This is a genomic window from Methylobacterium sp. 22177, from assembly GCF_052045615.1.
Lineage (GTDB): Bacteria > Pseudomonadota > Alphaproteobacteria > Rhizobiales > Beijerinckiaceae > Methylobacterium > Methylobacterium radiotolerans.
Genome location: NZ_JBQEPK010000003.1, coordinates 55312 through 163711 on the forward strand (window position 1 = coordinate 55312; position 108400 = coordinate 163711).

Consider the following 108400-nt stretch of genomic DNA (forward strand, 5'->3'; position numbering starts at 1 on the left):
CGATTGCCGAGCCCGCGCCGCACGAGGCGCGGGTCCCCTCTCCCGTTGCGGGAGAGGGGTTCGTGGCGCGGCCGTCCGAACCGGAGATGCCCGTGTTCCAGACCGTTGCCTGAGCGATCGTGAGCGGCTCCAGAGCCTCAGGCGCGCCGGCCCGCCGTGCGCCCGGTCGGCGAGCGCCCGACGAGCTTCCGGAACGTGCGGCTCATGGCGCCGGCGCTCGTGAAGCCCGATCGCGCGGCGACCTCCGCCATCGATCCCGCGCCGGAGCGGATCAGGGCCTCGGCCCGGCCGACGCGCTCGCGCATGATGTACTGGTAGGGCGTGACCCCGGTGGTCTGGCGGAAGGCCCGGATGAAGTAGCCCTCGCTGAGCCCGACGATGCCGGCCAGGGCAGAGACGGTGATCTCCCGGTCCAGGTGCTCCCGGATATACGCGCAGGCCCGTCCGGCCTGCGACGCCGAGAGGTCGGGCGCCGCCGACCGGCCCGGCGCGCGCGCGGCGACGACCGAGCGCAGGACGGCCAGATGGAGACTCTCGATCAGCAGCGGGTCGGGCGACGGGTCGTCCCGGTGCGCGCAAGCCAGCGCGTCGAGGATGTGACGGGTGCTGCGGCAGGCGCGGAGATCGCGCCCGTCCGCGGCGAAGGCGATCTTGCCGACCGGCGCTTCGGCGAGCCGCTCGACGGCCGCGGCCGAGAAGGAGAGGACCCGGCCGGCATACGGACCCACCCACCGGGTCGTGCCGTTCAGGCCCGGACGCCGGACCAGCAGGCCCTCGCGCTCGCTCAGCCGCGCCGCGATCTCGTAATCGACCGCGTGGTGCGCCCCGGCGGGCTGCGTGCTGGCCGCGACCTCGAGGCCGGTGACCGCGTGCGTGCTCCACCCGCCGACGGGGAAGCGGAAATCGATGAAGGTGATCTCCGGGAGGCCGCGGTCGCTCGGCGCGTAGCAGGTCAGCTCGGGACGGCCGGAGAGATGCCCGGTGCTGCCGCTCGTGGCGTACGCGAACGTCCCGTCGGTGGTCGCGGCCGAATTCTCGGCCGAACTCTCGGCTGTGTCGTCCATGCGGGCCCATCGATCCCGGTATCGTCGCGGTCTTCCCCCACGACGGAGGAGGGCGGCCCCGCGGCCGCCCTCCCGGTGTCAGACCGTCAGCGCAGGGATCCGGTCACGCCGCCGACGACACCGCCGACCGCGCCGAGCACGCTGCCCACCAGGCCGCTCACCAGACCGCCGACCTGGCCCACGACCCCCGAGACCGCACCGAGCTCCTGGCTCGCGTCGACCCCGAGGCCGACGGTGAGGCCGACCCCGAGGCCGCCGCCGACCTGGTCCAGCTCGGCAGCGCTCAGCTCGCGGACGGTATCGATGCTGTCCTGCATGATCGTTCTCCAGATTGGAATTCAGGAAGAAGGTTATTTGCTTCGATCTATTGCCTGATCGTAGCGTCGAGGCGCCTTGGACGTCGGCGCCTGCCCTTAGGATTACAGAGATGTGCTTCGTGTCAATCGGTCTGGGACGACCGATGCCGTTCGCGGACGACCGATATCGGCGACTGCGCAAAAACTGACAGGGCTTGCCATTCGCGGACGCTGCTCCAGGCGTCGCAGGACTCGACGGCCTGCGCGCTGCGGAACGGCGGATTCCCGCGCGGCCCCTCCCGCGGGATCTTCGCGGTGCAGCATCAGATATCGCAAAAACTGACCCGATTTTGCGACGCAAACTCGGCGATGCCGGATTTCTGAGTAAGTCTCTGATCGTGTTTTAGATTTATGGCTGACCGCGACGTTCTGACGCACCATAAAGTATTCAAAATTCGTTGTGGCAACAAGTGTTGACACACAGATCACGTGATGCGACCGAGTATGGCGGCGCATGCTGAGCGCAGAGTCCTCGAATACGGCTGTCTCTTTCAGGAAGGTTGCTTTCTCCGGGTGCCAAGTCCGCTCTTTCGACTTGAGGTTATCGAGGCGCGACGCAACGCGTGGCTGGGCGAGGCGCAGATCATCCAGCCTCTGCCGGTCCGCATCGTGGCCCTGGGCTGCGTGGTCATGGTGGCGGCGTTCGGCCTCTATGCCTGGCAGGGCACCTACACGCGCCGCATCCACGCCGTCGGCCTGCTCGCGCCCGATATCGGGCTGATCAGCCTCGCCAGCCCGGTGGCGGGGCGCGTCGGCTCGACCGGCGTCCGCGAGGGCGACAAGGTCGCCCGCGGGCAGCTCCTGTACACGATCGACCTCGATGCCGTGTCGGCGAGCGGCCCCACGCAGGAGCGCGTGATCGCCGAGCTGGAGCGGCAGCGCCAGAGCGTGGAGCGGCAGCGGGCCGCCCGGGCCGATCTCGCCGGCACGGAGCGGCAGGCGCTGCGCGAGCAGGTGGCGAATCTGAGCGAGCAGTCGGCCCAGCTCGCCAAGCAGATCGACCTGCAGGACAAGCTGGTTCCGCCGCTCCGGGCGCGGGTCGAGGAACTCGCCGACGCCGTGGCGCGCGGCTACGCCCGCGCCGCCGACTTCCAGAGCCAGAACTACCTCTACATGCAGGCGAGCGCGCAGCTCGCCCAGTTCCAGCAGAGCCGCCTCCAGATCGACGGCAAGCTCGCCGACACGCGATCCCAGCTCGCCGCCTACGACGACCGGCTGGCCCGCGACCTCGCCGACCTCGACCGGACCGCCGCCCAGCTGGCGCAGCAGAAGGCCGAGAGCGAGGCGCGCCGCGCCATCGAGGTCCGGGCGCCGGAGGCCGGGACCCTGACGTCGATCCGCGCGCAGGTCGGCCAGACCGTGGCGGCCGGGGCGACGCTGCTGACCCTGCTGCCGAGCGCCGGGCGCCTCCAGGCCAACCTGTTCGTGGATTCGTCGGCCATCGGCTTCGCCGAGGCCGGCGCGCCGGTGATGCTGCGCTACGCCGCCTTCCCGTTCCAGCGCTTCGGCCTGCACCGCGGCGTCGTCACCGAGGTGACGCGGGCGCCGCTGGGAAGCGACGACGCGCCCGATTTCGCGCGGCGCGCGGCCGCCCGGGGCGAGGGGACCGACCTCTACCGCATCGTGGTCCGGCCCGATTCCGACACCGTGCTGGCCTACGGCGAGCGGCGCAGCCTCGAGGCGGGCATGCGGGTCGAGGCCGACATCGCCCTGGAGAAGCGGTCGCTGTACCGCTGGCTGCTCGATCCCGTGGCGCATGTCCGGGAGAGCCTCGCCCTCGTCACGCGCGGCGGCCTCGACGCCCTGCCGGTCCGGAAGGCCGCGCCGTGACGGCGCCGTCCCGCGCCGCCCGGCTGGATTTCGGGCTCCGCCGCCGGGTGCCGGTCGTCCTCCAGGCCGAGGCCGCCGAGTGCGGCATGGCCTGCCTCGCCATGGTCCTGGCCTATCACGGGCGCCAGATCGACCTCGCGACGCTGCGGCGGCGCCATCCCCTGTCCCTCAAGGGCATGACCCTGCGCAACCTGATCGACCTGTGCGGCGCGCAGGGCCTGACCGCCCGCGCCCTGCGGGTCGAGCTCACGGATCTGCCCCGGCTCCGGCTGCCCTGCATCCTGCACTGGGGCCTCAACCACTTCGTGGTGCTGACCCGGGTCGAGCGCGGCGGCCTCGTCATCAACGATCCGGGCCGCGGCCGGCGCCGGGTCAGCCTCGCGGAGGCGTCGCGGGAATTCACCGGGGTCGCCCTGGAGGCGGTGCCCAACCCGGGCTTCCGGCGCGAGCGGGCCGCCCCGGGCCTGCGGCTGCGCGACCTGTTCCGCAACATGGCCGGCATCCGCGCCGCCCTGGCCCAGGTCCTGGCCCTGTCGCTGGGGATCGAGCTCGTCGCCCTCCTGATGCCCATCGCCTCGCAGGTCGTGATCGACGAGGTGATCGTGAATGCCGACCACGACCTGCTCCTCGTGGTGGCGATCGGCCTCGCGCTGCTGCTGCTGCTCCAGCTCGGCCTCAGCATCGCCCGCACCTGGGCGATCATGCTGGCCGGGACCCGGCTGAACTACCAGTGGTCGGCCGGCCTGTTCGACCACCTGTCGCGGCTGCCCCTCGACTATTTCGAGAAGCGCCACGTCGGCGACGTGATCTCGCGGTTCGGCTCCCTGGCCACCATCCAGAAGGGCCTGACGACCGACCTCGTCCAGGCCATGCTCGACGGTCTCATGGCGGTCGGCATGCTGGTGATGCTGACGGTCTACGGCGGCTGGCTGGTCGCCGTGGTCCTGGCCTCGACGGCGCTCAACGCGATCCTGCGGGTCTTCGCCTACGGCGCCTACCGGGAGGGCAGCGAGGAGGCCCTCGTGGCCGAGGCCCGCCAGCAGACGCACTTCATCGAGACGGTCCGCGGCATGGCGAGCGTCAAGCTCCTCGACCTGCGCGAGCGGCGCGGCAACGCCTGGATGAACCACTTCGTCACGGCCCTGAACGCCCGGCTGCGGCTGCAGCGCCTCGACCTCGTGTTCGGCCGCGCGAACGAGTTCCTGTTCGGCCTCGACCGCCTGATCCTGCTGGTGCTCGGCGCCCGCGCGGTCATCGGCGGGTCCCTGTCGCTCGGCATGCTGGTGGCGTTCCTGGCCTACCGCGACCAGTTCGCCACCCGGATCGGCAGCCTGATCGACGCGTGGTTCAAGCTGCGCATGCTCGACGTGCAGACCGACCGGCTCGCCGACATCGTGCTGTGCGAGCCCGAGGAGCAGGATCTCGCCGCCGGCGCGCAGCCGGGGGCGCCCCCGGTCGCCGCCATCGGGGCCGGCGCGCTCGCCGGCGCGGGCCTGGCGCTGCGCTACGGCGCCGACGAGCCCTGGATCTTCCGCGGGGTCTCGCTGTCGGTCCGGGCCGGCGCCTGCTTCGCGATCACCGGCCCCTCGGGATGCGGCAAGACCTCGCTCATGAAGGTGATGATGGGGCTGACGCCGCCCAGCGAGGGGATCGTCGCCGCCGACGGCCAGGACATCCGCACCGCGGCCGGGTCCTACCGGCGCCGGATCGCCGGCGTGATGCAGGGCGACGGCCTGTTCGCCGGCTCGATCGCCGAGAACATCGCGGCCTTCGACGAGCATCCGGACGCGGGCTGGATCGCCGAGTGCGCCGCTCGGGCGGCGATCCTGGACGACATCCGCCGCATGCCGATGGGCTTCGAGAGCCTCGTCGGCGACATGGGCTCGACCCTGTCGGGTGGCCAGAAGCAGCGCATCGTGCTGGCGCGCGCCCTGTACCGGCGGCCCGAGATCCTGTTCCTCGACGAGGCCACGAGCCATCTCGACGAGGCCACCGAGGCGGTGATCGCCCGGGCCCTGCGGGACCTGCGGATGACGCGGGTCATCGTCGCCCATCGCCCGGCGACGATCGCGCACGCGGACGCGGTGTTCGATTTCCCCGCCGAGGTCCGGGGCCGGGCGGATCTCGCCGCCGCCGGCTGACGCGCCGCGCCTAGGGGAGCGTGGGCCGGAGGTCGCCCGGGGCCAGGCCGAAGCGCTTGCGGAAGCCGCGGTTGAAGGTCGGCACGTCGGTGAAGCCGCACGCGTAGGCGATCGAGGCGATCCGGACCTTGTCGTCGCGGCGGGCCTCGAGGCGCCGGCGCGCGAGGTCGAGGCGCGCGTCGCGGATCGCCGCCGCGATGCCGCCGGTCTCCGCGAAGGCGCGGTACAGGCTGGTCCGGGAGAGGCCCAGCGCGCGCTGGATGTCCTGCGGGTTCAGGTCGGGATCGTGCATCCGCCGCGCGATATGGGCGCGGGCGAGGGAGACGACGGCCGCCTGCGAGACCGCCTCCGGGTCGCCGCGCCGGGCGGCGCCGTCGACGAGGTGGCCGAGGAGATGGAGCACACCCTCGACGGCCGCCTGCGCCTCGTCCGCGGACATCCAGGCGATCGAGCCGGCCACGCCGCGCAGCCGCGCCCGGACCTCCGCCCCGGCCGGGTGCGGGCCGAGGCTGCGGCCCGCGAAGGCGTCGGCGGCGCCGATCCAGGCCTCGAACATCTCGCGCGGGACGGCGAGGCGGATCTCTTCGTAGGCGCTCTGGGTGCCGGCCACGAAGGGCCGGTTCCGCGTCAGGAAGCTGATGTCGCCCGGGTTCAGCTGGGCGCCCCGTCCGTGCTGCTCGTGATAGCCGACGCCGTCGAGCCCGAGGCCGATCACCACCATGGCGCGGGCGTTGCGGTCGACGTGGCGGGACCGGAACTCCAGCTCGACCGGGCTGCTCACCGTGTGGGTCAGCGACCAGCCGGCCGAGGCCACGCTCAGGCGCTTGGCCGAGAACCGCTCCCGGGGGTGCCGCCGGCCGATATCGCCGAACCTGGCCAGGGCCGTGCAGCGCCAGAACTCGAAGGCCCGTTTGGGGTCGACGTGGCTGGTCGTCTCGACGAGGCTCGGGACGAGCTCCGGGCTAGACACGTGCGGCACTCCCGGCGCGCCCTTTCGGCCGCCTGCGCGACCCTATCGTGTGAATCGTGCCGGATCGGCAACCGGCGCCATCCGCCCCGGTCCCGCCTGCGGGAGGCCCGCGCCGCCTCTGGCGCTCCCTACGCAACGGCCCGCCCCGACAGGCCGCGCGGTCCGGAGAGGAGCAGGGCCGCGCTCGCCGCGAGGACGACCGTGATCACCGCGAACATCGCGTGCGGCCCGTAGGCCGAGAGGACCGGCAGGAGGATGATCGGCGCCAGCGCGGCGGCGACCCGGCCGCCGGCCCAGGCGCAGGTCATGGCCGAGGCCCGCAGCGGCGTCGGGAGCAGCTCTGTCGCGTAGACGGCGAGGATGCTGCCGTAGGTCGCCGCGGCGGTGTTGAACGCGATGCCGACGAGGACCAGCGTCAGGAACGTGCCGCTCGCGGCGAAGGCCGTGCCGAGGGCCGCCATCGCCGCCGCCAGGGCCGTCAGGCAGGCGCGCCGCTCGAGCCGGTCGATCACCAGCGCGGTCAGCAGGGTACCCAGCGGCGGCCCGAGCATCGACAGGGCAGCGAAGACCAGGGATTGGTCGACCTTGAACCCCTTCTCCACCATCACGACGGCGCTGAGCAGCGGGAAGGCGATCGTCGCCAGGGGGGCGAGGGTGTAGAGCCCGACGAACAGCGCCGTCCGGCGCAGCTGGCGCGGCCCGGCGAACAGGCCGCGGAACCCCGCCGGCCCGGCCGCGGCTGGCGCCGGGTCCGGGCCGGCGGGGGCGGCGACCCGGACCCGGCCGGCCGCCCGCTCGAACCGGCGGCAGGCGGCGTCGGCCTCGGCGGAGCGCCCGACCGAGGCGAGCCACCGCGGCGATTCCGGCAGCCGCGCGAACAGGAGGCCGCCGAGCGCCGCCAGGGCGCCCCCGAGGATCAGCGCCCAGCGCCACGGCTCGATCCCCAGCGGCGCGCCCGGTGCGAGCATCTGGACCAGGCCGATGGCGGCCAGGCCGCCGAGGAGCCCGAGGCCGGCGCAGACCAGCAGCGTCGCGCCGCGGTGGCGCGCGGGCGTCACCTCGGCGAGGTAGGTGGCGACCAGGGGCGGGAACCCGCCGATCGCGAAGCCCGAGACCGTGCGGGCGATCGTCAGCGCCGTGAGCCCCTGGCTCGCGGCCGCGGCCAGCGATCCGGCGGCCATCAGCGCGAGGGAGGCCTGGAGCGCGCGCCCGCGGCCGAGGCGATCCCCCAGCATCCCGAAGACGGGCGCGCCCACGGCCCCGCCGGCGAAGACGGAGGCGAGGAGCAGGGAGAGGCTGCCCCGCGGCATGCTGTGGGGCGGCGCGAGGAAGATGGCCGCCAGGGCGTTGCTCAGGGCGACCTCGGCGATGTCGGTGAACAGGCCCAGCGTGCAGACGGCGAGCGCCGCCGCGTGGAGCCGCGTGATCGGCAGGGAATCGAGCCGCCGCGTGACGGCCGCGACCGACCCGTCCACCGGCGCGAGGGGGTCGGAGAGGCGCGCGGCCTGGATTCGGGCGTCGACCAAGCGTGTGGATCCTCTGCGACCGGAGCGTGCGCGCACCCGGTGACGCACCGCCATAGCGGCGTGTTCCGCACCGGGGAACGCGATGGCGTTCACAAATGCACCGAGCGCGCCACGGTCGCGGGTCGCGCGGAGGCCGGGGCGGCCCGGTCCGGCGATCCGCGGATCGCGCGGATCCGCCGACGAGCCCTCCGCCGGGAGCCTCGGCGCGGGCCGGCACCGCCATCACGCGCCTTGCTGATCGTCGGTCGGGAGGACATCCTGCGCGGGGGATGTCGGGGCGGATGGTCGGGGCACGATGTTCGAGGTCGCGCAGGACGATCTGTCCGATGGTCAGACACGGGCGCTGTTGGCGCTCCATCTCGCCGGGATGCACGCATCCTCGCCGCCGGGCAGCGTGTTCGCTCTCGACCTGTCAGGCCTGCGAGCACCGGGCGTGACCGTCTGGACGGCGCGGCGCGGCGGGCGGGTGGCGAGCGTCGGGGCGCTCAGGATGGCGACGGACGGCTGGGCGGAGATGAAGTCCATGCGGACGCATCCGGACTTCCTCCGTCAGGGAGCCGGCGCGGCGATCCTCGACACCATCATCGCGGCCGCCGCCGCCCGCGGCGCGCGGCGCCTGAGCCTCGAGACCGGATGCGGACCCGCATTCGCGCCCGCGCTCGCACTCTATCGGCGTCGAGGCTTCGTGAACGGCCCCGCGTTCGGGACCTACCTGCCGAGTGAATTCAACCAGTTCCTCCATCTCGCGATCGCCTGACCGAGCGGGGGCCACATCGCGCCGCCGTTCCCGGAGCGTCGCGCGGCCGCGATCCGTGCGACCAGCCGCAGCGGCGGACGGGGTCGAGGCGGGCCATCCAGGTTGTGGGGCGGGGTATCTGCCCGTGCGTGGCTGTCGCCGTGTTGCGCGCGCGGCGGACGTCACGCGCGTGAGCGGCTGTCCACGGCGGTCACGGCTCGTCCAGGAAGGCGAGAAGCGCTGCATTGAAGAGCGCCGGATCCTGCAGGAACGCGAAGTGGCTGGCGTTCGGCAGGATCAGCAGGCCCGCCCCGGGGATCGTGGCGGCGAGGTACTCGGTGTGCGCGCGCTTGATCCCCTCGTCGTGGTCGCCGTCCGCGATGAGGACCGGCGCGCGGATCCGCTTCAGATCGGCTTCGGTCCAGCGCGGCTGCCCGCTCCACATCCGGCCCACGGCGTCGACGAAGGCGGCGTAGTCCTTCGGGGTCGGCGAGAGGGCCTCGTACTCCTTGCCGGCCCGGTCGATGAAGGCGGCGAAGGTCGGGTTCTTCTCCACACCCTCGATCAGGCCCGACGGATCGGCGTTGGCGCCGAACGCGAACACCTTGCCGACGCGGTCGGGGTGGCGCATCGCCATGTCGAGACCGAGGATCGCGCCGTCGCTCCACCCGACGATGTCGGCGCGCGGGATCTTCAGCACGTCGAGCAGGCCGACCACGTCGTCGGTCATGAGGTCGTAGCCGAACGGCCGATCGTCCCGGGTGCTGCGGCCGTGCCCGCGGCTGTCCACGAGGATGACCGTGCGGCGGGCGGCGAGCGCGGCGACCTGATGGCCCCAGTAATCGGAGTTCGACAGGCCGCCGTGCAGCAGGACGACCGGCGGACCGCTGCCGATCGTGGCGTAATACAGCCGGATGCCGTTGACGGCGGCCCGGCCCGGGGTCGTGCCGGCGACCGGCGCGGGGGTCGGCGGCAAGTCCTGCCAGCGCGCCCCGGCCCGGGCCGGTGCGCCGGCCAGCAGAAGTGTCAGGACGATCACAATCCGAAGCATCGAGCGCCTGTCCGTCATGGGCGGGACCGGGCTGCCGGAGCGATCCGGTCCTCCTCGACCCGCCGCGACCGCGATCCGCGGTCGATATGCGCGCGGACCGTGACCGGCCCGGATTACACGACGATTTCAGACCGCGGCCCGCGCGGACGCGGAAACGCGATGTCCGCCGTGCGGCGCGGTCCCGAGTGCCGAAGGCCGGTGCCCGGCCCCGCCGCGGAGAATCGGGCTTCTAGAAGCGCGGGTTCGTGCGGCGGGGCTGGTCCGGCCGCGGCGCGGGGGGGGGGCGGGGCGTGCCGCTGGCCGACCCCGTCGCCGTTGCGATAGGCCTCCCGGATGTTGTGTCGCGCGGCCCGACCCGCCGTCCCGCCGGGCTGCGTCACGGCCGAATCGCCGGACGGGGCCAGGACGGTCTGCGCCGAGGCCGGCCCCGCGCAGACGAGAAGAAGCGTGACGCAGCCCGACAGAACCTTCATGGCCCGATACCTCCCGCCCGAGCGCGTTGCCTCGACGGGCGAACCCTCGGTGAAGGCGCCCGCGCGCCGCCCCGTCCCGCGTATCTCCGTCCGTGCGGGCGATCGGCTCACGGGGGGCTCGGCGGACGGGGACGTCGGTCAGGCGGCCCTGCCGAGCCGGATCGCCTTGGCGATCTCCGAGCGGCGCTCGGCGTAGCCGGGCGCGGTCATCGGGTAATCGTCCGGGAGCCCGTAGCGCGCGCGGTACCGCTCCGGCGTGAGCCCGTGCGCGGTGAGGTGCCGCTTCATGGTCTTGTACGACCGGCCGTCGATGAAGCTGACGATGCCGTCCGGGCGGACCGAGCCGCGGATCTGCGCGGCGTCGGGCTGCTCGGGCGGCGCCTCGGTGACCGCCGGCCGGACGGCGAGCGCGGAGAACGCGCCGTGCACGGTGACCAGAAGCGGCGGTATGCCGGTGTGCGGCAGCGCGTTGTTCGACAGGTAGGCGGTCACGACGCGCAGGGCCACGTCGCTGATCGTCCGTTCGAGATGATCCTGATTCTTGCGCAACTCGATCGGCCCCTTCTTCGATCTCCGCGATACCTGGTATAAACCATGAATACTCGGACATTACCCGGTGTCAATGAAGAATGACGGGATCGGCAAGTAACGAATTTTGAATGCAGAATTATCGTGACGTGATCTGCTTCCTCTGGCCGATGATCCGCCCGTCGTCATGTCTGAGGTTTCGAGGGTAGCCGTCGAATTTCTCGACGCGCGCGCGACGTGCGGCACCGGCCGGGCTCCGACGCTTCCGCTTCGCGGATCTTCGTGGTCCAATACGGTTCGAGCGCATCGCGAAATCTCTCCATGGCCGCCACACGCCGCCCGCCCGCGCCGAGATCGAAGATCCGGACGTTCCGCGCCGGGCCCGGAGCCGGCCGTGTATGCGCGGTGCTGGCGGCGCTTCTCGGTGGCCTGCTCGCGGCCCCGTTCGCCCACGGGCAGGGCGCGGACGATCCCGAGGCCGAGATGCGGGCGCGGGTCGCCGCGGCCTTCCCTGATGCCGGCCTCGTGCTGTTCCGCAAGATCCGGCCGATCCCCGCCGAGGCGGGGCCCACGGTGGCGTTCTGCGGTCAGGTCAGCACCGGTCCCGCCGAGCGGGGACGGGCGGATTACCACCTGTTCCTGTACGATCGGACCGACACGGCCGAGACCGTCCGCATCCTCGGATCGGAATCCCTCAACGGCTATCGCGTCGGCCGGAAGCTGATCGGCGCCCTGCGGCGGGTCGGCTGCCTGTGAGGCGGAGGGCGCGGGCGTTCCGTCTCACACGTGACGAAAATGTGGCAGAAGCTTGACTATTCTGCCGTGATCGGTTTATAGCTTGACCGTGGCGTTGCGGTTACACCCCCGAGTCCCGTGGAGGTTCGGATGTGCGCGCGGAAGACCTTCTACATTTTCGTCTCGGCCTCGGACGGTGAGCAGTTCTGCGCCGTCCGGCAGGATCAGCCGATCCCGTCGCTCCTCGACGGTGTGCGCTGGACGTATGTCGGCTGCATCGACATCACCCGGGACAGGCCGTACGGGTTCGACGCGGACGCCGCGCACGCGGCGATGCGGAGCCGCGGCGTCTACTTCTACCGGCGCGAACTGATGTTCCGCCGGGCCAACTTCCTCCTCGAAGCCGCCTGATGCGCCTTCGCCCCGGAGCGATCCTGGGCGGCGCACTGGCCGGCGCGCTGGTCGTCGGCGGTCTCGGGTTCGCGCCCGCCGCCGAGGCGCAGATGCCGACGCGGGTCGGCACCTGTGCGGCGACAACCATCGCGCGGATCGGGACGCGGTTCAGCGACACGCTCGCGAGGCCGAAGGGCGACGGGATCGACGAGGGGACGAGCGTCGATCTGAAGAACGGCGTCTACGGCGTGTCCTACGCGTATGTCGACGCGGTCGCGCGCTCGCGGGTCGGCGACCCGGTGATGACCTGCCTCGTTCTCCTGCCGACCGGCTGCCCCAGGGGCGACGATCGCGGCAAGATGTACACGACGACCAACCTGCGCACGCTGGATTCCTGGACATTGCCCGACTCGCAGCACATGTGCGGCGGGGCCTGAACGGGCCTCCGTGAACCCGCCGCTCGGACGAGCGCGCGGCCTCCCGGGGCCGGATTCCGGGCGCCGGTGAAGAGGAGAGGGATCCGTGTCGGTCAGGAACGGTCTTGCCGCCCTCGTGCTGGCGGCGGCGGGCGCGGCGCCGGCCCCCGCCTGGGCGTGGGGCGTCCCCGGATGCACCAACCTTCCCGAGTACAACCGCGCCCTGGGCGCCCTGCAGGGCATGACGAGCGCCTGCGACATGAGCGTCGAGGAGGCCCGCCGGGTCGTCGCGGCCCATGACGGCGTCGCGCCCGGCCCCCCGGTCGCCGCCGCGGAGCCGCCGCCGCCGCGGGTCGCGCCGCGGCACCGCAGGGCGCGGGCGCACCGGAGCGCGCGGCCGCGGCATCACCGCTGAGCCGGCCGGCCGGCGCTCAGGTCTCGTCGCCCGGCGCGCCCGGGGGATCCGCGCGGGCGCGCGCCCAGTCCCGGTCGCGCTGCGCCTGCCGGGCGCGCTGCTCCGCCACGTAGGCGTTCTCGTCGGCGCGTTCCCGCTTCCGGCGGCGGTCGGCGGCCGCCGCGCTCCGCTTGCGCCACGCCTCCGTCTCGGCCTTCTGGCGCAGCAACTCCTCGACCGTGATGGGGGTCACGGGCGCCCTGGGTTGCGCCCAGGGATAGGGCCGCCGCGGCGGAGGCGGGCGGGGCGCCCGGTCGGCGGAGGCCTGCCCGTCACGCCGGAGCGCCTCGGCCGCCTCGGCGAGGGTTATTCCGGCGCCCCGCGCGATGCGCTCGGCGGCGGCCCGGGCGGCCGCCCGCTCGCCCGCCGTGGCGCCCTGGGCGGCGAGCGCGAGGCATTTCTCGAACCGGTCTCGGTCGGCGGGGGTCATGAGCGGCGTCTTACCGCCAAGTCGGCCCGCCTGTCCCGTCGCTCCGATCCGTCAGTGCGGCGGCGCGCCGGCCACCGTGCCGGCGAAGCGGCCGAGTCTCTCGCAAACGATCCGGACGGCGGCCTCCGTGAGGTCTCCCGGCGGTGGCGCCGCGGCCCGTGCCGCTACGTCCGGACGCGTCCGCTCCCGCGCGGTCCGATCGCCGGCAGGCCGGTCCCGTCCGGCAGTCCGCCGAGCGCCACGAGGATCCGTCCGAGGAGCGCCCGCGAGTGCCGCGCGCCGTTGCCGATGGTCGCGCGGTCCGGCCGGCCCGGATGGGCCTCGTAGGCCGCGCGCAGCCGGTCGAGCTGCCGCCTGCGCGTCTCGGGATCGCTGGAACCCACGGCCCATCCTCCCGGCAGGCCCTGGCTCGCGGTGCGCCCCCGCGAGCGAGCCTTCGACCATCCCGAGTCGGGGAGTTGGAAAACCGTGTCTGAACGGTCCCTACGACCTTTAGCGCCGGAACGCCTGGACATACGCCGCAGGCTCCCCGACCGTGTGGTCAAGGATACGGGTGCCGTTGTGGTCGGCACCGACCATCAGACAGGGGGTTCCACGCCCCAGGGCCGCGCGTACGGCCCCGCTGGCGTTCTAGTCGCGTCTAGGAACGAAATCCAGCCCGTCGTGCCGCTTCGCGCTCGAGGCTTCGGAAGCCGCCATCGATCAGCAGGGCCAGCGCGGACACGGCGAGGCCGCCCTGCAGCACGTAGGCGGTGTTGCCGGTGAGCAGGCCGGAGATGATCACCTCGCCGAGGGTGCTGGCCGCGACCGTCGAGCCGATGGTCGCCGTCGCCAGCCCGATGACGGCGGCGAGGCGGATCCCCGACAGGATCATCGGCAGCGCCAGGGGCAGCTCGACGCGGACGAGCCGCTGCCGGTCGGTCAGCCCCATGCCGCGCGCGGCCTCCATCAGCGCCGGGTCGAGATCCTCGAGCCCGGTGAGCGCGGTCTCGAAGATCGGCAGGAGCCCGTAGAGGACCAGGGCGATCAGGGTCGGAACCGCCCCGAACCCGAGGATCGGGACGGCCAGGGCCAGGACCGCGACGGGCGGGAAGGTCTGCCCGATGCGGGCCACCGACCGGGCGAACGGCAGCACGTCGCGGCCGGCCGGCCGCGTGGCCGCGACCGCGAGGCCGAGGGCGATCGCGGCCGCGATCGTGGTCGCGGCGGCGACGAGCAGGAGGTGGGTGACGGCGAGCGTCAGCAGCGGCGTCTGGGCGTAGATCGGCGGCGCGTCGCCGGGGGCGAAGGGCCGGAACAGGGGCGCGAACCGGCCCGGCGCCACCAGGAACGCCCCGAGCAGGGCGAGGAGCGCGGCCCGGGCGATCCGCGGGGCGCCGATCACGGCCGGGCGCCCCGCGCCGCGAGGGCCTCCCGCGTCACCCGGCCCAGGACGACGCCGTCGCGGCTGACCGGCAGGGCCGGGCGCCGCGACCACAGGCTCTCGGCGAGGGCGGCCCGCACCGTGGTTCCGGCCGGGATGGGCGGGCCCGGCGCCGGGCCGGGCTCGACCAGATCGTCCACGACGCGCAGGGCCATGAGCTGGAAGGCCCGCTCGCCGCTGCCGAGGAGGGCGCCGACGAAGGCGGTGGCGGGCGCGCCGATGAGGTCCGCCGGCGCGGCCTCCTGCACCAGGCGCCCGCCATCCATCACGGCGACCCGGTCGCCGAGATGGAGCGCCTCGGTCATGTCGTGGGTCACCAGCACGATCGTGGTGCCGTAGCGCGCCTGGATCGCCAGCAGATCCGCCTGCGCCCGCCCGCGGATGATCGGATCGAGGGCGCCGAACGGCTCGTCCATGAGCAGGATCGGCGGCTCGGCCGCGAGCGCCCGGGCGACGCCGATCCGCTGCTGCTCGCCGCCGGAGAGCGCCGCCGGCAGGCGGTCCCGGTAGACCGCCGGATCGAGGTTGAACAGGCCGAGAAGCTCGTCGACCCGCGCGGCGATCCGCCGGCGCTCCCAGCCGACGAGCTTCGGGACCACCGCGATGTTCTCCGCGACCGTGCGGTGGGGGAACAGCCCGTGTCCCTGGATGGCGTAGCCGATCCCGCGACGCAGGAGGTGCGGGGGCACCTCCCGGACGTCCCGGCCCGCGATCCGGATCGTCCCGGCGCTCGGCTCGATCAGGCGGTTGATCATGCGCAGCAGGGTGGTCTTGCCGGATCCCGAGGTGCCGACCACCGTCAGGATCGTCCCGGCCTCGACCCGCAGGGTGACGTCCGCCACGACCGTGCGCCCCTCGAAGACGCGGCTCACCCCGGCGAGATCGATCATGGGATCCGCTCCGCCGCGCGGCCGCGGCTCAGGTCGATGACGGCGTCGAGCAGCACGGCGGCGCCGGTCGCCAGGGCGACGGTCGGCAGCGCGCCGAGCAGGACGAGGTCGCCCGCATTCTGGCTGATGCCCTGGAAGACGAACACGCCGAGGCCGCCGCCGCCCACGAGGCCCGCGATCACCGCGAGGCCGATATTCTGGACGAGGACGATCCGGATCCCGGTCAGGATCGCCGGGAGGGCGAGGGGCAGGTCCACCTGGAACAGCCGCTGGCGCTGGGTCATGCCGACGCCCCGGGCGGCGTCGCGCACCGGCCCGGGCACGGCGTCGAGGCCCGCGACGGTCGCGGCGGCCACCGGCAGGAGCGCGTAGGCGAACAGCGCCACGAAGGCCGGCGCGGCGCCGATCCCCGCGATGCCGAGGGCCGATGCGCCCGGGACCTCCCGGCCGATCCAGGCCAGGGGCGCGATCAGCATGCCGAACAGGGCCATGGACGGGACGGTCTGCACGACGTTGAGGCCCGTGAGCAGGCCCGCCCGCAGGGGCGGGACCGGGCGCGCCAGCGCGGCCGCCGGGATCCCGATGAGGGCGGCGGCCGCGACCGAGCTGAGGGCGAGGGCGGCGTGGGTCCGCAGCTCCCGGCCGAACGTGTCGGAGCGGCCGGCATATTCCCGCAGGACCGAGAGGTTGTCCCAGAACCCGGTGCGCAGGGCGAGCCCCGTCGCGGCGACCAGCAGGGCCAGCAGGGCGATCCGCGGGATCGGCCCCGGCCGCATCCGCGCCAGCGCGTCGCCGACCGCCAGGGCCGCCGTCCCGGAGGCGAGCCACCAGCCGGCATCCGGCGAGACCCGGCCGTAGCGGTCGCCCGGCGCGGTCAGGTGGTCGGCCGCCCAGCCGGCCGCGAGGCCGAGCAGCAGCAGGATCGCGGAGGCGGCGGCCAGCCGCAGGAGCGGCGCCGACCGCAGGGCCAGCAGCGGCAGCGCCAGGGCGACGACGCCCCCGAGGAGGAGCGCCGCGCCGGTCGGGAGCGCCGACCACGCCGACAGCGCGGTGCCGGCCGCGATCCGGTTCGGCCGGGTCGTCATCAGCGGCAGGGCGAGCAGGCTCACCCCGAGCACGGCCGCGAAGGCCGCGCCCAGCGGATCGACGCCCGGGCGCGGCCGCCCGGTCGCGGACAGTAATCCCGTCCTCACGCGCCGACGGCGTCCCGGGACGCACAGGTGGACTGAAGCGGGACGGGTGTCATGAGGCGGGTCACCGGCGTCGCGACGCTCTCGGGCGCCCCGCCGCGCATCCTTGCCGACGGAGCCCCGGCTTGTCGACGCGGGATCCCGCGGGCGGCCGACGACCCCGCCCGCGGAGGCGCGGGTCGCGGCGCTGTCCGCGTGACCGGCTCAGCGCGCGAACCCGTTCCGCCGGAGGAAGTCCGCCGCGACCGCGGAGGCCGGCTCGCCGCCGATCTGGACCCGCCCGTTGAGATCCCGGAGCGTGGCCAGATCGAGCCTGCGGAAGATCGGGTCCAGCACCGCGGCGATCTCCGGATGGGCCTTGAGGACCGCGCCGCGGACCACGGGCGCCGGCTGGTAGACCGGCTGGACGCCCTTGTCGTCGTCCAGCATCACGAGGTGCGCGACCGCCATGCTGCCGTCGGTGCCGAACACCATGGCGGCGTTCGTGCCGGAGGTGCCCCGCGCCGCCGCCGCGATCGTGGCGGCCGTGTCGCCCCCGGCCAGGATGACGAGCTGGTCCGGCCGGAGGGTGAAGCCGTAGGCGCGGCCGAAGGCCGGCAGCGCCCCCGGGCTGGTCACGAATTCCGACGAGGCGGCGAGCCTGATCGCGCCGCCGCCCGCCACGTAGCGGCCGAGGTCGCTCATGGTCCTCAGGCCCGCGGCCCGCGCGATCTCCTGGCGCACGGCGATCGCCCAGGTGTTGTTGGCCGCGGCGGGCGTCAGCCAGACGAGGTCGTTGGCCGCGCGATCCAGGTTCCGGGCCGTGCCGTAGGCCGCCTCCGGATCCTTCCAGACCGGGAGATCGGCCTTCCCGAAGAAGAACGCCGCGTTGCCGGTGTATTCCGGGTAGACGTCGATCTGCCCCTCGATCAGGGCCTGCCGGACGATCGCGGTCGCGCCGAGCTGGATCTTGTCGACGGTCGGCAGGCCCCGGGCCTGCAGCGCCTGCAGGATGATGTTCCCGAGCACCCCGCCCTCGGTGTCGAGCTTGGAGGCGACGACGATCCCGGCCGCCGGCGCGCCGGGCGTGGGCGCGCACTGGGCGACCAGCAGCGCGAGTCCTGCCGCGACGAGACCCGCCCGGATCCGCTTCACCATGGCCTCCGGGTCCGCTCCGGCGCCCGTCAGGTCCGGTCGGGCGCTCGCCTTCATCTAGGGCCGGTCCCGATCGAGTTGAGGCGGAGGCGCGCCGAGCCTGTGCCGCACGTGAGAGGGGGCATGGCGCGACTTTCTCCACCCGGATCGTCGTCCGTCCAGACCGCTGCGATACGATCGGGAGCAGCTCTCGGGCCGGTGCCGCGGCGTGATTCGGTGCTCGAGCCCGGTCGACAGCCTCGCCTCTCGCCCCGGACCGATCCGGCGTCGCGACCCGCGGAACCGCCGGGATGACCGCCGCGCTCGGCGAGTCCAACCGGGGCCGTATCAAATCAACACATTCCCGTTAACGTTGTTTAACCTTTACATGATCCTTCCGCGAACGATCCTGGCTTTGGAGATATAATCTTGAGTACATGCTTCGTGTCGAAAGGAGGGGGGATATGTCGTATTCGATTCTGGTTCGCGATCTCACCCGCGAGACCGACGGTGCTCCGAAACTTCTGGCCTACGACATTCACGACCGCTCGGCGGCCGAGACTCTCGTGTCGGTGATCGCCACTTCGTACCAGGATCACGGTTTCAATCCAGCGACCCGCGTCCACTGGTTTCGCCACGCGGGCGGGGTGCGCGAGATCTTCACCTGGCCGCGGTCCTGACCGGCGGCGCCCGGGCTCAGGTGCCGCAGAAGGTCCGGTAGCCGACGCCGCCGCCCGCGGGCGCCTCGGCGAAGGCGGCGTGATCCGGCTGGTCGTCGTAGGGGCGGGCCAGCACGGCGAGGAGCGTCGCGAACGGCGCGAAGTCGTCCCGCTCCACGGCGGCCTCGATCATCGCCTCGACCCGGTGGTTGCGCGGGATGAAGGCCGGGTTCACCCCGCGCATCGCGGCGGCGGTCTCGGCCGGGTCGCGGGCCTCCTGCGCCAGCCGCGCGCGCCAGTCGGCCGCCCAGGCATCGTAGCTCGTCGGATCGACGAACCGGTCGCGCACGGTCGCATCGGCGTCCGGGCGCTCCGCGGCGGCGCAGAGGGCGCGGAACGTCAGGGTGAAGTCGGCCTGGTTCTCGGCCATGCGCTTGAGGAGGTCGCCCGCCAGGGCCGGGTCGCCGTCCCGGGTCTCGGCGAGTCCGAGCTTGCGGGCGAGGCCGCCGTGATAGGCCGCCTCGAAGCGCGGCGCGTAGGTGGCCAGCGCCGCCTCGGCCTCGGCGACCGAGGCGTCCTCGGCCTCGGCGAGGAGCGGCAGCAGGGTCTCGGCGAGCCGCGTCAGGTTCCAGAGCGCGATCCGCGGCTGCTGGCCGTAGGCGTAGCGGCCGTTGCGGTCGATGGAGCTGTAGACCGTCCGGGGATCGTAGGCGTCGAGGAACGCGCACGGCCCGTAATCGATCGTCTCGCCGGCGACCGACATGTTGTCGGTGTTCATCACCCCGTGGACGAAGCCGACGTGCAGCCAGCGGGCCACGAGGTCGGCCTGGGCCGCGACGACGCCCTCCAGGAGCGCGCGGTAGGGGTTGGCGGCCCCGGCGGCGTCCGGATGGTGCCGGGCGATGACGTGGTCGGCGAGCGCCCGCAGGCCCTCGACGTCGCCCCGCGCCGCGAAGAACTGGAAGGTGCCGACCCGGATGTGGCTCGCCGCCACGCGGGTCAGGACCGCGCCGGGCAGGAGCGTCTCGCGCACGACCCGCTCGCCGGTCGTCACGGCGGCGAGGGCCCGGGTGGTCGGGATGCCGAGCGCCGCCATGGCCTCGCTGACGAGGTACTCGCGCAGGACCGGGCCGAGCGCCGCCCGCCCGTCGCCCCGCCGGGAGAACGGCGTCGGGCCCGCGCCCTTCAGCTGGATGTCGCGGCGGTGCCCGTTGCGGTCGACGACCTCGCCGAGGAGGACCGCGCGGCCGTCGCCGAGCTGCGGCACGAACTGGCCGAACTGATGCCCGGCATAGGCCGCGGCGATCGGGTCGGCGCCGTCCGGGACGGTGTTGCCCGCGAGCGCCGCGACGCCGTCCGGGCCGGCGAGCCAGTCCGGGTCGAGGCCGAGCTCCTCGGCGAGCGGGCGGTTGAGCCGGACGAGGCGCGGCGCCGCCACCGGCGTCGGCGGCCGGCGCGCGTAGAAGCGCTCCGGCAGGCGGGCGTAGCTGTTGTCGAAGGGGAGTGCCGTCATCGTCGGGATCTATGGAGAGCGGGGTCGGGGGGCAAGCGGCGCCCGTCGGGGGCGCGGGGTCAGACGGTGCAGTCGACGCCCGTGAGGGCCTCGGATACCGACCAGAGCCGCGCGGCGGCGGCGGTGTCGCGGGCCTGCGCGGCGATGTCGGCCCGGGCCGGATGGCCGTGCAGCTCCCAGATCCCGTCGGGACCGTAATAGGCGCCGCCCTCGGCCTCCTGCGCGGTGGTGGCGAAGAGCAGCGGCAGCGCGCCCCGCGCCGCGGGCTGGCCGATCACCGCGAAGATCAGGTGCCCGGCAAGGCGCTGGACGGGGCCTGCCCGGTCGCCGCGGCGGAACACGTCCGTCCGGGCGGCGCCGGGATGGACCGGGATCGCGCGGATCGGCGCCCCCGCCGCCCTCAGGCGGCGGTCGAGTTCGAGCCCGAACATCAGCATCGCGAGCTTCGACTGCCGGTAGGCCTTCTGCGGCCCGTAGGCGCGCCGGAGCTGGAGGTCGTCGAAGTGGATCCGTCCGGGCCGGTGGGCGAGGCTCGCCACCGGGACGATCCGGGAGGTCACCCGCGCGGGCACCAGGGGCAGGAGCAGCCCGGTCAGCGCGAAATGGCCGAGATAGTTGGTGCCGAACTGGCGCTCGAACCCGTCCCCCGTCTCCTCGCGCCGCGGCACGGAGGCGATGCCGGCGTTGAGCAGCAGGATGTCGACGGGCTGCCCGTCCGCGCGGCAGGCCTCGCCGAAGGCGCGCACGGAGGCGAGGCTGGCGGTGTCGAGGCGGCGGAAGGCCAGCCGCGCCTCCGGGTGACGGTGCCGGATCGACGCCATGGCGCGCTGGGCCTTCTCGCCGTCGCGGGCGGCGAGGGTGACCGCGGCGCCCGCCCCCGCGAGGGCGAGGGCGGCCTCGTAGCCGAGCCCGCTGGTCGCGCCGGTGACGATCGCGTGCCGTCCGGCCTGACTCGGCATGTCGCGGGTCGTCCACCGGGTCCGGGTCATCGTCGCGCCTCTCCGCTCCTCGGCTAATCCGCCGGGCGCGGGGTTGTTCGCGGCCGGACCGGCCCTCAGGCGTCGGCGGGCCGGATCGTCTCGATCGCGTCGAGCGCCTCGATCCTCCGGGCGGCCGGACCGCGCGCGGCCGGATCGGCCGTCGGCCCGCGCCGCCGGGCCCGGCAGGCCAGGGCCGCGAGGGCCAGGAGCCCCCCCGCCAGCACGTCCGGCAGGTAGTGGCCGCCCGACCCGAGGGTCGCGACGATCACGGCGGCGTTGAGCAGGGCGGCCAGGGGGCCGAGGAGCGGCACCGGCGCCAGCGCCCAGGCCGTGAGGAGCGCGAGGCAGACGTGGAAGGACGGGAAGGTCGCGAGGCCGCGCAGGTCGCCGAGCGCCAGCGTGTGCAGGGTGCCGGCCCGCAGCCGCGCCACCGGCTCGAGGTGCCAGAGCGCGCCGACCGTCTCCAGGGGCTCGGACGGGACGACCCGCGGGGCGTAGTGGGCGTAGGGGCCGAGCGCCGGCAGGAGGGCGGCGAGGCCGATCACGCACAGCAGCGTCGCGGAAAACAGCCGGATGTAGGTCCAGAGCCGGCCGAGCCGGCGGGTCGCGCTCAGCGCGATCACCACGAGCCCGACCTGCGGGCCGCTGGAATGGTAGGCGAGCGCCAGCCACCACGACAGGGTCGGATGCCGCGCCAGGAAGGCCACGTGGCCCGTCCAGTCGAAGCCGAGGGCGGTCTCGATGCGGGCCAAAGCCGGATCGACGAAGGGCAGCCCGATCCCGGCGGCGAGGAAATGCAGGACCGCCACCGGCACCGTGAAGGCGATGAGGAACGCGCTCGCCAGGGCCATGCCCCGCAGGGGCGGATCGGACTTCACCGTGCTCAGGCAGGCCGCGGCGAGCAGCAGGACGAGGACGGCCAAGGCGGCGAGGCCGAAGCCTAGGGGCTCGACGGCCATGCCGGACGCCGCCATCCAGACGGCGTCGACCGCGATGATCGCCAGGGTCAGCGCCCAGAGACGCGGGTCCGGCGCGGCGATGCCGGCGCTGTGCCGGCGCAGCAGGCGCGACCCAGTGCCGGCGGGGCTTCGAACGGGGACGATGGGCTCGCGGCCGGTGTGAACGACCCGGTCTGGACGCATGATCCGGCTCACCTCGCCCGACAGGGCCGATGCTTGGCCGCGACGGGGCTCGGCCGCGACAGGGAGAGGCCACCCGGCCGCGCAGGCGGACGGGCGAACAGGGTGGGGTTCGCGGGGGCGGACGTTACCGGCCGGTCGTGGGGGCGTCCCCGGTGGCCGGGGGCTTGCCGGTGCCGACCTCGCCCTCCGCCGGCGGCACGGCGGACGGATGGGTGACGGCCTCCGTGGCGGTCTTGCCCGGATCCTTCGTGTCGGCTGCCGGCTTCGGCGCGGTCTCGACCGGAGGTGCCGCTCCGGCTCCGGGCCGATCCTGCGCGAGGGCCGCGGCCGGAAGGGCGGCCAACGTGGCGGCGGCGAGGAGAAGGGCGGGGATCGATCGGGTCAAGCTCGGCTCCGTCGGGCGCGGTCGGGCGTTCACCCGGCCCAACGGCTGGCCGCAGGCGTCGTTCCGACGCGCCGACCGGCGGAGGGGCCCGCACGGGACGGGCCGGTGTGGCGCGGGCCGGTCCGGGACCGGCCGGGAGGTGACGGGTGGGTCCGGCGAGGCCGTACCCGGTCCCGTCATCTCAGGTCCTGGCGCGGCGGGCGCCGGCAGAGCGCGCGCCGGAGCGCGCGGCCGGGGCTCTCACGCCTCCGCGGTGGCCTTCCGGGTCTTGCGGCTCTTGGTGGCCTTCGTGCCGGTGCCGGCGCCGGCATCCGCCGCGACGGAGTCCGCGGGCTCGCTCCGCTTGGCGGCCGGGCTGCGGCGCTTGTGCCCCAGGCCGGCGTTGCGGGCGAACTCGGCGCGCATCGCCGAGTAGTTGGACGCGGTCGTCGGGTAGTCCGGCGGCAGCCCGTAGCGCTGCCGGTACTGCTCGATCGTCATGCCGTTGCCGGTGAGATGCCGCTTCAGCGTCTTGTACGGCTTGCCGTCGATGAAGCTGATCAGGGCGTCGGGCGTGATCGACTTCTTGATCTGCGCGGGCGTCGCCTTCTTGAATTCCGGCTCGGACGAGCCCGTCGTGTGGCCGAGACCGGCCAGCGCGGCGTGGACGCCGGACAGGAGCGACGGGAGGTCGGGAACCGGAACGGAGTTGTTGGCGACATAAGCCGAAACAATATCGGCAGTCAGCTCGACGAAATCGATCGGGTCCTGATGCGGTGCAGGATTGCTATCTTCCATGGGCGCCTCTCACGTGTGAGTGATTCATGAACGTGGATTCGCTTCTCGACAGTCAAGGCCTTATCTGCACGAAGATAACCCATTATGCCTGTTATCTACCGAATGGAGTGGCGAATACCAACATAGATCAATGGCGCTCGTCGTGCCCGATCTTTCCGCCGCCCCGGGGCCGACCCGCGGGTCGCGGCGCGCGTTTCGCCGCCGCCCACCGACCGGCCAGCCGCGGGCTCTTCAGGAAGCGTTAACCCTGCCATGGTGACTGGCAGGGTCGCTCCGGCTTTGGGGGTAAGAAGCCGAACGACAGGCGGGCCGAGCCCTGCCCCTCCATGCTCGGCCCGCGCCCTCGCGCCGCGGCGACGCTCAGGCGTTGGCCGCGGTCCCGATCGGTGTGGTGATCGCGCCGCGCGCCCCGGGCGGGACGACGGCCTGCAGGACCCGGGCGGGCCCGGCCGCGTAGTCGGCCCGGTAGCTGCGCTCGAGAGTCATCAGGGTGCGCATCGGCGCCTCGGCCAGGTCGAGGAGGCGGGCGTCGCGCCAGCGAAGCTTGGTGAGGCCGGAGCGGCCGAACCACCGCGGCCTCTCCTCCTCGACGAGCAGGACCAGCTTGCCCGTCCACGTCTTGCGAAACCAGAACCGTCCCGTGAGCTTGGCCGCGCCGAACATGCAGCACCCCGCGTGAGAGCCCCTTCAGGCAACGCGGGTCAAGCTCGGCGGTTTCCACCGGGAGCCCGTCGCCCGGCACCGGACCGGCGCCGCGGCCATGCACCGGCGGCATGGGCGCGGTGACGGCCCGCGGCGCCGCGCGCCGTCCGTGTCCGAGATGGCGGCGGACCGGGCCCGCCGCGACTCAGCCGCAGGTGCGGTCGCCCAGATCGCGGCCGGCCAGGGTGGTGCCGGTCACGGTGCCGCCGGCGCGGTGCCGGTCGGCCAGGATCGCGAGCGGGCGGCCCGCCAGGGCCCCGACGAGGCCGGCGGCGGCCTTGACGAGGAAGTCGTCGAACCGGCCGTGGCGGGTGCCGGTGAGGGTCTGGCCGGCTTCCAGGCCGCCGGCCAGCACGACGGTGCCCGCCAGGATCCAGGGCCAGTGCCGCGGGTAGGCCACCGTCATGAGCAGCCCGGCCACCGCGTAGGCCGCGACGCGCTCGAAGCTGGGATCGGCCGTGACCACCGGGCGGAGGCCGATCGGCACCAGCGTGACCGCGGCGATCAGCGCCACCAGGATCCAGGCCGCGACCCGTATCAGGCCCTGCCACTGCGCGTTCCATCTCAGCATCGCGGAAACGTAACCTCACGGCGACGGCGGCCGCGTACACTGCTGGCGCGCCGCCGGGCGTATCATAACGACGGCCGGGGACCGGAACATCTGATCATGCGTGGTACTCTGGTCGTCGCGACCCTCCTCGCCTTCGCGGCGATGCCGGCGGCCATCGCGGCCAACCCGGTCCGGGACGTGCTCTGGGTGGCGCTGCAGGGCTGCGTGCTCGCCAAGAAGGCCGCGGGCCGGAGCTTTCCCTGCCTCGCGGTCGACCTCGGCGACGCGGCGCGCCCGGGAACGGCGGTGCTGCGCGCGCCGGGCCAGCCCACCCACACGGTGGTGATGCCCACCGACAGCGTCTCGGGCATCGAGGCCTCCGTGCTCCAGGGGCCTCGGGGAGCGGCCTACTGGCGGGCGGCGCTCGCGGCCCGGCACTACGTGTCGGACGCGCTGCAGGGCCGTCTGCCCGCCTCTGCGGTCGGCCTGGAGGTCAATTCCGTGGGCGGCCGCAGCCAGGATCAGCTGCACATCCACCTCGACTGCATGCGCCGGAGCGTCGTGGCGGCCCTGAAGGCCCACGGCGACGCCGTCGGCGAGAGCTGGGCCCCGTTCCCGGTGCCGCTCGAGGAGGTGTCCTACGTCGCCATGCGGGTCCCGGCGGACGCGGTGGCGGCGTTCAACCCGTTCGCCGCGCTGGCCCGCGTGCCCGGCTGGCAGGGCCGGCTGCACGACGCGAGCTTCGCGGCGGTGGAGGCCGATCCCGGGGATCCGCGGGGCGGGATGATTCTGCTGGCCTATCGGGAGCCGGAGGCCAGCGCCGAGTACCTGATGGATCACAGCTGCCGGATGGCCAAGCACGGCCGGTCCGGCTGACCGGCGACCGCGCCGAGCCGCGACCACTGTTGCTGCTACGTTCTATCCCTCCGGGGCGCGAATCGGGCATAGAGCGAGCATGCGCATGCCGGTGCTCAGCTTGTCCGCGATGCTCCTCCTGGCCACCGGACCTGCGGTTGCGGGGCCGGCCGCCGGAGCGACCGATCCGGCCGAGCTGGAGCGCGCCTGGCACCGCTGTCTGCGGGACGCCTCGGGGCATCAGCCGACCGGGCAGAGCCGCGCCGGCGACGAGCGCAACGCCCTCGACGAGTGCAAGACCCGCGAGGATGCCCTGGTGGCGGCCCTGATGTCCGGCTCGCGCCCGGCGGACGCGCGCACCGGCACGGTGTGGTCGCGGACCTGGGCGGCGTTCGTGGAACCGCTCACCGCGTGGTTCGGCGCGCTGCGGCGCTGAGCCCGCCGCGGCTCCGAGCGGACCCCTGAGCGGGCGGTGCGGCGTCAGGCTCCGCCGATGCCGGTCGTCACCGTGCCGGTGCCTCGGCAATCGGAGCACTGCGCGTCGGCGACCTTGCCGGTGCCGCCGCAGGTCCGGCACAGGTTCTCGCCGGTGCCCGGCGTGCCGGGCGGGGCCTCGTCCCCGGGTTTGCGCGGATCCGCCTCGGCCATCGTCTGCCCTCTCCGGACGCCCTGTCCTGACCGGCAAACCGGGCCGGTCCGGCGCTGTTCCCGGTCGCGCGCGCCGCGCCGGCTCGGTGCCATCCGCGGCGTCGCACCGCGCTCGGCCCGGCGAACCGCGGCCCGCTCGGGCCGTTGCTCGACCATGAGCGATCAGACCACCAAACCGCACGCGGATCCCGTCACCGAGGCGCGCCGGCGCGAGATGGCGACCGAGCATCTCCTGTTCGGGACGATGCGGTTCCTGGCGCGGCGGCACCCGGACTTGCTGGACGAACTCGAGGGCAGCCTCGCCCACCTGTGGGATACGGTCGAGGGCGAGGCGCGGGACGATGAGGCCGTGCGCACCATCGCCCGGCGCATCCTCAAGGGGCTGCGGGCCGAGCAGTGATCGGCCCGGCCCGGCTCACCGCTGGGCGGCGTCGGTCACCTTGATGGTCGGGATCATCGCCACGGCCTGGGCGGTCACGCGGTCGAAGGTCTCCCCGGTCAGTCCGCGTTCCGTCGCGAGCTTCCGGATCCGCTCGGCGTGCTGCGAGAGGGTCAGGCCGTAATAGGTCTTCTCTGCCGCCTGTTCGACAGACTCGTTTGCCACGTGTTCACTCCTGTTCATGGTTGGTGAGGCGCGCTGATTTGGGCCAGGACGGCCGCAGCTTCAAGCCCCGGCCGCGGCCGCGGCGCCCCGGCCATGAACCGCGGTCATGACGCGGCCGTATCGACGTCCCGCCCTCGGCGCACCGACACCTCAGCGGCTGCAGCCGATGCAGATGCCGCGGGTGATCGCGTCGTTGCGCTCCTCGACGGCGTCCCGGCGCTCGATGCTGCCGGTCTCGTTCGGGCCGAGGGCGCCGGGATTCGGCACGGTCTGGCCGGTCGCGGCGGTGTGGGGCGCCTTGGCGGTGGTGGCGGGGCCGCCGCCGGTGCCCGTCTGGCTCACGGGATCGGCCCAGGCGGTGACGGAGGCCAGGGTCAGGGCGGCGGCCATGGCGAGAGTCGCGGATCTGCACATGTGAAGCTCCCAGCGCTGCGTGCGTCGGTCTGTGCAAAACTGACGCACGCGCGCGCGAGAAGTTCCCGTCCGCCTCCGTCAGCCATCCGCGCGATCGCCGTCGCGGCGCGAGTCGTTCGGCGAGCGAATGCGGCGGCTCACCTTCGGGCGTAACGGCTAAGCCATTTTGAGAACTGTCTTCGCTTCCGAATTCGCGAATCGTGGTGCCGTAACATTCGGAGGCGTACGTCATGAACCCGACCGTCAAGGCCGTTCTGCTGAACGAGCGGGCCACCGTGCTCTCGGCCATCGCGGCGCGTCAGGGCACCGTCTCCGACCTCCTCGTGCAGATCAACGGCGTCGAGAACGACATCTGGCGCCTGCGCCACCGCCTCATCGACATCGAGGCCTACCTGATCGGGCACCGCGTCGAGCTGCCGGACTCCGCCGACGGGCAGGCCGAGGCCGCGGACGGGACGGAGACCCCGGTTCCGCACACCGCGCTGCCGCAGGCCGCGCCCCGCTCGGTCGAGGTGATCGGCCTGCCGACCTGCAAGCCGCTCGGCGATTTCGTTCGCCCGAAGACGTCCGCGCGGAAGGCCCAGGCGGCGGCCGCGTCCCGCCAGATCGAGACCGCCTGAGGTCGCCCGGGGATCGCGCCCATGCACCGCATCCGCAACGGCCTGCGGCGGAGGTCCGTGCCGCCGGCGCCGGCCCTGCCCGAGAGCCTGACGCGCTTCGTGGCGCCCCCGGTTCCCGAGACCGGCTGGATCACCGCGCCGCTCCGGGACATCGGTCTGGCGCTGCTGGTCGGCCTCGTGGTCGCCCTCGTCGGCGGCCGGATCCTCGAAGCCTGGTAGCCGGTCCTGACTGCATCCCGGCCATGGCCTATGAGGATCTCTGAGGATCCCGAGGGGGTGGACGGATGGGCGACGGCAGCGGCGCGCCGAGCGCGAAGATCGCGGAGGTTCAGCGCCTCGCCACGGCGCTCGCGGCGCGGGTGCGCTACGCGCAGCTGGTGGGCCGGCCGGTCTACGAGGCGCAGATCTCGGCGCTGGTCGGCGCGGCGCGCCTGATGGACGAGGAGCGGGCACCCTGGCCGCCGATGGTGGAGGAGGTGCTGACCGAACTCGCCCGCGCGATCGAGGGAGCCGATCCCGCCGAAGGGGTGGAAGGCGTGGAAGGCGGCGGGGCGGACGGTCCGGAAAAGGACTTCCCCGGAGAGCCTTGAACGCACCGCTGCCGTCGCCACCCTTGTACCGGTCATCACGCGATCGAGGCAGGGACGCGATGGAGCAGGACACGCCGGGCGACGATCGGACGGCCCGAACGATCGCCGAGAACGTCTACGCCGCCTACTGGCGCCAGGCCGCCGGCGCCGATCATCCGCAGATCGAGCAGACCTGCCTCGCGCGTCTCGCCGAGGCGATCCGGCCCGAGATCCCGGGCGGATCGCCGGGCGCGATCATCGAGGCTGCCAACGCCGTCCTCGACGCGCTGGAGCAGCAGAACCCGGGTCTCCGCGGACCCCGGGTCAGCGCCCTGAGCCGGGCGGACGGATCGGTCGCCATGGGCCGCGCCTGAGCCGGCCGGGTCGTCCCGGCTTCAGGCCGGGACGTCCGCGATCCCGCCCTGCGCGGCCGCCGGTCCGTGGCTGGCCGACCGCGCGGTCCCGGCGGTGTTCCGGAGCGGTGCGGGGCCGGAACTTCGCCGCGAGGGGCTGATCGCGCGGCGCGACGCGGATGCCGGGAAGTGGTTCCTGGCGGCCGGGTTCGGCCCGATCGGGCCCGTCGCGCCGCCGCTGTCCGCGGACCTGCCGGCGGGGCCGGGTCCGGATCATGCGGCAGCGGATCGCCGCGGCCTGACGCCGACGGCGGCCATGCTCAGGACGGCGTCCCGAGCCAGCGGAGGGAGCGTCTCAGACGTGCCGCACCGTCCGCGGCGAACCAGAGGCCGTGCGCGAACACGACGCGTTCCGGCGCGAGGCCGACGAGATCCGCGGCCGCCCGCGCGGCGTCGCGCCGCCGGAGCCTGATCACGAGGCGCAGATAGGGCGGCGGCTCGCCGTGCGGTGGCGTCATGCGGGCGAGCCGCAGGAACGGGCGCAGGAGCGCCGGCATCTTCGCGGGCTCCAGGTTGAGGACGAGGTCGGTCAGGATCAGGGTGCGGCTCGCGCCGTGGAAGAACGCGACCTCCCGGAACCCGAACCCGCCCGGCACGACGACCTGGCGCAGGTCCGCCGCCCAGTCGGGCGGCGCCGCGTCCTCCAGGATCCGGTCGACGCGCAGGCCGGAGCGGCGGACCTGGCGACGCTCGCGCAGGTTCGGGGCTGCCCAGGTCAGAGCCTCCGGACACTGGGCCTGCCAGTCCTTCAGGTAGGTCCAGTGGGCGATGTTGGGCGCGACCAGATGGCGGATCGGTCCCAGCGCGGCGATCGCTCGGTGCAGGCCCGCGTCGAAGCGCGTGGGCGAGTGCAGCCAGAGCGCTCCGTCCGCGAGGCGGACGACGGTCATCCGGACGGGCAGGGGTATGCCGAGGGCGCGGAGCGGCCCGCTGTCGACGATCCAGACGCCGTCGGCCACCGGCTTGAGCACGTCGAGGGGCGGATAGGTCGCTTCGGGCAAGTCCCGCTCTCTTCCTCGGCCGCGGGCCGGCACGGCCCCGCACCTGTGCAACAGCGGAGCCGCGGCGGGTTTCCCGGATCGATCGCCGCAGGCCCGGTGCGCCTCACGCCCGCGCGCAGTCGGGCCCGACCGGCTCGAGCGGCGGGACCGGTACGGCGCGCAGCAGCGCGATCACGAGGCCGAGGATCGTCAGCACGTCGCAGGTCAATCCGAAGACCGAGCCGACCAGGAGATTGTGCCCGGCCCAGCACAGGGAGGCGCCGAGGAAGAGCTGGCGCATCGTCTGCGGCGCCGCCTGGAGGCGCGCGCCGGTGGCGAGCAACGAGCCCGTCGCCGCGCAGGCCGAGGGCCACCCGTTCCACGTGGCCGCCGTCAGGCACGCCGCCGCGAGGGTGCTCGCGGCGAAGACGGGCGGGACCCAGCCGCTCCGGCCGGGCGCGCCGACGCAGCGGAGGGAGACGAGGCTCTGCAGCACCGAGATGGCGCACATCGCCGTCCCGGTGAGCGCCCCGAGCGTGAGGTAATGGGCACCGAAGCACGCCGCACAGGCTGCCGAGGCCGCGAGGATCCAGGTCCGCCGCGGCATCACCCCCGCAGTAAAACCCAGGATCAGGCCCAGGGAACCGAACAGATCGAGGTGCGTCGCGGCGGCGGCGGACCAGGAATACAGGTAAGATGCGGCGTTCATCGTGCGCGACCGGCCGGCGCGACGGCGCCGTTTCAGTCGATCGCGCTAGGATCGCGCGGTAATCGGATGGTTAACGCCGTCTCCGGCGCGGATCACGGCGCGGCGAGCGTGGCCGCGCTGCCGCACCGCGATCCCGCGCGCCCTGTGAGCGCCCCCGAGCATTCGGCCACCGGTCGATCGAGATCACCGTCGCCGCCACTCAAGTATTCAGTCGATTTCCGATCTCTCAATTCGAGGATTAACATACATTAATCACGGTATGGCTGTGTTCGATCGGGAACAATGCCCGTGGGCTCCGGTTTTCCGGGCATTCAAGTCGGGACGACACCTCGGCCGGTCGGGCGGGGGTGTGCGTGCGCGCCCGATCTCGGTGGTGTGAACCAACGCTCACATGCAGCTTCCCACGAATGACGAGCATCATCCCGTTGCCGCGCGGTTCCGGGACTTCATCCAGCATGCCCCGTTTCCCTGCGTCGGCGCCAAATCCGCCCTCTCGCGCGGTCAGATGAAGATCGTGGTCGCCCGCGACATCGCCTCCGACCGGGACGATACCCGCATCTATCCGGCCCTGCTCGCCTTCATCTGTCGGTACCGCGCGCAGCCGAGCCTGTTCCAGAGCTTCGCGGTCCTGTTCGAGGGGCCGCGCACGCTCACGGAGGAGGCCTTCGAGGCGGCGCTGTGGCGCCGGGTCCAGTCGCTCTCCGACACCGACCAGCGCCTCGGTCAGGCCTACGATCCCCGCGTCGCCGCCGACCCGGACGATCCGCATTTCTCGCTGAGCCTCGGCGGCCAGGGGTTCTTCCTGGTCGGGCTGCATCCCGGGGCGAGCCGCCGGGCCCGGCGCTTCGAGACGCCCGCCCTGGTGTTCAACCTGCACGACCAGTTCGAGCGGCTGCGCGCGGAGGGCCGCTACGAGCGCCTGCGCACCGCGATCGTCGACCGCGACGCCGCCTGGACCGGGACGATCAATCCCATGCTCGCCCAGCACGGCGAGAGCTCGGCAGCCCGTCAGTTCAGCGGACGCGCCGTTCCCGACGACTGGGCCTGCCCGTTCCGCCGCGGGGAGGCGCCTCCGACCTGGGACGCCCAGCAGGTCGCCGCCGATCTCGCATCGGGCGCCTTCGTGGTGCGCCAGATGGACAGCTGAGGGCCGACCGATGACGCGTTCCGTTCCGACCGCCGTTCCGTTTCCCGAGGACGAGGAGGCGGTGCTGTCGCTGGGGCGCGCGCTGCGCGAGACCGGCTACAGCTTCACCACGGTGACGCCGGCCACCCACGCGCACGTCAACGCCCGGCCGCGCAACGCCGAGGCCCGGAGCCTGCGCGACGTGTTCGGCTGGAGCCGGCCGTTCCGCGCCGACCTGGTCCCGGAGCCGATCCTGCGCCTGATGCGGGCCGCCGGCGCCGTGATCGAGGACGGCCCGCTGCTGCGGCCGACGCTGCGCTTCTCCAGCCTCGACGGCGAGCTGTTCGCGCATTCCGCGTATCCCCCGAGCGCGGCCGACGCGGTGTTCTTCGGTCCCGACACGATGCGCTTCACCGCGGCGGTGATCGCGCATCTCGAGGGGCGGTCGCGGCCGGTGCGCCGGGCGGTCGATATCGGCTGCGGCTCGGGCGCGGCCGGGATCTGCGTCGCCAAGAGGGCGCCGGGCGCGGAGGTGGTGCTCGTGGACATCAACCCGGCGGCCATGCGGGCGGCGCGCGTCAACGCCCGGCTCGCCGGGACCGATGGGGTCGACGTCCGCCGCAGCGACATGCTGCGCGACGTCGAGGGCCAGTTCGACCTCATCGTGTCGAACCCGCCCTTCATGATCGACACGGCGGAGCGGGCCTACCGGCACGGCGGCGGTCCCCTCGGGGCCGGGCTGTCGCTCGCGGTGGCCGAGCAGGCGGCCGGGCGGCTCGCGCCCGGCGGCAGCCTCGTGCTGTTCACCGGCGCGGCGATCGTCGACGGGGAGGACCCGTTCCGCGACGCCGTGGCCGACCTCTGCGGCCGGTCCGGACTGGACTGGACCTACCGCGAGTTCGACCCCGACGAGTACGGCGAGGAGCTGGCGACCGACGCCTACGACGCGGTCGAGCGGCTCGCCCTCGTGATCCTGACCGCCACGCGCCCGGCGACCCGGCCATGACCGACAGCTCGACCGACACCTCGACCGACACCTCGACCGACGCCTTCCTCCAGGACGCCCTGGCGGGCCTGACCGCCGAGCCGAAGACGCTGCCGGGAAAGTATCTCTGGGACGAGACCGGCTCGGACCTGTTCGACAGGATCTGCCACAGCGCCGATTACTACCCGACCGCGCAGGAGATGACCGTCCTGCCCCAGGTCGCCGCCGACGTGGCGCGCCGGGTGCCGCCGGGCGTGACGGTCGTGGAGTTCGGCAGCGGCGCGAGCCGCAAGATCCGCACGCTCCTCGACGCGCTGCCCGATCCGGCGGCCTACGTGGCGATCGACATCTCGGGGGCGTACCTGGAGGCCGCGATCCGGCGGCTGGCCGCCGATTACCCCGGCATCCCGATGATCCCGGTCTGCGCCGACTACTCGCAGCCGGTGCGGCTGCCGCGCGCGGCGGGGCCGGGCGGCATCCTGGGCTTCTATCCGGGGACGAGCATCGGCAACTTCGATCCGCGCGAGGCCCGGCTGTTCCTGGAGCGCGCGCGCGCGACGCTCGGGCCGAGCCTGTTCCTCGTCGGCGCGGACGGCACCGCCGACCCGGACCGCCTGCAGCGCGCCTACGGGCGCGCCGACGGCCTGATGGCCGCGTTCCACCGCAACATCCTGACGCGGCTGAACCGGGAACTCGGCGCCGACTTCGACCGCGACAATTTCCGGCACGCCGTCCGGATCTGCCCGGACCCGCTGCGGGTGGAGGCCCACCTCGTCGCGACGCGGCCCGCCACCTACCGGTTGGGCGACCGGACGATCGCGTTCGCGGCCGCCGAGAGCATCCGGACAGACATCTCGCACAAGTACCCGGCGGACGCCTTCCGGGCGCTCGCGGTCGAGAGCGGCTGGCAGCCCCGCGCCCTCTGGAAGGGCGAGGGCGGAGACTTCAACCTCCACCTGCTGCAGGCGGAGCCCTGACCCGGCTCGAAGCCCGCGTTCTGACGCGCGCGCCGAGCCGGCATCCGCCGCGGCGGCGAGCGCCCTAGACGGCCTCGATCGGCGCGTGCTTGCCGTCGTGAGCGGAGCCCGATTCCATGCTCCGCGTCTCGCCGGCCCGCCGCTGGTCCCGGGCCGGCGGCGGGTAATCGGTCAGCGGGCGCCAGGGGGCGGCCGGCGTACCGAGGCGCGCGCCGGACGGGCGCATCGACATCCAGATCGCGACGGCCATCCACGGGACGACGAAGAAGACGAAGGCGGCGAGCCCCACGGCGATCCTCCATAGAACGACGACGCCGGGAGAACGCCCGAACGCCGGCCCCGGATCCGACGCTACGGGGCCGGCCGATCCGCGGCCGCCCGGTCGGGGGCCGCGTCGCCGGCCGGCAGGACGAGGTCGCCCAGCGCCACCCGCACCGCCTCGGGCCCCTCGACCCCGCGCATCAGGGCGATCTCCCCGCGCTGCCCGTGGCGGATCGCCTGCGCCATGATCCGCAGGCGGAGATCGGACGCCTCGGCCATCGCGGCGTCGGCCATCCGGATGGCGCCGACGTGGTGGACGGTCATGAGCGCCACGAACTGCGCGTCGAAGGCCTTGCCGGGCATCCCGCGGAGCGCGTCGATCCGGCCGGGCTCCAGCATGCCCGGCATCGACGCTTCTTCCGCCGGCGCGCAGATCTGCGACGCGGCCCCGAACCAACTGCGCCACCACTGATCGAAGACCGCGTTCTCGCCGCTCTGGGCGGCGGCGATCAGGCGGGCGAGGGCCCGGAGATGCGCGTCCTGCGCGCGCTCGGCCCCGAGCCTCGCGAGGTCGATTCCCTGCCGGTGGTGCGCCATCATGCGCCGCATGTAAGCCTGGTCGAAGGCCGGGTCGCGGCCCATCCAGGCGATCTCCCGACCCTGCGCGCCGAGGAGCGCCAGCACCCCGAGGAACCCGCCGATCAGCACCGTGGCGCCGCTCCAGCCGGCCGCGAACCGGCGATGCGGCGATGGGCGCCGCCCGGCGACGGCGTCCCGCAGGTACGGGAACAGCGGGTAGAGCGAGGCCGAGGTGGCGTGGACCAGGAAGCCGATCCAGTAGGGCTGCTCCAGGGGGAAGATCGGCTGCCGGAACGGCAGCAGGGGAACGAGCACGAGCCACTCGGTCGCCGAGGTGAGCAGCGCCCAGGCCGGCGCGACCAGCGCGAGCGTCCAGGGGCCGAGGCGGCCGGTCCAGCGCCCGAGCAGGCCGAAGAACACCACGGCCCAGGAGAAGTCCGCCCACTGGTGGAACAGGATGCCGGCGAGAATCACCGGACCGGACGGATCCACCTGGAGGGCGCCGTCGCGCAGGGGGATCGCGGCGACCACCATCCAGTCGACGGCGGCGTCCCGGCCGATCCGGGCCGCCGTGAGCTGGCTGAACAGCGTCGAGACGGTGCTGCTGAGCAGGCCGAGCAGCATGGCGGCGCGCCAGGTGATCCCGGCCTCGCCCGACCAGAGGCGTCGTAGGTTTCGGCGCACGCGCTGCCCCGCTCGTGATCGCAGTCGCCATACGGGGCCGGATGCGGGCGGGCGACAGCCTATGTTGGAAACACCACCTCTGTCGTGTCCGGGCGGGGCGCGCGGGACGATCGGGCCTGGAGCCCGGCGCGGTCAGAACCTACAAGGATGGGCCGCTCAGCCGGGCCTCCGGACCTGATCGGCGGCCCCGCCGGGCGCGACCCGCGCGACCCGGTCCGGACACCGTCGCGGCGACGCGCAGCCTGCTGGAGCGAGCAATGGCAGATCTTTCCGGAAAGACGGTCCTGGTCACGGCGGCGGGGCAGGGGATCGGGCGCGCCAGCGCGCTCGCCTTCGCCCGCGCCGGGGCGCGGGTCCACGCCACCGACATCAACGCCGACGCCCTCGCCGCGCTGCGCGCCGACACCCTCAGCACCGCGACCCTCGACGTGCTGGACGGGGACGCGGTCAGGGCCCTGGTCGCGCGCATCGGCGCGGTCGACATCCTGTTCAACTGCGCCGGCACCGTGCACGCCGGCACCATCCTGGAGATGCGCGACGACGAGCTCGACTTCGCCCTCGACCTCAACGTGAAGGCGATGATCCGCACGATCCGGGCTGTCCTGCCCGGGATGCTGGAGCGCCGGGACGGCGCCATCGTCAACATGGCCTCGGTCGCCTCCTCGGTGAAGGGCGTACCCAACCGCTGCGCCTACGGGGTGACGAAGGCGGCGGTGATCGGGCTGACCAAGGCGGTGGCCGCCGACTATGTCGGCCACAACATCCGCTGCAACGCGATCTGCCCCGGCACGGTGGAGAGCCCGTCGCTGCAGGAGCGCATCCGCCAGCAGGGCGACTACGAGCAGACCCGGGCGGCCTTCATCGCGCGCCAGCCGATCGGCCGGCTCGGCACGCCCGAGGAGATCGCCGACCTCGCCGTCTACCTCGCGGGCGCGACCTACACGACCGGCCAGGCCGTCGTGATCGACGGCGGCTGGACGATCTGACCGGGCGGGCTTCAGAACCGCGCGACGAGCCCGACGCCGCCGATCATCAGGGCGCCGCCCAGGACGCGCCACAGGCCGGCCTCGTGGACCTTGAAGCCCACCAGGCCGAAATGGTCGAGCAGGATCGACGTGACGACGCCCGCCGTCACGATCAGCCCGAGGAAGGTGGCGGCCCCGATCCGCTTGGACACGGAGAGCTGCGCCATCGTGAGGCCCGCGCTCATCAGGCCGCCGAGCCACGCCCACCAGGGCACCTGCGCGAGGCGGTCCACCGGCGGCAGCCCGTACTGCCCCGTCACCAGCATGGCGACGGAGATCGCCGCGACGCTGACGACGAGGCTCACCACGCCGGCGAGAAGCGGCCGCGCGAGGGACTTGGCGAGGCCCGCGTTCTGGCCCGGTTCGATCGCGGTGGCGACGCCCGCGAGCAGCGCGAAGCCGTAGAGGAAGAGCATGCTGGGATCCTGAGGGTGCGAGGCGTTCGGATCGACCGACCCGTCAGAACGCCGCCACGAGGGCGACGCCCGCGACCATCAGCGCGCCGCCGAGGACGCGCCAGCGCCCGGCGGGGTGGCGCTCGAAGCCCACGAGGCCGCGATGGTCGAGGATGATGGAGCCGACCACGCCCGCCGTGATCACGCAGCCCAGGAACGGCGCAGCGCCGACCTTCTCGGAGATGTAGAGCTGCGCCAGGACGACCGTGGCCCCGAGGATGCCGCCCGGCCACGCCCACCAGGGGACGGGCGTGGCCGCTTCGGCCCGGGTCCGGCCGCGCAGCCGGGCGACGACCATCGCGGCGAGGAAGCAGGCGATCGCGAGGCCGAAGCAGAAGAGGCCCGCGAGCATCGGCTGCCCCGTGACCTTCGCCAGCGTGGCGTTCTGGCCGGGCTCGATGGCGTTCGCGACCCCGGCCACGAGGGCGATGCCGTAGAGGTACCACTTGGACACGGCGGCGCATTCCGGAGGAGGAGAGGTCCGCACCCGGACGGGGCGGTCTGCTGTCAAACCCGCCGCCGCGCCGGGTGACTGCATCACGATGCTCGGTCCGCGGCGGGACAGATCGCCCCAGGGACCGGGCGAGGCCGCCCGGCCGGCGACGGCGCGGGAACGTTTCCGGCCCCTCGCGTGCTGTGCCTTCCGCAGCCCGAGTGGATGATGGACGCCCGCAGCCCGACGATCACGCCGAAGACGCAGGACCGTCAGGCCGAGCTGACCCTGCGGGGGATCGCGCTCGGCGCGGCCATCACCGTCGTGTTCATGGCCGCCAACCTCTACATGGGCCTGAAGACCGGGATGACGTTCTCGTCCTCGATCCCGGCCGCGATGATCTCGATGGGCGCCTTCCGGCTGATGGGCGGCGCCGGCATCCTCGAGAACAACATCGTGCAGACTCAGGCCTCGGCGGCCGGCACCCTGTGCAACGTCATCCTGGCTCTCCCCGGCCTCGTCCTCGTCGGCCACTGGCACGGCTTCCCGTTCTGGCAGACCACGGCGGTCTGCCTGCTGGGCGGTCTGCTCGGCGTCGCCTTCTCGATCCCGCTCCGCCGCGCCCTCGTGTCGGGCAGCGATCTCCCCTATCCCGAGGGCATCGCCGCCGCGGAGGTTCTCAAGACCGGGCACGAGGAGCAGGGCGGCCGCGGCCTGCGCGACCTGCTCGGGGCCGCCGCGGCGGCCGGGACGATCGGGCTCGCCACCACGGGGCTGAAGGTCCTGGGCGAGGGCCTCAACGGCGCGGTCAGCCTCGGCGGCGCGGTGTTCCGCACCGGGACCGGCTTCTCGCTGGCGCTGGTCGGCGTCGGCTACCTCGTGGGCATCGGCGCCTGCCTCGCGCTGCTGACCGGCGTCCTGATCGCCTGGGGGATCGCGGTCCCGATCCTGACCGCCCTGTCGCCCGACCCCGGCAAGTCCGCGGGTGCGGCCGCCGAGGCGGTCTGGTCCGGGCAGGTGCGCCTCATGGGCGCCGGCATCATCGCGGTGGGCGGGCTGTGGACCGTGGGCTCGCTGGCGCGCCCGATCTTCGGAAGCATCCGCGCCGCCCTGTCCGGGAGCGGCGGTCTCGGCAAGGATCACCCGCGCGAGGAGCGCGACCTGCCGATCACCTGGGTCGCCGCCGCGACGCTGGCCCTGTGCGTGCCGCTCGCGATCCTGTTCGCGTACTTCGCCGCGCCGGCCGACCTCGGCGGGCTGATGATCGTGCTGGCGGTGGCCGCGACCCTGTTCACGGTGCTGTTCGGCTTCCTGATGGCGGCGGCCTGCGGCTACCTCGCGGGCCTGCTGGGCTCCTCGTCCAGCCCGATCTCGGGGATCGGCATCCTGACCACGATGGCGACCGCGCTGCTCCTGCCCCTGATCCTGGGGCATTCCGCGGCGCCCGAGGGGGACCGGTTCGTGACCGGCATGGCGCTGCTGCTGACGTCCGTGATCATCACCACCTCGTCGATCGCCAACGACAACCTGCAGGACCTGAAGACCGGGCAGGTGCTGGGCGCCACGCCCTGGCACCAGCAGGTCGCGCTCATCCTCGGCGTCGGGGTCGGCGCCGTGGTGATCGCCCCGCTCCTGTCGCTGCTCTACGAGGCCTACGGCTTCGTCGGCGCGCCCGCGCATGACGGGCAGGACGCGGGGAGCGCCATGCCGGCGCCCCAGGCGGCCCTGATGACCCAGATCGCCAACGGCATCACGCACGGCGAGCTGCCCTGGACCATGGTGCTGATCGGGGCCGGGCTCGGGCTGGTGCTGGTGGCGGCCGAGACCTGGCTGAAGCGGCGCGACCTCACCTTCCCGGCCCTGACGGTCGGGATCGGCATGTACCTGCCGCTCTCGGTGGAGATGACGATCGCGATCGGCGGCGTCCTCGGCTGGATCGCCGAGCGCCGGCTGCGCGCCCGCGTCGGACCGAAGGGGGACGCGAAGGCCGACAAGGCAGTGGGGTACGCCCGCCGGCGGGGCGTGCTCCTCGCCTCCGGATTCCTCGTCGGCGAGAGCTGCGTCGGCGTGCTGCTCGCCGGCACCGATCTCCTGGCGGGGCACAGTTCGGCGATCGCCGTCGCCGGCAAGGGCTTCGCGCCCTACGCCACGGGGCTCGGCCTCGCCGTGTTCCTGGCGGGCCTCGCCGTCTACCTGCGGATGGTCTCGACGCCGGCCGCGGCCCCGCGGGGGGCGTGACGGATCCGCCGGGTTCCGGAGCGGGTTCCCCCAGGACGCCGTCGTCCGCGCGGGCGGAGCGAAGCCGCCCGGACGACACGACGCTCACGGATGCCGCGTGTCCCGCGGCGCTTCGCTGCGCCCGCCGCGAGGAGGGCGACGCGCTACCTCGGCATCCGCCACGCTGGAGTTGCGCATGAGAGCGGCTGACACCCGGGAACGGGTCTTCCCCTTGAGCGCGGGCATCCTGTTCGGGCTCGGCCTCGGCGGCTTCTTCGACGGGATCGTGCTGCACCAAGTGCTGCAATGGCACCACATGCTGAGCAGCTGGTACCCGATCGACACGATCCCGAACCTCGAACTGAACACCCGCTGGGACGGCATCTTCCACAGCGCGACCTACGTCTTCGTGGTCCTCGGGCTGTTCATCCTCTGGCGCGCCGCGCACCGCACGCACCTCTACTGGTCCAGCAAGCTGCTCGCCGGGTCGCTCCTGATCGGCTGGGGCCTGTTCAACCTCGTCGAGGGCGTGATCGACCACGAGATCCTCGGCGTGCACCACGTCAACGAGCTGACGCCCCGGGAGCAGTGGCTGTACTGGGACCTCGGCTTCCTGCTCTGGGGCGGGGCGATGCTGGCCGCGGGCCTGGGCCTCGTGCTGGTCGGCCGCGGGGAGGAGGCGTCGCTGGCGCGGTCTCCCGCGTGAGGGCCGCCGGCCCCGGCCTCCGCCCGGTCCTGCCCTGGCTCGCCCTGACGGCCGGCCTGATCCTCGCCACCCTGCCGGCCTGGCGGCCGCTGATCTTCGGGACCGCGCTGACCGTCGAGGATCTTCTCACCCTGCGCTGCCTGTCGCGCTGATCCGCGCGTCCGGCCCGTGCCGGTCAGGCCTCGTCCGCCGCCTCGCCGAGCAGCGTCCGGACGAACCGGCGGGTGCGCGGATCGGCCGGCCGGGCGAAGACGTCCGCGGCCGCGCCCTGCTCGACGACGCGCCCGCCTTCCAGGAACACCACCGTGTCGGCGACGCGCCGCGCGAGGCGCAGGTCGTGGGTCGCCATCAGCATGGTCGTGCCGGCGCCCGCGAGGCCGGCCAGCACGTCCACCACCTCGGCGGCGAGTTCCGGGTCGAGGGCCGAGGTCGGCTCGTCGCAGAGCAGCAGGCGCGGGGAGGGGGCCAGCGCCCGGGCGATCGCCACCCGCTGCTGCTGGCCGCCCGACAGGCTGGCGGGCCAGTCCGCGGCCTTGTGGGCGAGGCCGACGCGCTCCAGCAGCTCCAGCGCGCGCGCCCGGGCCCGGGCCTGCGGCCACTTGGCCACGGTGACGAGCCCCTCGGTGACGTTCTCCATCACCGTCCGGTGGGGGAAGAGCTGGAAGTTCTGGAACACCATGCCGGTCTGCCGGCGCACGGCGAGCACGTCCCGCCGCGCCGGCGGGCTGCCGGGCCGGAAGGTGAGGCGGACGTCGCCGAGGGTCAGCGTCCCGGCCTGCGGGACCTCCAGCAGGTTCACGCAGCGCAGGAGCGTCGACTTGCCCGAGCCCGACGGGCCGATCAGCGTCGTGACCCGCCCCTCCGGGACCGCGAGGTCGACGCCCCGCAGGACGGGGTTGTCGCCGAAGCGCTTCTCGATGGCCGACAGGGCGATCACGCGCGGGCCTCCAGGTAGCCGCCGTAGCGCCCGAGGCGCCGCTCCAGCAGCGTCTGGAGCCAGGACAGCAGCGTCGACAGGACGAGGTAGATCAGCGCCACCTCGATGTAGAGGATCAGCGGCTCGTAGGTGACGGCGACGATGCGCTGGGCCGCCTGGAACAGCTCCGGCACCGTGATGGCGGCCGCGAGCGAGGTGTCCTTCACCAGCGCGATGAAGGAGTTCGCCAGCGACGGCACCGCCACCCGCGCCGCCTGGGGCAGGATCGTGCGGCGCAGGGCCTGGACCGGCGTCATCCCGGTGGCGTAGGCCGCCTCCCACTGCCCCTTCGGGATGGAGGCGATGGCGGCGCGGACGATCTCGGACGTGTAGGCGCCGACGTTGAGGGTGAACCCGATCACGGCGGCCGGGAAGGCGTCGATCAGGATGCCGGTGCTCGGCAGGCCGTAGAAGATCACGAACAGCTGCACGAGGAGCGGCGTGCCCCGGAAGATCCACACGTAGAGCCACGCCAACGCCGCCAGCGGCCGGGGCGCGAACAGCCGCACGAGGGCGGTGCCGAGTCCCAGCGCGAGGCCGAGCGCGAAGGCGATGAGCGTCAGCGGCACCGTGAAGCGCAGGCCGGCCGCGAGCAGCGGCCCCAGCGACTGGAGCATGAGGTCGAGCCAGTGCGGCACGGGGCGGCGTCTCCTACCGGGCGGATCGAGCGGCGGGCTGTGCGGGATCGGCGCCCGGGCGGGCGCGCCGCGGACGGGTTACTTGGAGACGTCGGCCCCGAAGTACTTCTGGGCGATCGCCGCGTAGCTGCCGTCGGCCCGGATCGCCTCCAGCGCCTTGTCGATCGCGGCCTTCAGCGCCGGGTTGTTCTTGCGCATGATGATCCCGGAGGCGTCCGCGTCGGCCTGCTCGGCGGCGATCTTCACGGGGGCGTTCGGCTTCTGCTTGTGGAAGTCCAGGAACGACAGGCTGTCGTTGACGGTGGCGTCGGCGCGGCCGGTGAGGACGAGCTGGACCGACTGGTCGAAGCCGTCCGTCCCGACGAGCTCGGCGCCGGACTGCTCGGCGAGGCGCGCGAAGTTGCTGGAGAGGCTCTGGGCGGCCTTCTTGCCCTTGAGATCGGCGAAGGACTTGATGTCGGACCGGTCCGCCCGCGTGATCAGCACGGCCCGCGCCCGGATGTAGGGCTCGGAGAAGTCGAACTTCGCCTGCCGCTCCTTGGTGATGCCGACCTGGTTGATGACCACGTCGTAGCGCTTGCCGTCGAGCCCGGCGATCAGCCCGTCCCACTTGCCCTCGAGGAATTGCGGCGTGACGCCCAGCTGCTCGGCGACCTTGCGGCCGATCTCCACGTCGAAGCCGACGAGCTGCCCGGACGCGTCGTGGAACGTGAAGGGCGCGTAGGTGCCCTCGGTGCCGATGCGCAGGGTCTTGGCGGCGCGAATCGCGTCGAGATCGTCGGCCTTCGCGGGCGCGCTGGCGGCTGCGCCGAGGAGCGCCGCGACGACGAACGCCGCGACGCGGCTGGCAGAGAAAAATCGCATTACAGTAGCTCCGAAAAGAAAACGCTGTTCTCGTGCGGCCGCCGCGCGTGATCTCGGCTGTCGAGGGACAAAGCAAAGAAGAGCTCGGCCGTACAGGAAAGCCGGTGCGCTTGTCGACTGCTCGGTGCGCGCGCCCCGGCCCGCGCCAGGATTGAGGCCGCGTGCTAAGAGGCGCCCGGATCCCGCCCGCGGACACGGTCGTCCGCCGGATGCGCGATCCCGGCAGGAGGATCGCGCATGACTTCGCCCGCCCACGCCTATCGCGGCGTCTTCCCGGTCGCCCCCACGGTCTTCGACGCGTCGGGCGCCCTCGACCTCGACGGGCAGCGCCGGGCCGTCGACTTCATGATCGACGCCGGCAGCCAGGGCCTGTGCATCCTGGCCAACTTCTCCGAGCAGTTCGTCCTCACCGACGACGAGCGCGAGCGGGTGATGCACGCCGTGCTGGAGCACGTCGCCGGCCGCGTGCCGGTGATCGTGACGACGACGCACTTCGCCACGCAGGTCTGCGCCGAGCGCTCGCGCCGCGCCCAGGCGGCCGGCGCCGCGATGGTGATGGTCATGCCGCCCTATCACGGCGCCACGATCCGCGTGCCGGAGCTCGGCATCGTCGACTTCTTCCGCGCGGTCTCGGACGCGATCGCGATCCCGATCATGATCCAGGACGCGCCGGTGGCGGGCACGCCGCTGTCGGCGCCGCTCCTGGCGCGCATGGCCCGGGAGATCGCGAACGTCGCCTACTTCAAGATCGAGACCGCCGGCGCCGCGTCCAAGCTCCGCGAGCTGATCGCGCTGGGCGGCGACGCCGTCGTGGGTCCGTGGGACGGCGAGGAGGCGATCACCCTGATGGCCGACCTCGACGCCGGCGCTACGGGTGCGATGACCGGCGGCGGCTACCCGGACGGCATCCGCCAGATCACCGACGCCTACGCGGCCGGCCGCCGGGAGGAGGCGATGGACGCCTACGCGCGCTGGCTGCCGCTGATCAACTACGAGAACCGGCAGTGCGGCCTGCTCGCCTGCAAGGCGCTGATGGCCGAGGGCGGGGTGATCGCGAGCGAGACCGCGCGGCTGCCGATCCAGCCCCTGCATCCGGCGACGCGGGCCGGCCTGATCGAGCTCGCCCGGCGGAACGACGCGCTGGTCCTGCGCTGGGGGCGCTGAGCCGGCGCGGGCGGGGACCGCACGGCGGCGGAAGAGCCGCCGGACCCCGCCCGGTTCACTGCGCCGCGGCGGCCGGCGCCCGGGTCCCGAGCACGCCCGCGAGCCGGCGCACCGCCTCCCGCGCCAGGTCCGGGCTGATGGCGAAGCACATCCGCACCAGACCCTCGCCCTCCGGCCCGAAGGCGGTGCCCGGCGCCACGCCGACCTTGGCCTCCCGCAGCAGGCGCAGCGCCAGCTCGAGGCTCGGCTCCGCGCCGCCCATCCGGGCCATGAGGTAGAAGGCCCCGTCCGGGGGCGCGACCGTGACGCCCGGCAGGCGCGACAGCCCCTCCACCAGGATCGACCGGGCCTCGGCGCAGCGGTCCACCATCGTGCGGATGAAGCCGTCGCCCTCCTCGAGGGCCGCGATGCAGGCGTGCTGGACGAAGGTCGGGATCGAGGTGGTGCTGTACTGCCCGAGCTTGGCGAAGGTCGGCGCGAGGCCGCGGGGATAGATCACCCAGCCGGCCCGCCAGCCGGTCATCGCCCAGTTCTTCGAGAAGGTGTTGGTCACGATCAGCCGGTCGTCCTCCGTGCAGATCTGCAGGAAGGACGGCGCGATCCGGTTGCCGTAGGTGAAGTGCGCGTAGACCTCGTCCGAGAGGATCCAGAGGCCGCGCTCCCGGGCGAGGTCGCGCAGGGCTCTCATCTCGGCGAGCGGCATGGTCCAGCCCGTCGGGTTCGAGGGCGAGTTCACCATGATCACCCGGGTGCGCGGCGTGATCGCCGCCGCGATGTCGGCGAGCGGCAGCGCGAAGCGCCCGTCCGGCAGGCGGCGGTACGGCACCGTCACGGGCACGCCGCCGGCGATGCGGACCGCCTCGCCGAGATTGGGCCAGGCCGGGGAGGGGATGATCATCTCGTCGCCCGGCTCCAGCAGCACCTGGGCCGCCTGCATGATCGCGTTCATGCCGCCCGCCGTGACGCCGAACCGGTCCGGCGGGATCTCCACGCCCCAGTGGCGGGCGTGGTAGGCGCCGAGCGCCGCGCGCAGCGTCGGCAGCCCCAGCGACGTCGTGTAGCGGGTGTGCCCGGCCAGCATCGCCCGGTGCGCGGCCTCGACGATGAAGGGCGGCGTCGGCAGGTCGCCCTCGCCGATCCACAGCTTCACCACCTCCGGGTCGTCGCGCCCGCGATCCGCCACGAGGCCGATCTGGCTCGTGCCGATGCCGCGGATGCGCGCCGAGAGCGCGGCGGCGAGATCGACGGGCGCGGCGGAGACGGGGGTGTCGGCCATGGGGGCGCGTGCTCTCCTTGCGTCGGGACGCGGCGTCCCGTCGCGCGGCGCGCGTCCAGGGGCCCGCGCGGTCCCGACCTGTAGGGAATGCCGCGACCCTGACGCGTTCGGGCGCGGACGTCCAGACCCCCGATGCCCGGATCGCCGCCGCGCGCCGGCGCGCGGCCCGACGCCGCGCGGGCTCCCGTGTGTTCCGACTTTTCAGATATTTCTGAAATTGCTATAGAACGAGTCGCGCCCAGAGCCGGAGGCCCGACGTGCTCGCCAACCTCGATCCCCTGATCCTCGCCCGCATGCAGTTCGGGTTCACCGTGGCCTTCCACATCGTGTTCCCGGCCTTCTCGATCGGCCTCGCGAGCTTCCTCGCCGTGCTGGAGGGGCTCTGGCTCGCCACCGGCCGCCAGGTCTTCATGGACCTGTTCAAGTACTGGATAAAGATCTTCGCGATCGCCTTCGCGATGGGCGTCGTGTCCGGGCTGGTGATGTCCTACCAGTTCGGCACGAACTGGTCGGTCTTCTCCGACAAGACCGGCCCTGTCCTGGGTCCGATGATGGCCTACGAGGTGCTGTCGGCCTTCTTCCTGGAGGCCGGCTTCCTCGGCGTGATGCTGTTCGGCATGACGAAGGTCGGGCCGCGGCTGCACTTCGCGGCGACGCTGATGGTGGCGTTCGGGACCTTCTTCTCGGCGTTCTGGATCCTGGCGGTGAACTCGTGGATGCAGACGCCGGCGGGCTACGGCACCAACGCCGAGGGCCAGTTCGTGCCGCTGGACTGGTGGGCGATCGTGTTCAACCCGTCCTTCCCGTACCGCCTCGTGCACATGGTGCTCGCCGCCTACCTCACCACCGCGCTGGTGGTGGGCGCGGTCGGCGCGTGGCACCTGCTGCGCGACCGGGCCAACCCGGCCGCCCGGACGATGTTCTCGATGGCGATGTGGATGGCCGCCCTGGTCGCGCCGGTCCAGATCCTCGCGGGCGACGCGCACGGCCTCAACACCCTGGAGCACCAGCCCGCCAAGGTCATGGCCATGGAGGGCCATTTCCGGAGCCACCCGGACGGCGCGCCGCTGGTGCTGTTCGGCCTGCCCGACCAGGAGGCCGGCACGGTGCGCTACGCGGTCGAGATCCCGAAGCTGTCCTCGCTGGTGCTGAAGCACGCCCTCGACGCGCCCCTGAAGGGGCTCGACAGCCTGCCGCGGGCGGAGTGGCCGCCGGTGCCGATCGTGTTCTGGTCGTTCCGCGTCATGGTCGGCCTCGGGATGCTGATGCTGCTCCTGGGCGCCCTGAGCCTCCTCGCCCGCTGGCGCGGCACCCTCTACGCGTGGCGCCCGCTGCACCGCTTCGCGGTGGCCATGGGCCCGGCGGGGTTCGTGGCGGTGCTGGCCGGCTGGATCACCACCGAGGTCGGGCGCCAGCCCTACACGGTCTACGGCCTGCTGCGCACCGCGCAGTCGGCCTCGCCGCTGCACGCGCCGGCGGTGGCGGCCTCGCTCACCGCCTTCGTGGTGATCTACTTCGCGGTCTTCGCCATGGGCACCGGCTACATCCTGCGCCTGATGGGCCAGCCCCCGCACGCCGGCGAGAGCGGGATCGAGCCCGGCGCGCCGATCCGGACGGCGGGCATCACGCCCGCCCCGGCGATCGATCCCGACCGTCACCTCCAGCCGGCCGAGTGAGGGACCCATGGCCTACAGCTTCGACCTCACGGTGGTCTGGGCGCTCGTGATCGCCTTCGCGGTCTTCGCCTACATCGTCATGGACGGGTTCGATCTCGGCATCGGCCTGCTGTTCCCGGTCCTGCGGCCGGGCGAGGAACGGGACACCGCCATGAACTCGGTCGCCCCGGTCTGGGACGGCAACGAGACCTGGCTGGTGCTGGGCGGCGGCGGCCTGTTCGCCGTCTTCCCCCTGGCCTACGCGGTGATCCTGCCGGCGCTCTACGCGCCGATCATCGCGATGCTCCTCGGTCTGATCTTCCGCGGCGTCGCCTTCGAGTTCCGCTGGCGCGATCCCCGCCACCGCGCCGCCTGGGACGTGGCCTTCGCGGGCGGCTCGCTGGTGGCGGCCCTCGCCCAGGGCATCGCGCTGGGCGCGCTGCTGCAGGGCATCGCGGTCGAGGGGCGGGCCTATGCCGGCGGCTGGTGGGACTGGCTCACGCCCTTCAGCCTCCTCGTCGGCGCGAGCCTCGTCGTCGCCTACGCGCTGCTCGGGGCGACGTGGCTGGTGATGCGCACCGAGGGCCTGCTCCAGGCGCGGGCCCGGCGCCTCGCCCTGCGCCTCACCGCGGCGACGGTCGCGGCCATCGCGCTCGTCAGCGCGGTGACGCCGTTCCTCCAGGGCCGCTACTACGAGCGCTGGCTGGCGATGCCGAACGTGCTCGTCACCGCGCAGGTGCCGCTGCTCGTGGCGCTCGCGGCCTTCGCCCTGTGGCGCACCCTGCGGGGCGGCGCCGAGCGGGCGCCCTTCCTGATCGCGCTGGGGCTGTTCGCCCTGACCTTCGCGGGGCTGGGCATCAGCATCTTCCCCGACGTCGTGCCGGGCCGGATCACGATCTGGCAGGCGGCCGCCCCCGAGGCGAGCCAGATTTTCCTGCTCGCCGGCGCGTCGGTGTTGATCCCGATCATACTGTCCTACACCGCGTACGCGTACTGGGTCTTCCGCGGCAAAGTCGACGCGCACGGATATCACTGATGGCACCCGCAGCAGCACAGCCCCTCTGGAAACGCCTCGCGTGGTTCGCGGGGCTCTGGGCCTCGAGCATCGTCGGCCTCGGCTTCGTCGCGACGGTCCTCCGGTATTGGCTCAAGAGCTGATAAGCCGGGGGGCGCCCGCCTGACCTCTCCCCGCGTCGGATCCCTGCCGTGCAGCTGCCCCCGCTCGTCCAGACCTTCGTGCTGCATTTCGGCGAGATGGGCTCGCGCTGGGGCATCAACCGGACCGTGGGGCAGATCTACGCCCTGCTGTTCGTGGCCGAGCGGCCGCTCAACGCCGACGAGATCGTCGAGCGGCTCGGCGTGTCGCGCTCGAACGTCAGCATGGGCCTGAAGGAGCTCCAGGCCTGGAACCTCGTCCGGCTCCAGCACAGGCCGGGCGATCGGCGCGACTACTTCACGACGCCCGAGGATATCTGGCAGATCGTCCGCACGCTGGTCGAGGAGCGCAAGAAGCGCGAGGTCGACCCGACGCTGACACTCCTGCGCGAGCTCCTGATGCAGGAGCCCGGGACCGAGGAGGAGCGGCACGCCCAGGCGCGGCTCCGGGAGATGCACGACCTCTTCGAGCTGTTCGCCGGATGGTACGCGGACGTGCGCCGCCTCGACACCGAGCGCCTCGTCCAGCTCCTGACTCTCGGCTCGAAGGTCCAGAAGGTGCTGGAGATGAAGGATCGCCTGACCCGCCTGCCGGGCCGGATCGGCGGCCGGTCGGCCAAGCCGGACTGACCCGGCCGCGCGGGGGCGGGCCCCCTCACGCCTCGACGAGCGCGCCCCGGTAGAGGGCGATGAGCGAGACGCCGATATGCTCGATATGGCGCCGCAGGCAGGCGGCCGCCTCGTCGGACTTGCCGGCCTCGCACAGGGCCAGGATCTGCGCGTGCTCCCTGACCGCGCGGGTCGCGTCCTCGGAGGTCGAGATCTGCAGCCGCGTCGGCCGCTCGCAATCCTGCAGGAGCGCGGACACGATCGCCAGGGAGCGCGGCCGGCCGGCGTGCCGGATCAGGTCGAGGTGGAAGCGGCTGTTCAGGTCGCCCCAGCGGAGGACCTGGCCGGTCTCCAGCGCCGCGCCGTACTCCTTCGAGAGCGCGTCGAGATCGCGGATGTCGTCGGGGGTCAGGTGCGGTGCCGAGAGCTGGAGCAGCTGCGGCTCGAGCTGAACGCGCAGCTGGAAGATGTCCTCGACCTCCTGGAGCGACAGGCCCGTCACGACCGCCCCGCGATGCGGCACGATCCGCACGAGCTTGCTGGCCTCCAGCTGCAGCAGGGCTTCGCGGACCGGGATGCGGCTGATCCCGAACTCCTCCGCCAGGGCGTCCTGGCGCAGCTGCACCCCCGGCGGCAGATCCCCGTTCAGGATCTGCTCGCGCAGGGAATCCGCGACGGCCGCCGCCACGGTCTTGTGCCGCAGCCGGTCGGGTGCGGGACGTCCAGGGCCCGTGGGGGACATCAGTGCCTCAGGAGAACAGTATACATGTATACAAGGGAGCCTCTTGCCCGGAAAACGCGCGTCTGTCCAATGCCAGATTGTCCCGAATAAACCTGAGGTTAGTTGGGTCGACGAATTGCACGGGGACCGCGAGCCGCGGTTGTCGCCCGGAGCGCCGAGCAGCAAGGACCGCGCCGCGATTCGGACCCGTGCGACGCGCCGATAGCGCAGGCGCAGGACCCCGACACTGATCCAGGTGAGTGACGCGCACGGATCGGGGCCGGCGGCGGGGAGGGCGCCGGCGCGCGGCTCACCGGTCCGCCGGGTCGCGCCGCGGCTGCGGAGCGGCCCAGGGCGCCTGGCCGAGGGCCTGGCCGAGATGGGCGATTAGCGCCGTCACCCGGGCCGGCCTCGGGTCGCCCGGGGGCGTCACGAGGTGCAGGGCGATCGGCGGCGGCGACCAGGCCGGCAGCACCCGCTCGAGGCGCCCGGATTCGAGGTCGTCCCAGATCATGAAGTCGGGCTGCAGGGCGAGGCCGAGCCCGGCCCGCAGCGCCGGCGCCAGCGCCTCGGCGTTGTTCGCCCGCAGCTGGCCCGCCGGCACCACGACGGCCTCCGCGCCGCTCCCGTCCACGAATCGCCAGCGGTCGGGCGTCGGCAGGTAGGCGTAGCCGAGGCAGGTGTGGCGGACGAGGTCGTCCGGGTGCTCGGGCCGGCCGTGGCGGTCGAGATAGGCGGGGGTGGCGACCAGCGAGCGGCGGATCTCGCAGAGACGGCGCGCGCGCAGGGAGGAATCGGGCAGGGCCGCGATGCGCAGCCCGATGTCGAACCCGCCGCCGACGAGGTCGACGACCGCGTCCGACAGGTGGAGATCCACCGACACGGCCGGGTACTCCCGGAAGAAGGCCGGCAGGATCGGCGCCACGTGCATCACCCCGAAGGTCATCGGCGCTGCGAGCCGCACCAGCCCGCGCGGCTCCGCGGCACCGGCCGTGGCGAGGGCTTCCGCGGCCTCGCCCTCGGCCAGGATGCGCGCGGCGCCGTCCTTGGCGGCCTGCCCGGCCTCGGTGAGGGCGAGCTTCCGCGACGTGCGGTTGAACAGGCGGGCGCCGATCCGCAGTTCGAGCCGGCTCACCGCCTTCGAGACCGTGGCCTTCGACAGGCCGAGCTCCGCGGCGGCGCGCCCGAATGAGCCGGTCTCCACCACCTTGGCGAACACGGCCCAGGCCTCGAAATCGGGCAGTCTCATCAGCCATTTCCAGAAACGATAGGTTTCCATCGTTTCTATTTTCGCGGCTCATGGCAAGGGGCACATTCCCGTCATCGCAACAGGCCGCCCGTCGCGGCCTTCCGTCGGGAGACATCGCCATGGTTCAGACCGGCCTCCACCACGTCACGGCCTTCTCCGGGCCGGCCCTGCGCAACCTCGACTTCCACACCCGGATCCTCGGGCTGCGGCTGGTGAAGAAGACCGTCAACTTCGACGATCCGGGCACCTACCACCTGTACTACGGCGACGCGGCCGGTCGGCCCGGCACGATCCTGACCTTCTTCCCCGTCGAGCACGCCGCGCCGGGCCGCGTCGGGATCGGCGAGACCCAGGAGACCGCCTTCCGGGTCCCCCGCGCCTCCATCGGCTGGTGGACCCACCGGCTCATCGAGAAGGGCGTCGCCCACGAGCCGCTGGTCCAGGTCTTCGGCGCGCCGACGCTGCGCTTCCGCGACCCGGACGGCATGATGCTCGCGCTGGTGGGCGTGGAGGTCGGCGACGCGGAGGGCTGGGCGTCGAGCGAGGTGCCGGCCGAGCACGCGATCCGCGGCCTGCACGGGGTGACCCTCCTCCTCGACAGGGCCGAGCCGACCGCCGCGATCCTCACGGAGGTGCTCGGGCTGGCGGAGGTCGGCCGCGAGGGCAACCTGATCCGCTTCGCGGGCAGCGCCGAGCTAGGCGGTCTCGTCACCCTGCGGGCCGTCGGCGGGTTCCTGCCCGGCCGCCCGGGGGCCGGCTCGGTCCACCACATCGCGTTCCGGGCGGCGGACGACGCCGCGCAGGCCGCGATGGGCCGGGCTCTCGAGGCACGGGGGCTCCACGTCACCGAGCAGCGCGACCGCCAGTACTTCCGCTCGATCTACTTCCGCGAACCCGGCGGCGTGCTGTTCGAGATCGCCACCGACGCGCCCGGCTTCGCGGTGGACGAGCCGATCGAGGCCCTCGGCCAGGCCCTCAAGCTCCCCGCCGGCCTGGAGCCGCACCGGGCCGAGATCGAGGCCGTGCTGCCCAAGGTCGCCTGAGCCGCGACCACCACGCCCGCCCCGCGCCCGCGCGGGGTGGGACCTCTCCCCGCCACCCGTGAGGCCATCATGACCCAGGACACCGCCGGCTTCATCCACCGCTTCGAGCCCGGTCCCGACACCGCGCGTCCGCTGCTGCTCCTCCACGGGACCGGCGGCGACGAGAACGACCTCCTGCCCCTCGGCCGCACGGTCGCGCCGGAGGCCGCCCTGCTCGCGCCCCGCGGCGCCGTCAGCGAGAACGGCATGCCGCGCTTCTTCCGGCGCCTGGCCGAGGGCGTCTTCGACGAGGCGGACCTGCGCCGCCGCACCGGCGACCTCGCGGCCTTCGTGGCGGCCGCCCGGACGCGGTACGGGATCGGGGCGCCCCTGGCGCTGGGCTTCTCGAACGGCGCCAACATCGCCGCGTCGCTGCTGCTGCTCCGGCCCGAGACCCTGGCGGGCGCTGTCCTGCTCCGCCCGATGGCCCCGTTCGCCGAGCCGCCGGTCGCGGATCTCGCCGGCCGGCCGGTCCTGATCCTCTCCGGGGCGATGGACCCGATCGTGCCCGCGGAGAATGCGCGGCGCCTCGCGCAGCAGCTCACCGCGGCCGGAGCCCGCGTCGAGCACCGGATCCTGCCGGTCGGCCACGGCCTGTCGCAGGCCGATATCGGCCTGGCGCTGAACTGGCTTCGCGGCCTCGCACTTCCCGAAGCGGCCTGACTCGGCCGCGCACGACAGGACGGAGCGTTCGACGATGTCCCCGATCTCCTCTTCCAGCGCGACCGCCCTGCTGCCGGTGACCGGCCGGGTCCTGATGAGCGCGATCTTCCTCGTGAGCGGCGCCGGGAAGCTCGCGGCCCCGGCCGCGACGCTCGCCACCATCGAGGCCGCCCACCTGCCGCTGCCGCCTCTCGCCTACGCGGCGGCGACCGGCGTGGAGGTCGTCGGCGGGCTGCTGCTCGTCGCCGGCTACCGCACCCGGCCGGTCGCCCTGGTCCTCGCGCTCTTCGCGGTGGCCACCGCGGTGACCTTCCACGCGGCCCTCGGCGACCAGAACCAGATGTTCCACTTCCTGAAGAACCTCGCCATGGCCGGCGGCTTGCTTCAGGTCGCGGCCTTCGGGGCCGGCCCGCTCAGCCTCGACGCGCGGCAGGGCCGGGCCTGACCGGTCCGGCGATCCGCGCGACCCTTGCCTCTCGCCCTCCACCTTTCGACCCCCGCCCTTCGACCCTCGGGAGACCACGATGCCCTACTTCACCGCGCAGGACGGGACCCAAATCTACTACAAGGACTGGGGCACCGGGCAGCCGGTGGTCTTCAGCCACGGCTGGCCGCTCAACGGCGACGCCTGGGAGGACCAGATGCTGTTCCTCGCGGAGCGCGGGTTCCGGGTCATCGCCCATGACCGGCGCGGGCACGGTCGCTCCGGGCAGCCCTGGTCGGGCAACGACATGGACACCTTCGCGGACGACCTCGCCGGGCTGATCGCCCATCTCGACCTGCGCGACGCGGTGCTGGTCGGCCACTCCACCGGCGGCGGCGAGGTCGCCCGCACCCTCGGGCGGCACGGGACGGCGCGCGTCGCCAAGGCGGTCCTGGTCGGGGCCGTGACGCCCCAGATGGTCCGGACCGACGCGAATCCGGGCGGCCTGCCCCGGGACGTGTTCGACGGGATCCGGGACTCGGTCCTGCGCGACCGGTCGCAGTTCTTCAAGGACCTGAGCGGCCCGTTCTACGGCGCCAACCGTCCCGGCGCCGCGGTCAGCGACGGTATGCGGGACACGTTCTGGATGCAGGGCATGATGGCCGGGCTGCGGAACGTGCACGCCTGCGTGGCGGCCTTCTCGGAGACCGACTTCACCGAGGACCTGACGCGCATCGACGTGCCGACCCTGCTGGTGCACGGCGACGACGACCAGATCGTGCCGATCGACGCCGCGGCGCGCGCCGCCGTCAAGCTCGTGCCGAACGCCGTGCTGAAGGAGTATCCGGGCGCCCCGCACGGCCTGGCCGCCACCCACAAGGACCGGCTGAACGCCGACCTGCTCGCCTTCATCCAAGGTTGAGGAGACCGGCGGCCTTTCCCGCGCCGGCCCGGGCTCCTAAAGCCTGCGACGGGCCGCGCCGCGCGGCCGGTCATCCCGAACCTCCGCACGGATCCCCGCATGCCGACCTCCGCCGCACCGCTCGCCCTCGGGATCATCGGCGGGGGCATCATGGGTGAGCGCCTGCTCGGCGCGATCCACGGGGCGGCGGACTCGCCCGTGCGGGTCGCGGCGATCTGGGACCCGGCCCCGGAGGCCCTGGCCCGGATCGGCGCGGCGTTCCCGGCGGTGCCGCGGGTGGCCGATCCCGCCGCCGTCGTCGCGGCGAGCGACTGCGTCTACGTCGCCTCGCCGCCCGCCTCGCATCTCGGCTACGCCCGCGCCGCCCTGGCGGCCGGCCGGAGCGTCTTCTGCGAGAAGCCGCTGGCCATCGACCGCGCCGACGCCCGCGCCTTCGTGGCGGAGGCGGGGGGCGCGGGCGCGGTCAATTTCCCGTTCGCCTCGTCGCCGGGCGTCGCCACCCTCGAGCGCTGGATCGCGGCCGGCGCGGTCGGCACGCCCCGGACGCTCACCGTGGCGGTGGCCTTCGCCCGCTGGCCCCGCCCGTGGCAGGCCGACGCCGCCCGCTGGCTCGACGCGCGCGGCGAGGGCGGCTTCACCCGCGAGGTGGTCTCGCACTTCCTGTTCCTGGCCCGCCGCCAGCTCGGCCCGCTCGCGGGGCTCGCCGGACGGATCGCCTTCCCGGAGCCGGGCCGGTCCGAGCGCGCGATCGACGTGACGCTCACGGCGGGCGGGATCCCCGTCACCCTGACCGGCCGGGTCGGGGGCGTCGAGGCCGACGACCACAACACGTGGACGCTGGAGGGCGACGCGGGCGCCGTCCGGCTGCGCGACTGGGCCATCGCCGAGCGTCGGGGCGCCGACGGGCGGTTCGAGCCGGAGCCCGACGCGATCCCGAACGAGCGGCTGCGGCCGATCACCCTCCGGCGCCAGCTCGAGGGCGTCGTCCGCATGGCGCGCGGCGAGCCCCACCACCTCGCCACCTTCGCGGAGGCGCTCGACGTGCAGGAGGTCGTCGAGGCTATCCTGGCGCTGTGAGGGCGGAGGCCCTCGGACCCTGTCCGGGTGATGGCTTCGGCCCCGCCGCCCTGGCGGGCGGAGCGAAGCGATCCAGGGGCGCAACCCTCGAAGGGAGCGCGCCGCCCGAGGGCCCGTCCGCCACCCGCGTCGTCAGCTTGGGCACGACCGCGACGATGACGGTACCAGAGGCAGCGTATATGCGCCCGGTCGCTCGGAGTGTGAGGCAAACCCCGTGCAAGGATCCCAGGAGCGGCTGATCGGGAAGTGCGATCGCATGCTCCCATGATCGCGGTTCGCTACATCTCACAGAGCTGACCTTACAGACTCGAAGATCGCCCCCGGCAAGATTCGGCGAGGAATGCTTGAGATAGTCTGCGCGCCAACAGTGATGATCTGCACTGTCGTGCAGCGGGATGCTTGACGAACTAAGACGATTGTCCTACCGTCATCTCCGGCAACGTTGCTGTGGTTGCAGCTGAAGTATCAGTGGCGGTCTATCGAGCATGACAGCCCGGCGACTCCATGCGGGCTCGGAATCTGAAATCGGTCCGGATCGATCATTGGCGGGCCGATACGATCGTAAGATCGTAAAACGCGGCTCGGCTGCAGCGAACATAGCTGTTGTCAAAGGAAACATCAGACATTTCACGTCTTTTTAGGAGCCGTTGAATGAGTGCTGCCATTTCCTCTCTGACGACATCTCGCCTTCTGACAGTGCCCCTGCCGACTGATCGTTTGGCAGCGCCTTCTCTGGACGATGTCGAAACAACACAGCTGAAGCAGTCGGCCGATCCGCGATCGACTCTGACGCTGTCTCCGGCAAGCAGAGATTTAATATTTTAAACTGCAAACATGCCGCAAAATCCGGGTGATGACCTTCCTCCCAATAATCCAGTCGACAACCCGCCGGAAATCATTCCGAACCCTCCGGACTACCCGGAGCCAACTCCAATGCTTCCCTATGATCCCCCGCCGTATGGTCCGGGGTATCCTGGCGACGAGCATTGAAATAGAGGATTATAAATCTTGGCAGGCGCTCTTCGGGGTGCCTGCCCACAATCGCATTAGGTCATATGAAATATTTCTGCACGATTTTGTCTGTGCTTGTTTGCATCGTAGTATTATTGCATTCAGTTTCGACATCGTATGCGAGCAAAGTATTTGAATATTCACACGTAGGTATATATGAAAAAGATCAATTTGTTTGTCGAGGGCTGAAAATCGGCAACGATATCATAACGGCGGCCCATTGTTTTCGAGGTAGAGAGGGGCTCGGAGTTAGATATTTTGTCGGCAGTCGGGTCGGATTTTCTGAAGTCTCGAGAGTAAAAACTTTGTATTCTCGCTCGCCCATTACTGACATAGCCATATTTCAGGCGAATACCCCTCTCGCGGCCGAAGTCGATGGCGTTATCGCCATCGGGGATGCTGAGCCGATCGAGAATTTCAATGACGAGCAGAGTTTCTCAATCGAATTAAAGACATTTGACGCCAGCGGACATGACGCGCGTTCCCGGATCGTCGAAATTGTGCCGATGCATTACTCGAAGGGATACGATGATGTCGTCCTTCTGTCTCTCGATAAGCAGAGCCGTATCAGTCTTCCTGGTCCGAAAAGCGCCGGATCGATGGCGTTTTCGATCAACATGCATGAGAACATGATCGTCGATCGCTCGGATTTGATATGCCAGGGCCAGTCAGGGTCGCCGGTCTTTGCGCGCAAGAATGGTGTAAAGTATCTTATAGGCATTCTTATTCGCGGGCAGCCGAATGGATACTATAACACCGTTCTGTGCGGAAACGGAGCTTATGCTCTCCGACTTGATGGTGCGGCCGGAGCTTGGATAAGAAAGAATTTGGATCCGACGGACTAGGGTTTGGACTCGTTCTGCACCAGAAGGCGATGACGGCAGCCAGGGCGACGGTTGAGGCGTCGTTGCGGGCGAGCGTGTCGTATCGCGTGGCTATGCGGCGGAAGTCCTTGAGGTAATTGAAGGTTGCCTCGATGCGCCCGCGGTCCCGGTCGTGCCGCTTGTCGTGGTGGATCCTTCTCTTGCTGCCGCGCTTGCACAGGTCAGCGCGCAGCCCGTCGGCGTCGTAGCCCTTGTCGGCGCTCAGGCGGCGGATCCGGCCGGGCGCTTCGGCCAGGACGGCCGGAGCGGCGGTGACGTCGCCGGCGTTGCCGGGCGTCAGCCGGAGAGCGCCGGGCCGGCCGAGGACTGCGGTGATCGCTCCCGTCCCGCCGTCCTCGCGAGCGGAGCGAAGCGATCCCGTCGGCGCGACGCCGGCTGATGTCACCCGGCTCCGGGATCGCTTCGCTGCGCTCGCGAGGACGGTGCGGGTCCGTCACCCGGTCGCCTCAGCCGGATACCCTCTCAGACCTCGAGCAGGTCGATCAGGAACGGGATCAGCGGCGCGTCGGCCGGCGGCATGGCGAGATCGCGCAGCGCCTTCGGCCGGACCCATCTGAGCGCCTGCCCCTCCATCGGGCGCGGCGTGCCGGTCCAGCGCCGGCAGACGTAGAGCGGCATCAGAAGGTGGAAGTCCGGATAGGCGTGGCTGGCGAAGGTGAGCGGCGCGAGACACGGCTCCTCGACCCGGATGCCGAGTTCCTCGGCGAGCTCCCGGATCAGCGTCTGCTCGGGACGCTCGCCGGGCTCGACCTTGCCGCCGGGGAACTCCCAGAGACCGGCGAGCTGCTTGCCCGCCGGGCGCTCGCTCACCAGGACGCGGCCGTCGACGTCGACGAGGGCGACGGCGACCACGAGGAGCAGGCGCAGGGGCGCGGCCGCGGGGGCGCTATCGGGCGCGCTCACTGCGCCACCGCGAAGGTGGCCGAGACCTCGGAGGACATCTGGATCGTGCCCGCCTCGAGGGGCACCCGCCGCCCCTTGGCGGCCATCGGGGCCGCGCGGGCCATCTCCGGCGCCGGGCGGTACGGCGTGGCGGCCGCGGTGCTCAGCGTGCAGAGCGGGCCGAGCTTGGCGCCGACCGCCTCGGCGAGGGCCTCGGCCCGGCTGCGGGCGTCCCGGGTCGCCGCCACCTGAAGGGCCGCCTCGCTCTTGTCCGGGTCGCGCAGCCCGAAGCTGACGCCGTCGATGCGGTTGGCGCCGGAGTCGAGGGCCTGCCGGAGCAGGTCGCCGAGGCGGTCCATGTCGGCGAGCCGGACCGTGACGAGGTTGCCGGCGCGGTAGCCGTCGGGCTCCTCGGTGACGGCGCCCCCCGGCCGGGCGACGGGGCGGGTCGCCGCCTGCAGGGTGACGGCGGCGGTGCCGATATCGGCCGGCGGGACTCCGAGGGCGCGGGCCTGCGCCGAGACGCCGGTCACCGCCTTCGAGGCCGCGTCGAGGGCGGCCGCCGCACTCGCCCCGCGCGCCTCGATGCCGACGGTCACCTCGGCGAAGTCCGGCGCCCGCATCTCCGACGCGCGCCCGACGACGCTGATGTGGCGCTTGCACGCCGCGTCGTCGGCCCGCGCCGCGGTCGCGAGGCCCAGGACGAGGAGGGCTCCGGACAGGAGCGCCCTCACGAGCGGTAATCCCCGTTGATCTCGACGTAGGCCTTGGTCAGGTCGCAGGTCCAGACGCGGGCGGTGCCGTCGCCCAGGCCGAGATCGACCCGGACCGTGATCTCCGGTTCGCGCATCACGGCGCTCGCCGCCGCCTCGCTGTAGTCGGGGTCGCGGGCGCCCTGGACGGCCACCCGCACGTCGCCGAACCAGATCGCGAGCCGGTCGCGGTCGGCGGGCTCGCCGGCCTTGCCCACGGCCATCACCACGCGGCCCCAGTTGGCGTCCTCACCGGCCACCGCGGTCTTCACCAGCGGCGAGTTGGCGATCGACATGGCGATGCGGTGCGCGGAGGCGTCGCTCTCGGCGCCGGTGACCCGCACGGTGACGAACTTGCGCGCGCCCTCGCCGTCCTTGGCGACGAGCTGGGCCAGCTCGATCAGCAGGCCGTCGAGCGCCTCCCGGAAGCCGGCGAGCCGCGCGTCGGCGGGATCAGTGACCGCCGGGTTGCCGGCCCTGGCGGTGGCGAACAGCATCAGCGTGTCGGAGGTGGAGGTGTCGCCGTCCACGGTCACGCAGTTGAAGCTGGTCTTCGTCCCCGCGGACAGGAGCGCCTGCAGCACGTCCTGCGGCAGGACCGCGTCGGTGAAGACGAAGGACAGCATCGTCGCCATGTCGGGGGCGATCATGCCGGCGCCCTTGGCGATGCCGTTGATCGTCACGCGGACGCCGTCGATCTCGGCCGTGCGGGTGGCGAGCTTCGGGAAGGTGTCGGTGGTCATGATCGCCCGGGCCGCCGCGGTCCAGGCGGCCGGCCCGTCCTCGGCCCGCGCCGCGCAATCCGCGAGCACGCCGGCGAAGCGCTCCGCCGGGAGCGGCTCGCCGATCACGCCGGTCGAGGCGACGTAGACCTCGCGCGCGGTGCAGCCGGCCGCCGCCGCGGCGATCTCGACGGTGCGCGCCACCGCGTCGCGCCCGAGGCGGCCCGTGAAGGCGTTGGCGTTGCCGGAATTGACCACGAGCGCCCGCGCCGACCCGTCCGCCAGGGCGTCGCGGCACCAATCCACCGGCGCCGAGGGGCATTTCGACCGGGTGAACACCCCCGCCGCCCGGGTCCCCGACTCGAGGGCGACGTAGAGCACGTCGGTGCGGCCGCTGTAGCGGATCCCCGCCTGGGCGGTCGCGATTCGCACCCCCGGCAGGGGCGGCAGGTCGGGCATCGCGGTCGGCGCCAGCGGGGAGACGGGAGGGGCTTTCGCGGACGACATCGGCTCGGGCTCCGGCAGCGCGCGGCACAGGTTCCGCGGCGGCCCGGTGTTGCCCGCGCGACCCCTCCGGCGTCAACTCCGTGCCTAGCCTATGGTCAGGCTGCCGGAGTGCATCGCCTTTGTGCAACGGCGGCGCCGAATGCGGCGCGATCACGGCGCCGGGCTTGCGTGGGGATTGCATCCCAGCTTAGCATGCTGCATCGCAAAGCCAGCGCGAAGTCGAGTGCGGAATGCCCCCAGCCGACGTCGAGACTGCCTCGAGCAGCCTTCCCCAGGGCAGCTGCTACCGGATCCAGGTCCTGGTGGTGGGCCGCCACAAGCGCTGGCGCGACGAGGTCTCGACCCAGGTCCGGATGCTGGGCTATCAGGTCACCGCCTGCGACCGCGGCGTCGACGCCATGACGGTTCTGGCCCTGGGTCTCCCGGTCGACGTGATGGTGGTCGACACCGCGCTGCAGGGCGGCCTGTGCTGCGCGCAGCTCGCCGTCGAGTCCCGGGCCCTGCGCCCGGCCCTGCGCATCATCCTCGCCAGCGACCCGGTCGACGCGGTTGGGCCGGACGCGTCGGCCCGCGTGCCGGACGCGCTGCTCGTCCGGCGCGACCAGCTCCAGAACGGGATGGTCGCCACGACCATGCGCGAGGCGCTGGCGAACCGCGCGGCCTGAAGTCCGGCGCGACGGCCCGAGAAGGCTCGCGACGCGGCGCTCGAATCGTGCCCGACGCGACTCACGGCGTCGCCGCGCCTCCGCGCAGGTTCGGGACTGCCGCGATCGGAACTTCCCGCCCGATGTCAGCAACGCGCGCGGCGCCGCGCGGCGATCCAGATGCAGCACCCGCGTGATCCGGTGAGAGGGATCCGCGCGGAGTTCTGACGCGGCTCGGCAGCGGACACGCGCAAGGCGAAGCTGTCGGGCGGCCCGGGACGCGCGGTCAGAACTGGTCCATCGCGGCGAGAACGCCCCGATTGCCGTCTGCGCGCGCGGCCCAGGGTCTGCGGCCGCCTCGTCCGGCCGAGATATCAAGTCTATTCTCGGACAGGGACACCCTATATCTATAGTACAAGTTGAACTTGATCGAGTGACACGATGTTGTCATGATCGTGTCGTCTATCATCCGGCCGAGAAATTGGCTTGTTCTGTGGAAGATACGCCTGTGACAATTGGGATACGCGCGCGCGTCTACGCGGGATTTGCAGTGCTCGTCATGATCACGGGCATCATCGGTGCATTCGCGATCTACCAGCAGGGTGTGATCAGTGCTGACCACGCGCTTCAGGAGCGGGTGGAGCGGGGTGCACAATCGGTCCTGCTGATCGACGGTCATGCCGCGCGCCTCATCGGAGCTGCCGAACGGTACCGGCTCCAGCCGGATCCCGATCTGATCGTCGCGATGGAGCAGACCCGGCGGGCGATCGAGCAGACCTGCGACAAGTACTTCTCGCTGGCCATCACGGACGGAGGGCGGAAGCTGTACGACGACATGCGGGAAGCCGCCCGCGCGATGAAGCCGGAGCTGGAGCGCCTCGCGGCCACGGGTGCGAGCCTGCGTGAGGCCAGGGCGAGACTCTACGAGACCGGCAATACCCTCACGGTCCTTCTCGGAAACATGCTCGCGGACGTGCGCGCCCGGGGCGGCGAGGCGATGCTGGCGCGGACCGAGCACATCGAGAATGCGATCCTGCGGTCCCGCATCGCGTCGGCCCGCTTCGTGATCGGCCTGGATCCGCAGGATCGCAGCGCCTTCGAGCAGCGGGCCGAGCAGGCTCTGGCGACCCTGGACGCGTTCAAGGACACGCAGGGCGGCGCGGCCTTCGCGCAGCAGCTCAGGGCCGTCCGCGACGCGCTGATCGCCGCCGCGGCCGGCTTCCGCGCGTACGATCAGGCGGTGGCGTCGGCGAAGGCGACGTTCGAGACCGGGATCAAGCCCCACGCCGACGCGATCGACCGGCTCGGCGTCGCGCTGCGCGACCGGATCGTGGCCGCCGGCGAGCGGATTTCCCGGGACACCGCGCTGGCCGCCTCGCGGGCCCGGTACATCCTGATCGGTCTCGTCGCCGCGGCCCTGCTCCTCGGCGGTGTCCTGGCCCTCGTGCTGGCCCGCAGCATCATCCGGCCGGTCGCCGGCATGACGGAGGCGATGACGCGGCTGGCCGGCGGCGACCTTCAGGTCGCCGTGCCGCACCGCGACGCGCGCGACGAGATGGGCGCGATGGCCAAGGCCGTCGACGTCTTCCGCCAGAACGCCGTCGCCCGGGTCGAGCTGGAGGCGGCGCAGGCCGCCGAGCGGGAGGCCCGCCTGCGCCGGGCCGAGCGGGTCGAGCAGCGGGTCCAGACCTTCCAGCAGAAGATCGCCGCCTCGCTCGACATCGTCACGGCGGCGACCAGCGAGCTCGACGCGACCGCTCAGGCGATGACCCAGGTGGCCGAGAATACCAATAGCCAGGCGATGACGTCGAGCTCGGCCGCCGCGCAGACCTCGGCGAACGTCCAGACCGTCGCGTCGGCCGCCGAGGAGATGGTCTCCTCTCTCCAGGAGATCGAGCGGCAGGTCGTGCGCTCCAACGAGGTGGCCGGTCACGCCGCCCACGAGGCCGAGGCGACCAACGCCGCCATGGCGGGCCTGCGCGCGGCCGCCGAGCAGATCGGCGCCGCCGTGGTCATGATCTCCGGCATCGCGAACCAGACCAACCTGCTGGCCCTCAACGCCACCATCGAGGCGGCGCGGGCCGGCGAGGCGGGGCGCGGATTCGCGGTCGTGGCCTCCGAGGTGAAGGAGCTCGCCGCGCAGACGGCGCGGGCCACCGGGGAGATCGGCGGCCAGATCGCCGCGATCCAGGCGTCCTCCGGGCAGGCCGCGGAGGCGATGGCGCAGATCGCCCGCACGATCGCCGCCGTGAACGAGATCAGCGGCGCCATCGCGGCGACCGTGGTGCAGCAGACGGCGGCGACCGGCGAGATCTCGCGCAATGCCGGCGAGGCCGCGCGGGGCACGGAGGGGGTCTCGGCCAGCGTCGCGCGCGTGCTGGCCGCCGCTCAGGAGGCCGGCAGCGCCGCCGCGCAGGTCCAGAGCGCGGCGTCCGAACTGGCGACCCAGTCCCTGACGGTCAAGCGCGAGGTCGCCAGCTTCCTCAGCGATATCCAGGCCGCGTGAGCGGGCGGCCTAGATCGCGGCGGCGGGATCGGTCTCGTCGCCGTCGCGGCTCCGCCGCTCGCGCGGCCGCCGATCCAGGAACGAGCGGCCGATGGCGCGCAGCGGCGCCGTGAGCCGGCGGACATCCTCGGCCCGCTCCATGATGCGCTCGCCGTTGCGGATCTCCTTGTCGAGCCGCGCCATCGTCCGGGCCAGGGCCGGATCATCGTCGTCCAGCCAGACCTGGGTCACGCGGGCGAAGGCGATGACCACGCCCTGCAGCTTGAGCTGCCCGAGCGAACCCTCGGTGTCGATCCCGGCCGCCGCCAGCATGTAGCGGTGCGAGTTCAGCATGACGCCGTTCAGCGCCAGCATCGAGAGCGGCTCGCCGCGGAGCGCGTAGGCGATCCGGCGCAGTGCCGGCTTGTAGGGCTCCATGGCGTCGAGGCGGCGCATCAGCACGTCGAACAGCCGCTCCCGGCTCGGCTCCTCCTCCAGGCCCGTGAGGTCGCCCTCCAGAACCTTGCGGTCGATGATGCGGGTCAGGCCGCCGAGGACAGCCCCCTTCGAGGGGAAGAGGTCGCGCAGCTCGGCCAGCGTGAGGCCGGCCTCGCGGGCGATGTCGCTGACCTCGATGTCGTTCCAGGGCTGCTCGGCGGCGAGGCGCATCAGGGCCTCGACGGCGGCCTCCCGGGGCGGCAGCTTCGGCGCACCGCCCTTCGCCCCCGCATCGGCAGCTTCGGCCGCACCGGCCCGGGCGGCCCCCGGCGCGACGCCCTCGGGCGCGACGCTCGCGTGGGCAGCGCTCTCTTGATCGGTGCCCGCCTTGGCGGGGCTCGCGGCCTTGCGGGGCCGCTTGGAGGGGGCTTTGCTGTCGGTCATGAGTCGGTCGCCCGGTCTGATCGGTCGTGTCGCCTCATGTAGGCGGACGGGCCGCGAAGGGCAGGTCCGTCGCGCGGCCATGCCGCACGGACGCTGCCCGATGTCAGCCCCCGCCATCAGCCCGATGTCAGCCGGACAGTTCCCCCGCCCGCCGACGGGCCGCGGCCACGGCCTCCCGCATCAGCGCGCCGAGGCCGTCCGGCCGCATCAGCACCTCGAGGGCCGCCGCGGTCGTGCCGCCGGGCGACGTGACGTTGCGGCGCAACTCCGCCGCCTCGGCCGGGCTGGCATCGAGGAGCGCGCCGGCCCCCGCCACGGTCGCCCGGGCGAGGCTGCGGGCGACCTCAGGTTCCAGGCCGGCCGCGATGCCGGCCTCCGCCAGGGTCTCGGCCAGCAGGAAGACGTAGGCCGGTCCGGAGCCCGAGACCGCCGTCACCGCGTCGATCTGCGCCTCGTCGGCGAGCCACGCCACCGCGCCGTTCGCGGCGAGCAGCGCCTCGGCGGCCGCCCGCTGCGCCGGGGTGACCTCGGGGCTCGCGCAGGCGCCGGTGGCGCCCCGGCCGATGCTCGCCGGGAGGTTGGGCATCGCCCGGACGATCGCGCGCGCCCGCGGCAGCCGGCCGCGGAGATCCGCGACGGTCTTGCCGGCCAGGATCGAGACGAGGAGCGTGTCGCGGCCGATGAGCCGGTCGAGCCCGGGGGCCGCCGTGTCCAGGCCCTGCGGCTTGATCCCCAGGACCAGGACGGCGCCGGGCTCGGGGTCGGTCGGGTTCAGGGCGATGCCCCGCTCGGTGCAGAGATCCACGATCGGGCGCGCGGGCACCGGGTCGACGATGGTGGTGCGGCGCGGGTCGAGGCCCGCGTCCAGCCAGCCCGCCAGCATCGCGCCGCCCATCTTGCCGGCCCCGGCCAGGACCAGGGAGGCGGGCATCCGCGCCGTCGAGGCGCCCGGCCCGGTCACGCCTCGCCTTCGGTCTCGAACAGGACGGCGTCGAGGGCCTCGCGGGCGCTCTTGCCGGCCCAGAGGACGAACTGGAACGCCTGGAAGTAGCGCTCGCAGGCGTCGACCGCCGTCCTCATCATGGTGGCGCATTGCGGATGGGTCGGGACGGCGCCGCCGGTCAGCAGCAGCGCGTGCCGGAACATCACCACGCTGTCGGTCGTCCAGAGGTCGAAGTGGCCGACCCAGAGCTGCTCGTTGATCAGGGCGATGAGGCGCATCACCTCGGTGCGCTGCCGCTCCGGCACCTTGAGGTCGAAGGCGCAGGCGACGTGCAGCGCCTCGACGTCCTCGATCCACGTGAAGGCGACGTTGTAGTCGGTCCAGCGACCGGGGCTCGTGACCGACATCTCGTCGGTCTCGGCCCGGTCGAAGATCCAGTCGCGCAGGGAGGCCAGCCGCTCGACGACGTCGAGCGGATGCTCGTTCCGGTCCGGGTCGTGGAAGTCGACGTTGAGAAGCGGCATGACGATCCAAATGGACGGCCCGGACGAGATCCGGCCCGACGTGGCGGTGACGCGAAACCGGAGCGCGAGAACACTCCGAGAACTTGAACGACCGGCAGATCTAGGCCGGCGGTGATGCGATCGACTGTCGAAGCTCTGCGGACATCGCCCCGCTGCCCCCGAATCACCCTATGCCCGACTATAGACCGGCCGTGACTCGCGACACAAAGTGCAGGTCACATTCAGTGAACAGGAAACCGGATCGTCGACGCCGCTTCCTGTGTAAAAGCCCGCGGCGTTGCCGCGGAGACTCAGACCACCTCGCTCAGGCCCGCGGCGCCCGCTCCGGCGCTGCCGGCTCGCGCCTCCAGGGCCGCCACGCGGGCCTTCAGGGCCTCGTTCTGCGCCTGCAGCTGGGTCACGAGGTCGCGGAGCACGTCGAGCTCCTCGCGCGAGGCGATGTCGAGGTCGCGGACGACGCGCTCGAGCTGCGCCCGGACCACGGTCTCGGCCTCGCGGCGGACGCCCTGGGCGGCGCCGGCGGCGTCGGTCATCAGGCGGGCGAGGTCGTCGAACAGTCGATTGGAGGGGGGCATCGGGGTCTCCCGGATCGGCCGGCTGCCGCGGCGGCCGCCTGACGGCGCGATTCGAGCCGACGAGATAGGAATCTTCGCGATGGGGAGCAACGCCCGGCCCGGTCCGGGACCGAGCGGGGAGGCGGAGCAGGGCCGTCGAGGCCCGCTCCGCCGACGCCATCACATGTGGCGCATCATGCGGCGGTGCATGCGGCGATGCATCATCCGGCGCTCCATCCGGCGGTGCATCATGCGACGCTCCATGCGCCGGTGCATCATGCGGCGCTCCATCGGGGTCAGGCGGACGTGGGTCACCGCGTCGGGGGCCGCGACGGCGCCGGGCATCGCGGGGGCCGCCGAGGCCGGCTGGACGAGGGCGGCGCCGCCGAGGGAGGCTAGCACGGCGAAGGCGAAGGTCAGTTTCCTCACGAGGAGACTCCAGTTCTCTGAAGGCCGGGCTCGGCGCCCGGTTCATCCTCCCGGATGGGAGGTGCGGAGAGTCGTCTCGTGCCGGGGGACGGCACGGCGGGCCTGCGAGGACCCGCCGCCATCAACTTCCGATTTAGAGATTCGTTTCCTCGAACGCCTTCACCCACTCGGCGCAGATGCCCGAGCGGACGATGTCGTTGCGGGTGAACTCCACCACCGGGATCGGCATCATCCGGCTCTTGACCATGTGCATGACGGTGCGCAGGCCAGAGGTCTCGCGCAGGTCGGTCTGCGAGACGTCGCCGTTGATGATGACCTGGCAATCGTCGCCGATCCGGGTCAGGAACATCTTGATCTCGTTGATCGTGGTGTTCTGCGCCTCGTCCAGGATCACGAGGCAGTTCTTGAAGGTCCGGCCGCGCATCACCTCGAAGGGGACGATCTCGATGTCGCCGGTCTTCAGGGCGATCTCGAAGGCGGCGGCGCCCATGCGCTCCTTCATGGCCTCGGTGAGCGGGGCGACCCAGGGGGCGATCTTCTCTTCCAGGGTGCCGGGGAAGTAGCCCAGCGACCGGCCCGAGGGCACGTTCGGGCGGGTGATGACGACCTTGGCGATGCGGCGCTGGCGGAGCTGGTCCGCCGCGCGGGTGCCGGCGATGAAGGTCTTGCCGGTGCCGGCGGGCCCCAGGACGATGACCTGCGGCGAGCGGGCGAGGGCGTCGAGGTACTCGGCTTGGCGCTCGGTGAGCGGTTGGATGGGAGCGAGATTGCGTTCTTCGTCGAAGCGTGTGCGATGAATGCGGGACGTGCGGTCTTCAACCAGTTCAAGTCGTGCGCGGCGTCTCTTCATGGATGTACACTCCAACGGGACTTGCCAACCTGGATCTGTATCTGAACTGCCGTTTACCTGCGTGCTCCCGGGTCTACTCGTTTGCGGAACTTAATACCGGCCCCAGGCCGAAGGTTCCGCCCCGCGCTCGTCCGCCTGTGGAGAGCGTCACGACGTTCCGTGCGCGGCCGAATACGCGATGCAACTGACGCACCATCGCGATTCGCGCCCGACGATTGCGCGTCGGGTGTGACTAAGGGGTGACGGTCGGTCGAGAGGCTTCGGAAAAGCCGCGCGGCTGGCGCGGATGCATCAGGTTCGGGACGGTGGTGTCGCGGTGACGCGGCATCCGGCACGATCGCGATCCTCCCCGCCCGCACGGGCGAAGCCGGCCGACCCTGCCGCCCTGACACGTCCGGGCTTGGTCGGCGGGACTAGCTCGATCCGGCCTGGACGAAGCTGTCGAGGACCATCTTCCGGCCGGCCTTGTCGAAGTCAACGGTCAGCTTGTTGCCGTCGACCGCGGCGACCGTTCCGGGGCCGAACTTGGTGTGGAAGACCCGCTGGCCGGCCTGGAAGGCCGAAGGCGCGCCGGTCGACTTGGCGATCAGCTCGCCCTCGATCTGGCGCGGACCGCCCGCTTGGCCACCGGACCGGCCGCCCGGGGCCGCCGCGCGGAAGCCGCCCGCGGCGCCGAACCCGGACCGGCCGCCCGGCGCGGTGTTGGCCTGCGCCCGCTGCCAGCCCGGCGTGCCGTAGCTCGACCCGAACGGCGCCGGGTTGCGGTCGAACCGCGAGGCGCCGGCGGAGAAGTGGGCGGGGGCCTCGACCACGTCGACCGCCGTCTCGGGCAGCTCGTCGATGAACCGGGACGGGATGGTCGAGGACCAGAGCCCGTGGATGCGCCGGTTGACCGCGAAGGACAGCTTCGCGCGCTTGCGCGCCCGGGTCAGGCCGACATGGGCGAGGCGCCGCTCCTCCTCCAGGCCGGCGCGGCCGCTCTCGTCCAGCGCGCGCTGGTTCGGGAACAGGCCGTCCTCCCAGCCGGGAAGGAACACGGTGTCGAACTCGAGCCCCTTGGCGGCGTGGAGCGTCATCAGCGAGACCCGCTCGGCGCCCTCGGCCTCGGAGGCCTCCATCACCAGGGAGACGTGCTCCAGGAAGGCCGCGAGGTCGGGGAACTCCTCCATGGAGCGGACGAATTCCTTCAGGTTCTCCAGCCGGCCGGCGGCGTCGGCGGAGCGGTCCTTCTGCCACATCTCAGTGTAGCCGGACTCCTCAAGGATGGTCTGCGCGACCTCGCTGTGCGGCTGCGATTCCACGAGCCGCGCCCACCGCGAGAAACTCTCGGTGAGCGCCCGCAGGGTGGAACGGACCCGGGGCTTCAGCTCGTCGGTCTCGCACAGGCGCTCCGCGGCGATCCGCAGCGGCAGCCGGTTGGCGCGGCCGTAGGTGTGGAGCTGCTGCAGGGTGGCGTCGCCCAGGCCGCGCTTCGGCGTGTTCACGATCCGCTCGAAGGCGAGGTCGTCGCTGACGTTCACGGTGGCGCGCAGGTAGGCCAGCGCGTCGCGGATCTCGGCGCGCTCGTAGAAGCGCGGGCCGCCGATGACCCGGTAGGGCAGCCCGAGCTGGACGAACCGGTCCTCGATCTCGCGCATCTGCGCGGAGATCCGCACCAGCACGGCGATCTCCGACAGGGGGTGCTGCTTGGACTGGAGGGATTCGATCGACTCGGCGAGCATCCGCGCCTCCTCCTCGGAATCCCACGCGCCCGTGACGGTGACGCGCTCGCCCGGCTCGTCGTCGGTGCGCAGGGTCTTGCCGAGGCGGCTCTCGTTCTTGGCGATCAGCCCGGAGGCGGCGGCCAGGATGTGGCCGGTGGAGCGGTAGTTGCGCTCCAGCCGCACCACCACCGCGCCCGGGAAGTCGTGCTCGAAGCGCAGGATGTTGTCGACCTCGGCGCCGCGCCAGCCGTAGATCGACTGGTCGTCGTCGCCCACGCAGGCGATGTTCTTCCGGGCCTGCGCCAGCAGGCGCAACCACAGGTACTGGGCGACGTTGGTGTCCTGGTACTCGTCGACCAGGATGTAGCGGAACCGGTCCTGGTAATTGGCCAGGACGTCGGGGTTCTCCCGCCAGAGCTTGAGGCAGAGCAGCAGGAGATCGCCGAAATCGACGGCGTTCAGCGTCGCGAGCCGGGCCTGGTAGGCCGTGTAGAGGGCGCCGCCCTTGCCGAACGCGAAGGCCGCGGCCTCGCCCGGGGGCACCTGCTCGGGGCCGAGGCCGCGGTTCTTCCAGCCGTCGATGGCGTGCGACAGGGCCCGGGCCGGCCAGCGCTTCTCGTCGACGTTCTGGTCGGCGATGACCTGCTTCATCAGCCGGAGCTGGTCGTCGGTGCCGAGGATGGTGAAGTCGGATTTGAGCCCGACCAGCTCGGCGTGGCGGCGCAGGATCTTGGTGCCGATGGCGTGGAAGGTGCCGAGCCAGGGCATGCCCTCGCCGGCCGGCCCGATCAGCGCGCCGATCCGGTGCTTCATCTCCCGGGCGGCCTTGTTGGTGAAGGTCACCGCCAGGATGTCGAAGGGACGCGCCCGCCCGGTGGCGATCAGGTGGGCGATGCGGGTGGTCAGCACCCGGGTCTTGCCGGTGCCGGCGCCGGCCAGCACCAGGACCGGGCCCTCCGTGGTCTCGACGGCGCGGCGCTGCTCGGGGTTCAGCCCCTCGAGGTAGCCGGCCGCCTCGCGGCGGAGGGCGCCCATGGCGCGGGCGGCGATGGACGTGGCGGGCGCGCCGTCCCCGGCGGCCTGCGGATGCGGACGGTTCTGCATCCCGCTTCCCTGGACCAAATCGCGAACGGCGTCGAGGCCGTTCGCGCCGCGAAGGGGGGCGGAGCCATGAAACGCGGCTGCCCGCGCCGGGACGATCCGGGGTCTGCAGGCGCGCGCCGCCTTCCCCTCGGCGGCCGCGGATCGGCACGTGTGCGACCGGGGGCGCCAGCCGCGGAGCGCGACGAGCCCCCTCTCCTCCACGGGAGAGGGGGACCCGCGCCGGGTCCGGAGGCCGCAGGCCCGGCGTGCCGCGAGCCGCCTCGCGCGCGCAGCCCGAGAGCCGCTCCCGACCGTGGCATCGCCGCTGGCGCCCCCGGCGGCTTATCGTGCTATGGCCGTGGCGACTGACTCGCGGGGGCACGCGGGGCACGGCGGCCCGGTGAGGTCGCGGCCTCGCGCAGAGATGGTGCGGAACGGGACCATTGCGTGATCTTCTGACCGCGCTGGCGTGCGCCGTCATCCTGGTTCTCGTGGCGGCGCTCGCGGTCCCGCCCTTCGTCGACTGGCAGGCCCATCGCGGGCTGGTCGAGCGGGCGCTCGCCCGGTCCCTGGGCGTTCCAGTCCGGACCGACGGCCGGATCGAGGTCCGCCTGCTGCCGTCGCCGCGGCTGCGCGTCGATCGCCTGCATCTCGGCACCGATCCGGACCGCCCGAGCCTGGATGCCCGGTTCGTCAAGGCCGAGATCGCCCTCGCGCCGCTCCTGAAGGGTGAGTTCCGCTTCACCGAGACCCGGATCGGCCGGGCCGAGATCAAGCTCCCGGTCGCCGGCCCGGACACGCTGAAGCTGCCGCCCGATTTCGGCGGAGCCCTGCGCGACCGCGACCTCGCCATCGAGAACCTGCAGATCCAGCAGTTCCTCGTCACCACGCAGGTCCCCGCCACCGGGCGGACCGACCAGCTCTACGTCCAGGACCTCCGCCTGCAGGCGCCGGCCCTGGTCGGGCCCTGGCGGATCGAGGGGACGAGCGGCGGCATCCCGTTCCGGGCGGTCAGCGGCACGCCGGGGCCGGACGGGCGCCTCGCCGCCAAGATCTCCGGCGGCGGCGACGCGGCGCCGCGCTTCGAGGCGGACGCGCGGTTCGGCCTCGTCCCCGCCGAGGCCGGCGGCACCCAGGTCGAGGCCGAGGGCTCCGCCCGCCTCGTCGTCGGGCCGCCGACCCAGGCGGCCGGCGCCTACCTGCCGTTCTCGCTGGCCGGCACCTTCAAGGCCCGGGGCACGCAGGTGCGGTTCGAGGCCATCGACCTCGCCATTGACCCCGGCGGCCGGGCCCTGCGGCTCGGCGGCACCGGACGGCTCGACCTGCGCCAGTGGCGCGCCGGTCTGACCTTGGACGCCCGCCGCCTCGACCTCGACGCCTTCCTGACCTCGGCGGAGGGGCAGAACCTGATCGCCCGCGGCCTGCCGCGCGCGGCCGGCAGCCTGCCGGCGATGCTCGACCTCGACCTCACGGTGGGCAGCGCCGTTCTGGGGGGCGAGGACTGGTCGAACCTCGCCCTCACCGGCACCCTCGAGCGGGCCGGCGGCCTGCTGCTGCGCCGCTTCGCGGTAACTGGCCCGGCCGAGTCCACCGTGACAGCGAGCGGGCAGGTCGAGACGGCGCCGCTGCGCTTCTCCGGTCCGGTGGCGCTCGCCGCCCCCGACTCGGAGGCGCTCGGCCGCTACCTCCGCCGCCTCGGCGCCGAGGGGCCGCTCGTCGCGCTCCTCGACGGGCGGAAGATCGAGGCCGCCGCCGACCTGTCGGCCGCCGGCACCGGCCTGTCCCTGCGCAACATGCGCCTGGGCCTCGGGCCGGCGCGGATCACCGGCAACGCCCGCTACACCGCCGCCGAGGGCACCGAGCGCGGCCGGTTCGAGGCCCAGATCCGCGCCACCGGCCTCGACATCGCCGGCCTGCCGCCCCTCGGGACGGCGCTCGGCACCCTGCGCGACACCGACCTCGCCCTGACCCTGGAGGCCAAGGACGTCCGGTTCGGCGCCGCGGGCTCCGGCACCGGCACGATCGCGGCGCGGATCCAGTCGGACGGCGCCGGCCTCACGGTCGACAGCCTCGACGTCACCGACCTCGCCGGCGCCAGCGCCCGGCTGTCCGGGCAGATCGGCGCGGACGGGACCGGCCGCGTCTCCGGGCGCCTGAAGGCGCCGGCGGCGGCGCCCCTGCTCGGCCTGCTCGAGCGGGTCTGGGTGGGCGAGATCCGCCTGCTGCCCGCCTTCCTGCGGGACGCGCCCCTCGACCTCGCCGTCACCCTCGACCGGGAGGGCGGCGCGGCCGCGGCCCTGCGGACCCAGGCCCGGGGCAGCGCCGGCGGCGGCACCCTCGACCTGACGCTCGCGAGCCGCGGCGCGCGGATCGAGGGTGGCACCGCCACGCTCGCGGCGCCGCGGGCCGGGCCGTGGTTCGGCCGCACCGACATCCCGGGGCTCCAGCAGCCCGCCGAGCTGCACCTGACCGCCGAGAGGCCGGACGGCCAGGACCTCGCCCTGACGGCGAACGGCACGGTCGCGGGCCTGCGGCTCGCCACCGGCCGCCCGATCCTGGTCGGTCCCGACTTCGTCCCGACCGGCGGCACGCTCCGCGCCGACACGGCGGACCTGGCGCCGTTCCTGACGCTGGCCGGCGCCGCGACCCTGGCACCGGGGGCGTGGCCGGCCGACCTCACCGTCACGCTGTCGCGGCAGCAGGGCGAGGCCGCCGCCGCGCTCGCCGGCACGGTGGCGGGCGCGGGGGTGAACGGGACGCTGCTGCGGGCGGCGGGCGGGGCCCTGCACGGCCGCCTCGCCCTCGACCGGCTGTCGATCCCGCAGCTCGCCGCCGCCCTGGTGATCCCGCCGGGCGCCAACGGCGCGTTCGCGCCGCCGACCGCCCACCCGGCCGTGTCCCTCGACGTCCGCGTCGCCAGCCTGGATCTCGGCCGCGGCCTCGTCGCCACCGACGCGGCCGCCGCCCTCGGCCTCGCCGACGTGGGCCTCACCCTGCGCGACCTGACCGGCAAGCTCGCCGGCGGCCGGCTCGCGGGCTCGGTGACGGTCGCCCGGCCCGGGGCCGGGGCCTCGGTCTCGGGCTCGGGCAGCCTCGACGGCGCGGCGCTCCCGATCCTGGCCGGCGGACCGTTCGGCGGCCGCCTGAGCGCCGACCTGCGCTTCGCCGCCACGGCCGAGACCCTGTCGGGCCTCGCCGACAGCCTCTCGGGCAGCGGCGCGCTCACCCTGACGGACCTGAGCCTGCCCGCGGCCGATCCCGCGGCCCTCGGCCGGGCGCTGGCCCGCGCGGCCGAGATGGACGACCCGCTCCGCGAGGGGCGGCTCCAGGCCCTGGTCACCGAGGAGCTCGCCCGGGGCGGCGCGCAGGCGCGGGGATCCGCCCGGGCCGCCGCCACGATCGTGGGGGGCGTGCTGCGGGCCGGGCCGTTCGACCTCGATCTCGGGCCGGCCCGCTGGGCCGGCACCGTCGGCTACGACCTGCGCGCCGGCCGCCTCGACGTCCGCGGCACGCTCATGGGCGGCCCGGTGCCCCGCGGCTGGAATGCCGGTCCGCCCGCGGTCCAGTTCGGCCTGACCGGGCCCCTGAGCGCGCCGGAGCGCGCGCTCGACGTCGGCACCCTGTCGAACGGCCTGGCGGCCTTCGTGCTCCAGCGCGAGCTGGAGACGATCGAGCTGACCGAGGCCGACCAGGTGGAGCGTCAGCGCCGCCGCGCCCGGATCGAGATGGACCGCGCCCGCGCGGCGGCCCTCAAGGCCGCGGCCGAGAAGGCCGCCGCCGACAGGGCTGCCGCCGACAAGGCCGCCGCCGACAAGGCCGCCGAGGAGGCGGCGAAGCGGGCCCGCAATCCGGATGAGGGGATCTCCCAGCCGCCGGCGCCCGCCGAGGCCCGGCCGTGAAGCCCCGGCCGCGTCCCGACGGGCCGGGGCGACGCGGAGGCCGCGAAGGGGCCGTCCAGAGCCGACGGTGACCCCCGGAGCCCGCCTCCGAGGCTCGCCGGGGCGGGCACCGCGGGATGAGGGCTTGGAAGGGGGCGATCACCCCGAGAGCCTCGGGCGCAGCACCCCGTCGCGGGCGCCGCGCCCGCGCGGCGCTCAGACCTTGCCCACCGCCATGAGCGCGAAGGCGTAGATCAGCGCCACCTCCTCCAGCCGGTCGAACCGGCCGGCGGCGCCGCCGTGGCCGGCCTCCATGTTGATCCGCAGGAGCACCGGCCCGCCGCCCGTCATGGTGGCGCGCAGCCGCGCGACCCACTTGGCCGGCTCCCAGTAGGTCACCCGCGGGTCGGTGAGCCCGCCGAGCGCCAGGATCGCCGGGTATTCCTTGGCGGCGACGTTGTCGTAGGGCGAGTACGACAGGATCGTCCGGAAGGCGGTCTCGCTCTCGCCCGGGTTGCCCCATTCGGGCCATTCCGGCGGCGTCAGCGGCAGCTCCGCGTCCAGCATGGTGTTGAGCACGTCGACGAAGGGCACGTCGGCGACGATCCCGGCGAACAGCTCCGGCGCGAGGTTGGCCACCGCCCCCATCAGCATCCCGCCGGCCGACCCGCCGTGGGCGACGATGCGCTTCTCGGACGTGTAGCGGGCCTCGATCAGCGCCCGCGCGCAGGCGATGAAGTCCGTGAAGGTGTTGGGCTTCTTCTCGCGCTTGCCGTCGAGGTACCAGCGCCAGCCCTTCTCGGTGCCGCCGCGGATATGGGCGATCGCGTAGACGAAGCCGCGGTCGACGAGGCTCAGCAGGTTCGTGCGGAACGCCGCGGGCATCAGCGTGCCGTAGGAGCCGTAGCCGTAGAGCAGCAGCGGCGCGCCGCCGTCGAGGGCGAGGTCCCGGCGATGCAGCAGCGAGATCGGCACCTGCTCGCCGTCGGGCGCGGTGGCGAAGAGCCGCCGGGTCACGTAGGCGGCCGGGTCGTGGCCGCTCGGCACCGCCTGCCGCTTGCGCAGGAGCCGGGTGCGGGCCGCGCAGTCGTAGTCCCAGGTCTCCGACGGGGTCGTCATCGACGAGTAGACGAAGCGGATCGTGGCCGTGTCGAAGGCGAGACCGGCCCGCAGGCCGAGGGAGTAGGCCTCCTCGGCGAAGGCGACCGTGTGCTCGGTACCGTCGGCGAGGTCGCGCACGACGATCCGCGGCCTGGCGTTCTCGATCTCCAGCCGGATCAGGTGGCCGGCCAGCAGGTGCAGGTGGCGGATCATCACCCCGGACCGGTGCGGCACGAGGTCGGTCCAGCGGGCGCGGCCCGGATCGTCGAGCGGCGCGATGACGATCTTGAAGTCCTCGGCGCCGTCCGCGTTGGTGCGGATGAACAGGCGGTCGCCGCGGTGCTCGACCCCGTAGATCAGCAGCGGCGTGCGCGGCTCGACGAGGCGCAGGGGGGCGTCCTGCGCGTGCCGGTCGAGGAGCCGGACCTCGGAGGTCTCGTGGTCGCTCACCGTCACGTCGAGGAAGGCGCCGGACTGCGTCTTGCCGATGTGGACGAAGTAGCCGGCGTCGGCCTCCGTGTAGACGGTCTCGTCCTCGCTCTGCCCCGTGCCGACGCGGTGGCGCATCACCTTGGCGGGCCGGTGGTTGGCGTCGACCGCCACGTACCAGAAGCTCGCACCGTCCGCGGCCCAGACCGCCTCGCCGGAGGTCGCCTCGACCCGGTCGTCGAGGTCGAGGCCGGTGGCGACGTCGCGCACCCGGATCGTGTAGAGTTCCGAGCCCTTGGTGTCGACGCTCCAGGCGAGGCGGGCGTGGTCGTCGGAATGGACGGCGGCGGCGATCTCGAAGAACGGCAGGCCCTCGCCCTCGCGGTCGCCGTCGATGAGGATCGTCTCGTCCGGGTCCGGCCCCGACTCGGGCACGTCGGGGGCGGTGGCCGGCCGCCGGCAGATCAGCGGGTGCTGCCCGCCCTCGCGATGGCGCGTGTAGTAGGCGAAGGGCCCGTCGGGCTCGGGGACGCCGCTCTCGTCCTCCTGGATCCGCCCGCGCATCTCGGCGACCAGCTGGCGCCGCAGCTCCGCGCTCCCGGCGAGCGCCGCCTCGGCGAAGGCGTTCTCGGCCTTCAGGTAGGCGGCGATGTCGTCCGGCAGCGCGGCCGGGTCCTTCAGGACCGTCTGCCAGTTCTCGGCCTTCAGCCACGCGTAGTCGTCAATGATCTCCTGCCCGTGGACGCTGAAGCGCCGCGGCCGGGCCTCGGCCACCGGCGCGCCGGTCCTGTGAGCGAGCAAGCCGTGGCCGATCTCCGTCATCGTCTCTCCCGTCGGGTCCCGTCGCGCGCGGGTGTCGCGTCCGGGTGAGCGGATGTGTCCCGCCGGGCGCGCGGATGCAAGGCGTCCGGAGGCGGGGCCGGGGCGGGAGCCCTGTGCCGCCGGCCGGGTCGGCGCGGCCGCGGGACCGGCGCCGACCCGTTGCCTCGCGGCATCGGTGGCGCGGGAAACGGCCGGGCCGCGGACGGGATCCGCGCGTCCGGTCCCGCGCCGGAGCGGCGTCCGGAGCCGCGCCGGGACGGCCGGATCGGGCGGTCTCGGCGGGGACCGCGAACCCGCCAGGGACTTGGCGCAGCGGCCGTTTTCCGCCGCGTCCCGGCACCGGAGCGCCCCGGGTGCTGCACAGGTCGTGACAAGTCGAGCCGAGCACAGGCCTGAGATAACCGGCCTGGGATTATCCGGCGCCGCGATCCGTCCGACCTAAAGGGGGATGTGCGGATGGTGGAATGGCCGATTCGATGCATGTTGTGTCTGCGGATTACCGGAAACATCGTACGAAGCGTGGGACAACGGGCGTTCTGGCGGGTGTCGCGGGGGTGCTGAGTCTGCCGGTCGAGGCGGCGGAACTTCCCGACCGGCGAAAATCGCAGCTCATCGAGCACGTGCGGATCTGCTCGGCCTACGGCCAAGCCTTCTTCTTCATCCCCGGCACGGATACCTGCCTGCGCCTCTCCGGCCGCGCGCGCTTCGAGTACGCCTACCAGCCCTCCTACAGCCGCTCAGGCACCGCTGCCGCCACCCCGGGGGATTACAGCGGCTACCAGGGCCGCCTCCGGATCAACCTCGATGCCCGGACCCAGACGTCCTACGGGACCCTGCGCGCCTTCCTGCGCCTCGACGCCGGGAGCCGGACCGGCTTCGCAACCATGCACGCCGGCGCGCTGAACCGGATCGGCGGCGCCTTCCCGGCCCTGGGCGTCGACCAGTTCGGGCGGGCCCAGCAGCAGTTCAACGTCGACAAGGCGTTCATCCAGTTCGCCGGCATCACCGCCGGCCGCGCCTCGTCGTTCTTCGATTTCTACGCCCACGACTTCGAGTTCATCGTCTCCACCATCGGCTCGGACAATCCCTCGACCAACCTCGCCGCCTACACGGCGACGCTGGGCAAGGGGCTGTCCGCCTCGCTGTCGGTGGAGGACCCGATGTTCCGCCGCACGCCGGTCTACGCGTCCCAGAACGCTCCGGCCTCGGCCTTCCCGAACCCCGGCGCGATCCTCTCGCCCGGGAACCCCGTCGCCCCGATCTTCGTCGGGTACGACGCCGCCGGCCGCCCGACCGGTGTGGGCTTCGTGGACACGGTCCAGCGCAGCCGCATGCCCGACCTCGTCGGCGTGCTGCGCTCCGACCAGTCCTGGGGCTCCGCGCAGCTCTCGGGGGCCGTGCATGAGGTCAACCACGGCCTGCTCAGCAGCGTCGCGTTCGCCGGCTCGAACCTGGGCGCGCCGGTCTCGGTGGGCAACAACCGCGCTCCGGCCGGCGGAGCCTCCGCCCTCGGCTGGGCCGTGCAGGGAGGCGTGAAGATCAACCTGCCGGCGATAGCGACCGGCGACACCCTCTACCTCCAGGGCGCCTACGGGGAGGGCACCGCCCTGTATACCGGCCTGCCGGCCTATAACGGCCCCTGGGCGCAGTCGGCCACGGCGGTGCAGGGGGCGGCCTTCTCCCAGTTCTTCAACGACGGCGTCATCAATCCCTTCACCCAGCGCCTCCAGCTGTCGACGAGCTACTCGTTCACGGCGGCGATGCTGCACTACTGGACGCCCGCGGTCCGCTCCGCCTTCTTCGGCTCCTACGGGGCCCTGAGCTTCGCCCGCGGCGCCCGCGCGGCGCAGGGCGCCTATTTCGGCGTGACCGGGACCGGGCCGGGCACCCCCGGGACGCGGTTCTTCGACCTGAGCCAAGTGCTGCGGGACAGCTACCGCTTCGTCGCCGGCGCCAACCTGATCTGGTCGCCGGTGAAGGAGTTCGATATCGGCGTCGAGGCGATCTACACGCGCTACGGGCCCCGGAGCGGCCGCATCCTCGACCTGGGCCGGTATCCCAACCAGAACGCGGCCTACGTCAACAACCCCGCCAACCCGGTCTCGACCGCCCGCCACGTCGACGTCATCCAGGTGCGCGCGCGCGTGCAGCGGGACTTCTGAGGGCGGCCGCGGGCGGCGAGACCGGCTTGGCCGGGAGCCGGTTCCGACCTCGGGCGTTGAACCGCCGGCCGTGGCACCCATCACGGCCGCCGGTTCGATCCCGAGGTGCCGACATGGACGCGATCCCCGATCCGCAGCCCGATCCGCAGGACGATCAACCCGCCGCGGACCTGGAGCGCGTCAACGATATCCTCGCCGTCTGGGCGGCGCGCTCCGCCGCCGAGAGCGACGCGCTGATCGACCGGTTCGAGGCCATGGGCTACGAGGTCCGCGGCAAGTCCGAGGATGAGATCGCCGACGTCCTGCACCGGCCTCCGACGCGCGCCGCCGCGAGATAGCTGTGGGTTGTAGGTAAAAAAGCCTTGACCTTCTAAGTTTTCCTGAGACACTGGGGGCTTCGCACGTCCGTCGTAGCATGCACGGAACAAAACATGAACAAATCTTTCAGGGGCGGCCGTTCAGCCACCGCGGGGGCCCGCCCGCGCGGCGCCGCCGCGGGCGACCTCCCGGCGGAGGCGTCGCGCCTGCTGGCGCGGCTCGGCGAGCCGGGCGCCTACGCGCGGCCCGACCCCCTCGTCGAGGAGGCGCTGGTGACCCGGCGGGGCGGCGACGGGATCTCGGTGGGGAGCGGGCGCTTCGCGGCCGCCTCGGGGCGGGCCCTGGCGGCGGCCGATCTGGCGACGTGGAACGCGGCCGGCACGCGCCTGACGATCAGCGAAGCCGGGCGGGCGCGCCTGCGCCGCGAGGCCCGGCCGGGGGACCTGGCCTTCGCGGACCAGCACCGGGAGCTGGCCGTCGTGCAGGGCGGCGCCGGACCGACCCTGCGCAACGCCGCCGAGAACCCCCTGGCCTGGATGGTGCGCCGGCGCGGCCGGGACGGCGCGCCGCTCATCGACGCGGCCGCCTTCGAGGCCGGTGAGCGGCTGCGGCGGGACATGACCGCCGCCGCCCTGCTGCCGCGGATGGGCGCGGATCTCGGAGCGCCCCGGATCGACGGCGGCGGCCCGCGCGACCCGGCCTCCGCGGCCGACCACGTGATCGCGGCCCGGCAGCGGGTGCGCGGCGCCCTCGACGCGGTCGGGAGCGACCTCTCGGGCCTGCTGATCGACCTCTGCGGCTTCCTGAAGGGGCTGGAGCGGATCGAGGCGGAGCGGCGCTGGCCGGCCCGGTCCGCCAAGGTCGTGGCCCGCATCGCCCTGGGGCGGCTCGCCGAGCATTACGGTCTGGAGCGGGAAGCGACCGGACCGGACCGGGCCCGCCTGCGCCTCTGGCGGGGGTGAGGCCGCCCGGGCCGCTCAGGCCTCGGCGGCGAGCCGGACCGCGTCGCGGTGGATGCGCTCCGCCATCGCCCGCACGCCGTTGGAGCGCTTCGACGTGACGTGGGCGCCGAAGCGGAGCTGTCGGAACAGGTCGAGGCCGTCGGTCTCGGCGGCCTCCCGGGGGGTCTTGCCGGTGTAGAGCGCGATCATCAGCGCCACGAAGCCGCGCACGATGAACGAGTCGCTGAAGCCGTGCAGGACGAGGCGCGGCGTGCCGTCCGCCCGCTCCGCGCGCGTGTCGATCCAGACCTGGCTCTCGCAGCCGTGGACGCGGTTCGCCTCGGTCCGCTCCGACTCGGGCATCGGCGGCAGGGCGCGGCCGAGCTCGATCAGGTATTCGAGCCGCATGTCGTCGTCTTCGACGATCTCGAAATTCTCGATGATGGTGTCGATCGGAGGGAGCATGCTCGGCCGGGTCCGGAGAGGTCTGCGCCGCTATAGGCCGGCCGCGCCGCCGTGGCGACGGGGTCCGGCGCCGCGGGCGCTCATTGCGCGCCGGGCCGCGCCGGCGGCAGGGTCAGCCACAGGGGATCGCCCGGGCTGGCATCGCCCGCCACGGTGATCTCCGCCTGCGCCGCGTAGGCGGCGATGAGGCGGGGGCCGAGCTTCGGGACGTTCGGCCGTCCGGACTCGGCCATGTCGCTCACCCCCGAGACGATCGCGAGCCGCAGGGGCGCGCCGGCCTCGATGTCGATGGCGATGGAGCAGGCGACGTGCTCGGCGGTGGCGTCGAGGCACTCGGCCACGATCTCCGCGACGATCATGCCCAGTGCGTTGGCGGTGCGCGGCTCCACGAGGCCGTTCCCGGAGCCGCCGACCTGGACGCCGATCCGCCCGGCGCGCCGGAGCTGCCCGAGCCCCGAGGCGAGGCGGTGCAGGTAGTCCTTGAGGTCGATCGACGCGATGTGCGGCGCCTCGTGCAGGTGCTGCTGCACCAGCGCGATCGCCCGGACCCGCTGGCCCAGCGCCTCGAAGCTGCCGCGGCAGGCGTCCGGGGCCGCCCGCCCGTAGAGGCCGATCAGGCTGACCATCACCTGGAGGTTGTTACGGACCCGGTGATAGACCTCGGCCAGCAGCGCCTCCTTCTCGGCCAGCGCGTGCTCGATATGCTCCTCCGCGTGCTTGCGGTCGGTGATGTCGAAGCAGGAGCCGAGATAGCCCTGGAACCGGCCGTCCTCGACGAGCGGGCGGGCCGTGTCGAGGAGCCAGCGGTACTCGCCGTCGTGCCGCCGCAGGCGGAACTCGACGGTGAACGGCGCCCGCGTCGCGAAGGCCTCGGCGACGATCCGGGCGTGGCGCTCGAAATCCTCGGGATGCAGCCCGCTGCGCCAGCCGAGGCCGAGCTCCGCCTCCAGGGGGCGGCCGGTGAATTCCAGCCAGCACTCGTTGTGGTGGATCGCGTGGCCGGCCTCGTCCGAGCGCCACATCATCAGCGGCACGACGTCGGCGAATCGCTTGAAGCTGTCGCTCAGGGCGGCGGCTTCCGCGGTACCCTGTGCCGGACCCCGACCCGGGTTCCCCGCGGGGCCGTTGCCCGGCGAGTCTTCCGCGCCGGACCCTGGTGGCTCACCGACCATTCTGTACCCGATTCACTCTGACGAACTGCGTGAAAGGCGACGCCTGCGTGCGGATGGCGCCGGTCAACGTGTCGACCGGACGGCCGTTCCGGTCCTGAACCGCCTTCAGATCCGCCAGTCAGCGGGACATTAGCGGCAATACCTTTCGAGCCCGTTCAGCATCCCGCCGTCGTGCGGGCCCGCACAGGTCGAACGACCCGCCGCGTGGCCCGGCCGGCGGACCGGCCACATCCCCCGCGCACAACCTGTAGCCGGTCATGGGATAACCGTAGATCGTGCGTGACGCCTCGTCTCAGTTGTGTCTTTTGGCATCAGACACAACCTTGAGGATACCGTGCTGCCTGCCCCGACCGCGACAAGCGCCGCCCGCCGCGGACGGCGCCCTGTCCGTCACCCCCCTCGGAGCGCCGCCCGCTGGCCGGTGCTCGCCGGCCTCGTCCTCATCGGCCTGTCGGGCGGCGCCGTCGCCCGGCCGTTCTCGGAGCCCGACGACCGGACCCTCGACCGCCACGGCCATTACCGCAGCCGGGACGGGTCCGACGTGCACCGGCCGGCCAAGAGCCTCGACGGCGGGAAGCCCGCGGGGGTTACGGCCAAGTGCCGGGACGGCACGTGGAGCTTCAGCCACACGCATCGCGGCACCTGCTCCCGCCACGGCGGCGTGGCGCACTGGGAGGGCTGAGGCTCCGCACCCTGCCTTAAATCCTATGGCCGCCGCGAAATAGGAATTTACACTTGACACCGGCGCGCTGTCGGGGTATCACCTCGGCACGGTCGAGACGTGTGCGGAGAGACGCCGATGTGGCCACCCCCTCCCGGCCGGGCGGACAGCCGCGCCGAGGCGCTGACGCTCCTGCGGGAGACCGACCTGACGTTCGACGCGATCGGGGACCGCCTCGGCGTCCATCCGAGAACGGTCCGCACCTGGAACGCCCGGGCCGGCTGGCCGAGGCCGCGGCGGTTGCGGCCGCGACTCCTGACGCGGCGCTGGCCGGCGGCGCGCCGCGCCGCCCTGATCCGCCTGCTCTGCACCCCGGGCGCCGATCCGGGCGACGTCACCGAGGTCCTGGGTCTCGGCCGGCTCGACGCGGGGATGATGGCCTCGGCCTTCGGGGTGGACCTGCCGCTGCCGCCGGCGGTCACCGGGCGCGGCGACCCGGCGGCCGATCCGGCGACCCTGCGGGCGCGTCTGCGCGCCCACATCGCCCGGCAGATCGCCGCCTTCGACGCGGCGCTGAGCGGGGCGGGGCCGGGCGCGCGCGACTCCGCCCGGGTCCTGCGCGACCTCGGCGGGCTCAAGCGGCTTCTCGACACGGTGGATGCGGCGGGCGCGCGCGCCGCCGCGGGGGAGGGGGGCGATGGCACCGAACCCGAACCCGACCTGCCCGCCCTGCGCGCGGAGATCGCGCGACGCGTTGCTGGCTTTGTCGGCGGCCGGGCGGCTGCCTGACTTCCTCGGGACGCTGCCGCCGGATCTCCTCCGGGCGCTCGCGGGCGACTGGCTGCACCAGGCCCGGCCGGACCAGCTGCCGCCGCCCGACGCGGAGCCCTGGACCACCTGGGCGGTGATCGGCGGCCGCGGCAGCGGCAAGACCCGCACCGGGGCCGAGTGGGTCGACGCCCTCGCGCGGGGCGACCCGGCCTTCGCGGCCGCGCCGGTCGGGCGGATCGCCCTGGTGGGCGAGACCCATCTCGACGTGCGCGACGTGATGGTCGAGGGGCCCTCCGGCCTGCTCGGCCTGCCGGCGCGGGGGCGGACCCGACCCACCTGGTCGCCGAGCCGCCGCCGCGTGGAGTGGAGCAACGGCGCCGTCGCGCTCGCCTTCTCGGCGGAGGAGCCCGACGCCCTGCGCGGCCCGCAATTCGGCGCCGCGTGGTGCGACGAGGCCGCCAAGTGGCGCCGGCCCGAGGCGGCCTTCGACATGCTGCAGTTCGGGCTGCGCCTCGGCGCCCGGCCGCGCAACCTCGTGACGACGACGCCCCGGCCGGTGCCGCTGATCCGCCGCCTCCTCGCCGACCCGCGCACGGTGGTGAGCCGCGCCCGGACCCACGACAACGCCGCGCATCTCGCGCCCGATTTCCTCCAGCAGGTGGTCGGGCGCTACGCCGGCACGCGGCTCGGCCGGCAGGAACTCGACGGCGAACTCATCGCCGACCGGGACGACGCCCTGTGGACGCGCGCCGCCCTGGAGGCGGCCCGGATCGCCGCCGCCCCCGATCTCGGCCGGATCGTCGTGGCGGTGGACCCGCCCGCCGCCTCGGGCGCGCGCTCGGATGCCTGCGGGATCGTGGCGGCCGGGCGCGCCGGTGGGCACGCCTACGTGCTGGCCGACGCGAGCCTCGCCCGCGCCACCCCGCAGGCCTGGGCAGCCGCGGCGCTGGCGCTCTACCACCGGCTCCGGGCGGACGCCCTCGTGGTCGAGGTCAACCAGGGCGGCGAGATGGCCGCCGCCGTGCTGGGCCAGTGCGACCCGGCCGTGCCGGTCACCCGCGTCCACGCCACGCGGGGCAAGTACCTGCGCGCCGAGCCGGTCTCGCTGCTCTACGCCCGCGGGCTGGTCCACCATGTCGGCGCCTTCCCGGCGCTGGAGGACGAGCTGTGCGATTTCGGGCCGGACGGGCTGTCCGGCGGGGCGTCGCCCGACCGCCTCGACGCCCTGGTCTGGGCGCTCACGCACCTGATGCTGGAGCCCCGGGCCGCGCCGCGGATCCGGCGGCTCTGACGGGGAGGGCCCGAAACAATTCGGCGCGCTTCGGGAGAAGCGCGCCGGAGTCGGTTCGTGGTCTCTGGAACGAACTGCATGCTGTATACACAATGTCGTGCGCCAAATCTGTAGCGATCAGGCCACGGCACGCGGTCCTGTGCTGGGAATCCCCACCGTAATTCTCCTTATTGCGCGGCGGCGACGGGCAGATTGAGCGGCGGATTTGTCGGGATGATCCGCGCCGTCCTTCCGGGGCGCCGCGGGCGGACCCTCAATCCTGACCGGTCATCGGTGCCCGACGCCGGCACATCGGCGTGCCTGGCCGCCGGGAGTCCGATCGCGCGCCCGGTCGCCCCCGCCGCCATCGCCCCCGCCACCGCCGCAGGCGCCGCCGGCGCCCGAAGCAAAGCTGCCGGCTCCGGAGGGGCGGGAGCCCTGGGCGCGCCGCGAGCGCCGCGCGGCTCGCATCCCGCAGCGGGGGAAGGGGACGGGCGCGACGACGAAGACCGCGAGTTCGAGGGCCTGCCTCCCGTCCATCGGAGCCGCCGTCGGTTCGTCGGTCCGGACGTTCCAGCACGGGCGGGTGTCGGGGCCGTCACGGGGGCGCCGTCAGGCTCCGCAGGGCCGCCCGGACGTCGGCGAGGGCGCCGACCAGGGCGTAGCAGGCGAAGTCGTGCGCGCCGGCGGCGGCCTTCGCCAGCCGGAAGCGGCAGCTGAGGCGGTTCGCCCCGGCCTCGGGGGCGATCGCGAATGCGGGCCGCGGCGCGTCGGGCTCCTGCTCCGGCGGGCCCGGCGCCCAGACCGCGAGGGCGTGCGAGCCCTCCGGCGTCGCCAGGATCACGGGGTCCGGCCGCTCCCCCGCTCCGGGGTCGAGGGGCGCGATCCCGCCGGTGGCCGGGTCGAAGCGCCAGGCCGCGGAGAAGTCCGCCGGCACGGCGGCGGCGAGGGGTTCGAGGCGGAGCGCCGCCGCGGGCTCGGCCAGCACGAAGCTCGCCTGCACCTCCACGGCGTTGCCGAGGCCCGGCAGGCCGAGGGCGACCCGCTTGCGCAGGATCGGGGCCGGGATCGCGGGGCTCGCGGGCGCGGTCGGGCAGTCCGAGGGGGGCTCGTCGGCCGGGTCGGCGGCGCCGTCCCAGGCCATGCGGGTCTCGGTCTCGGCCCAGCTCCGGCCGGCGCGCAGGGCGCGGAGCCGGCGGGCCGCCGGCGCGCCGGTCCCGTCCTGCGGGGTGCCGGCCTCGCTCGCGCGGCGGCAGCCCGCGCCTGACCCGACCTCCGCCCGCGCCTGCAGGGCGTCGCCGGGCTCGGTGTCGGCGAGGAAGGTGACGCCGTCCCAGGTCAGCGTGTCCACCGCCCCGGCGACCCGCCGGGACAGGCGCAGGCTGATCTCGGACCGGCCGAAAGGGTGCGCCAGGATCAGCGTCCCGTCGGGCTCCGGCCACAGGGGCACGGGGGCGGGCGCATCCGCCGCCCGGGCCGGCGCGGCGAGGAGCGCCGCGACGAGGCCGCCGAGACGGGCGGCGCGGGCGCGCGCCCGGAACCGCGCCTGGGGCCGTGTGGGGATCCGGGGCTGCATCGCGTGACCATAGCTCAGGAACGGACCGGCATGTCGACCCTCCTCGAACGCCTGGCGCGGGTGGCGCGCCGCGCCGTCGGCGGCCCGGCCCTCGCCACCAAGGCCGCCGCGGCCCCGGCCTTCGCCCTCTACGCCGAGGGCCGGGCCAGCTGGACGCCCCGCGATCCGGCGGCGCTCGCCCGGGCCGGCTACCAGGCCAACCCGGTGGTCCACCGGGCGGTGCGGCTCGTCGCCGAGAGCGCCGCGAGCCTGCCGCTGATCGCCACCGGCCCCGGCGCCGCGCGCGCGGGCGACCTGCTGGCCCTGCTGGCGCGGCCGAACCCCCGGGAGAGCGGCCCGCACCTCCTGGAGACGCTCTACGCCGACCTCCTGCTCACCGGCACGGCCTACCTGGAGGCGGTGAGCCTCGACGGGCGGGTCGCCGCGCTCCAGGCCCTGCGGCCCGGGCGGATGCGGGCGCTGCCGGGCCCGGACGGCTGGCCGGCGGCCTACCTGTACACGGCGGGCGGGCGCAGCCGCCGGTTCGACCTCCCCGAGCCGGGCACCGCCGTGGCGCCGATCCTGGCGCTGGCGCTGTTCCACCCGGAGGACGAGACCGGCGGCCTCGCCCCGATCGCGGCGGCGGCCGCGGCCCTCGACATCCACAACGCCGCGAGCGCCTGGAACAAGGCGCTGCTCGACAACGCCGCCCGTCCGTCCGGCGCCCTCGTCTTCGCCGGGGCGACGCTGTCCGAGCCGCAATTCGACCGGCTGAAGGCGGAGCTGGAGGCGAACTACCAGGGCGCCGCCAATGCCGGCCGGCCGCTCCTGCTGGAGGGCGGCCTCGACTGGAAGCCGCTCGCGCTCTCGCCGCGGGACATGGACTTCGTGGCGGCCAAGGACGCGGCCGCCCGGGAGATCGCCCTGGCCTTCGGCGTGCCGCCGCTGCTGCTCGGCCTCCCCGGCGACAACACCCACGCCAACTACGCCGAGGCCAACCGCGCCCTCTACCGCCAGACCCTGGTCCCCCTCGCGGCCCGCACCGCCCAGGCGCTGGCCGGCTGGCTGGAGCCCGCCTTCGGCGCGATCGACCTGGAGCCGGACCTCGACCGGATCGAGGCGCTCGCCGGCGAGCGGGAATCCCTGTGGCGCCGGGTCCAGGCCGCGGACTTCCTGTCGGTGGCGGAGAAGCGGGAGGCCGTCGGCTACCCGCCCGCGATGCCGCCGGCGCCGGGCACTCCCTGAGGCGCGGGTCTCCGCGTCGGCTGCGGACGTCCCCTCACCGGCCCACCCGAGGATCCCCTATGGACGGCCACTTCTCCGGCTATGCCAGCCTGTTCGGCGTGCCCGATCTCGGCCGCGACGTGGTGGTGCCGGGCGCCTTCGCGGCGAGCCTCGCCCGCCGCGGGGCCGCGGATGTGCGGCTCCTGTTCCAGCACGACCCGGCCGAGCCGATCGGCCGCTGGCTCGCCCTGCGCGAGGACGGCCGCGGCCTGTTCGCGGAGGGCCAGCTCAACCTCGCCGTGCGGCGCGCCCGGGAGGTCGACGCCCTGATGCGCGCCGGCGGCCTCGACGGGCTCTCGATCGGTTTCCGCACGCTGCGCGCCCGGAAGGGCGCCGGCGGCGAGCGCCGGCTCCAGCAGGTCGACCTCTGGGAGATCTCGCTCGTGACCTTCCCGCTGCAGCCGGGGGCCAGGGCGCGCCCAACCCCGGTTCCGGGCCCGGGCCCGGAGGCCGACGCGATCCGCGACCTCGCCGGCCTGATCGCGCCGCCGCGCGCCGCGAGACCCGCCGCGAGACCTGCCGCGAGACCTGCCACTCGGCCGCTGCCGGCCGCGCGATCCTGACTTCCACCCCCGACGAGGCCCGCCATGGACGCCCAGACCCCGATCGCCGAACCCGCCCTCGCGCCGCCGCGCGGCCTGCCGTCGCTGGAGAACAAGGCCGCCCACCCCGAGGGCGGCCCGGTCCGCTCCGCCCTCAACGAGCTCGCCGCCGCCTTCGCGGCCTTCAAGGAGACGAACGACGCGCGGATCGACCGGATCGAGGGCCGCCTCGGCGTCGACGTGCTCACCGAGGAGAAGCTCGCCCGGATCGACGCGGCCCTCGACGCCGCCCGCACCCGCCTCGACCGCATCGCCCTGGAGCGGGCCCGGCCGCCCCTCGAGCAGCCGGATGCGCGGGGGCCGGGGACCGCGCACGAGCACAAGGCCGCCTTCGACCTCTACGTCCGGGCGGGCGAGAGCGCCGGGCTCAAGCGCCTCGAGGCCAAGGCGCTGTCGGCCGGCTCCGGGCCGGACGGCGGCTACCTCGTCCCCGACACGATCGAGCGGACCGTGCTGACGCGCCTCGGCCAGGTCTCGCCGATCCGGTCGATCGCCAGCGTTCAGGCGATCTCGGGCGCCCAGTACAAGCGCGCCGTCTCGGTCGGCGCGCCGGTCACCGGCTGGGCCGCCGAGACCGCGCCGCGGCCCGAGACCGCCGCGCCGGCCCTGTCGGAGATCGCGTTCCCCGCCATGGAGCTCTACGCGATGCCGGCCGCCACCCAGACGCTCCTCGACGATGCCGTGGTGGATCTCGACGCATGGCTCTCGGCCGAGGTGGAGACCGCCTTCGCCGAGCAGGAGGGCGTCGCCTTCGTGTCCGGCAACGGCGCGAGCCGCCCGCGGGGCTTCCTGAGCTACGACACGGTCGCCAACGCCGCCTGGGTGCCGGGCAAGATCGGCACGGTCGCCACCGGGGCGGCCGGGGCGTTCCCGTCGGCCAGCCCGGGGGACGTGCTGTTCGACCTGATCTACGGGCTGCGCGCGGCCTACCGGCAGAATGCCGGCTTCGTCATGAACCGGCGCACCCAGAGCGCGATCCGCAAGTTCAAGGACTCGGAGGGCAACTATCTCTGGCAGCCGCCGCTCGCCGCCGGCCGGGCCGCGACGCTGGTCGGCTTCCCGGTCACCGAGGCCGAGGCGATGCCGGATCTCGCCAAGGACAGCCTGTCGGTGGCCTTCGGCGATTTCCGCCGGGGCTACCTCGTGGTCGACCGGACCGGGATGCGGGTGCTGCGCGACCCGTACTCGGCCAAGCCCTACGTGCTGTTCTACACCACCAGGCGCGTCGGCGGCGGGGTGCAGGACTTCGACGCGCTCAAGCTCCTGAAGTTCTCCTGAGCGCCCACGGCAAGGCGGGCCGCGGCGTGGCCGCGGCCCGCGTCGGCGGTCAGCGGCCCGCGTTGCCGTCGCGCAGGGTGCCGGTCGGCTCCTGCACGTGCGCCTCGAGGAACCAGAGGTGCTTGTCGACCGCCCGCGAGATCTCGGTGAACAGGTCGGCGGTGTCGGGATCGCCGGCCTCGTCGGTCTCGTCGATGTTCTGCCGCACCGCGTTGGCGTAGGCGGCGTAGCTGTCGATCAGCGCGGCGATGTGGTCGGCGATGGCGTAGATGCCCGTCGGGTAGGCCGGCAGCTTGGTGCGCTCGGCGACCGCCTGGGTCGAGCCGAAGGCCGTGGCGCCGAGCTGGACCGCGCGCTCCGCGACGCTGTCGTTCAGCTCGTCGAGCTGGGTGCGGAACCCGTCGAGCATCTCGTGGACGCCGATGAATTGGGGGCCCTTGAGGTTCCAGTGGGCCTGCTTGATCGCCAGGGCCAGATCGATGCCGTCCGCGAGCCGCGCGTTGAGCGCCTCGATCGAGACCTTCTTGGCGTTCGAGTCGGTGTTGTTGCGGGTCTTGTGCGTCCGCGGGGTGTTGCTGGTGCCGGTGTCGGCCATGCTCTCGCTCCGTGAGCCGGTAAGGTTCGGATGCGAAAAGTGCCGATCGGCCCCCAGGTTCCCGCAGGCGCGAAGGATCCGCGGGAGGGCGGCGGCTTTGCCGCGGCGGGGCCGGGCCGTTCTAGCGCCGGCGGCCCGGGCGGGCCATCCAGTCGGACCGGTTGCCGCGGGGCGCGGTCTCGCCGACCTGGATGCGCGACAGCTCCGCCGAGCGCGCGGCGATCCAGCCGGCATGCTCGGCGACCGGCGTCACGGCGGTGAAGCCCCCGCAGGCGGTCCGGCGCGCGCCCTGCTGCAGGGCGCCGCTCGACCAGCTCACCACGCCGACGATCCGGTAGCCGCCGGGGCCGCCGGTCAGGATCGGGCCGCCGGAATCGCCCAGGCAGGCGCCGGCGCCCGAGGTCTCCGCCATGCGCCGCCGATCGGTCACGACGGTCACCCGGTTGGCGACCTGGAGCGAGCCGATCGACACAAGGTGGGCGAGCCGCAGGATCCGCGCCGAGTTCCGCCGGTTCTCGGCCACCACACCGAAGCCCGCGATGTCCACGGGCTGCCCGTCGGTGATCGAGGCCGCGCCCCGGGGATCGAGGGGCACGAAATCGGTGCCGAGGGGCTGCTCGAGCTTGAGCAGCGCCAGGTCGACGCCGGGCTGGTCCTCGGGGGTCGTCCCGGGCACGAAGTCCGGGTGCATGGAGGCGGTGATCACCGCGGTCCGGTGCTGGCGGAAGTTCCGGTCGACGCTGATCACCGTGTAGCCGGCCGGCCGCATCACGCAGTGGGCCGCGCTGAGCACGAGGTCCGGGGCGATCAGCGTCCCCGAGCAGATCTCGCCCTCGGTGCTCTCGATCCGCACCACGAAGCTGCGCGCCCCGTTCGGGTCCCGCGTCGTCGTGCCGTTGATCACCGCCGCCGCGGGCGTGGGCAGCAGGCCGCCGAGGGCGCCGAGCAGCGACAGGCCCAGGATCCCGCCCCACAGGCCGCCGCGCAGGCTGCGCTCGCGGGGGCCGGCCTTTCGGATCGGGCGAGGGGACATCGGGAACTCCGGGCGCGCGCGGGCGCGGGTGGGGGACGCCGGAGGCGGCGCCGAGACGGCCTAGGGCACGGCACCCTAGAGGAAGCGAGCCTAGAGCAAGGCAATAGCCCGGCCAAGCTGAGGTTCCCTGCGCGCACCGCGCCGCGACGCTACTGCGCCCAGCGCGCCGTCCGGTTCCAGCCGTCGAGCACGCGGTCGATCCAGCCCCGCTGCGGCCCCACCAGGACGCCCTGGGTCAGGCCGCCGCAGGCGCCGCCGATCCAGGCCGACACGGCCAGCACCGCCCCGTCCGGTCCCGCGATCGGGCCGCCGGAATCGCCCTGGCAGGCGCCGCCGCCCGCGCCCTTGAGCCAGACCAGGATGCGGCTCGGCCCGTAGGGCTCGATCACCGGCAGGCCGAGGCTGCGATAGGTGCCGGTGGAGCGCGGGTCGCCGGGCCTGGCCGCGCCGTAGCCCGCCAGGGTCAGGGTCTCGCCCGCCCGCGCCGGGGCGGCGCTCAGGGTCACGGGCGCGAAGCGCGCGGGCAGCGGCGTCGCGGTGCGCAGCAGCGCGAGGTCGACGGAGCGCCGCCGGGCCGCGGCCGCGCCGGCATCGTAGCCCGGATGGAGCGCCTGCGCGGCGACGTCGACGAGCACGGGCGCCCCGGCGGCGTCGCGGAAATGGACGCGGTGCTCCCGCGCGTCGGCGAGGCAGTGGCCGGCGGTCAGCACCGTGTCGGGGGCGAGCACCACGCCGGTGCAGACGCCGCCCCTCGACGACAGGACCATCACGGCCCCGCCGGCCGGCGCCTCGGTGCCGCCGACGATCGCCCGCGCCGGGACGGCCGCGAGAGCCAGGATCGCCGTCAGCATCGCCGTCAGCATCGCCGCCAGGATCGCCGTCAGGGCCGTCGCCGGCGCGGCGCGGGCCGCGGGGCGGCGCTTCGAGATCGTCATCGGACCACCTGCAGAGAGACGCGCGATGATCCCGTTACGCATCGCCGCCGCCGCCGTCGAGCCGGTGGGCGTGCCCGACCTGCGCGCCTACCTGCGCGTCGACTCCGACGCGGGCGCCGACGAGGACGGCCTGCTCCAGGCCCTGATCGCGGCGGCGCGCGCGAGCCTGGAGGTCGAGACCCGGCGGATCCTGGTCCCGGGGCGGTACCGGATCGCCCTGTCCGCCTGGCCGCCCGACGGGCAGGTGCCGCTGCCCCTGAGCCCGCTGGTCGCGGTCCTCCGCGCCGGCCTCGCGGATCCGTCCGGAGGCGTCACCGACCTCGACGCCGGGCTGGTGCGCCTCGGCCCCGACCCGGACGCGGCGCCGTCCCTGCGGGTCGACCCGTCCGCGCCGGATCCCGCCGGCCGCACCATCCTGATCGAGGTCGCGGCCGGGTACGGCGGCGACGGGCCCCCGCTCCCAGAGCCCCTGCGCCTCGCGGTCCTGCGCCTCGCGGCCGCCCGCTACGAGCATCGCGGCGACGAGCCCGACGCCGCCCGCACCGACACCGCCGCCCTCGCCGCGCCGTTCCGGCGCCTGCGGCTGTGATCCTCGCACCCGGAGCTGCCCCGATGGCGATCTCGCCCCAACGCCCAGCCCTCGGCGCGCGGCGCCGCCGCTTCGTGCTCGAGCGGCCCCTGGAAGAGCCGGACGGGTTCGGGGGCGTGCTGCGCCGCTACGTGGCCGGCCCGGTCCTGTGGGGCGCCATGGCCCCGGCGGGGCTCGCCGACCGCCCGGCCGGCGGCCGCACCGACACGCGGCCCGCCTACCGCGTCACCCTGCGGAGCCGGGCCGCGCTCGACCCGACCATGCGCCTCGCCGCCGGGCCGCGCCGCTTCGCGATCCGCGCCGTCGCCGAGCCCGACGCGCGGGGCCGCGACCTGGTCTGTCACGTCGAGGAACTGCCCGGTGAGGGCCGGTCGTGAGCGATCCGGGCCCGCTCCTGGCGCTCCGCGCCGGCCTGATCGCCCGCTTCGCCGCCGACGCCGCCCTGGCCGCCCTCCTGGGCGGCCGGGTCCGGCTCTACGATGAGCCGCCGCGGGGCACGCTCCCGGTCTACGCGCTGTTCGGCGAGTCCGAGATCACCGACGCGTCCGTCGACGGCGCCGAGCGCCACCGGCACAGCCACGCGATCGCGGTGATCGCTCAGGCAGGCTCGGTGCGCACCGCCCTCGACGCCGCGGCGCGGATGGCGGCGCTGCTCGCGGACGGGGCGACGCCCCTCGTCCTGCCGCTGGCCGGCTGCCGGCTCGTCACCCTCCGGGTGCGGGCCGTCCGCGCCCACCGCGACGCCCGGACCGGCGAGGCGCGGGCGACCCTGACGGTCGAGGCCGTCACCGAGAACCTGTGAGGAGGGTGCCGATGGGCGCGCAGAAGGGCAAGGACCTGCTGATCCGGGCCGGCGACGGCGCGGGCAGCTTCGCGGCGGTGGCGGGCCTGCGCAGCCGCCAGATCACCCTCAACGCCGAGACCGTCGACGTCACCAACGCCGATTCCGCCGGGCGCTGGCGCGAGCTGCTCGCCGGGGCCGGGGTGCGGCGGGCCGCGATCGCCGGCTCCGGCGTGTTCCGCGACCAGGCCTCGGACGCGCGCCTGCGGCTGCTGTTCTTCGAGGGCGCGGTCGAGGCGTTCCAGATCGTGATCCCGGCCTTCGGGATCCTGGAGGGTCCGTTCCAGATCGCGAGCCTGGAGTACCGGGGCGACCATGCCGGCGAGGTCACCTTCGACATGAGCCTCGAATCCGGCGGCGCGCTCGCCTTCGCGGCGGTCTGAGCGCCGTGGCCAACCGGATCCGCGGCGAGGTGCCGCTCACCCTCGGCGGGCGGCGCTACACACTCTGCCTCACCCTCGGGGCGCTCGCCGAGCTGGAGGCCGCGCTCCAGGCCGGCGACCTCGCGGGCCTCGCCGCGCGCTTCGCGGGCGGGCGCGTCTCGGCCCGCGACCTGATCGCCCTCCTGGGCGTCGCCCTGCGGGGCGGCGGCCACGACCTCGACGACGCGGCGGTGGCGCGGCTGCCGCTGGCGGGCGGGCTCGACGCCGTCTCGGCCGCCCTGGGCGACGTCCTGGCGGCCGCCTTCGGGGAGTTGCCGGGCGGGGAGGCGCCGGGCCCGGCAAACCCTCCCTAGGGCCGGACGCGGACAAGCCGCCGCGTCCGGCCCCGGACCGCTTCCCCTGGGACGACGCCCTGGCCCTCGGCCTCGGCGCGCTGGGCTGGCGACCCCGCGACTTCTGGTCGGCGACGCCGCGCGAGTTCGCCGCCGCGCTCGGCCGGCGCGCGGGCCCGGAACCTCTGACCCGGGCCGCCTTCGCGCGGCTCCTCGCCGCCCATCCCGACCCACCGTGAGGCGCCGCCATGGCCGAGACCGACGCGCAGACCGACCCGCAGGCCGACCCGCAGGCCGACGACCGCATCCGGCAGCTCGAGACCCTGGACCGGCTGGCGCAGAGTTTCGGCCGCAGCCTCGACACGGCGCTGACCCGGGGGGCCGCGTCCGGCCGCAGCCTCGACGGCGTGCTCGGCACGATCGGGGCGCGCCTCGCGGGCGTGGCGGCGCGGGCGGCGGCCGGGCCGATCCAGTCGGGCCTCACGGGCCTGGTCGGCGCGATGCTGGGCTCCGGCGCGGAGACGGGCTTCGCCCGGGGCGGCGTGTTCCGGGGCGGCCGCGTCCAGCCCTTCGCCGCCGGGGGCGTCGTGGCCGCCCCGACCTACTTCCCGATGGCGGGCGGTGCCGGCCTCATGGGCGAGGCCGGCCCGGAGGCGATCCTGCCCCTCGGCCGCGGGCCGGACGGGCGCCTCGGCGTCGCCGCGGGCGGCGCCCCGACGCGGCCGGTCTCCGTGACGGTCAACATCGCGACCCCCGATCCGGGGGCCTTCCGCCGCTCGGAGGCGCAGGTGACCGCGAGCCTCGCCCGGGCGGTGGCGCGCGGCCAGCGGGCGACGTGACGGCGGCCGGCACGGCCGCCGCGCGGCCCGTCGCGGGTCACGCGGCCTCGCGCGCCTGCGTCTCCCGCGCCCGGCTGGTGCGGCCGTCGACGCTCACCGGCGCGACGCCCTGGATCGTCACGCGGCGGACCACGCGGGGCGCCTCGCCGTAATCGTCCACCGCCCGGTGGACCGTGGCGCGGTTGTCCCAGATCGCCACGTCGCCCGTCCGCCACGACCAGCGCACGGTGTTCTCGGGCCGGGTCGCGTGGTCGTGGAAGATCGCCAGCAGATGCTGCGAATCCGCGGTGGTCAGGCCCAGGATCCGCTGGATGAAGTGGCCGACGATCAGCGAGCGCTCCCCGGTCTCCGGGTGGACGTGGACCAGCGGGTGCTCGGTCTCGAACACGGTCTTGGTGAACACCTCGTCGTAGCGCCGCCGCCCGGCCTCCGACACGTTCACCCGGCCGCCGACATAGTCGTAGACGTTGGAGTGCAGCGCCCAGAGCTTGTCGGCGAGGTCGCGCAGGGGCTCGGGCAGGTCCGCGTAGGCCGCCGCCGTGTTGGCCCAGAGCGTGTCGCCGCCGTAGGGCGGCAGCGTCACGGCCCGCAGGATCGAGAGCGCCGGGTAGGCCGGCACGAAGGTCACGTCGGTGTGCCAGGAACTCGCCCGCTCGCCCCGGCTGCCGTCGATGTCGAGGACCCCCGCCGTGCCGGCGAGGGAGGGGACGGTCGGATGCGCGACGAGGTCGCCGAGGCGCCGGCCGAAGGCCTCCTGCCCGGCCTCGTCGAGGTCCTGGTCGCGGAAGAACACCACCTTGTGGGTGTTCAGCGCCTGCCGGATCGCCGCGACCGTCCCGTCGTCCAGGTCTCCCGAGAGGGCGACGCCGCGGATCTCCGCGCCGAGACGGCCGGCGACGCGGCGGATGTCGAGGATGGGGGCGGACGCGTGGAGGGGCTGGGGGACGGCGCTCATCGAAAGGTTTCCCAGGCAGGGCGGCGACGGGATGCGCGGATCGCGCGATGAACCGAGGTGCTCGGACCGGGAGAACTTCGGACGACCTCCGCTCCGGCACGTCGATCTTCGATCGATCGCTGTCCTTTGTCGATGAACGGAGTTTTTTATTTTCCGGTCTCGCCCGGAAGACTCTTTTCAGCCGGTCCCGTCCGGCGGCGATCACGTTCCCCGACGTCGCGCGGGGGCCGGCCGAGGCGGGGCACCGCGATCGTCCCCGCGAGCGGAGCGACGCGATCCCGCGGCGCCACGGTCACCGATGTCGCGCTGCCCTGGGTCGCTTCGCTGCGCGCGACGACGGTGAGGACCCGGACGACCGGCGCGGCAACAGCGCGATCCCAACCGGAGTGGCCCGCCATGGCCGAAGACTTCCACGAGGTGCTGTTCCCCCTCGACGTGTCCCTGCGCGCCGGCGGGGGGCCGCAGCGGCTCACCGAGATCGTGACCCTGGCCTCGGGCCGGGAGCACCGGAACGGCCGCTGGGCCGATTCCCGCCGCCGCTACGAGGCCGGCTTCGGGATGCGCGGCCTCGACGCCCTGCACGCCGTGCTGGCCTTCTTCGAGGAGCGGCGCGGGCGGCTCTACGGCTTCCGGTTCCGCGACCGGGTCGACAGCCGGTCCGGACCGCCCGGCCGACCGATCGGCCCCCTCGATCAGCCCCTCGGCACCGGCGACGGCGCCACCGCGTCCTTCCCGCTGCTCAAGACCTACGGGTCCGGCTTCGCGCCCTACCGCCGCCGGATCGCCAAGCCGGTGGCGGGCAGCGTCCGGGTCGCGGTGGCGGGCCGGGAGGTGGAGCCCGGTGGCTTCGCCTGCGACCCGACGACCGGTCTCGTGACCTTCGCGGCGGGCCAGGTCCCGCCGCCCGGCGCCGCGGTGACGGCGGGCTTCAGCTTCGACGTGCCGGTCCGCTTCGACACCGACGCGCTGACCGTCGACCTGGCCGCCTTCACGGCCGGGGAGATCCCGCGGGTGCCGCTCGTCGAGATCGTGCCCTGAGGAGGCGTGACGCCATGCGCGACATCCCGGAGGCCTTCGCGGCCCATCTCGCCGGCGGCGTGACCACCCTGTGCCGCTGCTGGTCCCTGCGGCGGCGGGACGGGCTCGCCCTCGGCTTCACCGACCACGACCGCGACCTGACCGTCGCGGGCCTCGTCCACGCCGCCCGCACCGGCCTGGAGGCGGCCGAGGCCGGCGCCGAGCTCGGCTTCGCGGTCTCGGGCGGCGACGTCGCCGGGGCGCTCAGCGGCCTCGGCCTCACCGAGGCGGACATCGCCGGCGGCCTCTACGACGGCGCCGCCGTGGAGACCTGGCTGGTCGACTGGACCGAGCCCGAGACCCGGCTCCTCCTCGACGTCGCCACGATCGGCGAGGTGCGCCGCGACGGGGACGCCTTCGTGGCCGAGCTGCGCGGCCTGACGCACCGGCTCGGCGCCGAGCGGGGCCGCACCTACCGGGCGACCTGCGGCGCCGATCTCGGGGACGGGCGCTGCCGCGTCGACCGCGGCGCGTGGACGACCGCCGGCCGGGTGACCGGCGTCCCGGAGCCGGCCACGCTCGCGGCGACGCTCGCCGGACCGTTCGCGGACGGCCTGTTCACCGGCGGGCGGCTGACCTGGACCACGGGCGCCAATGCCGGGCTCGCGGCGGATGTGCGCCTCCAACTCGGGCCGCTGATCGAGCTCTGGACCGCGCCGCCCCGGCCGGTCGATCCCGGCGACGGGTTCAGCCTCACGGCCGGGTGCGACAAGCGCCTCGCCACCTGCCGCGACCGCTTCGCCAACGCGGTCAATTTCCAGGGCTTCCCGCACATGCCCGGCAACGACGCGGTGATGCGGTCGGTCCCGGGCTCGGACCACGTCCTCGACGGCGGGAGCCTGTTCCGATGAGCGCGATGCGGCGGGAGATCGGCCGAGAGATCGGTGTCGCGGCGCTCGGCGAGGCGCGGCTGTGGCTGGGCACCCCCTACCGCCACCAGGCGTCGCTGCGCGGCGTGGGCTGCGACTGCCTGGGCCTGCTGCGCGGGGTCTGGCGCGGGCTCTACGGCGCCGAGCCCGAGGCGCCGCCGCCCTATTCCGGCACCTGGGCGGAATCGGCCGCGCCCGGGACCGACCCGCTGACCGAGGCGGCCGCCCGCCACCTCGTGCCGGTGCCGGATAGGCCCGCGGCCTGCGCGCCGCGGCCGGGCGACGTCCTGCTCTTCGCCTTCCGCCGCCACCTGCCGGCCCGCCACTGCGCCATCGCCACCGGTGACGGCGCGATGATCCATGCCCACGACGGGGCGGCGGTCGCCGAGGTGGCGCTGACCGCGTGGTGGCGGCGGCACGCGACGGGGGTGTTCCGGTTTCCGGAGGTCCCCACAGGCCGCGGCGACGCGGAGTCCGACCTGCAGCCCGGCCCCGGTGAGCGCCGAGGCCGGCGTGTCGCGGGCGAGTCGGTCGATCCCGGAGCCCCGTCATGGCGACGCTGATCCTGTCCTCGGCCGGCGCGGCCGCGGGCACCGCCCTCGGCGGCCCGATCGGCGGCCTGGTCGGGCGGGCGCTCGGCTCGGTCGCGGGCGCGGCCCTCGGCGGCGCCCTGTCGGGGTCCGGGCGGCACGCGCGCCTCGTCGAGGGGCCGCGGCTCGCGGACGTCGCCGGGCTCACCTCCACCGAGGGCGATCCGATCCCCCGGGTCTACGGGCGGGCGCGGATCGGCGGCACCCTGATCTGGGCGACCCGTCCGCTGGAGCTCGCCAACACCGCGGTGCAGCGCGCCGCCGCACCCGCCAAGGGCGTGGGCGGCCTGGCGGGCGGCTCGAAGACCGTCACGACCCGCTACAGCTACTTCGCCAACCTCGCGGTCGGCCTGTGCGAGGGCGAGATCGCCTGCGTCCGCCGGATCTGGGCGGACGGCCGGGAGATCGACCAGGCCGGCCTGACCCTGCGGGTCCATACCGGCGGCCCCGGCCAGGAGCCGGACCCGCTGATCGTCGCCAAGGAGGGGGCCGGGGACGCGCCGGCCTATCGCGGCCTCGCCTACGTGGTGTTCGAGAACCTGGCCCTCGCGGCCTTCGGCAACCGCGTCCCGCAATTCGCCTTCGAGGTGATCCGCCCGGTCAACGGCCTGTTCGACCGGGTGCGCGCCGTCGACCTGATCCCCGGCGCCAGCGAGTTCGGCCTCGATCCGGACCGCGTCACCGTCGATCTCGGGCTCGGCCGCACCGAGGCCGCCAACCGGCACCAGCTCCAGCGCGGCACCGACGTCGTCGCCTCGCTCGACGCCCTCCAGGCACTCTGCCCGAACCTGCGCCGGGTCGCCGTGGTGGCGACGTGGTTCGGCACCGACCTGCGGGCGGGATCCTGCCGGGTGGTGCCCAAGGTCGAGGCCGCCGACAAGCGCGCCCGGCCGGAGGATTGGCGGGTCGCCGGGATCACCCGCGACCGGGCCGAGACGGTCTCGACCCTGCCGGACGGCAGCCCCGCCTACGGCGGCACCCCGGCGGATGCGGGCCTGACCCGGCTGGTGGCCGAGCTGGCGCGAAGGGGGCTCGCGGTGTCGCTCTACCCGTTCGTCATGATGGACGTGCCGGCCGGCAACGCGCTGCCCGATCCGCACAGCCCCGGCGCCGCGCAGCCCGCCTATCCCTGGCGCGGCCGCATCACCTGCGATCCGGCTCCCGGCGTTCCGGGGAGCCCGGACGGCACCGCCGCGGCCGACGCGCAGGTCGCGGCCTTCTTCGCGGGCGGCTACCGCGCCGCGGTCCTGCACTACGCCGACCTCGCGGCCGGCTGGGCGGCCTCGGGCGCGCCGCTCGCGGCCTTCGTGATCGGCAGCGAGCTCGTCGGCCTGACCCGGGTGCGCGGCGCGGCCGGCTACCCGGCGGTGCGCGCGCTGCGCGACCTCGCCGCCGCGCTCCGCGACCGCCTCGGCCCGGCGGTCACCCTGGTCTACGGCGCGGACTGGACCGAGTACGGCGCCCATGTCGGCGACGGCGGCGCCACGGTGCGCTTCCCCCTCGACGACCTGTTCGCCGACCCGAATATCGGCGCCGTCGGGATCGACTGGTACCCGCCCGTCTCCGACTGGCGCGACGGCCCGGACCACGCCGACCTCGCGGTGACGGGCGACATCGCCGACCGGGCCTATCTGAAGGCCCGGGGCGCGTCCGGCGAGGCCTTCGACTGGTACTACGCCGACGCGGAGGACCGCGCCGCCCAGCGGCGCCGGCCGATCACCGACGGCGCCGCCGGCAAGCCCTGGATCTACCGGGCCAAGGACCTCGTCGCGTGGTGGTCGAGCCCGCACGTGGAGCGCGACGGCGGCGTCGAGACCCGCACCACCGCCTGGGTGCCGGCCGGCAAGCCGATCTGGCTCACCGAGATCGGCGTGCCGGCGGTGGACAAGGGCACCAACGGCCCCAACGTCTTCCCGGACCCGAAATCGTCCGAGAGCGCCTTCCCGCCGGAATCCCGCGCCCTGCGCGACGAGCTGATCCAGCTCCGCGGGCTGGAGGCCGTGATCGCCCGGTTCGACCCGGCCGTGCCGGGCTTCCTGGAGGCCGACAACCCGGTCTCGCCGGTCTACGGCGGCCGCATGGTCGATCCCGACGGGATCTTCGTCTGGGCCTGGGACGCGCGGCCCTTCCCGGCCTTCCCGACGGTGCGGGGCGTGTGGGCCGACGCCGCCAACTGGCGCGTCGGCCACTGGATCACCGGCCGGATCGAGGGCTGCGACCTCGACCTGCTGGTCCTGAAGATCCTCGCGGATTTCGGCTTCGACGCGCCGGTCTCCGTGGAGGCCGCCGCCTATCTCGACGGCTACGTGATCGACCGGCCGCTGACGGCGCGGGGCGCCCTGGAGACCCTGGCGCAGGTCTACGGCCTCGACGTCTCGGCGGTGGCCGGGACCCTGCGGCTGCGCGGCCCCCGGCGCGACCGGCCGGTCGTGCTGGCCGAGGCCGACCTCGTCCGGCTGTCGGAGGAGCGGCCGGTCCTGCACCAGGTCCGGGCCGAGGAGAGCGCCCTGCCGCGCTCCGTGGAGCTCGGGATCACCGATTCCGAGAGCCCGGATTACCGCCGCGCCGCGGCCTCGGCCGTGCGGCCCGCCGGCCAGCGGCGGCGCGAGACCCGGATCGAGGCGGCGATCGTCACCCGCCGCGAGACCGGCGACGGCCTCGCCGAGGCGCTGCTCGACCGGCTGATCGCGGCCCGCGACGGCGCGGTGTTCACCGTGAGCCCGCGCCGGGTCGAGCTGGAGCCCGGCGACCTCGTGGCGGTGCCGGCCGACGTGCCCGGCGGCACGGTCCTGCGCCGGATCGACCGGATCGACGACGCGCCCACGGGCCGCCGGATCGAGGCGAGCGGCGTGCCGCCCCGGGCGGGGCCCGGGCGCGGGGTGCCCCGCCCGATGGCCCAGGCGGCGGTGGCGCCGCCCGCCTTCCCGGGCCCGCCGCTCGCCCTCGCCCTCGACCTGCCGGTCGACCGCGGCGACCCGGTCACCCTGCAATACTGCGCGGTGGCGGCCGAGCCCTGGCCCGGCGCGGTCGCGATCTGGCGCGCCGCGGGCGACGGGCCGCTCGCCCTGCACCACGTCGTCGACTACCCGGCCTGCCTCGGGCGCACCCTGTCGGCGCTGCCGGCCGGCCCGCTCTGGCGGATCCAGAGGGGCGTCCACCTCGACGTCGCCCTGCGGCGCGGCGCGGCCCTCGCGTCGATCGGGGAGGGGGCGATGCTCGCTGGGGGCAACCTGTTCGCCCTGCTCGGCGCGGACGGAGCCGTGGAGCTGCTCGGCGCCGCGTCCGCGGTCCTGACCGGGCCCGACACCTACCGGCTGTCCGGCTTCCTGCGCGGGCTCGCGGGCAGCGAGGCGGCGGCGGGGCGCGTCAGCCCGGCGGGGAGCCTGATCGTGCGCCTCGACGACGGCGCCGTGACGCCCCTGGTCGACCGGCTGGACGAGGTCGGCCGCGCGTTCCGCTACCGGATCGGGCCGGCGGACAGCGATCCGGCCGATCCGGCCGTCACCGAGCTCACCGCCGCGGCCGGCCTCGCGGCCCTGACGCCCCTGCGGCCGGTCCACCTGCGCGCGCGGCGCGCGGCGGACGGCGTGCGGCTCTCCTGGATCCGCCGGGCCCGCCGCGACGGCGACGCCTGGGAGCCGGCCGAGATCCCGCTCGACGAGCCGGACGCCTACGCCGTGACGGTGTTCTCCGCCGCCGGCGCGGCCCTGCGCACGCTCCGATCCGCGGCGCAGCACTGTCTCTACGGGGACGAGGCGGCCGATTTCGGCGGCGCCCAGACGCATCTCGACGTGGCCGTGGCGCAGATCGGGCCGGTCGCCGGCCCCGGCCCCGCCTGCCGCGCCCGAATCCCCGTCCGTTCGGCCTGACCGCCCGGGAGCTGCCCCATGTCCGACGCCACGCCCCATCTCGCCCTGCCGCTGATCGCCGCGAGCCAGGCGCAGAAGCACGTCACCCACAACGAGGCGCTCGCCCTCCTCGACGCGCTGGTCCAGCTCGCCTGCCTGGACAAGGACCTCGCGGCGCCGCCGCCGGGCCCCGCGGAGGGCGACCGCTACCTCGTGACCGCCGACGCGCCCGGGGGCGCCTGGGCGGGGCTCGCGGGCCAGGTGGTGCGCTACGCCGACGGGGTCTGGACCGGCGCGGCGCCGCGGGCCGGCTGGCTCGCCTGGCTGGTCGACGAGGCCGACCTCTACGTCTTCGACGGGGCCGCCTGGACGAGCCTCCGCCGGGCGCTGACGGCGCTCCAGAGCGTCGGCCGCCTCGGGATCAACACGGCGGCCGACGCCAGCAACCGCCTCGCGGTGAAGTCCGATTCCGCCCTCCTGACCTGGGACGACGCCACGCCGGGCACCGGCGACATGCGGGTCTCCGTCAACCGGAAATCCGCCGCCCGCGACGCCGCCCTGGTCTTCGAGACCGGCTACGCGGCGCGGGCGCTGCTGGGCAACCTCGGGAGCGACGACTTCACCCTGAAGGTCTCGCCCGACGGGGCCGCCTTCGCCACGGCGCTCACGGCGTCGGCGCGGACCGGCGGGATCGACTTCGCCTCGGCCGAGACCGCGCTCGCGGCCGCCCCCACCACCGACCTCGGCGCGGCCGGCACCCGGCGCGTCCTCGTCACCGGCGCCGGGCGGATCGCGAGCTTCGGCGCCGCGGCCGACCGGGAGCGGCTCGTGCGCTTCTCGGGCGCCGCGACCCTGGTCCACGATCCCGAGGCGCTGGCGCTGCCGACCCGGGCCGACCTCGTCACGGCCCCCGACGACACCTGCATCGCCACCTCGGACGCGGCGGGCCGCTGGCGCGTGCGCCACTACCAGCGCGCCGACGGGACGCCGCTCGCGGCCGGCGCGCAGGCGCTCGGCGCGAACGGATCGATCCGGCTCCCGGGCGGCCTGATCGCGCAATGGGGGCTCGTCACCGCCGCCGAGGCGGATGTCGCGGTGGCGTTCGGCATCGCCTTCCCGGGGAGCTGCCTCGGCGTCTGGGCGCAGCCGGTCGCCGGCGCCGGCGACGCGCTCCACGCCGCGCAGGTCAGCGACGTCGCGGCCACCGGGTTCACGCTCCGCACCCGCCGCGCGGCGGCCGGCTCGGTGGCGGGCGTCGGGTCGGTGCCGACCTACTGGCTGGCGCTGGGCGCGTGAGCGCCCGACCCCGCGGCCGCCGTCATTCCGGGCCTGCGCCGAGGGCCCGGAGCATCGCCGGCTCCACCGCCGCGTAGCCCGCGCCGTTGAGGTGGATGCCGTCGTCGGTGAACTCGCGCCGGAGCGCGCCCGCCTCCGTGGCGAGCGGCGGCCCGTAATCGACGAGGCGGGCCGCACCCGCCGCGCAGTAGGCGCGCAGCCACCCGTTCAGGGCGCGGATCCGCGCCACCGGCCGCAGCTCGGGGCGCCAGCCCCAGAAGTCGCTCGGCATCACGGTGCCGATCGTGAGCGGCAGCCCGGCCGCGAAGGCCATCCGCCCCATGGCCATGATGTTCCCGGCGATCGCCCGGTCCGGGACCGGGCCGCCGATCTCCGCGATGTCGTTGATCCCGCACATCAGGTGAACGCCCCGGGCCCCGGCCGCGTCGCGCAGGAAGCGCGCCCGGATCTGCCCGCTTGTCTCACCCGGGACGCCCCGGGCCACGAAGCCGTGGCGCGCGAAGGTCTCGGCCCGCACCGCGCCCCAGGCGGCGGTGATCGAGTCGCCGATGAACACGAGCGGCCGGTCCTGTCCGCGTCCCACGCATCCCCCTCGGCGCCGCCCACGGCGCGGGCCGCCTTAGCCCGGCGCGACCGGGGAGGCCAGTTTCCGGAGCACGCCCATGCCCGAACCCAGGCCCGAACCCAGGCCCGAACCTGGGCCCATGCCGCCTCCCGTTCCGGCCGCGCAGGAGCCCTTCGCCGCCGCCTGCCGCCGCCTCGGCCCGCGGCTGATGCGCGATCTCGGCCTGAGCGAGCTCCAGGCCGCCGGCCTGCTCGGCAATCTCGGCCGCGAGACCGGCGGGTTCCGCCACCTCCAGGAGGTCGCGCCCGCGGTGCCGGGCTCCCGCGGCGGCTGGGGGCTCGCCCAGTGGACCGGGTCCCGGCGCGTCGCCATGGAGACGTGGTGCCGGGCGCGCGGCCTCGATCCCGCCGATCCCGAGGCGGGCTACGGCTATCTCTGCGCCGAGCTGCGCGGGCCCGAGGCGGCGGCCCTCGCCGCCCTGCGGGCCACCACCACCCTCGCGTCCGCCACCGCGGCGGTCTGGCGCCGCTACGAGCGGCCCGGCGTCGTGGCGGCGAGAGACCGCCTCGCCTGGGCCCGCCGGGCCCTCGCCGCCCTGCGCGACGCCCCCGCCGCCCCGCCGCCGGGCAGCCCCTGACCCGCCGCACCCGATCCCGAGCCGGCCGGGTCCGCCGCGCGCAACCACGGAGTCCAACGATGACGCACCGTATCCGGACGGCCCTCGCCCTGGCCGTCACGAGCCTGCCGCTCGCCGCGCCCGCGATCGCGGCCCCCTCCGCGTCCGCCGCCGGCCCGGCGCTCCCGTGGGGCGACTGGCTCGCCGGGCTGCTCCAGCCGGTCACGGCCGCCCTCGTGCCGCTCGCCGCCGCCGCCGTCACCGCCGGCATCGCCCGGGTCGCGCCCTGGGCCGCCTCCGTGCTCACCCGCGACCGGATCGAGGCCGCGATCCGTGCCGGGGCCGAGTTCGGCCAGAACGCCGTGGCCGGCGCCGCCCGGGGCCGGACCGTCAGCGCCGATCTCGGCGCCGCGGTGGTGGCCGCCGGCGCCCGGCACGTCCTCGCCACCGCCCCCGCGCACGTCGTGCGGAAAGCGGGCGGACCCGCGGGCGTGGCCGCGCGGATCTTCCGGGCGCTGCCGCTCGACCCGGAGGCGAGCGCCGCCAACGTCCTCGCGCCGGCGCTCGCGCAGCTGCGCGGGGCGGACACGCGCCCGGCCTGAAGCCGGGCGTCGCCGCTCCGGCGGCACAGGGGGGCCGTGAGACAGGGAACATCACCATGAAGCCCCTCCGCACCGGGACGCGGCGATCCGCGCCCCCCGAGGACGCGGCCGGCCCCGGGGTCGCCCTCGGCGGGCGGCCCCGGACGATCCGCTTCCCGCCCGTCTGGCACGCGTGGTTCGCCCGCCAGTCCGAGCCGCGCCTCGCCGCCCTCGACGAGCTGGTCGACGCGCATCTCGAGCGCCGCGCGCTGCGCCGCTACCTGCGCCGGCTCAAGCACGCGACGGTGTTCGCCTTCGTCGCCGCGGCGGCGGCCGCGCACTGGTTCTCCGACCAAGTCGCGTGGCTCGCCGCGCACATCCCGGCCCTGCGGGCCCTCTGGAAGCTGCTGACGGGAGCGTGAGATGGGCCTGCGCTGGGACAGGGTTCTCGACCGGGCGTGGCTCGCCCTGGCGTCGGCCGCGGCGGTGACGGTCGCCGTCCACGAGGGCGGTGCGGTCGGCCGGCGCGCCTGGACGCTCGGGGCCGGCGGCGCCGCGCAGGCCGCGCCGGCGCGCCCCGGCGGGGCCGTGCCGTCGGCCCGCGCCGCGGCCTGCGGACCCGCCCCGGCGGCCCCGCCGTGAGACCCGCCGCGGCGCCTGTGCGAAGCTGCCCGCGCCGTGGAACCGGGCGCCGCCTCGGCCGTCATGTCCGCACGATGCCGTCCGCCGCCAAGTCAGCCGCGTCAACCGCGCGAGGAATGTCCGGACCGCCACCGACGACCGCCGGGGGCGGCGCACGGCCACGTATTCAGGACGCATTCAGTGCCCTGGGCGCACATCATCTGCCAATGCGCTACGCCATCGCCCTCGTCGCCATCAGCCTGACCGCCGCGGCCCTCGCCGCGGGCGGCCTCGGCTCCATGGCCGACGACGGGCCGGCCCCCCAGACGGGCGCGGTGTCCAGCCAGGCGCCGCTGCGGATCGAGAGCTGCCTGTCCCCCGCCGACCTGCGCGAGGAGGTCGGCGAGCGCCGGGTGATCCCGCCGGTCGCGGCGATCCGCGCGGCCCGCACGGTGATCCCCCGGGCCGAGATCCAGCGGGCGAGCCTCTGCCGTCACGCGGACGGCCTCGTCTACATGCTCACCGCCTTGCGCCGGGACGGGCATTTCGTGCACGTGATTGTCGACGCGCGCACCGGCACCGTGGCGGGACAGTATTGAGCGGGCGCCGGAACCGTTTCGGAGGGGAGTGAGCCGTGCGTCTGCTGGTCGTGGAGGATGACAAGGACATCAACCGGCAGGTCGTGGCCGCGCTGGAGGAGGCCGGCTACGTCGCCGACAAGGCCTATGACGGCGAGGAGGGCGGCTATCTCGGCGAGAGCGAGCCCTACGACGCCATCATCCTCGACATGGGCCTGCCCAAGGCCGACGGCGTCACGGTGCTGCAGAAGTGGCGCCGGGCCGGCGTGAAGACCCCGGTGATCATCCTCACGGCCCGCGACCGCTGGTCCGACAAGGTCGACGGCTTCGACGCCGGCGCCGACGACTACGTCACCAAGCCCTTCCACATGGAGGAGCTGATGGCCCGGGTGCGCGCCCTGCTGCGCCGCGCCGCCGGCCACGCCACCAGCCAGATCGCCTGCGGGCCGGTGACCCTCGACACGCGCTCCGGCAAGGTCTTCGTCGACGGCGCCCAGGTGAAGCTGACGAGTCACGAGTACCGGCTGCTCTCCTACCTGATGCACCATACCGGCCGGGTCGTGTCCCGCGCCGAACTCACCGAGCACCTCTACGACCAGGATTTCGATCGCGACTCGAACACGATCGAGGTGTTCGTCGGCCGCCTGCGCAAGAAGCTCGCGGTGGACCTGATCCAGACCGTGCGCGGCCTCGGCTACCTCGTGGATCCCAACCAGCCGCCGGCGCGGATGTGAGCGCGGCTCCGCGTTCCGGCACGCTGCCGGCCGTGTTCATGCGCGGCGGCACCAGCAAGGCGCTGATGCTGCACCGCCGAGACGTGCCGGGGGATCTCGCCGCCTGGGAGCCGGTCTTCCTCTCCGCCATGGACAGCCCCGACCCGTTCGGGCGGCAGCTCAACGGCATGGGCGGGGGCGTCTCGTCGGTCTCGAAGATCTGCGTGGTGGAGCGCTCCGCGCGGCCGGACGCCGACATCGACTACACCTTCGTGCAGGTCGTGGTCCGGGACGGCCGCATCGACCTGTCGGGCAATTGCGGCAACATGCTCGCCGCCGTGGGACCGTTCGCGGTCGACGAGGGGCTCGTCGAGGTCCCGGACGGCCCGGTGCGGCTGCGGATCTTCAACACCAACACGCGCAAGCGGATCGCGGCGACCTTCGCGGTGGAGGGCGGCCGCAGCGTCTACCGCGGCGACCTCGCGATCCCCGGCGTCGCCGGCACCGGCGCGCCGATCCAGCTCGACTTCCTGGATCCGGGCGGCGCCACGACCGGCCGGCTGCTCCCGACCGGCACCGTCCGCCAGAGGCTCGACGTGCCGGGCCTCGGCGCGATCGAGGCCTCCCTGATCGACGCCGCCAATGCCTGCGTGTTCGTCCGCGCCGCCGATCTGGGGCTGGCCGGCACCGAGCTGCCCGCAGCCCTGGAGGCCGTGCCGGGCCTCCTCGACCGGCTGGCGCGGATCCGCCGGGCCGGCTCCGTGGCGATGGGCATCGCGCCGGACGTCGAGGCGGCGGCGCGCGTCGTCCACGTGCCCTTCGTCGGCCTCGTCGCCCCGCCGCAGGAGTCCGGCAGCCTCTCCGGCGACGCGATCCGCGCCGCCGAGATCGACCTGACCGCCCGGGTCATCTCCAACGGCGTGCCGCATCAGGCGCTGCCGCTGACCGCCACCCTGTGCCTCGCGGTCGCCGCCCGGCTCGAAGGCAGTCTCGTCCACGAGGCCGCCCGCCCCACCGGCGCGGCCCTGCGGGTCGGCATGCCGTCGGGCATCCTCACCGCCGACGCCGCCGTGACCCGCGGGGCCGACGGCTGGCGGGCCGAGCGCGGCGCCTTCTTCCGCACGGCGCGCCCGCTGATGCGCGGCGCGGTGTTCTACGACGCGCCGCCGCCCGTCTGAGCGACCGACGCATCCATGATCGACCTCATCGGCCTCTTCTCCCTGCGCCGCCGCTCCATCGCGGTGCGGCTCGCCGTGTCGGCGTTCCTGTCGAGCTCCGCGATCCTGCTGATCGCGGCCTGGATCCTCACGACCCTCTACCGCGAGAACACCGAGCGCTCCTTCGACAGCCGGCTCCTCGTCTTCGCCAACAATCTCGCCACCGACCTCGTCTCGCCCAACGATCCCGAGAGCCGGACCTTCTCGCTCGGCGACCCGCGCTTCGACCTGCCCCTGTCGGGCTGGTACTGGCAGGTCGGCAAGCCCGACGCGAAGCCGCGCGACGTGCGCACCTCCCGCTCCCTCGTGGGTGTGCCGCTCCCGCCCGCCACCGATTCGGACGGCAAGGTCGGGGTCGGGCAGATCCGTCAGGGCTACGGCAAGGGGCAGGACGGACGCCTCCTGCGCATCATGGAGCGCGACGTCGATCTCGGCGAGGAGGGCCGCTACACGGTCCGGGTCGCCGGCCCCGCCGACGAGATCGTCAACGACGTCGACCGGTTCCGGAACTCGCTGACCATCACCTTCGGCCTGCTCGGGCTGTCGCTGGCGATCACCACCCTGCTGCAGATCCGGTTCGGCCTCGCGCCGCTCAAGAAGATGCGCGCCGCGCTGGGCGCCGTCCGCCGGGGCGAGGCCGACCGCATCACCGGCACCTATCCCCGCGACATCGCGCCGCTCACCGGCGAGGTGAACCTCCTGATCGAGACCAACCGCGAGATCCTGGAGCGCGCCCGGACCCAGGTCGGCAACCTCGCCCACGCCCTGAAGACGCCGCTCTCGATCATCGTCAACGAGGTCGGCGCCTCCGACGCCCCCGAGGAGCTCGCGCAGAAGATCCGCGAGCAGGCCGCGGTCATGCGCGATCAGGTCAACTACCACCTCGACCGCGCCCGGGCCGCCGCCCTCGCCGGCACGCTCGGCACCTCGACGGAGGTGGAGCCGGCGCTCGCGGGCCTCGTGCGCACCTTCGGGAAGATCTACCGGGACAAGGACATCGCCTACGACGTCCACGTGCCGCCGGGCCTGCGCTTCCGCGGCGAGCGCCAGGATTTCGAGGAGATGGTCGGCAACCTCGTCGACAACGCGTCGAAATGGGCCCACGGCCGCGTCGCGATCCGGGCCGAGGCGGTGAACACGAACGATTATCCCCACCTCGTCGTCGCCATCGAGGATGACGGCCCCGGCCTGCCCCCGGAGGCCCGCCAGGCCGTGCTCGGCCGCGGGCGGCGCCTCGACGAATCGAAGCCCGGCTCCGGCCTCGGCCTGTCGATCGTGGCCGACCTCGCCGCCCTGTACCGGGGACGCTTCACCCTGGAGGAGGCGGCGCTCGGCGGCCTGCGGGCGGTGCTGGAGGTGCCGGGCGACCTGCCGGTCGGCACCCCGACCCACTGAGGCCCTCCGCCGCCTCCGGGTACGGGCCGGGCACGGATCGAGCTGCGGGACGCGGCCTCATGGCTCCGCCCGGCCCCTTGTCTTCGCAACAGAGTTGCGTGACACCGTGCCGCCGCCGGGAGGCGTCGTGGCGTCACGCTGCCGGCTCCACATGGCGTGGGGAGGGGCGGGCCGGTCCGGCTCGTTGGCGATAAGGTCCATGACGG

Annotated in this window: 118 protein-coding genes and 2 pseudogenes (1 of these 120 cut by a window edge); 66 read left to right on the forward strand and 54 right to left on the reverse strand. The window is 73.9% G+C overall.

Annotated elements, in window-relative coordinates:
• Window positions 1-137 precede the first annotated feature (137 nt).
• Both ACTJK8_RS04675 and ACTJK8_RS04680 read right to left on the reverse strand, forming a co-directional pair.
• A complete protein-coding gene (locus tag ACTJK8_RS04675; protein ID WP_440761593.1) occupies window positions 138-1064 on the reverse strand; it encodes a helix-turn-helix domain-containing protein in 927 nt (308 codons plus the stop codon).
• Between the two features lie 86 nt (window positions 1065-1150).
• The gene (locus ACTJK8_RS04680; protein ID WP_012321783.1) at window positions 1151-1381 is read right to left on the reverse strand and encodes a hypothetical protein; all 231 of its coding nucleotides are present in this window, start codon (window positions 1379-1381) and stop codon (window positions 1151-1153) included.
• A gap of 552 nt (window positions 1382-1933) precedes the next feature.
• On the opposite strand from ACTJK8_RS04680, the gene ACTJK8_RS04685 reads away from it, so the two are divergent.
• The gene (locus ACTJK8_RS04685; RefSeq protein ID WP_440761594.1) at window positions 1934-3250 is read left to right on the forward strand and encodes an HlyD family secretion protein; all 1317 of its coding nucleotides are present in this window, start codon (window positions 1934-1936) and stop codon (window positions 3248-3250) included.
• Window positions 3247-5391: a peptidase domain-containing ABC transporter gene (locus ACTJK8_RS04690; RefSeq protein ID WP_029361432.1), complete on the forward strand. Its 2145-nt coding sequence runs from the start codon at window positions 3247-3249 to the stop codon at window positions 5389-5391. The genes ACTJK8_RS04685 and ACTJK8_RS04690 overlap by 4 nt, the downstream gene beginning before the upstream one ends.
• A 10-nt stretch (window positions 5392-5401) precedes the next feature.
• Here the strand turns inward: ACTJK8_RS04690 and ACTJK8_RS04695 are convergent, their stop codons facing one another.
• Together ACTJK8_RS04695 and ACTJK8_RS04700 are read right to left on the reverse strand one after the other, a co-directional pair.
• On the reverse strand, window positions 5402-6361 hold the full coding sequence (locus ACTJK8_RS04695) for a helix-turn-helix domain-containing protein (protein ID WP_024828525.1): 960 nt from the start codon (window positions 6359-6361) through the stop codon (window positions 5402-5404).
• 128 nt (window positions 6362-6489) lie between these two features.
• Window positions 6490-7887 carry an MFS transporter gene (locus tag ACTJK8_RS04700; RefSeq protein ID WP_012321787.1) on the reverse strand — a complete coding sequence of 466 codons (1398 nt, stop codon included), beginning with the start codon at window positions 7885-7887 and terminating at the stop codon, window positions 6490-6492.
• Between the two features lie 295 nt (window positions 7888-8182).
• Between ACTJK8_RS04700 and ACTJK8_RS04705 the strand changes: the two genes are divergently transcribed.
• Window positions 8183-8644, forward strand: coding sequence for a GNAT family N-acetyltransferase (locus ACTJK8_RS04705; RefSeq protein ID WP_440761595.1), 462 nt, complete (start codon window positions 8183-8185; stop codon window positions 8642-8644).
• Between the two features lie 190 nt (window positions 8645-8834).
• Here ACTJK8_RS04705 and ACTJK8_RS04710 read toward each other — a convergent pair whose 3' ends face one another.
• Window positions 8835-9674 carry an alpha/beta fold hydrolase gene (locus ACTJK8_RS04710; protein ID WP_440761596.1) on the reverse strand — a complete coding sequence of 280 codons (840 nt, stop codon included), beginning with the start codon at window positions 9672-9674 and terminating at the stop codon, window positions 8835-8837.
• Between the two features lie 611 nt (window positions 9675-10285).
• Window positions 10286-10696, reverse strand: coding sequence for a MucR family transcriptional regulator (locus tag ACTJK8_RS04715; protein WP_440761597.1), 411 nt, complete (start codon window positions 10694-10696; stop codon window positions 10286-10288).
• A gap of 300 nt (window positions 10697-10996) precedes the next feature.
• Between ACTJK8_RS04715 and ACTJK8_RS04720 the strand changes: the two genes are divergently transcribed.
• From ACTJK8_RS04720 to ACTJK8_RS04735, 4 genes are all read left to right on the forward strand, one after another.
• Window positions 10997-11431 carry a hypothetical protein gene (locus ACTJK8_RS04720; RefSeq protein ID WP_440761598.1) on the forward strand — a complete coding sequence of 145 codons (435 nt, stop codon included), beginning with the start codon at window positions 10997-10999 and terminating at the stop codon, window positions 11429-11431.
• A gap of 129 nt (window positions 11432-11560) precedes the next feature.
• Window positions 11561-11821 carry a hypothetical protein gene (locus tag ACTJK8_RS04725; RefSeq protein WP_012321793.1) on the forward strand — a complete coding sequence of 87 codons (261 nt, stop codon included), beginning with the start codon at window positions 11561-11563 and terminating at the stop codon, window positions 11819-11821.
• Entirely contained in the window at window positions 11821-12240 is a 420-nt protein-coding gene (locus tag ACTJK8_RS04730) for a hypothetical protein (RefSeq protein WP_059409400.1), read from the forward strand. Before ACTJK8_RS04725 ends, ACTJK8_RS04730 begins: the two co-directional genes overlap by 1 nt.
• Before the next feature lie 85 nt (window positions 12241-12325).
• Entirely contained in the window at window positions 12326-12634 is a 309-nt protein-coding gene (locus ACTJK8_RS04735; RefSeq protein WP_012321795.1) for a hypothetical protein, read from the forward strand.
• Window positions 12635-12650: 16 nt separating this feature from the next.
• Here the strand turns inward: ACTJK8_RS04735 and ACTJK8_RS04740 are convergent, their stop codons facing one another.
• The 6 genes from ACTJK8_RS04740 to osmF form a co-directional block, all read right to left on the reverse strand.
• On the reverse strand, window positions 12651-13103 hold the full coding sequence (locus tag ACTJK8_RS04740; protein WP_012321796.1) for a hypothetical protein: 453 nt from the start codon (window positions 13101-13103) through the stop codon (window positions 12651-12653).
• Window positions 13104-13267: 164 nt separating this feature from the next.
• Entirely contained in the window at window positions 13268-13486 is a 219-nt protein-coding gene (locus ACTJK8_RS04745) for a hypothetical protein (protein WP_012321797.1), read from the reverse strand.
• A gap of 257 nt (window positions 13487-13743) precedes the next feature.
• The gene (locus tag ACTJK8_RS04750) at window positions 13744-14487 is read right to left on the reverse strand and encodes an ABC transporter permease (RefSeq protein ID WP_440761599.1); all 744 of its coding nucleotides are present in this window, start codon (window positions 14485-14487) and stop codon (window positions 13744-13746) included.
• Window positions 14484-15416, reverse strand: a complete 933-nt coding sequence (locus ACTJK8_RS04755) for an ABC transporter ATP-binding protein (protein WP_012321799.1) — start codon at window positions 15414-15416, stop codon at window positions 14484-14486. Before ACTJK8_RS04755 ends, ACTJK8_RS04750 begins: the two co-directional genes overlap by 4 nt.
• Complete coding sequence (locus ACTJK8_RS04760) at window positions 15413-16609, reverse strand: ABC transporter permease (RefSeq protein WP_440761600.1); 1197 nt, start codon at window positions 16607-16609, stop codon at window positions 15413-15415. Before ACTJK8_RS04760 ends, ACTJK8_RS04755 begins: the two co-directional genes overlap by 4 nt.
• 201 nt (window positions 16610-16810) lie before the next feature.
• Window positions 16811-17743 carry a glycine betaine ABC transporter substrate-binding protein OsmF gene (osmF, locus tag ACTJK8_RS04765; protein WP_440761648.1) on the reverse strand — a complete coding sequence of 311 codons (933 nt, stop codon included), beginning with the start codon at window positions 17741-17743 and terminating at the stop codon, window positions 16811-16813.
• Window positions 17744-18183: 440 nt separating this feature from the next.
• On the opposite strand from osmF, the gene ACTJK8_RS04770 reads away from it, so the two are divergent.
• Entirely contained in the window at window positions 18184-18399 is a 216-nt protein-coding gene (locus tag ACTJK8_RS04770) for a hypothetical protein (protein ID WP_024828518.1), read from the forward strand.
• A gap of 16 nt (window positions 18400-18415) precedes the next feature.
• On the opposite strand, the gene ACTJK8_RS04775 is transcribed toward ACTJK8_RS04770, so the two are convergent.
• The 7 genes from ACTJK8_RS04775 to ACTJK8_RS04805 all read right to left on the reverse strand — a co-directional run bounded on the left by ACTJK8_RS04775 (window position 18416) and on the right by ACTJK8_RS04805 (window position 24448).
• A complete protein-coding gene (locus ACTJK8_RS04775) occupies window positions 18416-19891 on the reverse strand; it encodes a protein adenylyltransferase SelO (protein WP_012321803.1) in 1476 nt (491 codons plus the stop codon).
• 59 nt (window positions 19892-19950) lie between these two features.
• Entirely contained in the window at window positions 19951-20880 is a 930-nt protein-coding gene (locus ACTJK8_RS04780) for an oxidoreductase (RefSeq protein WP_440761601.1), read from the reverse strand.
• 65 nt (window positions 20881-20945) lie between these two features.
• Window positions 20946-22013 carry a phosphatase PAP2 family protein gene (locus tag ACTJK8_RS04785; RefSeq protein WP_058606332.1) on the reverse strand — a complete coding sequence of 356 codons (1068 nt, stop codon included), beginning with the start codon at window positions 22011-22013 and terminating at the stop codon, window positions 20946-20948.
• A 124-nt stretch (window positions 22014-22137) separates the two neighbouring features.
• On the reverse strand, window positions 22138-22398 hold the full coding sequence (locus ACTJK8_RS04790) for a hypothetical protein (RefSeq protein WP_024828515.1): 261 nt from the start codon (window positions 22396-22398) through the stop codon (window positions 22138-22140).
• 240 nt (window positions 22399-22638) lie between these two features.
• A complete protein-coding gene (locus ACTJK8_RS04795; protein WP_029360734.1) occupies window positions 22639-23175 on the reverse strand; it encodes a MucR family transcriptional regulator in 537 nt (178 codons plus the stop codon).
• A 360-nt stretch (window positions 23176-23535) separates the two neighbouring features.
• Window positions 23536-23838: a hypothetical protein gene (locus ACTJK8_RS04800; RefSeq protein WP_012321808.1), complete on the reverse strand. Its 303-nt coding sequence runs from the start codon at window positions 23836-23838 to the stop codon at window positions 23536-23538.
• Between the two features lie 184 nt (window positions 23839-24022).
• On the reverse strand, window positions 24023-24448 hold the full coding sequence (locus tag ACTJK8_RS04805; protein WP_059409225.1) for a hypothetical protein: 426 nt from the start codon (window positions 24446-24448) through the stop codon (window positions 24023-24025).
• 96 nt (window positions 24449-24544) lie between these two features.
• Between ACTJK8_RS04805 and ACTJK8_RS04810 the strand changes: the two genes are divergently transcribed.
• Both ACTJK8_RS04810 and ACTJK8_RS04815 read left to right on the forward strand, forming a co-directional pair.
• Window positions 24545-25303: a CDP-diacylglycerol diphosphatase gene (locus tag ACTJK8_RS04810; protein ID WP_058607815.1), complete on the forward strand. Its 759-nt coding sequence runs from the start codon at window positions 24545-24547 to the stop codon at window positions 25301-25303.
• A gap of 85 nt (window positions 25304-25388) precedes the next feature.
• Window positions 25389-25718 (forward strand): hypothetical protein, encoded by a 330-nt coding sequence (locus tag ACTJK8_RS04815; protein WP_244413132.1) that lies wholly within the window; start codon window positions 25389-25391, stop codon window positions 25716-25718.
• 44 nt (window positions 25719-25762) lie between these two features.
• On the opposite strand, the gene ACTJK8_RS04820 is transcribed toward ACTJK8_RS04815, so the two are convergent.
• The gene (locus ACTJK8_RS04820) at window positions 25763-25930 is read right to left on the reverse strand and encodes a hypothetical protein (protein ID WP_012321812.1); all 168 of its coding nucleotides are present in this window, start codon (window positions 25928-25930) and stop codon (window positions 25763-25765) included.
• 154 nt (window positions 25931-26084) lie between these two features.
• Here ACTJK8_RS04820 and ACTJK8_RS04825 point away from each other — a divergent pair, with 154 nt between their 5' ends.
• Window positions 26085-26330: a hypothetical protein gene (locus ACTJK8_RS04825; RefSeq protein WP_012321813.1), complete on the forward strand. Its 246-nt coding sequence runs from the start codon at window positions 26085-26087 to the stop codon at window positions 26328-26330.
• 15 nt (window positions 26331-26345) lie between these two features.
• On the opposite strand, the gene ACTJK8_RS04830 is transcribed toward ACTJK8_RS04825, so the two are convergent.
• Both ACTJK8_RS04830 and ACTJK8_RS04835 read right to left on the reverse strand, forming a co-directional pair.
• Window positions 26346-26534 carry a hypothetical protein gene (locus tag ACTJK8_RS04830; protein WP_012321814.1) on the reverse strand — a complete coding sequence of 63 codons (189 nt, stop codon included), beginning with the start codon at window positions 26532-26534 and terminating at the stop codon, window positions 26346-26348.
• A 150-nt stretch (window positions 26535-26684) separates the two neighbouring features.
• Window positions 26685-26948 (reverse strand): hypothetical protein, encoded by a 264-nt coding sequence (locus ACTJK8_RS04835; RefSeq protein ID WP_012321815.1) that lies wholly within the window; start codon window positions 26946-26948, stop codon window positions 26685-26687.
• Between the two features lie 230 nt (window positions 26949-27178).
• On the opposite strand from ACTJK8_RS04835, the gene ACTJK8_RS04840 reads away from it, so the two are divergent.
• From ACTJK8_RS04840 to ACTJK8_RS04855, 4 genes are all read left to right on the forward strand, one after another.
• Complete coding sequence (locus tag ACTJK8_RS04840) at window positions 27179-27568, forward strand: hypothetical protein (RefSeq protein ID WP_012321816.1); 390 nt, start codon at window positions 27179-27181, stop codon at window positions 27566-27568.
• Between the two features lie 21 nt (window positions 27569-27589).
• Window positions 27590-27787 (forward strand): hypothetical protein, encoded by a 198-nt coding sequence (locus tag ACTJK8_RS04845; protein WP_012321817.1) that lies wholly within the window; start codon window positions 27590-27592, stop codon window positions 27785-27787.
• A 65-nt stretch (window positions 27788-27852) separates the two neighbouring features.
• Window positions 27853-28158: a hypothetical protein gene (locus ACTJK8_RS04850; RefSeq protein WP_024828511.1), complete on the forward strand. Its 306-nt coding sequence runs from the start codon at window positions 27853-27855 to the stop codon at window positions 28156-28158.
• A 59-nt stretch (window positions 28159-28217) separates the two neighbouring features.
• Entirely contained in the window at window positions 28218-28511 is a 294-nt protein-coding gene (locus ACTJK8_RS04855) for a hypothetical protein (protein WP_440761602.1), read from the forward strand.
• A 299-nt stretch (window positions 28512-28810) separates the two neighbouring features.
• Here ACTJK8_RS04855 and ACTJK8_RS04860 read toward each other — a convergent pair whose 3' ends face one another.
• The gene (locus ACTJK8_RS04860; protein WP_029360732.1) at window positions 28811-29551 is read right to left on the reverse strand and encodes a DUF4336 domain-containing protein; all 741 of its coding nucleotides are present in this window, start codon (window positions 29549-29551) and stop codon (window positions 28811-28813) included.
• Window positions 29552-29654: 103 nt separating this feature from the next.
• Entirely contained in the window at window positions 29655-30239 is a 585-nt protein-coding gene (locus ACTJK8_RS04865) for a YgjV family protein (RefSeq protein ID WP_058607816.1), read from the reverse strand.
• A 391-nt stretch (window positions 30240-30630) separates the two neighbouring features.
• Between ACTJK8_RS04865 and gntA the strand changes: the two genes are divergently transcribed.
• Genes gntA through egtD form a run of 3 tightly spaced genes read left to right on the forward strand, consistent with a single transcriptional unit; the run spans window position 30631 to window position 33327 of the window.
• Window positions 30631-31386: a guanitoxin biosynthesis heme-dependent pre-guanitoxin N-hydroxylase GntA gene (gntA, locus tag ACTJK8_RS04870; RefSeq protein WP_029360729.1), complete on the forward strand. Its 756-nt coding sequence runs from the start codon at window positions 30631-30633 to the stop codon at window positions 31384-31386.
• A gap of 10 nt (window positions 31387-31396) precedes the next feature.
• Entirely contained in the window at window positions 31397-32371 is a 975-nt protein-coding gene (locus ACTJK8_RS04875; protein WP_440761603.1) for a methyltransferase, read from the forward strand.
• Window positions 32368-33327, forward strand: coding sequence for an L-histidine N(alpha)-methyltransferase (egtD, locus tag ACTJK8_RS04880; protein WP_440761604.1), 960 nt, complete (start codon window positions 32368-32370; stop codon window positions 33325-33327). The genes ACTJK8_RS04875 and egtD overlap by 4 nt, the downstream gene beginning before the upstream one ends.
• 64 nt (window positions 33328-33391) lie before the next feature.
• On the opposite strand, the gene ACTJK8_RS04885 is transcribed toward egtD, so the two are convergent.
• Entirely contained in the window at window positions 33392-33616 is a 225-nt protein-coding gene (locus ACTJK8_RS04885) for a hypothetical protein (RefSeq protein ID WP_012321825.1), read from the reverse strand.
• Between the two features lie 62 nt (window positions 33617-33678).
• A complete protein-coding gene (locus ACTJK8_RS04890; protein WP_440761605.1) occupies window positions 33679-34851 on the reverse strand; it encodes a DUF305 domain-containing protein in 1173 nt (390 codons plus the stop codon).
• Window positions 34852-35108: 257 nt separating this feature from the next.
• On the opposite strand from ACTJK8_RS04890, the gene ACTJK8_RS04895 reads away from it, so the two are divergent.
• Window positions 35109-35837 carry an SDR family oxidoreductase gene (locus ACTJK8_RS04895; protein WP_012321827.1) on the forward strand — a complete coding sequence of 243 codons (729 nt, stop codon included), beginning with the start codon at window positions 35109-35111 and terminating at the stop codon, window positions 35835-35837.
• A gap of 11 nt (window positions 35838-35848) precedes the next feature.
• On the opposite strand, the gene ACTJK8_RS04900 is transcribed toward ACTJK8_RS04895, so the two are convergent.
• Together ACTJK8_RS04900 and ACTJK8_RS04905 are read right to left on the reverse strand one after the other, a co-directional pair.
• On the reverse strand, window positions 35849-36292 hold the full coding sequence (locus ACTJK8_RS04900) for a DMT family transporter (protein WP_012321828.1): 444 nt from the start codon (window positions 36290-36292) through the stop codon (window positions 35849-35851).
• 43 nt (window positions 36293-36335) lie between these two features.
• On the reverse strand, window positions 36336-36785 hold the full coding sequence (locus ACTJK8_RS04905; protein WP_024828504.1) for a DMT family transporter: 450 nt from the start codon (window positions 36783-36785) through the stop codon (window positions 36336-36338).
• A 207-nt stretch (window positions 36786-36992) separates the two neighbouring features.
• On the opposite strand from ACTJK8_RS04905, the gene ACTJK8_RS04910 reads away from it, so the two are divergent.
• The 3 genes from ACTJK8_RS04910 (at window position 36993) to ACTJK8_RS04920 (ending at window position 39839) form a co-directional block, all read left to right on the forward strand.
• Complete coding sequence (locus tag ACTJK8_RS04910) at window positions 36993-39002, forward strand: OPT family oligopeptide transporter (RefSeq protein ID WP_440761606.1); 2010 nt, start codon at window positions 36993-36995, stop codon at window positions 39000-39002.
• 175 nt (window positions 39003-39177) lie between these two features.
• Window positions 39178-39687, forward strand: a complete 510-nt coding sequence (locus tag ACTJK8_RS04915; RefSeq protein ID WP_012321831.1) for a DUF2243 domain-containing protein — start codon at window positions 39178-39180, stop codon at window positions 39685-39687.
• On the forward strand, window positions 39684-39839 hold the full coding sequence (locus tag ACTJK8_RS04920) for a hypothetical protein (RefSeq protein ID WP_012321832.1): 156 nt from the start codon (window positions 39684-39686) through the stop codon (window positions 39837-39839). The genes ACTJK8_RS04915 and ACTJK8_RS04920 overlap by 4 nt, the downstream gene beginning before the upstream one ends.
• 23 nt (window positions 39840-39862) lie before the next feature.
• Here the strand turns inward: ACTJK8_RS04920 and ACTJK8_RS04925 are convergent, their stop codons facing one another.
• From ACTJK8_RS04925 to ACTJK8_RS04935, 3 genes are all read right to left on the reverse strand, one after another.
• Window positions 39863-40624, reverse strand: coding sequence for an amino acid ABC transporter ATP-binding protein (locus tag ACTJK8_RS04925; RefSeq protein WP_440761607.1), 762 nt, complete (start codon window positions 40622-40624; stop codon window positions 39863-39865).
• Entirely contained in the window at window positions 40621-41301 is a 681-nt protein-coding gene (locus ACTJK8_RS04930; protein ID WP_012321834.1) for an amino acid ABC transporter permease, read from the reverse strand. Before ACTJK8_RS04930 ends, ACTJK8_RS04925 begins: the two co-directional genes overlap by 4 nt.
• A 78-nt stretch (window positions 41302-41379) precedes the next feature.
• Entirely contained in the window at window positions 41380-42165 is a 786-nt protein-coding gene (locus ACTJK8_RS04935) for an amino acid ABC transporter substrate-binding protein (RefSeq protein ID WP_012321835.1), read from the reverse strand.
• 237 nt (window positions 42166-42402) lie between these two features.
• On the opposite strand from ACTJK8_RS04935, the gene ACTJK8_RS04940 reads away from it, so the two are divergent.
• Window positions 42403-43329 carry a dihydrodipicolinate synthase family protein gene (locus ACTJK8_RS04940; RefSeq protein WP_012321836.1) on the forward strand — a complete coding sequence of 309 codons (927 nt, stop codon included), beginning with the start codon at window positions 42403-42405 and terminating at the stop codon, window positions 43327-43329.
• Window positions 43330-43384: 55 nt separating this feature from the next.
• Here the strand turns inward: ACTJK8_RS04940 and ACTJK8_RS04945 are convergent, their stop codons facing one another.
• Window positions 43385-44605 (reverse strand): pyridoxal phosphate-dependent aminotransferase, encoded by a 1221-nt coding sequence (locus ACTJK8_RS04945; RefSeq protein ID WP_029359868.1) that lies wholly within the window; start codon window positions 44603-44605, stop codon window positions 43385-43387.
• Between the two features lie 257 nt (window positions 44606-44862).
• Between ACTJK8_RS04945 and ACTJK8_RS04950 the strand changes: the two genes are divergently transcribed.
• From ACTJK8_RS04950 to ACTJK8_RS04965, 4 genes are read left to right on the forward strand one after another with little or no spacing between them, the layout of a single operon-like run.
• On the forward strand, window positions 44863-46281 hold the full coding sequence (locus tag ACTJK8_RS04950; protein ID WP_012321838.1) for a cytochrome ubiquinol oxidase subunit I: 1419 nt from the start codon (window positions 44863-44865) through the stop codon (window positions 46279-46281).
• Between the two features lie 7 nt (window positions 46282-46288).
• A complete protein-coding gene (gene cydB / locus ACTJK8_RS04955) occupies window positions 46289-47296 on the forward strand; it encodes a cytochrome d ubiquinol oxidase subunit II (RefSeq protein WP_012321839.1) in 1008 nt (335 codons plus the stop codon).
• Window positions 47296-47418: a DUF2474 family protein gene (locus ACTJK8_RS04960; protein WP_012321840.1), complete on the forward strand. Its 123-nt coding sequence runs from the start codon at window positions 47296-47298 to the stop codon at window positions 47416-47418. The genes cydB and ACTJK8_RS04960 overlap by 1 nt, the downstream gene beginning before the upstream one ends.
• 48 nt (window positions 47419-47466) lie before the next feature.
• On the forward strand, window positions 47467-48045 hold the full coding sequence (locus ACTJK8_RS04965) for a GbsR/MarR family transcriptional regulator (protein ID WP_012321841.1): 579 nt from the start codon (window positions 47467-47469) through the stop codon (window positions 48043-48045).
• Between the two features lie 25 nt (window positions 48046-48070).
• Here ACTJK8_RS04965 and ACTJK8_RS04970 read toward each other — a convergent pair whose 3' ends face one another.
• Window positions 48071-48766: a GntR family transcriptional regulator gene (locus ACTJK8_RS04970; protein WP_024828498.1), complete on the reverse strand. Its 696-nt coding sequence runs from the start codon at window positions 48764-48766 to the stop codon at window positions 48071-48073.
• Between the two features lie 289 nt (window positions 48767-49055).
• Entirely contained in the window at window positions 49056-49994 is a 939-nt protein-coding gene (locus ACTJK8_RS04975) for a LysR family transcriptional regulator (protein ID WP_041372840.1), read from the reverse strand.
• Window positions 49995-50113: 119 nt separating this feature from the next.
• On the opposite strand from ACTJK8_RS04975, the gene ACTJK8_RS04980 reads away from it, so the two are divergent.
• The 6 genes from ACTJK8_RS04980 to ACTJK8_RS05005 all read left to right on the forward strand — a co-directional run bounded on the left by ACTJK8_RS04980 (window position 50114) and on the right by ACTJK8_RS05005 (window position 56018).
• Entirely contained in the window at window positions 50114-51037 is a 924-nt protein-coding gene (locus ACTJK8_RS04980) for a ring-cleaving dioxygenase (protein WP_440761608.1), read from the forward strand.
• 69 nt (window positions 51038-51106) lie between these two features.
• A complete protein-coding gene (locus tag ACTJK8_RS04985) occupies window positions 51107-51739 on the forward strand; it encodes an alpha/beta hydrolase (RefSeq protein WP_440761609.1) in 633 nt (210 codons plus the stop codon).
• A gap of 34 nt (window positions 51740-51773) precedes the next feature.
• A complete protein-coding gene (locus tag ACTJK8_RS04990; protein WP_012321846.1) occupies window positions 51774-52184 on the forward strand; it encodes a DoxX family protein in 411 nt (136 codons plus the stop codon).
• Window positions 52185-52263: 79 nt separating this feature from the next.
• A complete protein-coding gene (locus ACTJK8_RS04995) occupies window positions 52264-53085 on the forward strand; it encodes an alpha/beta fold hydrolase (protein WP_012321847.1) in 822 nt (273 codons plus the stop codon).
• Between the two features lie 99 nt (window positions 53086-53184).
• Complete coding sequence (locus ACTJK8_RS05000) at window positions 53185-54162, forward strand: Gfo/Idh/MocA family protein (RefSeq protein WP_440761610.1); 978 nt, start codon at window positions 53185-53187, stop codon at window positions 54160-54162.
• A 1082-nt stretch (window positions 54163-55244) separates the two neighbouring features.
• A complete protein-coding gene (locus ACTJK8_RS05005; protein ID WP_158682018.1) occupies window positions 55245-56018 on the forward strand; it encodes a trypsin-like serine protease in 774 nt (257 codons plus the stop codon).
• A gap of 16 nt (window positions 56019-56034) precedes the next feature.
• On the opposite strand, the pseudogene ACTJK8_RS05010 reads toward ACTJK8_RS05005, so the two are convergent.
• From ACTJK8_RS05010 to argJ, 4 genes and pseudogenes are all read right to left on the reverse strand, one after another.
• Window positions 56035-56376 (reverse strand): annotated as a pseudogene (locus ACTJK8_RS05010) (transposase); the annotation flags it as partial.
• Between the two features lie 143 nt (window positions 56377-56519).
• Window positions 56520-56960, reverse strand: a complete 441-nt coding sequence (locus ACTJK8_RS05015) for a (deoxy)nucleoside triphosphate pyrophosphohydrolase (RefSeq protein WP_012321850.1) — start codon at window positions 56958-56960, stop codon at window positions 56520-56522.
• Window positions 56957-57673: an SIMPL domain-containing protein gene (locus ACTJK8_RS05020; RefSeq protein ID WP_440761611.1), complete on the reverse strand. Its 717-nt coding sequence runs from the start codon at window positions 57671-57673 to the stop codon at window positions 56957-56959. The genes ACTJK8_RS05015 and ACTJK8_RS05020 overlap by 4 nt, the downstream gene beginning before the upstream one ends.
• Window positions 57670-58920: a bifunctional glutamate N-acetyltransferase/amino-acid acetyltransferase ArgJ gene (gene argJ / locus ACTJK8_RS05025; protein ID WP_440761612.1), complete on the reverse strand. Its 1251-nt coding sequence runs from the start codon at window positions 58918-58920 to the stop codon at window positions 57670-57672. Before argJ ends, ACTJK8_RS05020 begins: the two co-directional genes overlap by 4 nt.
• Window positions 58921-59150: 230 nt before the next feature.
• Between argJ and ACTJK8_RS05030 the strand changes: the two genes are divergently transcribed.
• The gene (locus tag ACTJK8_RS05030; RefSeq protein ID WP_012321853.1) at window positions 59151-59585 is read left to right on the forward strand and encodes a hypothetical protein; all 435 of its coding nucleotides are present in this window, start codon (window positions 59151-59153) and stop codon (window positions 59583-59585) included.
• A 538-nt stretch (window positions 59586-60123) separates the two neighbouring features.
• The gene (locus tag ACTJK8_RS05035; protein ID WP_440761613.1) at window positions 60124-62070 is read left to right on the forward strand and encodes a methyl-accepting chemotaxis protein; all 1947 of its coding nucleotides are present in this window, start codon (window positions 60124-60126) and stop codon (window positions 62068-62070) included.
• A gap of 9 nt (window positions 62071-62079) precedes the next feature.
• Here ACTJK8_RS05035 and ACTJK8_RS05040 read toward each other — a convergent pair whose 3' ends face one another.
• The 7 genes from ACTJK8_RS05040 to ACTJK8_RS05070 form a co-directional block, all read right to left on the reverse strand.
• The gene (locus ACTJK8_RS05040) at window positions 62080-62931 is read right to left on the reverse strand and encodes a TetR/AcrR family transcriptional regulator (protein ID WP_440761614.1); all 852 of its coding nucleotides are present in this window, start codon (window positions 62929-62931) and stop codon (window positions 62080-62082) included.
• A 127-nt stretch (window positions 62932-63058) separates the two neighbouring features.
• Window positions 63059-63862, reverse strand: a complete 804-nt coding sequence (proC, locus tag ACTJK8_RS05045; RefSeq protein ID WP_043074846.1) for a pyrroline-5-carboxylate reductase — start codon at window positions 63860-63862, stop codon at window positions 63059-63061.
• A 26-nt stretch (window positions 63863-63888) separates the two neighbouring features.
• Window positions 63889-64398, reverse strand: a complete 510-nt coding sequence (locus tag ACTJK8_RS05050) for a YbjN domain-containing protein (RefSeq protein WP_012321857.1) — start codon at window positions 64396-64398, stop codon at window positions 63889-63891.
• Window positions 64399-64688: 290 nt separating this feature from the next.
• Window positions 64689-64973, reverse strand: coding sequence for an accessory factor UbiK family protein (locus ACTJK8_RS05055; protein ID WP_440761615.1), 285 nt, complete (start codon window positions 64971-64973; stop codon window positions 64689-64691).
• Window positions 64974-65132: 159 nt separating this feature from the next.
• Window positions 65133-65381 (reverse strand): hypothetical protein, encoded by a 249-nt coding sequence (locus ACTJK8_RS05060; protein ID WP_012321859.1) that lies wholly within the window; start codon window positions 65379-65381, stop codon window positions 65133-65135.
• 133 nt (window positions 65382-65514) lie between these two features.
• Window positions 65515-66231: a PhoH family protein gene (locus ACTJK8_RS05065; protein ID WP_012321860.1), complete on the reverse strand. Its 717-nt coding sequence runs from the start codon at window positions 66229-66231 to the stop codon at window positions 65515-65517.
• A 413-nt stretch (window positions 66232-66644) separates the two neighbouring features.
• The gene (locus tag ACTJK8_RS05070; protein WP_024828489.1) at window positions 66645-69038 is read right to left on the reverse strand and encodes an ATP-dependent helicase; all 2394 of its coding nucleotides are present in this window, start codon (window positions 69036-69038) and stop codon (window positions 66645-66647) included.
• Between the two features lie 422 nt (window positions 69039-69460).
• Here ACTJK8_RS05070 and ACTJK8_RS05075 point away from each other — a divergent pair, with 422 nt between their 5' ends.
• Window positions 69461-72916, forward strand: coding sequence for an AsmA protein (locus ACTJK8_RS05075; RefSeq protein WP_440761616.1), 3456 nt, complete (start codon window positions 69461-69463; stop codon window positions 72914-72916).
• A 195-nt stretch (window positions 72917-73111) separates the two neighbouring features.
• Here the strand turns inward: ACTJK8_RS05075 and ACTJK8_RS05080 are convergent, their stop codons facing one another.
• On the reverse strand, window positions 73112-75247 hold the full coding sequence (locus ACTJK8_RS05080) for a S9 family peptidase (RefSeq protein ID WP_440761617.1): 2136 nt from the start codon (window positions 75245-75247) through the stop codon (window positions 73112-73114).
• Window positions 75248-75711: 464 nt separating this feature from the next.
• Here ACTJK8_RS05080 and ACTJK8_RS05085 point away from each other — a divergent pair, with 464 nt between their 5' ends.
• From ACTJK8_RS05085 to ACTJK8_RS05095, 3 genes are all read left to right on the forward strand, one after another.
• On the forward strand, window positions 75712-77409 hold the full coding sequence (locus ACTJK8_RS05085) for a porin (protein ID WP_083461040.1): 1698 nt from the start codon (window positions 75712-75714) through the stop codon (window positions 77407-77409).
• A gap of 113 nt (window positions 77410-77522) precedes the next feature.
• Window positions 77523-77747, forward strand: coding sequence for a hypothetical protein (locus ACTJK8_RS05090; protein ID WP_024828485.1), 225 nt, complete (start codon window positions 77523-77525; stop codon window positions 77745-77747).
• A gap of 93 nt (window positions 77748-77840) precedes the next feature.
• Window positions 77841-78689, forward strand: a complete 849-nt coding sequence (locus ACTJK8_RS05095; RefSeq protein ID WP_440761618.1) for a DUF6456 domain-containing protein — start codon at window positions 77841-77843, stop codon at window positions 78687-78689.
• A 15-nt stretch (window positions 78690-78704) separates the two neighbouring features.
• On the opposite strand, the gene ACTJK8_RS05100 is transcribed toward ACTJK8_RS05095, so the two are convergent.
• Both ACTJK8_RS05100 and ACTJK8_RS05105 read right to left on the reverse strand, forming a co-directional pair.
• Window positions 78705-79133 carry a SufE family protein gene (locus ACTJK8_RS05100; protein WP_012321867.1) on the reverse strand — a complete coding sequence of 143 codons (429 nt, stop codon included), beginning with the start codon at window positions 79131-79133 and terminating at the stop codon, window positions 78705-78707.
• Window positions 79134-79213: 80 nt separating this feature from the next.
• A complete protein-coding gene (locus ACTJK8_RS05105; RefSeq protein WP_012321868.1) occupies window positions 79214-80305 on the reverse strand; it encodes a sensor histidine kinase in 1092 nt (363 codons plus the stop codon).
• A 421-nt stretch (window positions 80306-80726) separates the two neighbouring features.
• Between ACTJK8_RS05105 and ACTJK8_RS05110 the strand changes: the two genes are divergently transcribed.
• The 3 genes from ACTJK8_RS05110 (at window position 80727) to ACTJK8_RS05120 (ending at window position 83028) form a co-directional block, all read left to right on the forward strand.
• Window positions 80727-80987, forward strand: a complete 261-nt coding sequence (locus tag ACTJK8_RS05110) for a DUF3761 domain-containing protein (RefSeq protein ID WP_440761619.1) — start codon at window positions 80727-80729, stop codon at window positions 80985-80987.
• Between the two features lie 117 nt (window positions 80988-81104).
• Window positions 81105-81755: a helix-turn-helix domain-containing protein gene (locus tag ACTJK8_RS05115; RefSeq protein WP_012321870.1), complete on the forward strand. Its 651-nt coding sequence runs from the start codon at window positions 81105-81107 to the stop codon at window positions 81753-81755.
• On the forward strand, window positions 81730-83028 hold the full coding sequence (locus ACTJK8_RS05120; protein ID WP_029359854.1) for a DNA-packaging protein: 1299 nt from the start codon (window positions 81730-81732) through the stop codon (window positions 83026-83028). The genes ACTJK8_RS05115 and ACTJK8_RS05120 overlap by 26 nt, the downstream gene beginning before the upstream one ends.
• Before the next feature lie 577 nt (window positions 83029-83605).
• Here the strand turns inward: ACTJK8_RS05120 and ACTJK8_RS05125 are convergent.
• The gene (locus tag ACTJK8_RS05125) at window positions 83606-84583 is read right to left on the reverse strand and encodes a hypothetical protein (protein ID WP_053621852.1); all 978 of its coding nucleotides are present in this window, start codon (window positions 84581-84583) and stop codon (window positions 83606-83608) included.
• A gap of 30 nt (window positions 84584-84613) precedes the next feature.
• On the opposite strand from ACTJK8_RS05125, the gene ACTJK8_RS05130 reads away from it, so the two are divergent.
• The 3 genes from ACTJK8_RS05130 to ACTJK8_RS05140 are packed head-to-tail and all read left to right on the forward strand — an operon-like array spanning window position 84614 to window position 87726.
• Window positions 84614-85807 (forward strand): phage portal protein, encoded by a 1194-nt coding sequence (locus ACTJK8_RS05130; protein WP_012321873.1) that lies wholly within the window; start codon window positions 84614-84616, stop codon window positions 85805-85807.
• A gap of 59 nt (window positions 85808-85866) precedes the next feature.
• Window positions 85867-86409, forward strand: coding sequence for an HK97 family phage prohead protease (locus ACTJK8_RS05135; RefSeq protein WP_063110056.1), 543 nt, complete (start codon window positions 85867-85869; stop codon window positions 86407-86409).
• Between the two features lie 24 nt (window positions 86410-86433).
• A complete protein-coding gene (locus tag ACTJK8_RS05140) occupies window positions 86434-87726 on the forward strand; it encodes a phage major capsid protein (RefSeq protein WP_440761620.1) in 1293 nt (430 codons plus the stop codon).
• 49 nt (window positions 87727-87775) lie between these two features.
• Here the strand turns inward: ACTJK8_RS05140 and dps are convergent, their stop codons facing one another.
• The 3 genes from dps to ACTJK8_RS05155 form a co-directional block, all read right to left on the reverse strand.
• Entirely contained in the window at window positions 87776-88321 is a 546-nt protein-coding gene (dps, locus tag ACTJK8_RS05145) for a DNA starvation/stationary phase protection protein Dps (protein ID WP_012321876.1), read from the reverse strand.
• A 121-nt stretch (window positions 88322-88442) separates the two neighbouring features.
• On the reverse strand, window positions 88443-89354 hold the full coding sequence (locus tag ACTJK8_RS05150; RefSeq protein ID WP_012321877.1) for a S1 family peptidase: 912 nt from the start codon (window positions 89352-89354) through the stop codon (window positions 88443-88445).
• Window positions 89355-89503: 149 nt separating this feature from the next.
• The gene (locus ACTJK8_RS05155; RefSeq protein ID WP_029361547.1) at window positions 89504-90289 is read right to left on the reverse strand and encodes a S1 family peptidase; all 786 of its coding nucleotides are present in this window, start codon (window positions 90287-90289) and stop codon (window positions 89504-89506) included.
• Between the two features lie 25 nt (window positions 90290-90314).
• Here ACTJK8_RS05155 and ACTJK8_RS05160 point away from each other — a divergent pair, with 25 nt between their 5' ends.
• The 7 genes and pseudogenes from ACTJK8_RS05160 to ACTJK8_RS05190 all read left to right on the forward strand — a co-directional run bounded on the left by ACTJK8_RS05160 (window position 90315) and on the right by ACTJK8_RS05190 (window position 93273).
• Window positions 90315-90878: a head-tail connector protein gene (locus ACTJK8_RS05160; RefSeq protein ID WP_012321879.1), complete on the forward strand. Its 564-nt coding sequence runs from the start codon at window positions 90315-90317 to the stop codon at window positions 90876-90878.
• 23 nt (window positions 90879-90901) lie between these two features.
• Window positions 90902-91255 (forward strand): head-tail adaptor protein, encoded by a 354-nt coding sequence (locus ACTJK8_RS05165; protein WP_012321880.1) that lies wholly within the window; start codon window positions 90902-90904, stop codon window positions 91253-91255.
• A complete protein-coding gene (gene gp17 / locus ACTJK8_RS05170) occupies window positions 91252-91680 on the forward strand; it encodes a tail completion protein gp17 (RefSeq protein WP_012321881.1) in 429 nt (142 codons plus the stop codon). Before ACTJK8_RS05165 ends, gp17 begins: the two co-directional genes overlap by 4 nt.
• Window positions 91681-91691: 11 nt before the next feature.
• The gene (locus tag ACTJK8_RS05175) at window positions 91692-92102 is read left to right on the forward strand and encodes a phage major tail protein, TP901-1 family (protein ID WP_440761621.1); all 411 of its coding nucleotides are present in this window, start codon (window positions 91692-91694) and stop codon (window positions 92100-92102) included.
• Window positions 92103-92107: 5 nt separating this feature from the next.
• Window positions 92108-92455: a gene transfer agent family protein gene (locus tag ACTJK8_RS05180; protein ID WP_024828357.1), complete on the forward strand. Its 348-nt coding sequence runs from the start codon at window positions 92108-92110 to the stop codon at window positions 92453-92455.
• A gap of 53 nt (window positions 92456-92508) precedes the next feature.
• Window positions 92509-92673, forward strand: a pseudogene (locus ACTJK8_RS05185) (phage tail assembly chaperone); the annotation flags it as partial.
• Between the two features lie 9 nt (window positions 92674-92682).
• Window positions 92683-93273, forward strand: a complete 591-nt coding sequence (locus tag ACTJK8_RS05190) for a phage tail tape measure protein (protein WP_440761622.1) — start codon at window positions 92683-92685, stop codon at window positions 93271-93273.
• 37 nt (window positions 93274-93310) lie between these two features.
• On the opposite strand, the gene ACTJK8_RS05195 is transcribed toward ACTJK8_RS05190, so the two are convergent.
• Window positions 93311-94228, reverse strand: a complete 918-nt coding sequence (locus ACTJK8_RS05195) for a TauD/TfdA dioxygenase family protein (protein ID WP_063110085.1) — start codon at window positions 94226-94228, stop codon at window positions 93311-93313.
• 396 nt (window positions 94229-94624) lie between these two features.
• Here ACTJK8_RS05195 and ACTJK8_RS05200 point away from each other — a divergent pair, with 396 nt between their 5' ends.
• Genes ACTJK8_RS05200 through ACTJK8_RS05220 form a run of 5 tightly spaced genes read left to right on the forward strand, consistent with a single transcriptional unit; the run spans window position 94625 to window position 101908 of the window.
• Entirely contained in the window at window positions 94625-95266 is a 642-nt protein-coding gene (locus tag ACTJK8_RS05200) for a DUF2460 domain-containing protein (protein ID WP_029361583.1), read from the forward strand.
• A gap of 14 nt (window positions 95267-95280) precedes the next feature.
• Window positions 95281-96156: a DUF2163 domain-containing protein gene (locus tag ACTJK8_RS05205; RefSeq protein ID WP_012321887.1), complete on the forward strand. Its 876-nt coding sequence runs from the start codon at window positions 95281-95283 to the stop codon at window positions 96154-96156.
• Window positions 96153-96737, forward strand: coding sequence for an NlpC/P60 family protein (locus ACTJK8_RS05210; protein ID WP_012321888.1), 585 nt, complete (start codon window positions 96153-96155; stop codon window positions 96735-96737). Before ACTJK8_RS05205 ends, ACTJK8_RS05210 begins: the two co-directional genes overlap by 4 nt.
• Window positions 96725-100633, forward strand: coding sequence for a baseplate multidomain protein megatron (locus tag ACTJK8_RS05215; RefSeq protein WP_440761623.1), 3909 nt, complete (start codon window positions 96725-96727; stop codon window positions 100631-100633). Before ACTJK8_RS05210 ends, ACTJK8_RS05215 begins: the two co-directional genes overlap by 13 nt.
• Before the next feature lie 18 nt (window positions 100634-100651).
• Complete coding sequence (locus ACTJK8_RS05220; RefSeq protein WP_076730260.1) at window positions 100652-101908, forward strand: DUF2793 domain-containing protein; 1257 nt, start codon at window positions 100652-100654, stop codon at window positions 101906-101908.
• Between the two features lie 22 nt (window positions 101909-101930).
• Here the strand turns inward: ACTJK8_RS05220 and ACTJK8_RS05225 are convergent, their stop codons facing one another.
• The gene (locus ACTJK8_RS05225; RefSeq protein ID WP_012321891.1) at window positions 101931-102491 is read right to left on the reverse strand and encodes a GDSL-type esterase/lipase family protein; all 561 of its coding nucleotides are present in this window, start codon (window positions 102489-102491) and stop codon (window positions 101931-101933) included.
• 121 nt (window positions 102492-102612) lie between these two features.
• Between ACTJK8_RS05225 and ACTJK8_RS05230 the strand changes: the two genes are divergently transcribed.
• From ACTJK8_RS05230 to ccmI, 9 genes are all read left to right on the forward strand, one after another.
• Window positions 102613-103110 carry a phage tail tip lysozyme gene (locus ACTJK8_RS05230; RefSeq protein ID WP_440761624.1) on the forward strand — a complete coding sequence of 166 codons (498 nt, stop codon included), beginning with the start codon at window positions 102613-102615 and terminating at the stop codon, window positions 103108-103110.
• A gap of 59 nt (window positions 103111-103169) precedes the next feature.
• Window positions 103170-103691, forward strand: coding sequence for a hypothetical protein (locus tag ACTJK8_RS05235; protein WP_012321893.1), 522 nt, complete (start codon window positions 103170-103172; stop codon window positions 103689-103691).
• Between the two features lie 56 nt (window positions 103692-103747).
• Entirely contained in the window at window positions 103748-104092 is a 345-nt protein-coding gene (locus tag ACTJK8_RS05240) for a hypothetical protein (protein ID WP_012321894.1), read from the forward strand.
• Window position 104093: 1 nt separating this feature from the next.
• Entirely contained in the window at window positions 104094-104312 is a 219-nt protein-coding gene (locus ACTJK8_RS05245; RefSeq protein ID WP_012321895.1) for a hypothetical protein, read from the forward strand.
• A gap of 206 nt (window positions 104313-104518) precedes the next feature.
• The gene (locus tag ACTJK8_RS05250) at window positions 104519-104890 is read left to right on the forward strand and encodes a PepSY domain-containing protein (protein WP_012321896.1); all 372 of its coding nucleotides are present in this window, start codon (window positions 104519-104521) and stop codon (window positions 104888-104890) included.
• Between the two features lie 35 nt (window positions 104891-104925).
• Window positions 104926-105603 (forward strand): response regulator transcription factor, encoded by a 678-nt coding sequence (locus ACTJK8_RS05255; protein ID WP_012321897.1) that lies wholly within the window; start codon window positions 104926-104928, stop codon window positions 105601-105603.
• On the forward strand, window positions 105600-106760 hold the full coding sequence (locus ACTJK8_RS05260; protein ID WP_083743836.1) for a 2-methylaconitate cis-trans isomerase PrpF family protein: 1161 nt from the start codon (window positions 105600-105602) through the stop codon (window positions 106758-106760). Before ACTJK8_RS05255 ends, ACTJK8_RS05260 begins: the two co-directional genes overlap by 4 nt.
• 15 nt (window positions 106761-106775) lie before the next feature.
• The gene (locus ACTJK8_RS05265) at window positions 106776-108194 is read left to right on the forward strand and encodes an ATP-binding protein (protein WP_012321899.1); all 1419 of its coding nucleotides are present in this window, start codon (window positions 106776-106778) and stop codon (window positions 108192-108194) included.
• 199 nt (window positions 108195-108393) lie between these two features.
• A protein-coding gene (gene ccmI, locus ACTJK8_RS05270) for a c-type cytochrome biogenesis protein CcmI (RefSeq protein ID WP_059408828.1) crosses the window boundary here: on the forward strand, window positions 108394-108400 show its beginning. Its footprint extends 1481 nt past the window's final position; 7 of the gene's 1488 nt are visible here — the first part of the coding sequence; it begins with the start codon at window positions 108394-108396; its stop codon lies beyond the right edge, outside the window.

What these genes read in the sequence shown, in the direction of transcription:
- ACTJK8_RS04675 (WP_440761593.1), bottom strand. Translation starts at nt 1,064, where the DNA reads ATGGACGACACAGCCGAGAGTTCGGCCGAGAATTCGGCCGCGACCACC.
- ACTJK8_RS04680 (WP_012321783.1), bottom strand. Translation starts at nt 1,381, where the DNA reads ATGCAGGACAGCATCGATACCGTCCGCGAGCTGAGCGCTGCCGAGCTG.
- ACTJK8_RS04705 (WP_440761595.1), top strand. Translation starts at nt 8,183, where the DNA reads ATGTTCGAGGTCGCGCAGGACGATCTGTCCGATGGTCAGACACGGGCG.
- ACTJK8_RS04710 (WP_440761596.1), bottom strand. Translation starts at nt 9,674, where the DNA reads ATGCTTCGGATTGTGATCGTCCTGACACTTCTGCTGGCCGGCGCACCG.
- ACTJK8_RS04720 (WP_440761598.1), top strand. Translation starts at nt 10,997, where the DNA reads ATGGCCGCCACACGCCGCCCGCCCGCGCCGAGATCGAAGATCCGGACG.
- ACTJK8_RS04725 (WP_012321793.1), top strand. Translation starts at nt 11,561, where the DNA reads ATGTGCGCGCGGAAGACCTTCTACATTTTCGTCTCGGCCTCGGACGGT.
- ACTJK8_RS04730 (WP_059409400.1), top strand. Translation starts at nt 11,821, where the DNA reads ATGCGCCTTCGCCCCGGAGCGATCCTGGGCGGCGCACTGGCCGGCGCG.
- ACTJK8_RS04740 (WP_012321796.1), bottom strand. Translation starts at nt 13,103, where the DNA reads ATGACCCCCGCCGACCGAGACCGGTTCGAGAAATGCCTCGCGCTCGCC.
- ACTJK8_RS04755 (WP_012321799.1), bottom strand. Translation starts at nt 15,416, where the DNA reads ATGATCGATCTCGCCGGGGTGAGCCGCGTCTTCGAGGGGCGCACGGTC.
- osmF (WP_440761648.1), bottom strand. Translation starts at nt 17,743, where the DNA reads ATGGTGAAGCGGATCCGGGCGGGTCTCGTCGCGGCAGGACTCGCGCTG.
- ACTJK8_RS04770 (WP_024828518.1), top strand. Translation starts at nt 18,184, where the DNA reads ATGTCGTATTCGATTCTGGTTCGCGATCTCACCCGCGAGACCGACGGT.
- ACTJK8_RS04775 (WP_012321803.1), bottom strand. Translation starts at nt 19,891, where the DNA reads ATGACGGCACTCCCCTTCGACAACAGCTACGCCCGCCTGCCGGAGCGC.
- ACTJK8_RS04780 (WP_440761601.1), bottom strand. Translation starts at nt 20,880, where the DNA reads ATGACCCGGACCCGGTGGACGACCCGCGACATGCCGAGTCAGGCCGGA.
- ACTJK8_RS04785 (WP_058606332.1), bottom strand. Translation starts at nt 22,013, where the DNA reads ATGCGTCCAGACCGGGTCGTTCACACCGGCCGCGAGCCCATCGTCCCC.
- ACTJK8_RS04795 (WP_029360734.1), bottom strand. Translation starts at nt 23,175, where the DNA reads ATGGAAGATAGCAATCCTGCACCGCATCAGGACCCGATCGATTTCGTC.
- ACTJK8_RS04800 (WP_012321808.1), bottom strand. Translation starts at nt 23,838, where the DNA reads ATGTTCGGCGCGGCCAAGCTCACGGGACGGTTCTGGTTTCGCAAGACG.
- ACTJK8_RS04805 (WP_059409225.1), bottom strand. Translation starts at nt 24,448, where the DNA reads ATGCTGAGATGGAACGCGCAGTGGCAGGGCCTGATACGGGTCGCGGCC.
- ACTJK8_RS04810 (WP_058607815.1), top strand. Translation starts at nt 24,545, where the DNA reads ATGCGTGGTACTCTGGTCGTCGCGACCCTCCTCGCCTTCGCGGCGATG.
- ACTJK8_RS04815 (WP_244413132.1), top strand. Translation starts at nt 25,389, where the DNA reads ATGCCGGTGCTCAGCTTGTCCGCGATGCTCCTCCTGGCCACCGGACCT.
- ACTJK8_RS04820 (WP_012321812.1), bottom strand. Translation starts at nt 25,930, where the DNA reads ATGGCCGAGGCGGATCCGCGCAAACCCGGGGACGAGGCCCCGCCCGGC.
- ACTJK8_RS04825 (WP_012321813.1), top strand. Translation starts at nt 26,085, where the DNA reads ATGAGCGATCAGACCACCAAACCGCACGCGGATCCCGTCACCGAGGCG.
- ACTJK8_RS04835 (WP_012321815.1), bottom strand. Translation starts at nt 26,948, where the DNA reads ATGTGCAGATCCGCGACTCTCGCCATGGCCGCCGCCCTGACCCTGGCC.
- ACTJK8_RS04840 (WP_012321816.1), top strand. Translation starts at nt 27,179, where the DNA reads ATGAACCCGACCGTCAAGGCCGTTCTGCTGAACGAGCGGGCCACCGTG.
- ACTJK8_RS04845 (WP_012321817.1), top strand. Translation starts at nt 27,590, where the DNA reads ATGCACCGCATCCGCAACGGCCTGCGGCGGAGGTCCGTGCCGCCGGCG.
- ACTJK8_RS04850 (WP_024828511.1), top strand. Translation starts at nt 27,853, where the DNA reads ATGGGCGACGGCAGCGGCGCGCCGAGCGCGAAGATCGCGGAGGTTCAG.
- ACTJK8_RS04855 (WP_440761602.1), top strand. Translation starts at nt 28,218, where the DNA reads ATGGAGCAGGACACGCCGGGCGACGATCGGACGGCCCGAACGATCGCC.
- ACTJK8_RS04865 (WP_058607816.1), bottom strand. Translation starts at nt 30,239, where the DNA reads ATGAACGCCGCATCTTACCTGTATTCCTGGTCCGCCGCCGCCGCGACG.
- gntA (WP_029360729.1), top strand. Translation starts at nt 30,631, where the DNA reads ATGCAGCTTCCCACGAATGACGAGCATCATCCCGTTGCCGCGCGGTTC.
- ACTJK8_RS04875 (WP_440761603.1), top strand. Translation starts at nt 31,397, where the DNA reads ATGACGCGTTCCGTTCCGACCGCCGTTCCGTTTCCCGAGGACGAGGAG.
- egtD (WP_440761604.1), top strand. Translation starts at nt 32,368, where the DNA reads ATGACCGACAGCTCGACCGACACCTCGACCGACACCTCGACCGACGCC.
- ACTJK8_RS04895 (WP_012321827.1), top strand. Translation starts at nt 35,109, where the DNA reads ATGGCAGATCTTTCCGGAAAGACGGTCCTGGTCACGGCGGCGGGGCAG.
- ACTJK8_RS04900 (WP_012321828.1), bottom strand. Translation starts at nt 36,292, where the DNA reads ATGCTCTTCCTCTACGGCTTCGCGCTGCTCGCGGGCGTCGCCACCGCG.
- ACTJK8_RS04910 (WP_440761606.1), top strand. Translation starts at nt 36,993, where the DNA reads ATGGACGCCCGCAGCCCGACGATCACGCCGAAGACGCAGGACCGTCAG.
- ACTJK8_RS04915 (WP_012321831.1), top strand. Translation starts at nt 39,178, where the DNA reads ATGAGAGCGGCTGACACCCGGGAACGGGTCTTCCCCTTGAGCGCGGGC.
- ACTJK8_RS04935 (WP_012321835.1), bottom strand. Translation starts at nt 42,165, where the DNA reads ATGCGATTTTTCTCTGCCAGCCGCGTCGCGGCGTTCGTCGTCGCGGCG.
- ACTJK8_RS04940 (WP_012321836.1), top strand. Translation starts at nt 42,403, where the DNA reads ATGACTTCGCCCGCCCACGCCTATCGCGGCGTCTTCCCGGTCGCCCCC.
- ACTJK8_RS04945 (WP_029359868.1), bottom strand. Translation starts at nt 44,605, where the DNA reads ATGGCCGACACCCCCGTCTCCGCCGCGCCCGTCGATCTCGCCGCCGCG.
- cydB (WP_012321839.1), top strand. Translation starts at nt 46,289, where the DNA reads ATGGCCTACAGCTTCGACCTCACGGTGGTCTGGGCGCTCGTGATCGCC.
- ACTJK8_RS04960 (WP_012321840.1), top strand. Translation starts at nt 47,296, where the DNA reads ATGGCACCCGCAGCAGCACAGCCCCTCTGGAAACGCCTCGCGTGGTTC.
- ACTJK8_RS04970 (WP_024828498.1), bottom strand. Translation starts at nt 48,766, where the DNA reads ATGTCCCCCACGGGCCCTGGACGTCCCGCACCCGACCGGCTGCGGCAC.
- ACTJK8_RS04975 (WP_041372840.1), bottom strand. Translation starts at nt 49,994, where the DNA reads ATGAGACTGCCCGATTTCGAGGCCTGGGCCGTGTTCGCCAAGGTGGTG.
- ACTJK8_RS04980 (WP_440761608.1), top strand. Translation starts at nt 50,114, where the DNA reads ATGGTTCAGACCGGCCTCCACCACGTCACGGCCTTCTCCGGGCCGGCC.
- ACTJK8_RS04985 (WP_440761609.1), top strand. Translation starts at nt 51,107, where the DNA reads ATGACCCAGGACACCGCCGGCTTCATCCACCGCTTCGAGCCCGGTCCC.
- ACTJK8_RS04990 (WP_012321846.1), top strand. Translation starts at nt 51,774, where the DNA reads ATGTCCCCGATCTCCTCTTCCAGCGCGACCGCCCTGCTGCCGGTGACC.
- ACTJK8_RS04995 (WP_012321847.1), top strand. Translation starts at nt 52,264, where the DNA reads ATGCCCTACTTCACCGCGCAGGACGGGACCCAAATCTACTACAAGGAC.
- ACTJK8_RS05000 (WP_440761610.1), top strand. Translation starts at nt 53,185, where the DNA reads ATGCCGACCTCCGCCGCACCGCTCGCCCTCGGGATCATCGGCGGGGGC.
- argJ (WP_440761612.1), bottom strand. Translation starts at nt 58,920, where the DNA reads ATGTCGTCCGCGAAAGCCCCTCCCGTCTCCCCGCTGGCGCCGACCGCG.
- ACTJK8_RS05030 (WP_012321853.1), top strand. Translation starts at nt 59,151, where the DNA reads ATGCCCCCAGCCGACGTCGAGACTGCCTCGAGCAGCCTTCCCCAGGGC.
- ACTJK8_RS05035 (WP_440761613.1), top strand. Translation starts at nt 60,124, where the DNA reads ATGATCACGGGCATCATCGGTGCATTCGCGATCTACCAGCAGGGTGTG.
- ACTJK8_RS05040 (WP_440761614.1), bottom strand. Translation starts at nt 62,931, where the DNA reads ATGACCGACAGCAAAGCCCCCTCCAAGCGGCCCCGCAAGGCCGCGAGC.
- proC (WP_043074846.1), bottom strand. Translation starts at nt 63,862, where the DNA reads ATGCCCGCCTCCCTGGTCCTGGCCGGGGCCGGCAAGATGGGCGGCGCG.
- ACTJK8_RS05050 (WP_012321857.1), bottom strand. Translation starts at nt 64,398, where the DNA reads ATGCCGCTTCTCAACGTCGACTTCCACGACCCGGACCGGAACGAGCAT.
- ACTJK8_RS05055 (WP_440761615.1), bottom strand. Translation starts at nt 64,973, where the DNA reads ATGCCCCCCTCCAATCGACTGTTCGACGACCTCGCCCGCCTGATGACC.
- ACTJK8_RS05065 (WP_012321860.1), bottom strand. Translation starts at nt 66,231, where the DNA reads ATGAAGAGACGCCGCGCACGACTTGAACTGGTTGAAGACCGCACGTCC.
- ACTJK8_RS05070 (WP_024828489.1), bottom strand. Translation starts at nt 69,038, where the DNA reads ATGCAGAACCGTCCGCATCCGCAGGCCGCCGGGGACGGCGCGCCCGCC.
- ACTJK8_RS05080 (WP_440761617.1), bottom strand. Translation starts at nt 75,247, where the DNA reads ATGACGGAGATCGGCCACGGCTTGCTCGCTCACAGGACCGGCGCGCCG.
- ACTJK8_RS05085 (WP_083461040.1), top strand. Translation starts at nt 75,712, where the DNA reads ATGGCCGATTCGATGCATGTTGTGTCTGCGGATTACCGGAAACATCGT.
- ACTJK8_RS05090 (WP_024828485.1), top strand. Translation starts at nt 77,523, where the DNA reads ATGGACGCGATCCCCGATCCGCAGCCCGATCCGCAGGACGATCAACCC.
- ACTJK8_RS05095 (WP_440761618.1), top strand. Translation starts at nt 77,841, where the DNA reads ATGAACAAATCTTTCAGGGGCGGCCGTTCAGCCACCGCGGGGGCCCGC.
- ACTJK8_RS05100 (WP_012321867.1), bottom strand. Translation starts at nt 79,133, where the DNA reads ATGCTCCCTCCGATCGACACCATCATCGAGAATTTCGAGATCGTCGAA.
- ACTJK8_RS05105 (WP_012321868.1), bottom strand. Translation starts at nt 80,305, where the DNA reads ATGGTCGGTGAGCCACCAGGGTCCGGCGCGGAAGACTCGCCGGGCAAC.
- ACTJK8_RS05115 (WP_012321870.1), top strand. Translation starts at nt 81,105, where the DNA reads ATGTGGCCACCCCCTCCCGGCCGGGCGGACAGCCGCGCCGAGGCGCTG.
- ACTJK8_RS05125 (WP_053621852.1), bottom strand. Translation starts at nt 84,583, where the DNA reads ATGCAGCCCCGGATCCCCACACGGCCCCAGGCGCGGTTCCGGGCGCGC.
- ACTJK8_RS05130 (WP_012321873.1), top strand. Translation starts at nt 84,614, where the DNA reads ATGTCGACCCTCCTCGAACGCCTGGCGCGGGTGGCGCGCCGCGCCGTC.
- ACTJK8_RS05135 (WP_063110056.1), top strand. Translation starts at nt 85,867, where the DNA reads ATGGACGGCCACTTCTCCGGCTATGCCAGCCTGTTCGGCGTGCCCGAT.
- ACTJK8_RS05140 (WP_440761620.1), top strand. Translation starts at nt 86,434, where the DNA reads ATGGACGCCCAGACCCCGATCGCCGAACCCGCCCTCGCGCCGCCGCGC.
- dps (WP_012321876.1), bottom strand. Translation starts at nt 88,321, where the DNA reads ATGGCCGACACCGGCACCAGCAACACCCCGCGGACGCACAAGACCCGC.
- ACTJK8_RS05150 (WP_012321877.1), bottom strand. Translation starts at nt 89,354, where the DNA reads ATGTCCCCTCGCCCGATCCGAAAGGCCGGCCCCCGCGAGCGCAGCCTG.
- ACTJK8_RS05155 (WP_029361547.1), bottom strand. Translation starts at nt 90,289, where the DNA reads ATGACGATCTCGAAGCGCCGCCCCGCGGCCCGCGCCGCGCCGGCGACG.
- ACTJK8_RS05160 (WP_012321879.1), top strand. Translation starts at nt 90,315, where the DNA reads ATGATCCCGTTACGCATCGCCGCCGCCGCCGTCGAGCCGGTGGGCGTG.
- ACTJK8_RS05165 (WP_012321880.1), top strand. Translation starts at nt 90,902, where the DNA reads ATGGCGATCTCGCCCCAACGCCCAGCCCTCGGCGCGCGGCGCCGCCGC.
- ACTJK8_RS05175 (WP_440761621.1), top strand. Translation starts at nt 91,692, where the DNA reads ATGGGCGCGCAGAAGGGCAAGGACCTGCTGATCCGGGCCGGCGACGGC.
- ACTJK8_RS05190 (WP_440761622.1), top strand. Translation starts at nt 92,683, where the DNA reads ATGGCCGAGACCGACGCGCAGACCGACCCGCAGGCCGACCCGCAGGCC.
- ACTJK8_RS05195 (WP_063110085.1), bottom strand. Translation starts at nt 94,228, where the DNA reads ATGAGCGCCGTCCCCCAGCCCCTCCACGCGTCCGCCCCCATCCTCGAC.
- ACTJK8_RS05200 (WP_029361583.1), top strand. Translation starts at nt 94,625, where the DNA reads ATGGCCGAAGACTTCCACGAGGTGCTGTTCCCCCTCGACGTGTCCCTG.
- ACTJK8_RS05205 (WP_012321887.1), top strand. Translation starts at nt 95,281, where the DNA reads ATGCGCGACATCCCGGAGGCCTTCGCGGCCCATCTCGCCGGCGGCGTG.
- ACTJK8_RS05210 (WP_012321888.1), top strand. Translation starts at nt 96,153, where the DNA reads ATGAGCGCGATGCGGCGGGAGATCGGCCGAGAGATCGGTGTCGCGGCG.
- ACTJK8_RS05215 (WP_440761623.1), top strand. Translation starts at nt 96,725, where the DNA reads ATGGCGACGCTGATCCTGTCCTCGGCCGGCGCGGCCGCGGGCACCGCC.
- ACTJK8_RS05220 (WP_076730260.1), top strand. Translation starts at nt 100,652, where the DNA reads ATGTCCGACGCCACGCCCCATCTCGCCCTGCCGCTGATCGCCGCGAGC.
- ACTJK8_RS05230 (WP_440761624.1), top strand. Translation starts at nt 102,613, where the DNA reads ATGCCGCCTCCCGTTCCGGCCGCGCAGGAGCCCTTCGCCGCCGCCTGC.
- ACTJK8_RS05235 (WP_012321893.1), top strand. Translation starts at nt 103,170, where the DNA reads ATGACGCACCGTATCCGGACGGCCCTCGCCCTGGCCGTCACGAGCCTG.
- ACTJK8_RS05240 (WP_012321894.1), top strand. Translation starts at nt 103,748, where the DNA reads ATGAAGCCCCTCCGCACCGGGACGCGGCGATCCGCGCCCCCCGAGGAC.
- ACTJK8_RS05245 (WP_012321895.1), top strand. Translation starts at nt 104,094, where the DNA reads ATGGGCCTGCGCTGGGACAGGGTTCTCGACCGGGCGTGGCTCGCCCTG.
- ACTJK8_RS05250 (WP_012321896.1), top strand. Translation starts at nt 104,519, where the DNA reads ATGCGCTACGCCATCGCCCTCGTCGCCATCAGCCTGACCGCCGCGGCC.
- ACTJK8_RS05265 (WP_012321899.1), top strand. Translation starts at nt 106,776, where the DNA reads ATGATCGACCTCATCGGCCTCTTCTCCCTGCGCCGCCGCTCCATCGCG.